Origin of the sequence: Phenylobacterium sp., assembly GCF_035944335.1 — a bacterium.
Lineage (GTDB): Bacteria > Pseudomonadota > Alphaproteobacteria > Caulobacterales > Caulobacteraceae > Phenylobacterium.
The window spans coordinates 108,620-200,151 of sequence record NZ_DASZBG010000010.1 but is presented as its reverse complement, the minus strand read 5'-3'; the positions used below and the strand labels follow the sequence as shown (position 1 = coordinate 200,151).

Sequence of the window (91,532 nt, the reverse complement as noted above, 5' to 3'; positions counted from 1 at the left end):
GTCGGGCAGGCCCGGCCAGAACTTGCGGATGTATTGGGCGAAGGCGTCGGCCGCGGCCGGGTCGACGCTGTAATCCAGCTCATCCACGAAGATCAGGTCCGGCCCGAACACCGCCTGGCCGCCGAGGTCGCGGCGGTAATGGGTGCCGAGCGCCCCGTGGATCGGCGGCGGATAGATCAGGTGGGAAAAGGGCGCCTTGCCGGCCAGCCGGAAGTAGCGGCCCTTGCCGTAGTGACCGGCCGGAATCCGATCGGCGGGGAAGCCCTCGATCCTGGCGGCGACCGCCTGGGCCGAGAGGCCGGGCGCGGTGACCAGGTAGCGGACGGTGAGCGTCGCCGGCTCCGCCCCGCCGGCGCGGACCTCGAACCCGCCGCCTCCTAGCGGCGTCGCGCCCTCGAAGGGCGTGGAGAGCACCACCGCCCCGCCCGCGGCCTCGATCTCGCCTTGCAAGGCCAGCATATAGCCGTGGCTGTCGAAGACCCCGCTCTGCGGCGAGATCAGCGCGGCCTCGCACTTGAGATCGGGCTCGAGTTCGGCCACCTGGGCCTTGGAGAGCTTGGCCATGCCTTCGACGTCGTTGGTGCGGGCCTGTTCGAGGATGACGTCAAGGCGCTCTACCTCGTCGGGCGCCGTGGCGACCACGATCTTGCCGCAGCGGTCGTAGGTCACGTGGTGGGCGTCGAGGAAGGCGTAGAGCCGCCGGCGGCCCTGCACGCAGAGCCGCGCCTTCAGCGAGCCGGTCGGATAGTAGAGGCCGCCGTGGACCACCTCGGAATTGCGTGAGGAGACGCCCTGGCCGATCGCCTTCTCCTGCTCCAGCACGGCCACGCTCAGGCCCCGCTGGCCGAGCGCATAGGCGCACGCCAGGCCCACGGCGCCGGCGCCCACCACCACGGCATCGAAATCGAACTCAGCCATCGGCCCCTGGCTAACGTGCTTGCCGCCGGAAAGGAACCCAAGCGGTGCAATGGCGTGGCCGGCCTGCTAAGCGTCGCCGCAAAGGACGAGGGCGACATCCATGACGCGCACCGTTGCCGCCGCTGCGGCCATCCTCCTGCTGGCGGCTCCCGCGCTCGCCCAGACGCCGATCCATCCGCCGACGCCCAGCATCCTCACCTGGAAGGACAGCCAGCAGGCGACCGGATACCGGACCATCGAGACGATCTACAAGGTCCACACCATCAAACGCGGCGCCAAGGTCCACCCGTTGCCGAAAGCGGCCCGGCAGATCGATCCGACGTTCGACTACGACGGCAAGACCTGGACCGTCGACGACTACATGAAGGCCTATCGCGTCTCCGGCCTGCTGGTGCTGGAGGACGGCCAGATCGTGCTGGAACGCTACGCCCTTGGCCGGGGGCCCGCCGACCGCTGGACGTCGTTCTCGGTGGCCAAGTCGGTGACCTCGACCCTGGTGGGCGCGGCCATCCAGGACGGCAAGATCAAGGGCCTGGACGCGCCGGTCACCGACTACATCCCTGAGCTGAAGGGCTCGGCCTACGACGGCGTCAGCGTCCGCCAGATGCTGATGATGAGCTCGGGGGTGAAGTGGAACGAGGACTACGCCGACCTGAAGTCCGACGTGGCGGTGGCCGGCACGGCGATCCTCGAGTCGGGCGTCGATCCGATCGTCAGCTATCTGCGTAAGCTGCCGCGCGCCAACCCGCCGGGATCGAAGTTCAACTACAACACCGGCGAGACGGACCTGGTGGGCATCTTGGTTTCCAACGCGGTCGGCAAGCCGCTGGCGCAATACGCCTCGGAGAAGATCTGGCGGCCCTATGGCATGGAGCGCGACGCCGTCTGGATGACCGACCTCGCGGGCCACGAGCGGGGCGGCTGCTGCATCTCCATAACGCTGCGGGACTACGCCCGCGTGGGCCAGTTCATCCTCGACGGCGGCAAGGCGGGCGGCAAACGCATCGTGCCTGCGGGCTGGGTGGCGGAAGCGACCTCGAAGCAGATCGACAACGGCGAGAAGGACCCCGCGGGCGGCTATGGCTACTTCTGGTGGGTGCGCTCGGCCGACCGCTACGACGCCGTCGGCATCTTCGGCCAGTCGATCACCACCTTCCGCAGCGAGCGGGTGATCGTGGTGCAGAACCCCGCCTGGCCCGCCGCCACCGGCCGGGAATTGTCGGCGGCGCGCAACGCGATGCTGGGAGCTGTCCTGAAGGCGGCGAAATAGCCGCCTCGCCTCACGTCCCCGGATAGTAGTGGAACTTGCCGGTGACCCGGCAGGTGAGGCCCGAGCGGCGGGCATCGACGGTGGCGCTATAGCCGCCGGCCACGCTCCACCAGCGGGTCTTGCCGTCGAAGGTCGCCGCGATCGCCCACGGCGCGTCGAAGTTGCAGGTGGCGAAGGCCGGGCCCACGCCGCCGGGGGCGCGCGCCGTGCAGTCGGCGTCGCCGCGACGGCGGGCGAAGGTGGCGGCGCCGAAGCTGAAGCGGTGCGGCGGGTCGTTCCAGCCGCGGTCGAACTCCGCCTCGCCGATCTCGCGGCAGGGCGGACCGGGCGCCTGGGTTTCGAAGTTCGGCTTGTCCGAATGGAAGCCACCGGAGATCGCGAACGCCGTCGGCAGGGCGGCGAACACCAGGAAGCCGCCGACCAGCAGAATCTGCGAGATCCAGTGGCGCAGGAACAGCCCGCGCTGGCCGCGGCGCCATCTGGGCAGATCGACCCCGCCGTAGTCCCGCGCCATGGGCCGTCCTATCCAAGCTACAGATGTAACTTAGACTACGCGTGTAACTTTCCGCGTCAAGCTGTCTGCTGAAGCCGCGGGTGCTAGGCGGGCACGGGTTCCCGCACCGCGACGTTGTCCCACTCTTTCCACAGCCGCTTCTCCTCGGCCTTGGCGGGACCGACGGAGGCCTCCTTGATGTGGCCGTAGCCGCGGATCTGCTGCGGGATGGTGGCGATCCTGACCGCGGTGGCCAGGCGCCCGGGCGTGAGGCCTTCCGCCAGCCGGGTGACGGCGGCCTCATAGTCGGCGATCAGCCCGCGCTCCATCTTCCGCTCCGGCGTGTAGCCGAACAGGTCGAAGGCCGTGCCGCGCAGGCCTTTCAGTTTCGCGAGCGCCGGGAAGGCGGCGTCGATCATCCAGCCGCCGAAGGCGATCTTCTTCGGCCGGCCCTCGGAGTCCTTGGGCGCCAGCAGTGGCGGCGACAGCCAGACCTTGGCCTTGCCGCCCTTGAAGGTGCCGGCCCGATAGGCGGCGAAGCGGCCGTCGGTGTAGAGGCGGGCCACCTCGTACTCGTCCTTGTAGGCCATCAGCTTGTAGAGGTTGACGGCCACGGCGCGGGTCAGGGCCTCGGCGCCCAGGGGCGCCTCGGCCGCGCGGACCTTGGCCACCTGGTCGGCATAGCGCCTGGCGTAGGCGGCGTTCTGATAGGCCGTCAGCTCGGCCGTCCGGTGGGCGATCAGCTCGTCCAGCGGCATGGTCTCCGGCGTGGGCACGTCGTCTTCCCGCTTGCCGCGGGCCTGCGGATCGTGGGCGGCCTTGCGGCCCAGCTCGAAGGCCTGGAGGTTGGCCTCGGCGTCCACGCCGTTCAGGCGGATGGCGCGATAGAGCGCACGGCTGGAGACCGGGATCACGCCCTTCTGCCAGGCGAAGCCCAGCATGATCATGTTGGCGTAGATCGCATCGCCCAGGTTGTTGACGGCGAGGTTCTGGGCCGGCGCCTGGTCGTAGCTCTTCACCGCCGCCTGGATGCGGCGGGCCTGGGCCTCGGCGTCGAAGCGCACGTCGCGCTCGGTGACGAAGTCGGCGGTGGGCGCGAAGTCGGAGTTGCCGATCGCCACCGTGCGGTCCTTGGCGTAGAGCGCGAGCGCGTCGGGGCCCGCCGCCACCAGGATGTCACAGGCGATCAGCACGTTCGCACTCGCCGCCGGGATGCGGCCGCCGACCGTGGTCTCCTCCGCCTCGCCGATCCGCACGTGGCTGAACACCGCCCCGCCCTTCTGCGCCAGGCCGGTCATGTCCACCACGGAGGCCGCGCGGCCGTCGACGTGGGCCGCCATGGCCAGAATCGAGGCGACGGTGGTCACGCCCGTGCCGCCGACGCCGGTGAAGACGATGTTCTGGACCTCGGGGAAGGTCTCGAAGGCCGGCAGCGGCGTGGCCTCGGCTGTCAGCGCCGGCATGGCCTCGCGGTGCGCGTTCTCGGCGCCTTCCAGGGTGATGAACGACGGGCAGAAGCCGTCCAGGCAGGTGTAGTCCTGGTTGCAGCTCGACTGGTTGATCTTCCGCTTGCGGCCGAACTCGGTGTTCAGCGGCTCGACGGAAACGCAGTGCGAGGTCTTCGAACAGTCGCCGCAGCCTTCGCAGACCAGGGGGTTGATCATCACCCGGCGCGGGGCGGCGGCCAGCTTGCCGCGCTTGCGACGGCGGCGCTTTTCGGTGGCGCAGACCTGGTCGTAGAGCAGGACCGTCACGCCCTCGGTGTCGCGCAGCTCGCGCTGCACCTTCATGAGGTCGGCGCGGGGCTTCACCTCGACGCCGGGCGCCAGGTCGGTGACGGCCTCGTAGCGCTCCGGCTCGGCGGCCACGATGACGATCTTCTTCACGCCCTCGGCGGCGAGCTGGCGGGTGATCTGGGCGGGGCTGAAGCCGCTCTCGGCCGCCTGGCCGCCGGTCATGGCGACGGCGTCGTTGAACAGCAGCTTGTAGGTGATGTTGGCGCGCATCGCGATCGAGCCGCGGATGGCGAGCGAGCCCGAGTGGTTGTAGGTGCCGTCGCCCAGGTTGACGAAGACGTGCTTCTCCGTGGTGAAGGAGTGGGCCCCGGCCCAGGTCAGGCCCTCGCCGCCCATGTGGCTGGTGAGGTCGGTCGAGGGGTCGTTGAAGCTGGCCATGTAGTGGCAGCCGATGCCGGCCAGCGCCCGGGAGCCCTCCGGCAGGCGGGTCGAGGTGTTGTGCGGGCAGCCCGAGCAGAAGTAGGGCTTGCGCTGCTGGTCCGACGACAGGGTCACCGCGGCCATGGAGGCGGCCGAGACGCGGCTCAGATAGTCGTGCACCCGCTCCATGTGCGGGCCCGGCGGCAGGCGGTCGGCGATGGCCAGGGCGATCTCCGCGACCGACAGGGAGCCGAGTTCGGAAAGCAGCGGGTGGCCGTGCTCGTCGGTCTTGCCGATGATCCGCGGCCGGGCGTGGGCGGGCAGGTCGTAGAGCGTCGCGCGCGCCTGGGTCTCCACCAGCGGGCGCTTGTGCTCGATGACCATCAGGGTCTCGAGGCCGGCGGCGAAATTGCGGATGCCGGCCGGCTCCAGCGGCCAGGGCATGCCGACCTTGTAGATGGCGACGCCCAGGTCGGCGGCTTCGGAGAGGCTGATGCCCATGGCCGCGAAGGCTTCGACCACGTCCTTGTAGGCCTGACCCTGGCAGACGATGCCCAGCCGCGGCCGGGCTGCGGCGAGCACCACCCGGTCGATGCGATTGGCGCGGGCGAAGGCCAGGGCCGCGGGGAGCTTCAGGGTGCGCAGGCGCCGCTCCTTGTCGAGCGGCTGGTCCTTCACGCGAATGCCCAGCCCGCCGGGCGGCATGCGGAAGTTGTCGGGGATGATGATCCGGTGGCGGTCCAGCGACACGTCGATGGTCGTGCCGGAATCCATGGTGTCGGCCAGCGCGATCAGCCCCACCCACAGGCCGGAGAATCGGCTCATGGCGTAGCCGAGAAGGCCGTAGTCCAGCACCTCCTGCACGTCGGCCGGCGACAGCACCGGCATCTCGAAATCCTGGAAGGCGTATTCCGACTGGGACGGCAGGGTCGAGGATTTGCAGAGGTGGTCGTCGCCGGCCACGGCCAGCACGCCGCCCTTGGGCCAGACGCCGGCGAAATTGGCGTGCTTGAAGGCGTCTCCGGTGCGGTCGACGCCGGGGGCCTTGCCGTACCACATGCCGTAGACGCCGTCGTAGCGGGCGCCGGGGAACAGGTTCGCCTGCTGGCTGCCCCAGACGGCGGTGGCGGCCAGATCCTCGTTGAGGCCTTCCTTGAAGACGACGCCGGCTTCCTTGAGGAATTTCTCGGCGCGGTGCGCCTGCTGGTCGAGCCCGCCGAGCGGCGATCCGCGGTAGCCGGAAACGAAGCCGGCGGTGTTCAGGCCGGCGGCGGCATCCAGCCGATGCTGGTCCATCAGAACCCGCAAAAGCGCCTGCACGCCGGTAATGAAGACGCGGCCCTCCGTGAGGAGAAATTTGTCGTCGAGCGTCACTTCTGTGTGCCGCATCGCAATTTCTTTCCTTTCGGGCCCTTCCCCAGCTTTGGAAGGATCATATAAGATCACGGCAATTGCTTGCCAAAAGCGTGCCCTACCCCTCGGGTTCCGGGGCAAGAACAACGCAGCTAAGGCGCGAGAGAAGGAGGAAAAGTTGTCGGAGACCCTGGACTCGGTCGATGCTAAGATTCTGGACCTGATCCAGCACGACGCGGCCCTTTCGGTCGCCGAGATCGCCGATCGGGTCGGATTGTCCTCGAGCCCCTGCTGGCGGCGCATCAAACGCCTGGAAGACGCCGGCGTGATTCAGCGGCGCGTGACCATCCTCGACCGAGATCTCTTAGGATTGGGTTTCGAGGTCTATTGCACCGTCAAGCTGTCGCTCCCCACCAAGGAAAACCTCGACTCCTTCGAGACCGCGATCACCAAGCTGCCGGAAGTGGTGCAATGCGCCACGGTCACCGGATCGGCCGACTACGAGCTGCGGGTGGTCACCCGCGACATGCACGCCTTCGACGACTTCCTGCGCGACAAGATCCTGTCGCTGGGCCTGGTTTCCAACATCGAAAGCCGGATCGTCATCCGCTCGGTGAAGAACACCACCGCCGCCCCCCTCGGACTCGTCAGCCCCTATATAAGCGCGCAAGGCTGAGAGCTTCGCTCCAGCGCGCGGAGTTCCTGCATGATCGAGCTCGTGATCGACCAGCGGCGAAAGGATCTCGGCGGATTCGAGGTCGGCCGCGTCCTGCCCCACCACGGCGGCAAGATGGTCGGGCCCTTCATCTTCTTCGACCACATGGGGCCGGCGGAGTTCCAGGCGGGGTTCCCGCGCAGCGTCGATGTGCGGCCGCATCCGCACATCGGCCTGTCGACGGTCACCTATCTGTTCGAGGGCGGGATCACCCATCGCGACAGCGTGGGCTCGCTCCAGGAGATCCATCCCGGCGAGGTCAACTGGATGACCGCCGGCAAGGGGATCACCCATTCCGAGCGGTTCGAGGAACTGCGCGCCCACGGCGGGCCGATGCACGGAATCCAGGCCTGGGTCGCCCTGCCGCTCGAGGCGGAGGAGACCGATCCCGGCTTCTTCCACCACCCGGCCGCCGACCTGCCGACCTACGAGGGCGACGGCCTGTGGGCGCGGCTGATCGCGGGCAAGGCCTTCGGGGCCGAAGCCAAGGTGAAGACCCACTCGCCCCTGTTCTACGCCCACTGGCGGCTCGACGCCGGGGCGACCGCCCAGCTGCCGGCCGAATATCCGGAGCGCGCGGCCTATGTGGCGCAGGGGATCGTCGAGATCGACGGCCGCCAGATCCAGCAAGGCCAGATGGCGGTGTTCCAGCCGGGCCAGCCGGTCGCGATCACCGCGGTGACCCCGGCCATCGTCATGCTGCTGGGCGGCGAGCCGGTGGGCGCGCGGTTCATCGAGTGGAACTTCGTCGCCTCGTCGAAGGAGCGGATCGAGCAGGCCAAGGCCGACTGGCGGGCCGGCCGCATGAAGCTGCCCGACGGCGACGACCAGGAGTTCACGCCGCTCCCCGGCGACCCGCCGCCGCCCGCCCAACCGATGAGCTAGATTTCCATTGCCGCTCATCCGGCGAAGGCCGGGACCCAGATCTCATTGCGCCGGGCTGGTTGGATGGGCTCTGCGCACCTAGAACTCGCTTCTGAGCTATTCCATCTGGCTCCCGGCCTTCGCCGGGACGAGCGGAGTAAAAGTTGACCGTCAGCGTCTTCGACCTCTTCAAACTCGGCATCGGGCCGTCCAGCTCCCACACCATGGGGCCGATGACCGCCGCCTGCCGGTTCCTCGACCGGCTGCGCAGCGGCGGGCTCTTGGCCAGGACCGCGCGGGTGGAGACGACGCTCTATGCCTCCCTCGCGCTGACCGGCCGCGGCCACGCCACCGACCGCGCGGTGATCCTGGGGCTCGCGGGCTTCGAGCCGCGCAAGCTCGATCCGGACGAGGCCGACCGCACGGTCGCCCAGGTGCGCGAGCGCCAGCGTCTGAATCTGGGCGGCGAGCGCGAGATCGCCTTCGACGAGGCCCGCGACCTCATCTGGGAAGGCCGCACGCGCCTGCCGCAACATCCCAACGCGCTCAAGTTCGAGGCCCTGGACGCCGAGGGCAAGACGCTCGATGCGCGCACCTATTTCTCCATCGGCGGCGGCTTCGTCCGCGACGAGGACGAGATGGGCCAAAACGCGCCGGCCGAGAGCGGCCCGCCGCTGCCCTATCCGTTCGAATCCGGCGCCGAGCTGCTGGAAAAGGCCGCCGCCGCGGACCTGACGATCGCCGAGCTGGTGCTGGCCAACGAGACCGCCGCGCGGCCGCAGGCGGAGGTGCTGGCCGGCCTCGATGAGATCACGCGGGCCATGTTCGCCTGCATCGAGCGCGGCGTGCGCACCGACGGCGTGCTGCCCGGCGGCCTGAAGGTGCAGCGCCGCGCCCGCCAGGTGCTGACCAACCTGATGTGCGACGCCGACAAGCGGATCGCCGATCCGCTGGCGGCCCTGGACTGGGTGAACCTCTGGGCCCTGGCGGTGAACGAGGAGAACGCCGCCGGCGGCAAGGTGGTCACCGCCCCCACCAACGGCGCGGCCGGCCTGCTGCCCGCGGTGCTGCGCTACTACGATCGTTTCCACCAGGGCACGCCCGAAGGGCGGCGCACCTTCCTGCTCACCGCGGCGGCCATCGGTTCGCTCTACAAGACCCGGGCCTCGATCTCCGGCGCCGAGGTCGGCTGCCAGGGCGAGGTGGGCGTCGCCTGCTCGATGGCCGCGGCCGGCCTGGCGGCGGCGCTGGGCGCCTCCAACGCCCAGATCGAGAACGCCGCAGAGATCGCCATGGAGCACAACCTCGGCCTGACCTGCGACCCGATCGGCGGCCTGGTGCAGATTCCCTGCATCGAGCGCAACGCCATGGGCGCGGTGAAGGCCATCGACGCCATGCGGCTGGCGATGCTCGGCAACGGCGAGCACACCGTCAGCCTCGACAAGGTCATCGCCACCATGAAGCGGACCGGCGAGGACATGAGCTCGATCTACAAGGAAACCTCGCTGGGCGGCCTGGCGGTCAACCTGGCGGAATGCTGAGACGGGGACCGGTCCGATGATCGTCGAGATGCGCACCTACACCCTCGCGCTGGGCGCGACGGGCCGCTACTTCAAGACCTATGGCGAGAAGGGCCTGGCCGTTCAGAAGCGCATCCTCGGCCATCTGGTGGGCTACTATGCGGTCGAGGTGGGCGGACTGAACAAGGTCATCCACATGTGGGCCTACGACAGCTTCGAGGCGCGAACCGAGCGTCGCGCCGCGCTCTGGGCCGACGAGGAATGGCTGGCCTATGTCCGCGAGATCGGCCCCCTGGTCACCAAGCAGGAGAACGAGATCCTGACGCCCGCGCCCTTCTTCAAGGTGCCGCCGCCGGCCTGACGAAAGATTGGGCTCAAGCCTGTCGGACTGGTCGCGTGCTATTCGTCCTTGGGTCGATGAACCTGGAGGGTGCGGACATGCGCTACCTGATGATCGTGAAGGCCACGCCGATGTCGGAGAACGGTGAGTTCCCGCCGGACGCCGAGAAGATGTTCGCCGACATGGCGGCCTTCAACAACGAGATGATCGCCGCGGGCGTCATGCTCGACGGCGCGGGCCTCAAGCCCAGCTCCGAAGGCAAGCGGATCCGCTTCGCCGGCCGCGGGAACACTCTGGTGACCGACGGCCCCTTCGCCGAGACCAAGGAGCTCATCGCCGGCTACTGGCTGATCAAGTGCAAGGACATGGCCGAGGCGCTGTCATGGGCCAAGCGGATTCCCTTCGACGAGGGCGAAGTCGAACTGCGGCCCTTCCAAGAGCCGGAAGACTTCCAGGGCCTGGCCTCGGACGAGGCCATCGCCCAGGAACAGGCCTGGCGCGAGGCGCAGCAGCGCAACGCGCCGAGGACCCCGGCCTAGCTCGACCTCCGCGGAGGTCGGGCCTACCGTCCGGCCAAAGCCATCACAGCGAGGCCCCCATGCTCTACGCCCTGCTCTGCTACAACTCCGAAGACGTGGTCTTCTCCTGGAGTCAGGCCGAGGACGACGCGGTCATGGACCGCCTGCACAAGGTGCAGAGCAAGCTGCACGACGCCGGCAAGCTCGGACCGTCGCTGCGGCTGATGGCGACGACCACGGCCGCGACGCTGCGCAAGTCCGATCCGCCCGTGGTGATCGACGGCCCGTTCGCCGAGACCAAGGAGCAGCTCTTGGGCTTCTACGTCGTCGACGTGGAAAACCTCGACGAGGCGGTGGCCATCGCCAAGGACCTGGGGGCGGCCAATCCCGGCGGCTCCTACGAGATCCGCCCGATCCGCCTGTTCCTGCCCGGCGCCCTGCCGCAGACCGCCACGGCCACGGAACACGCATGAGCGGCGACCTCGCCTGGATCGAGGGGGCCCTCACCTCGGCCCGCCCCCAGGCGATCGGCGCCCTGCTGCGCTATTTCCGCGACCTCGAGACCGCAGAGGAAGCCTATCAGGACGCCTGCCTGCGGGCCCTGAAGGCCTGGCCGCAGAACGGGCCGCCGCGCGACCCGGCCGCCTGGCTGATCATGGTCGGCCGCAACGCCGCCCTCGACCAGGCGCGCCGCCGCAACCGGCAGACCGAGCTGCCGTCCGAGGACGTGCTGTCCGACCTCGAGGACGTCGAGACGCCGATGGCCGAGCGGCTCGACACCGCCAACTACCGCGACGATATCCTGCGCCTGCTGTTCATCTGCTGCCATCCGAAACTGCCGGCGACCCAGCAGATCGCGCTTGCCCTGCGGGTCGTGTCAGGGCTGTCGGTGAAGCAGATCGCCCGCGCCTTCCTGGTTTCCGAAGCGGCCATGGAGCAGCGGATCACGCGGGCCAAGCGCCAGGTCGGGGCCGGCGACACGCCCTTCGAGACGCCCACGCCGGAGGAGCGCGACGGGCGCCTCGTGGCGGTGATGGCGATGATCTACCTGGTGTTCAACGAGGGCTATTCCACCGCCGCCAAGGACGCCGTCGCGCGCATCCCGCTGTGCGATGAGGCGATCCGGCTGGCGCGCCTGCTGCAGCGGCTGTTCCCCTCGGAGCCGGAGGTGATGGGCCTGAGCGCGCTCCTGGTGCTGCAGAACAGCCGCTGCGCCGCGCGCTTCGACGCGGAAGGCAATGTGGTGCTCCTGGAGGACCAGGACAGGTCGCTCTGGAACAAGGAGCTGATCAACGAGGGCCTGGCGCTGATCGACAAGGCCATGCGCCACAACCGGCCCGGGCCCTATCAGGTGCAGTCGGCGATCGCGGCCCTGCACGCGCGCGCCCCGCGCGCCGCCGACACCGACTGGGCGCAGATCGAGGCGCTCTACCGCGCGCTCGAGCAGATGCAGCCTTCGCCAGTGATCACCCTCAACCGCGCCGTCGCGGTCGCCAAGGTGGCCGGGCCCGAGGTCGCGCTCGCCCTCATCGAGCCGCTGGAGGCGCCGCTCGGCGGCTATTTCCACTTCTTCGGCCTGAAGGGCGCGCTCCTGATGCAGCTCGGGCGCACGGCCGAGGCGCGCACGGCCTTCGACCACGCCATCGCGCTCGCCAACACGGTGGCCGAGGCGGCCCATATCCGACAGCATCTCGACCGGCTGCTGCGCGACAGCGCCACGGCGTGAGATTTCGACGGCCTGCTGTCGGCGGCGGCTGCGGATGTTCGTCCTTGGGGAAGAAACAGGAGGAATCCGAAATGACCACCGAGACCCTGGAAGCCCCCGCCGTCCAGCCGCAGGTGAAAGGCGGCGTCTCGCCCTATCTGACCATCGACGGCGCGGCCAAGGCGTCGGCCTTCTATCAGGCGGCCTTCGGGGCGCAGGAGGTGTCGCGCGTGAGCACGCCCGATGGCGGCAAGTTCATGCACATCCACCTCTACATCAACGACGGCTCGGTGATGCTGAGCGACCCGTTTCCGGAGCATGGCGCGCCCTTCGTCGCGCCGGCCGGCTTCATGCTGACGCTGGAGGTCGACGACGCGGACGCCTGGGCCGATCGGGCGATCAAGGCCGGCGCCCAGGTGGTCAACCCGATCGCCGACATGTTCTGGGGCGCCCGCTGGGGCACGGTCCGCGACCCGTTCGGGGTGGAATGGGCCTTCAACACGCCGAAGAAATAGCAAACCGCTGCGGCGGGGGAGGAACTCCATGAAGACGACCACGACCGCCGCCGCGGCAGCCTTGCTGGCGCTGGCCGCCTGTTCGAAATCGGCGACCATCGCGACCAACACCACGACCAACACGACCACGGCTGCGGCGGCGACGACCGGCGAGCCGGTGGTCGCCGGCAAGACCGACGCTCCGGCCGGGACCTATGCGATCGACCCCGCCCACTCGACGGTGGTGTTCAAGCTGAGCCACCTGGGCTTCTCGAAGTACACCGGCGGCTTCGCCAAGCTGGACGGCCAGCTGCAGTTCGATCCGGCCCATCCGGAGGCGATGCAGGTGACGGCGACCATCGATCCCAGGTCGCTGACCCAGCCGAGCCCGCCGCCCGGCTTCCACGACACCCTCACCGGCAAGGACTGGCTGGACGCCGCCAAGTACCCGCAGATCACCTTCCGCTCGACCAAGGTCGAGGTGACGGGCGCCAACACCGCCAAGGTGACGGGCGACTTCACCCTGCACGGGGTGACCAAGCCCGTGGTGCTCGACGCCACCTTCAACGGCGGCTATGCGGCCAACGCCTTCGACGGATCCCGCGTCGGCTTCTCCGGCAAGACCACGATCCGCCGCTCGGACTACGGGATCAGCTCCGGCATCCCGGCGCCCGGGACCAACCTCGGGGTCGGCGACCATATCGATGTGGCCATCGAGAGCGAATGGCACAGCGGCAAGCCGACCGGTCCCGCCCCGACGGCGCCGCCGCCGAAGGGCTAAGGCGCTAGCTCAGCGCCTTGCGCGTCTGCTCCCAATATTGGGCGCCGGTGATCAGGGTGACGAGCGCCGCCAGCCAGAAGAGGCTGTGGGCGAACAGCGCCACCGGGTCATGCAAACCGTCGGGCAGGCTGAAGGCGCCCCAGGCCGCCACCACCAGCTCGAAAGCGAGCGCGGTGAGCTGCAGGGTGGTCTTCCACTTGGCGAGCAGGGTGACCGGCAGCTTGACGCCCTTGCCGGCGCCGACTTCGCGCAGCGCGCTGACGGTGAATTCGCGGAACAGGATCAGGCCGGCGGGCAGCACCACCATCGGCTGGGGGCCCAGCGCCAGCAGGCCCAGCACCGCGCCGCAGACCAGCACCTTGTCGCCGATCGGATCGAGGATGGCGCCCCAGACGGTGGTGGCGTCCAGCTTGCGGGCCAGCCAGCCGTCGAAGAAGTCGGTCACCGCGGCGATCACGAAGGCGTAGACCGCCCAGCGCTCGAGGGCGAACTGCAGCGGCGGCTCCAGCCGGTCGGCCAGCCCCGGCACCGACCCCGACGCGGCGGCCAGCGCCACGAACATGAACAGCGCCAGGACCAGGCGCATCGAGGTCAGGATGTTTGGGAGGTGCTTCATGCGGGTCCGAGCGTGCGGGCAAAGGTCGGGTTCCGACCCTAGTCCCTAAGCTAGGCCTTGCGGAAGAAGTCGTGGATGCGCTGGGCGAGCGGCTCGCTGACGCCTTCGACCTTGGCCAGGTCCTCGACCGAGGCGCGGGCGACGCCGCGCGCCGAGCCGAAGGCGTGCAGCAGGGCGCGCTTGCGGCCGGGGCCGACGCCGTCGATCTCGTCGAGCGGATTGCGCTTCATCTCCATGCTGCGCCGCGTGCGGTGGGTGCCGATGGCGAAGCGGTGGGCCTCGTCGCGCAGCCGCTGCAGGTAGTAGAGCACCGGGCTCTTCGGCTCGAGCATGAAGTAGGGCTTGCCGGGGATGAAGAACCGTTCGAGGCCGGCGTCGCGGTCGGGGCCCTTGGCGACGCCCACCACGGCGATGTCGTCGACGCCGAGATCGGCCATGACCTCCATCACCGCCGAAATCTGGCCCGCGCCGCCGTCGATCAGCACGAGATCCGGCCGCACCGCGTCCGCGCCCTCCTCCTCTTCCTTGACCAGTCTGGAGAAGCGCCGGCGCAGCACCTCCTTCATCATCCCGAAGTCGTCGCCGGGGGTGATGTCCGTCCCCTTGATGTTGAACTTCCGGTACTGGTTCTTCTGGAAGCCCTCGGGGCCGGCGACGATCATCCCGCCGACCGCATTGGTCCCCATGATGTGGCTGTTGTCATAGACCTCGATCCGCTCCGGCGGCGCCTCCAGGCCGAAGGCTTCGCAGACCCCGGCCAGCAGCTTCGTCTGGGCCGAGCTCTCGGCCATCTTCCGACCGAGCGCTTCGCGCGCATTGATGACGGCATGGTCGACCAGCTGGCGCTTCTCGCCGCGTTGCGGGCGGCTGATCTCGACCTTGCGGCCGCCCTTCAGCGCGAAGGCTTCCATGAGCAGGTCGCGCTCCGACGGCTCGATGTTGACCAACATCAGCTTGGGGATCGGCTTGTCCTCGTAGAACTGGCCGAGGAAGGCGGCCATGACGTCGGGGTCCTCATCCGACTTGTCGACACGGGGGAAGTAGGCGCGGTTGCCCCAGTTCTGGCCGGCGCGGAAGAAGAACACCTGCACGCAGGCCTGGCCGCCCTCGGCGAAGAGGGCGAAGACGTCGGCCTCGTCCACCGTCTCGGGGTTGACCTGCGTCTCCTGGGCGATGGAGGCCAGCGCCCGGATGCGGTCGCGCAGTCTGGCGGCGCGCTCGAATTCAAGCTCTTCGGCGGCGGCTTCCATTTCCCGGCTCATCTGGCCCATCACCGCCCGGCTCTTGCCGCGCAGGAAGGCCTCGGCCTGATCGACGAGGCCCTGGTAGTCCTCGAGGCTGACGAGGCCGGTGCAGGGCGCCGAACAGCGCCGGATCTGGTGCAGCATGCAGGGCCGGGTGCGGGTCTCGTAGACGCTGTCCGAGCAGGAGCGCAGGAGGAACGCCTTCTGCAGGGTGTTCAGCGTCCGGTTCACCGCCCAGGCGCTGGCGAACGGGCCGAAGTAGTCGCCCTTGATGGTGTGGGCGCCGCGGTGCTTGCGAAGCTGCGCGGCGGGGTGCTCGCGGCGGATGACGATCTCGGGGAAGCTCTTGTCGTCCCTGAGCAGCACGTTGAAGCGGGGCTTCAGCTGCTTGATCAGGTTGATCTCAAGCAGCAGGGCGTCGGTCTCGGTGCGGGTGGTGATGAACTCCATGGCCCGGGTCAGGTCGACCATGTGGGCGATGCGCTGGGTGTGGAAGCGGCCCTGGGCGTACTGGATCACCCGCTTCTTCAGCGAGCGCGCCTTGCCGACATAGAGCACCTCGGCGTCCTCGCCGATCATGCGATAGACGCCCGGCTTGTCGGGCAGCCGCTTCACCTCGTCCTTGATCAGGGCCGCGCCCTTGAGGGGCGCGGCGGTCGTGTCGAGCATGGGCGAGATATAGGGCGCCTCGCGCGGGCGCGCGACGGTTCAGGGCGTGGCCAGGAACGCGTCAAGCGCCTCGGCGAACGCCTGCGGCTGGTCGAGCATGATGAAGTGCTGCGAATTGGCCACCAGCTTGGGCGTCACCGTAGGCGCCGGGGCATAGACCATCGGATAGACCTTCTGCATCATGCCTGCCGGCACGCCGAGCGGGACGTTGTCTGGGTAGAGCAGGACGATCGGCGTCTTGATCGACGCCAGGCCCGGGCGAAGGTCGAGGGTCATGTCCTCGTACATGGCGCGGCCGACCACGGAGCGGTCGCTCACGGCGCCCCATTCGGCGATCATGTGGACGCTGGCCGCATCCTTCGACATGGACTTCATCTGCGGCTCCAGCGAGGCCGCGGTCACCGGGCCCGCCGAAGCGGTCATGCCGTCGCGGATCTTGGCGGCCATGGGCCGCACGCTATCGGAGGTCGCCGCCGGATTCTGCACCGCGCCGAGGAACGGCAGGGCGTCGACGATCAGCACCTTGCGCAGATGATCGGGATGCTTCTGGGCGAGGTACAGCAGGGTGGTGCCGCCCAGCGAATGGCCGACCATGGTGGCGGGCGTCAACTTCTGCTCCACCAGATAGGCGTCGATGGCCTCGGCGGTCGGGACCAGCACTTCGCCCGTGGCGTTGGCCCTGGAGGGCTCTCCGGCGAAACCGGCGATCTGGATCAGGTGCAGCCGGTACCTGCCGCGCAGCCGCTCGGCGGTCGCCTTCCAAGTGGCCCGCGAGGAGGCCAACCCCGGGATAAACACCAGGTCGCGCCCCTTGCCGACGATCTCGTCGGAGAAGCGGTCGCGGATCACCATCCTGGAGTCCGCGAACAGCCTGTTGGGATCGGCGGCTTGCGCATGGGCGGCGGCGCCCAGGCTGATGGCGGCGAGCGCGGCCAGCGCGCCACGGCGGAGGATGGAGATCATTGGCGAGGTCCTCTCAGGTCTTCGGATTCACCAGCGACGCCATGGCGTCGAGGTAGCGGATGAAGGCGGTACGCCCCGCCTGCGTGATGACGGCCTGGGTCAGCGGTTTCTTGCCGACGAAGCTTTTGTCGATGGCGATATAGCCCGCATCTTCCAGCTTGCGCAGGTGGACCGACAGGTTGCCGTCCGTGGCCTGCAGCCGCGCCTTCAGGGCGTTGAAGTCGGCCGCCCCGGCGCTCGACAGGTAGGCCATGATCCCCAGCCGCAGCCGGCCGTGGATGACCTCGTCGAGACGCTCGATGTCGAAGTCGTCGGCCATGGCTCAGGCCGCCGCGCGCTGGGCCTGCCGCATGGCCAGGTAGCCCGGCAGGGCGACGAGACCCAGCAGGCTGACGCCGTAGATCAGGAACAGGGTGCGGACCTCGAGCCCATACCAGGCGCAGACCAGGGCCATGGCGAAGGCGCCGAAGCCGACGCCCCGCATCCATCCGGCCTGGGTCAGGATGCCGGCGACCGTCCAGGCGGCGCCATAGGTGGCCAGCACGATCGGACAGATGGCGGCCATGATCCACCAGCCGTTGGCGCGGTAACCCATCAGCATCAGGCTGAGCACGATGACGAACAGCGCCCAGCCCGCGCCGGCCCAGATCAGGCCCGCGGCCCGGTTCGTCTCGGTCTTGGCGCCCATCCGCCGACGCAGGGCGAAGAGCGCCACGAAGAACAGTCCGGTGCCGCCGAACCAGAGGGTCGGCATGAACAGCGGGCTCACCGGGTAGCTGGCGGCGAACCAGGTGGCAAAGGCGCAGGCGGCGTAGATCAGGCCCGCCGCCATCAGGATGGATCCGCCTTTCAAGGGCGCCTGCCGGCCGGCCTCGGCCAGGCTGCGCATGAAGGCGATGTCGTCGCGAATCGCTTGGTTGTGGTCGGTCATGACCGGTCTCCCCGTGTTGTCCCACAGGGTCTAGAGCACTTACTTTGCAATGTAAAGTACTTTGATCAGACCTTCACGAGGCCGCCGGCGATCTTGTCGTGCACCGCCTTGGTGAGCTTCACGTAGCCGCGCTTGGGGTCGTGGAAATAGAGCGGGCCCTTGACCTTGGCGGGATCGTAGCCGTCGGCCACCAAGTCCATCTTGCGCTGCTTGAAGGTGCCGGTGGTCTCCAGCTCCGGCAGGATGCGCACGAACAGCGGCTGGGCGTAGGGCGGCAGTTCGCCCGCCACATGCGCGCCCAGCGCCTTGATGTCGAAGCCGGGCGCCACCACCAGGGCGGCCATGCCGGCGCGGCCCTCGGCGCCCTCCACGGCCACCCCATAGACGCTGGCCTCGCGCACCGCAGGGCCGGCCTGCAGCCGCTCGGCCACCTCGTTGGTGGAGACGTTCTCGCCCTTCCAGCGGAAGGTGTCGCCGATGCGGTCGACGAAATAGAGATAGCCGTCGGCGTCCTGCTTCATCAGGTCGCCGGTGGCGAACCAGGCGTCGCCCTTCTCGAAGACGTCGCGCAGCACCTTCTTTTCCGAGGCGGCCTTGTCGACGTAGCCGGAGTACTCGGCCCGCGCGTCGCCGCCGATCTTGCCGATGCATTCGCCGATCTGGCCCGGTCCGCACTCAATGCAGAAGCCATTGGTCCCGCGGATCGGGCGCTCGGCCTCCACGTCGAACTGCGCGAGGCGGATGTTGAAGCGCTTGCGCAGCCACTTCGGCGCGCGGCCGATCGCCCCCTCGCGGCCGTCGAAGTTGAACATCGAGACATTGCCCTCGGTGGAGCCATAGAACTCCAGGATCTCGCCGATACGGAAACGCTGCTTCATCACCGGCCAGATGTCGGGGCGCAGGCCGTTGCCGAACGCCAGCCGCACCCTGTGCTTGGTCTCGTCGTCCACCGGCGGCTGGTTCACCAGATAGCGGCACAGCTCGCCGATATAGACGAACATGGTGCAGCCCTCGGCCACCACATCGGGCCAGAACTGGCTGGCCGAGAAGCGCTTCTTCAGCACCACCGAGCCGCCGTTCAGGAGCGCCGCGCCCATGGCGCAGAGCCCGCCGGTCGCATGGTAGAGCGGCAGCGTCACATAGATTCGATCCGAGGCTCTGGCGTCCGTCGCCCCGGCGAAGCCGCGCATGTACAGCTGCGCCCGGACGTGGGTGATCCGCGCGGCCTTGGGCATGCCCGTGGTGCCGGAGGTGAAGATCAGCAGGGCCGTGTCCTTGGCCCGCATGTCCTCGCGCACGACGCGGTCGGGCGGCAGTTGGCTGCAGCTCTTCAGGGCCTGGCTCAGGTCGCGCTGGCCGGCGTGCGCGGGCCCCAGCACCCATTGCTGCGGCGGCTTTTCGATCAGGCCCTTGGCGGCCTCGAAGACGGCCGAGGTTTCCGGGTCGACCACGATGTGGTTCGCGCCGGAGATGTTCAGGCAGTGCGCCAGCGCCAGGCCCGAGAGCTGGTTGTTGATCAGGGCGGTGACCACCCCGATCTTCGACAGCCCGTACCAGATGCAGAAGTATTCCAGCCGGTTGGGCATGAACAAGGCCACCGTCTGGCCGCGGCGCAGGTTCAGTCCCTTGCCCCAATGGGCGAAGCGGTTGGCGATGCCGTCCATCTCGGCATAGCTGACCGTGCGGCCTTCGAAGCTGATCGCCGGACGGTCGCGCCAGCGCTCTACCGCGGCCTGCAGGTCGTCGCAGGCGAGGTTCTCGGAGTCGGGCGCGATGGACTTCACCCGATTGAGCGTGCGGTTCAGGCCGCGCAGGAAGCGCCACTCCCGCTGGAGCTTGGCCTTCAGGCTCATTGGATTCTCCGACTTCCCGGGGGGCAGCTTGTGGTCGCCGCTCGGCGCCGGTCAAGCCGCCCGATCGCGCCTCTCGGTCGCGGGGGCCCTGGCAGTCAGAGCGCGTCCGGTCAGCCAGGCGACCACGAAAATCAGGAGCAGGCCCGCCGGCTTGGTCAGCTGGTGCATCACCACGGCATAGGCGACGACGAAGGCGAGCAGCACGAGATCGGCGGCCAAGGCCGTGAACCGGATCCGCGGCCGGTCCCGGTTGGTCAGCCAGATCAGGTTGATGGCGCCGCCGAACCACAGGCTGATGCCGCCGGTGACGAACCAGAGCGCCCGGCCGTCGAGCCCATGGAAGCTCATCGGCGCGACCACCAGGTTATGGATGGCGCCCAGAATCACGAGCAACCAGGCGGCCGCAAGGTCGAGCTTGGACATGACGCCTCCCGTCCGGCGCCAGACTAGCGCAAGCCGGACGCGTTCAAGAACGCCGATATCTCACAGAGAGAGCGATCGCGCTCAGGAGAAGCGTTCCCAGGCCGACTGCCGCGAGACGCCCAGCGCGCCGCCGACATCGGCCCAGCTGACCTCGCGGGCGCGCAGGGTGTCGACCAGCGACTGGAGGAAGTCCCGGTTGGCGTCCGTCGCCAGGTTGACCGAGCCCAGGAGCTCGATGAGGTCTTCGGTCGGGCCCTCCAGCGGATTGAAGCCGGAATACGGCCGGCCGGTCGGCGACCAGGTCCCATCCAGGATTCCGTCACAGAGCCGGACGCATTCGTTGCAGATGAACACCCCGCGTGGGCCGGCGATCAGCTTCTCCACCTTGTGCTGGGACTTGCCGCAGAACGAACAGTGCAGGGTCTTGGGCAGCGGCTTGCCCAGCGCCCGCTCCGTCTTGCGGCGCGCACGCACCTCGCCGGCCGATGGCTTTGGGGCAGAACCGCCCATGGTTGTCTCCGTCAGGGTGAACCTGACTGTCAGGTATACCCTTACACGACAGGCGTCAAACCCTTCGATCGGCCCGCGGCGAGCACCCATCGTCACTCGGCGTCCTCGCCGATTTTCCGCCACTATTGCAAAGCTTAGTGAGTCGCATTTGCTGTAGTCGTGTAGTAGTAACACCAATATGGGAACTCCAATGCACTATCTCCCGCGCCTGGCGGGTGTTCAATGGTCAAGCTTCTCTGATAATTCCTCGGAACCCTCCGGTCGCGGACCCGTTTGATTGCCTCGACACTATTCCCAGGAGGGACACACCATGTCCGTTGACTACACCCGGACCACCGACGGCGACGCGCCGCAGGAGTCCGACTCTTCCATGTTCGCCCCGACCCCGGTCTGGGATCGCAGCAAGAAAGCCCGCGCGACGCGGCGCAACATGTTCCAGGATACCCCGACCGACGAGGCCATCGCGGCCGGCGCGGCGACGGGCGCCCTGGCCGCTGACCCCGCGGCGGACGCCGCCGTCACCCGTGAGACCGCGATGAGCCCGACCGGCGAGGATGCGCCCTTCGTGGCGAGCCGCACCACCACCGTGCGCCGCAAGGGTTCGGTCGCTCCGGCCGCCGTCGGTGTCGGCCTCGTGGCCCTGGCCGCCCTGGCCGCCGCGGGCTGGTACGCCACCCGTCCGGCCGACCAGACCATGACCGCGGGCTCGACCACCACGGCGAGCTCGACCACCACCTCGCTGGCGGCCAATACGCCCCCGGCCGGCGCCAACCTCGCGGTCAACACCCCCACCGCCGACGCCGCGACCGCGGCCGGTCCGGCGGCCACCACCACGACCACGACCCATCACCGCGTGACCACCGCCACGCGCGAGGCGCCGATCGCGGTGACGCGTAGCCGTACGACGCGTAGCACCGCGGCCTCGCCCGAGCGCTCGGCCCGCAGCGCCTCGACCAACGGCGTGAACACCGGCGGCACCGCCCCGGCCCAGAGCTCGGTGGGCGCCGTGCCCTCGACGCCGTCGACCGCCACGCCGCCGCCCGCGGCGACCGCGCCGCCGGTGAACACCATGCCGGCGCCCGCGCCGACGCCGTCCACCACGACACCGGACGTGACCCCGCCCCCGTCCTCGTCGACGGCGACGACCACGCCTGCGACCCCTCCGCCTCAGTAAGCGCAAGCCGCTGAGGCAGCGGGCAAGGGCGGCCTCCGCGGGGGCCGCCCTTTTGCGTGGGCGCGACCCCATGCGTCGCCCAATGCGCGCCCGTGTCGCATCGCGGCGCGGGCCCGGCTTTGGCTATCTGCTGATCTACCGAACATCCGTCCGCAGGGCCGAGCGCAGGGGGCTGCCGATCATGATCAGCAAGAAGGATCTCGCCGAGTGGAGCTCGGCCGGCATGGTGTTCGTCTCCGGCGGCCTGGCCGGCCACTACGCCTCGCTCGGCATGAGCCCCGTCCAGTGGGCGGGCGCCGCCGCGGCGGTGCTGGGCTCGGTGACGGTCGCCGTCGTCGTCCGCGTCTGGCAGGCGCCGGTCAAGGCGAAGTCCAGCGTCGGCGACTAGGCCGCGACGGCGCTATTCCGCCGGCGCGACCGGAACCAGGATCTCGCCGCCGGTCTCGCGGAATTTCCGGGCCATCTCGTCCATCCCCGTGTCGACCTCGTTCTGGGCCAAGTCATTTTGAGATCTGGCGGCATCGCGGATGTCCTGGCTGATCTTCATCGAGCAGAACTTCGGGCCGCACATCGAGCAGAAGTGGGCGGTCTTGAACGCCTCCTTCGGCAGGCTCTCGTCGTGGAACTCGCGCGCGGTCTCCGGATCGAGGCCGAGGTTGAACTGATCCTCCCAGCGGAACTCGAAGCGGGCCCGCGACAGGGTGTCGTCCCAGGTGCGCGCGGTCGGATGGCCCTTGGCGAGGTCGGCGGCGTGGGCGGCGATCTTGTAGGCGATGACGCCCTGCTTGACGTCGTCGCGGTCGGGCAACCCCAGGTGCTCCTTCGGCGTCACGTAACAGAGCATGGCCGTGCCGAACCAGCCGATCATCGCCGCCCCGATGGCCGAGGTGATGTGGTCGTAGCCGGGCGCCACGTCGGTGGTCAGCGGGCCCAGCGTATAGAACGGCGCCTCGTGGCAGTGCTTCAGCTGCTCGTCCATATTGGCCTTGATCTTGTGCATCGGCACGTGGCCGGGGCCTTCGATCATCACCTGCACATTGTGCTTCCAGGCGACCTTGGTGAGCTCGCCGAGCGTCCGCAGCTCCGCAAACTGGGCCTCGTCGTTGGCGTCGGCGATGCAGCCGGGACGCAGGCCGTCGCCCAGCGAGAACGACACGTCGTAGGCCCGCATGATCTCGCAGATGTCCTCGAACCGCTCGTAGAGGAAGTTCTCGCGATGGTGCGCCAGGCACCACTTGGCCATGATCGAACCGCCGCGCGAGACGATGCCGGTGGTCCGCTTCGCCGTCAGCGGAATGAACGGAAGCCGGACGCCGGCGTGGATGGTGAAATAGTCCACCCCCTGCTCGGCCTGTTCGATGAGGGTGTCGCGAAACACCTCCCAGTTCAGGTCCTCGGCGACGCCGTTCACCTTCTCCAGCGCCTGATAGATCGGGACGGTGCCGATCGGGATGGGCGCGTTGCGGATGATCCAGTCGCGGATGTTGTGGATGTTGCGGCCGGTCGACAGGTCCATGACCGTGTCCGCCCCCCACCTGATGGACCAGACCATCTTGTCGACCTCGTCGGCGACGGTGGAGAGCACCGCCGAGTTGCCGATATTGGCGTTGATCTTGACCAGGAAGTTGCGGCCGATGGCCATCGGCTCCAGCTCGGTGTGGTTGATGTTGGCCGGGATGATCGCCCGGCCCCGGGCCACCTCGTCGCGAACGAACTCCGGGGTGCAGAAGTCGGGAATCTCGGCGCCGAAGCCCTCGCCGTCGCGGATCGCCGGATCGCCGGCCTGGCGGCGCAGGTTCTCGCGGATGGCGACATATTCCATTTCAGAAGTGATCACGCCGCGCCGGGCGTATTCCAGCTGGGTGACCGCCGCCCCGGCCCGGGCGCGATAGACCCGCCGGGGCGTCTTGAATTGCGGCGCCAGGTGTTCACCCTTCGCGAAGCCGTTGTCCTCGGGCTTCACGTCGCGCGGGGTCTCGACGATCTCCACGTCGCCGCGCGAGACGATCCACGGTTCGCGGACCCTGGAGAGGCCCTTGTCGATGTCGATCACCGCGCTGGGCTCGGTGTAGGGGCCGGAGCTGTCGTAGAGCGTCAGCGCCGGCTCGCCCGCGCTCGGGTGCACCGCCACTTCGCGGAACGGCACGCGGATATCGGGCCACAGGACGCCGGGCTGATAGACCTTCTTCGATCCCGGCCGCTCTCCGGTGGGGATGGCGGCGGGGTCCAGCTTGCCGGCGGGCTTGTTCATGGCGCGACACTCCAAGGCGCGGACGGACCATGCCGATGGAAGGGGCGTCAGGCGGGTCCCTTCCCTTCGCCGGCATGACCCGGATCAGGTTCGACGGGTCGCGGGGGACCACCCGCCTCTCAGCCGCTTCGTCGCGGCGCCCCGAGGAGGTGGCGACGTTAGGCCCGACGGGCCGCTCGCGCCAGCCAGATTTCCGCGGCGCGGCGGAACAAGCGCGGGCGTGCTAAGGTTCGTTGGTCAGCAGGAGATACGCCCATGAAGACGCTTGCCCTGATAGGCGCTTTGGGAGCCGCGATGACCCTGGCGGCCTGCGCCGAAGACTACGCCTACGCCCCGCCCCCGCCGCCGCCCTCCGCGGTGGTCTATGCCGTGCCGGCCGCGGCCGTGGCGCCGGCCTGTTTCTATACGCGCGACATCCGCAACCACACGGTGGGCGACGACCACACCATCTTCATCAACGTCGGCGGACGGATGGTCTACCGGGTCGAGACCAGCAACAGCTGCGTGGCCGGCGCGACCTCGTCGGATCCCCTGGTGATGCGCAATCCGCCGGGTTCCAACAGCGTCTGCCGTCCGATAGACCTCGACGTCGGCGTCAACATGGGCGGCTTCACCAACCACTGCATCGTCACCGCCATCGTCCCGATGACGCCCGATCAGGTCGCCGCCCTGCCGCCGAAACTGCGGCCGTAGCGGCGAGAATTTGGACAACGCCTTCTTGAATGCTAGGGCGAGGCCATGCACCTCGCCCGCTTCAATCCCGTCCGCTTCGCCCACCTGCCCACGCCCCTGGAGCCGTTGCCGCGGCTGAGCGAGGCCGTCATCGGCCCCTCGGGCGCCGGGCCCAACCTGTGGATCAAGCGCGACGACTGCACGGGCCTGGCCGGCGGGGGCAACAAGACCCGCAAGCTCGAGTACCTGCTGGGCGATGCGCTGGCCAATGACGCCGACACCCTGGTGACCCAGGGCGCGGTGCAGTCGAACCACGTGCGCCAGACGGCCGCCGCGGCCATGAAGTTCGGCCTTTCCTGCGAGATCATCCTGGAGCATCGCACCGGCTCCAACGCCCACGACTACAACCACTCCGGCAATGTGCTGCTGGACGAGCTGCTGGGCGCCAACATCCGCACCGTGCCGGCCGGAACGGATATGAACCGGATGCTGGCCGACGTCGCGGCCGAGGTCGCCGAGCGCGGCGGACGGCCCTATGTGATCCCCGGCGGCGGCTCCAACGTGATCGGGGCGCTGGGCTATGTGGAGTGCGCGCTGGAGCTGATCGGCCAGGCCAACGAGGCGGGGTTGGAGATCGACCGCATCGTCACCGCCACCGGCAGCGCCGGCACCCACGCGGGCCTGGTGGCGGGCCTGGCGGTCATGGGCGCCGACGTGCCCGTGCTGGGCATCGGCGTCCGCGCGCCGAAGGACGTCCAGGAGGCCAACGTCTTCAAGCTCGCCATCGAGACGGCCGACCTGCTGGGCCACAAGGACCGGGTGACGCGCGAGATGGTGGTGGCCGACTGCGACTTTGTCGGCGCGGGCTATGGCCTCGTCGACGACGCCGTCATCGAGGCCCTGAAGCTCGCGGCCCGCACCGAGGGCCTGCTGCTCGACCCGGTCTATACCGGCAAGGCCATGAAGGGACTGATCGCACTCTCGATGCTGGGCCGCTTCGACGGCGAGACGGTCGTCTTCCTGCACACCGGCGGCGCGCAGGGCCTGTTCGGCTACCAGACGGTGATGGAGGGCAAGCTCTGATGGGCGAGAGCCTCACCCTGGGCGTGCTCGGAGGAATGGGGCCGGCGGCGACGCTGGATTTCCTGCAGAAGCTGCAGGCCTACACCCCCATCGAGTCGGAACAGGACCACCTGCGGGTGCTGGTGGACATCAACCCCAAGGTCCCCGACCGCAACACGCCCGGCTCGCTGGCCGGTCCGGTGCTCGCCGAGATGGCCGGCGCCCTGCGCGGCGCCGGGGCCGAGGTGCTGGCGATCGCCTGCAACACCGCCCACGCCTACGCCGGCCTGATCCAGCGGGCCTCGGGCCTACCGCTCATCGACCTGATCGAGACCGGCGCCCAGGCCGCCGCGGGCACGGGCGCCATGCGGGCCGGCGTGCTGGGCACCAAGGGCGCGCTGAAGCTCTACCGCGAATACCTCGCGGCCCAGGCCATGGGCCTCGTCGGCCTGTCCGCCCAGGGGCAGGACGAATTCATGGAGCTGATCTACAGGATCAAGGCGGGCGACACCGGTCCTGAGGTCAAGGCCGCGATGGTGAAGCTGGCCGACGACCTGATCGCCGATGGCGCGGAGGTGGTGATCGCCGGCTGCACCGAGGCGCCGCTGGTGCTGGCTGCGAAGGATCTGAAGGTCGAGTTCATCGATCCGGGCGACCTCCTGGCGCGCCGCTGCGTCGCCGTGTGCCTCGGCCTGGAGCCGGTCCCCGCCCTGCCGATCTAAGCTGCGCGGCGTCGGACGGGCGTTCAGCGATGATTGTTCGCCGCGTCCAGCACCTTGCGGTTGGAGTCCGCCAGGATGCTGTCGGGGATCGAGGCGAGTTGGCTGGTGTCGATGCTGGGCAGCGCGCGTCCGGGCCTGGTGTCGGGGGGCGTCAGGCGAGGGGCGGCCCGCGTGGCCTGGATGTCCTGGATCGCCTGCTGGGCGCGCATCTGGGCGTCCAGCGACATGATCTGGTTCTGCTGCTGAACGAGCTGCTGGCGCTGCATCTCCTGCAGCGCCATGAGGCCGCTGTCCTGCGGCGTGATCGGACTGGCCGGGAAGCCAGGGACAGACGCGACCTGGGCCAGGGCCGGGGTCGCGAAACACAGGACGGCCAATAGAGCGAGGCTGCGCATGGGAAGCTCCTTCCGCCCCCGGCAGAGATGGGGCCAGGCGGGCTGTTGCGCTAGTCCCGGCGCGCCACGTGGAACCGCGTCAGCTCCTGCTTCGGCGCATCCCAGCCGGGGCTGAGCTCGACGGCCTTCTGATAGTCGAAATAGGCCGACTTCACGTCGTCGAGGCCCTCGTAGGCGAGCGCGCGGTTGTAATAGGCCTTGGCCGGCTCCTCGATCCCGAGGCCGATGCCCCTGTTCAGGTCGGCGAGGCCGTCGGCGAAACGGTGGGCCCCGATCAGCGCCGCGCCCCGGTTCACATAGATCTCGCCGAGCTTCGGCTCATAGCGCGCCGCCTGGTCGAAGTCGGCGAGCGCGGCCGGCATTTCGCCGCGCCGCAGCTTCATGATTCCGCGGTTCACGAAGGTGCCGGCCTTGTCGCGCGGACTCAGCATCTCGGTGTCCAGGGCCTGGGTGCAGATCGCCTCGGAGCGCTGGGCCGAGCCGCCGGCCATGGCCGCTTTGGAACAGGCCTCCGCCAGGCCGCCGCCGATCACCGTCACCGAGGCCTTGGCCGCGCCGGCGCTGAGCGCCACGGCGGCTATCGCCGCAAAGCCCGCCATCAATCGCCGCATCGCGATCTCTCCTGCGTCAGCCGCTGCGGAGACAAGATAGTGCCGCATACCGGCGTTCTGGAGAGACTCCTCCTCGCGAAGGGGCCTGTCAACGCAACAGCGCCAGCCGGCCTGGGGCTCAATCGTACTGGACGAGCACGAGGCAACCGGCCTTGGTGCTCCAGGCCTCGTGCCAGCCCTGCGGATTGCCGAGATAGTCGCCGGGGCCGAAGTCGCCGTAGCCGGCGGCGATATCGCCGGTGAGGATCAGGGTGTGCTCGAAGCTGCGGTGGCGGTGGCGCGGCACCGTGGCGCCCGGCTCGCAGCGGATCAGGAAGGTGCGCTTGCCCCAGAGCGGCTTGATCTGCACCCCGGGGGCGAGCTTGCGCCACTTGCCGGCGGCCAGCGGTCCGATCTCGATCCCGGCCGGAATGGGGGCTGCGAGCTGGCCGGCGATCTTCGCCCACAGGTCGGCCGGCGGCGAGATCGGCGGCGCGGCCAGCGACAGGCTGGCCAGCGCCTGTTCGGCCGGATCCGCCTCGAACAGCCGTGCGTCCTTCGCCTCGTGCGCCCTGCGGCTCATCGCTCCAGCTTCTCCTTCAGGGCGGCGCTCGCCCGCCGCACCCAGCTCTTCACCGTGCCCAGCGGCGCCCCCATCGCCTGGGCCAGTTCGGAATGGCTCAATCCGTGGACATACATGAGCACCAGGGCGTTCCGATGCACCTCGGGCAATTCGGCGAGCGCGTCGCGCAGGCGCGGGTGCACATAGTCGAGGTCGAGGGCCGGGGCCTCCAGGTCGGCCGGCAGGGTGCTGACCGCCCGCGGCCGGCGATCCAGGGCCACGCGGCGCACGATCACCGCCATCCAGGTGGACGGCAGGCCTTTCGCGGCGTCGAAGCGGTGGGCGTTGCGCCAGATCTTCACGAAGGCTTCCTGCACGGCGTCCTCCGCCAGGCCGGCGTCGCGCAGGATCCGGTAGGCGGAGCCGTAGAGGCGCGCACCCATGCGCCGATAGAGCGCCTCGGCCGCCGAACGCTCCCCGGCGGCCATGGCGTTCAGCAGCTCGGCAAGTTCGCCTTCGTGCAGCATCCGCCCCTCGCAGACGAGGGGAAGTGTTGGCCGCTCCGGGGCCTTTCGGCAACCGCCGATCGGCGAGCGCGGGACGCCTCCGTGGGCTATCGGCTCTCGGGGTCGGTCCCGCCCAGCACGCTGTTCAGCGTCCGCGTGTGGTGCAGCACCGCGCGCCGCAGCGCATTGCTCGGCAGGGCCGCGTAGGCCTCGAGCATCTCCAGGGCGCCATCAGCGGTCATCAGCGCATTGACCTGTTCGATCTCCTTCGGCGCGCGGTCGGGATCGAGCCCCTCCGCCAGATCGCCCAACCGGCACTTCAGCGCCCCGCCGATCTCCACCAGTCGCGAGAACGAGACGCGGTTTGCCCCGCGCTCGTATTTCTGGACCTGCTGGAACGAAACGCCCAGCACCTCGGCGAGGTCCTGCTGCGACAGGCCGAGGGAGCGGCGCCGCTCTCGGATTCGCTGCCCGATCGCGACATCCAGGCGGTGCGGCCCGTCGTTGGTCATGATCCCCACCAATCCTGGTTGCCAGCGCTCATATTGCGCTGCGGCGCCGGGCGATGTCATCACACGCGTCGCGTGTGGCTGTTTCTGGGCCAGTCAGGCGATCCAGACTGCGAAAGGCGCGCGCCGCGCCGGCCACGCCTTGCAAGATCAGCGGGTTCCGCGGGCGGCGAAGCGCTCGATCGCATCGATGTTGGAACGGTCGACGAAATAGGGCCCGGTGAGCACCGGCGCGCCGCCGCCGATCACGTTGCCGTTCATCCTGTGGAGCCACAGGGAGTCCACCGCCAGGTAGCCCTGCAGATAGGGCTGCTGGTCGATCGCCCACTGCAAGGCGCCGGATCGGATCACCGCGGGGATTTGCGGATTGGTGTCGAAGGTCGCCACCTTGGCGTGGCTGCCGGCGTCCTTCACCGCCTGGATGGCGGTGAGCGCGAAGGGCGCGCCCAGGGTCACGATCAGATCGATGGATGGATCCTGCTTCAGCTTCGCCGCGATGGTCGAGCGGACCGAGGGCATGTCCGTGCCGATCACATAGACCTTGTCGGCGCGCCGGGGCGCGAAACCCTTGGTGAGCCCGTCGCAACGGGCCTCCAGCGCCACATGGCCCTGTTCCTGGGACACGCAGAGCAGATGCCGGGCGCCGTCCGCGGCCGCCCGCTTGCCCGCGTCGACGCCCGCCAGGCCGTCGTCCGAGCCGAAGTAGCTGAGCGCGCCGGCCGACTTCCAGTTGTCCAGTCCGGCGTTGAAGGCGACCACCGGGATTCCCGCGGCGCTCGCCTTGCGGACCACCTCGGCCATGGCCTCGGGCTTGGCGAGGGTGACGGCGATCGCGTCGAGGCGGCTGTCGATGGCGTTCTGGACCAGCGTCGCCTGGCCGCCGCCGGATGGATCGCTGGAATAGCGCAGCACCACATGGTCCTTCGCAGCGGCCGCCTCGGCGCCCTTGCGCACGATGTCCCAGAAGGTGTCGCCGGGCGCGGCGTGGGTGATCACCGCGACGGTCATCGCCGGCTCAGCCGGTCCGGCCGAGCCGGCGCTCGTCCGGCCGCCCTTGCCGCTGCAGGCGCAGAGCGCCAGGGCCAACAGGGCCGCCACCGCCAGCAGCTTGCGATCTCGCATGGGGTTCATCCGCAACTCCTAAGGCTCCGCGGCGGAGCTTGTGGCCGACGGACCGCGGCTGGCAAGCTCGTGGGCGAGCTGATCGAGTTCGCCGCCGCCCGCCATGCGGCTCGCCAGCTGGTCGACGTCGATCGCGGCGCGCGAAACGCAAGCCTGGGCGCGACCCCGCTCCAGCAGCAGGAAGCGGTCGCCCAGCGCATGGGCGTGGTGCGGATTGTGGGTGATGAAGATCACGCCCAGGCCGCGCGCCTTGGCCGCCGCCACATAGCGCAGCACCACGCCCGCCTGCTTGACGCCCAGAGCCGCGGTCGGCTCGTCGAGGATCAGGATCTTGGCCCCGAAGTGGATGGCGCGGGCGATCGCCACGCACTGGCGCTCGCCGCCGGAGAGGCCGCCGATCGGCCGCTCCACGTCGGCCAGCTCGACGCCCATGGCCGCCAGCTCGCCGCGGGTGACCTCGCGCATGCGGCCGATGTCCATGGCGGCGAACGGACCGCGGCCCGTGCGCAGCTCGCGGCCCAGGAAGAAGTTGGCCCAGACCGGCATCAGGGGCGCGATCGCCAGGTCCTGGTAGACGGTGGCGATCCCCAGTTCGATCGCCTGGCGCGGCGACGCGAACCGCACCGGCTCCCCGCCCACCTCCAGCGTCCCCTCATCGTGCTGATGCAGCCCGGAGATGATCTTGATCAGGGTCGACTTGCCGGCCCCGTTGTCGCCCAGCACGCAGACGATCTCGCCGGCCTGAAGGTCGAGGTCGACGCCCTCCAGCGCGCGGATCGCGCCGTAGGTCTTGCCGATCCCGGCGAGGCGCAGCAGGGGCGGGCTCATCGCTTCGCCGCCTGCCAGCGGCGGACGCCGGCGTTCAGCAGAATGACGGCCAGCAGCAGGACGCCCACGAAGAACTTGAACCAGTCGGGGTTCCAGCCGGCGTAGATGATCCCCTGGGTGGTCATGCCGAAGATGAAGGCGCCCAGCACCGCGCCCGCCGCCGAGCCCTGCCCGCCGGTCAACAGGCAGCCGCCGACCACGGCGGCGATGATGTAGTAGAACTCCTTCCCCACCCCCTCGCCCGACTGCACCGTGTCGAAGGCGAAAAGCTGGTGCATCCCGACGAACCAGGCGGCGAAGCCGACGGTCATGAACAGCGCGACCTTGACGCGGCGCACCGGCACGCCGACGGCCCGCGCGCTCTGCGGCGCCCCGCCGACCGCATAGATCCAATTGCCGTAGGGCGAGCGCCGCAGGACCCAGGTGGCGAGCGCGGCGAACAGCAGCCACCAGACGACCGTCACCCGCACGCTGATCCCGCCCACATCGAAGCTCGAGGCGAACAGCGCGCGAGCCTGGGCGAAGCCGTCCATGTCGGCGATGTCGTGGGTGGCGACGCTGCCGGTCACCAGCCGGGTCACGGCCAGATTGAGCCCGCCCAGCACGAAGAAGGAGCCGAGCGTCACCAGGAAGCTGGGGATGCCGGTGCGGATCACCAGGTAGCCGTTCAGCGCTCCCATGGCCAAGGCCGCGGCCAGCGACGCGCCGATGCCCACCCAGACGTTGGCGGTGAGCTCGTAGCTCATCATGGACGCCAGCAGGGCCGAGCTGACCACCGCAACGCCGGACGACAGGTCGAACTCGCCGCCGATCATCAGGAGCGCCACGGCCAGCGCCGGGATGCCGTAGATCGAGCTGACGTAGAGCACGCTCGACAGCGAGGCGAGGTCGCGGAACGGCGGGGCGACCGCAAAGAAGAACAGATAGACCAGGATCGCGCCGGCCAGGGCGCCGGCCTCCGGCGTCGCCACGCGGCGCGCGAGGGGCGGCCTTGACGCGACGCCCCGCTCCAACCGACCTGCCCCCACCCGTTCCCCCATGCGCTCAGGCCTTTCGCGCGATCCAGTCGTGCGCCGGATCGTTGCGGAAGATCCACTGGCGCTTCGGCCCGGCCATGACGTTCAGGTAGTAGAGATCGTAGCCGTGGGGCGCGCCCACCGGATGGTAGCCGCGCGGCACCATCACCACGTCGCCGTCCTCCACCGCCATGGTCTGATCCAGGCTTCGGTCGTCGGTGTAGACCCGCTGGAAGGCGAAGCCCTGTGGCGGGTTGATCCGGTGGTAGTAGGTCTCCTCCAGCGCGGTCTCCTCGAACGCCGTGGCGGTGTCGTGCTTGTGCGGCGGATAGCTCGACCAGTTGCCGCCCGGGGTGATCACCTCGACCACCAGCAGGCTTTCGGCGGGCTCGGTCTCGGGCAGGATGTTGCGGACGTGGCGGGTGTTGGTCCCGGTCCCGCGGACCTCACGGCTCATCTGGCCGGGGGCGATCTCGCGCGGCGCGCCGGTTCCGGAGCCGGGCGCCGTACAGATGGCGAGCTCGACAGGCGTCGTCGCGGTCACCGTCCAGGCCGCCCCGCCCGGCGCGTAGACGGCGCCCGGCGCCCGATCCTCGAAGACGCTGGCGCGACCGCCGAGCCCGACGAAGTGGGCTTCGCCGACCGCGATGTCCGCCGTTCCGCTGAGCAGAACCAGGCAGGCCTCGCGCCCGGCCTCGCCGCCGCTGGCGCTCTGGCCGGCGGCCAGCTCGACCACCTTGAAGCCGACATGCGTCCAGCCGGCGCTCCGGGGCGTCACCTCCAGCACCACGCCCGCGGCGTCGGGCTCATGCTTGCGGACCAGCAGGTCGGTCATCTCAGGCGGCCTTCTTCAAACCGGCGGCGGCGGCTTCACGTTCGAGGGTGCGCAGGCCCAGCTCGCCATAGGTTCGCGGATCGGCCAGCGCGGGGTCCTGCTCGGCCTCGACCACGATCCAGCCGGCGTAGCCGACGTCCGCCAGGGCCCGCATGACCGCCGCATAGTCCAGGTTCCCGTCGCCGGGGACGGTGAACATGCCGGCGAGCACGCCGTCGAGGAAGCTCATCCCGTCGCGCTGCACCCGGGCGAAGACCTCGCGGCGGACGTCCTTGCAATGCACATGGGCGATGCGCCCGGGGTGCGCGCGAATGGCGTCGACCGGATCGACGCCGCCCAGCGCCGCGTGGCCGGTGTCCAGCGTCAGGCCGACCGCCGCGCCGGTCGCGTTCAGGAAGGCCGCCAGGTCGCGCGGCCGCTCGACCACCGTGCCCAGGTGGTGGTGATAGGCGAAGCGCAGACCCTGGCCGTCGATATATTCGGCAAATTCGGTGAGGCGGCCGCCGAACCTGGCCCAGCCGGCGGCGTCCAGCTCGGGCGTGCGGCTCAGCGGCGTCTGGCGCGCGCCATGGATGGCGTTGCTGGTCTCGGCGTGGACGAAGACGGTCGAGCCCATCGCCTTCAGCAGCGCCAGATGCGCCTGCGCCGCGGCGATCTCAGCCTCGACGTCGTGGGCCAGCAGGGCGCCGCTGAACCAGCCTCCCACCAGATCAAGGCCGTAGCCGGTGAGCAGCGGTTGCAGCACGGCCGGATCCTTGGGGAACTTGCCGCCCAGCTCGACGCCGGAGAAGCCGATGTCGCGCGCGTCGGCCAGGATGGTCTCGACGGCCGTGTCGCCGCCGAGCTCGGGCATGTCGTCGTTGACCCAGGCGATGGGGCTGACCCCGAAACGGATGGCCAAGGCTCAGCCCCTCCCTTGCAGATCGGCGAGCCTGGCCTCGTAGGCGGCGCGCGCGGCGCGGGCCTCCGCGCGCTCCGAGACCTCCGGCGCCGCCACGTCCCACCAGGCGCCGCCGGCCGTGGTGGAGATGGCGGGGTCGGTTTCGACGACGATCGCGTAGGTCCGATCCGAGGCCCTGGCGCGGACGAGCGCGGCCTCTAGAGCGGCGACGCCGGTGACCTTCTCAGAACGCGCGCCGAGGCTCGCGGCGTGGGCGGCGAAGTCGATCGCCGGCACGGTCTCATAGGCCGCGTCGGCCAGCAGGTTGTTGAAGGGCGCGCCGCCGGTCTCGCGCTGCAGGCGGTCGATGCAGCCGAAGCCGCGGTTGTCGAGCACCACGACGATCAGCTTCTTGCCCATGGCCACCGAGGTGGCGATCTCGGAATTCATCATCAGGTACGAGCCGTCGCCCAGCATGACCACCACCTCGCGGTCGGGTTCGGCAAGCTTGACGCCCAGCCCCCCGGCGATCTCGTAGCCCATGCAGGAATAGCCGTACTCCAGGTGGTAGCCGCCCGGCCGGCGCGGCCGCCAGAGCTTGTGCAGTTCGCCCGGCAGGCCGCCCGCGGCGCAGACCACCACCGCGTCCTCGTCCATCGCCCGCCAGACCGCGCCGATCACCTGGGCGTCGGAGGGCCGCGGCGCCTCGGAGGCCCGCATGGCCACCTCGGCCTCGGCGTTCCAGCTCGCGACACCGGCCTTGGCCCGTTCGATCCACGCCTTCGGCGCGCGCCAGTCACCGAGCGCTTCGGACAGCGCCTCCAGCACCGCGCCGGCGTCGCCGACCACGGGCTCCGCGTCGTGCTTGTGGGCGTCGAAGGCCGCCACATTCACCTGCGTCAGCACCCGCCCCGGATGGGCGAACAACGCCCGCGAGCCGGTCGTGAAATCCTGCAGCCGCGTGCCGACGCCAACCACCAGATCGGCCGCCGCCGCCGCCGCGTTGGCGGCGCTCGTGCCGGTCACCCCGATGGCGCCCAGCGAGGCGGCATGGTCCCAGGCCAGCGCGCCCTTGCCGGCCTGGGTCTCGGCGACGGGGACGCCGGTCCGCGCGGCGAACGCGGCGAGCGCGGCCTCCGCACGGCCGTAGAGCACACCGCCGCCGGCCACGATCAGCGGCGCCTTGGCCTCGCGCAGCCGTTGGGCCAGTCCCGCGATCTCCCGAGGATCGGCCGGCGAGCGCCGCCGGCGCCAGGTCCGCCGCGCGAAGACGCGCTCCGGCCAGTCGTAGGCCTGCGCCTGGACATCCTGGCAGAAGGCCAGCGTCACCGGCCCGCAGTCGGCCGGATCGGTCAGCACCGCCATGGCCCGCGGCAGGGCGGCCAGCAACTGCTCGGGCCGGGTGATCCGGTCGAAATAGCGCGACACCGGGCGAAAACAGTCGTTGGCGCTGACCGTGCCGTCGGCGAAGTCCTCGACCTGCTGCAACACCGGATCGGGCCTGCGGCTCGCATAGACGTCGCCCGGCAGCAGCAGGACCGGCAGCCGATTGACGTGCGCCAGGGCGGCGGCCGTCACCATGTTGGTCGCGCCCGGTCCGATCGAGGTGGTGCAGATCATCGCCCGCTCACGGCGCTTCTGCTTGGCATAGGCGATGGCGGCGTGGGCCATGGCCTGCTCGTTGTGCGCCCGCCAGGTCGGCAGGGTCTCGCGCACGCCGTGCAGCGCCTCGCCGAGGCCGGCCACATTGCCGTGGCCGAAGATCGCCCAGACGCCGGCGAAGAAGGGCACGCTCGCGCCGTCGACCTCGACGTCCTGGGCGGCGAGGTAGCGGACGGCGGCCTGGGCGGCGGTCAACCGCACGGTGCTCATGCCGCGCGCCCCACGCCGGACCGGGCGCGCCGCCAGCCTTCGACCAGCCGCGAGAAGCGTTCGGAGAGCGCGCGGATCGCCGCGGCGTCATCGATCTCGCCGGCCAGCCAGGCGCGCGCGGCCCCGTGGAAGATGGTGCGGCCCACCGCGAAGCCCTTGACGATCGGCACGCCCGCCGTCGCCTCGAAAGCCGCCAGCAGGGTCTCCATGGGCTGCGAGAGGCCGAGCAGCAGCACGCCGCGGCACAGCGGATCGTGGTGCTCGATCACCGCGGCCACGTGGCGCCAGGCTGGCGGGTCGTCCGCAGGCTCCAGTTTCCACCAGTCCGGCTTCACGCCGAGGCTGTAGATGCCGTCCAGGGCGCGGGCGATGGTCGTGGAGTCCACCGGCATGCCGGCCGGAGCGATGACCTCGATCAACAGCTCGTGGCGGGTCTTGCGGCAGGCGTCGAACAGCCGGGTGAGCTGGCGGTCCTGCCGCTCGCGCAACTCGGGTTGGTCGTCGGGATGATAGAAGACCAGCGCCTTGACCACCTGGTTCAGCGGCCATTCGGCGATCTCCGTCGCCACGTCCGCCGAAGCCTCGAATTCCAGGGGCCGGGACCGGGGGATCTCGATCGGTCGCCCGATCCAGTAGGGCTGGTCGGCCGCGGCGGCCAGGGCCTCGAAACCGAACCGCCCGTCCAGCAGGATGCCGAACTGCCGATCGCCCTGGGCAACCTCGTCCAGCGCCCTGAGCGCCAGGCGCTTGAACTGCGAAACGCGGTCCAGCGGGGCGTCCAGCTCCGCGGCCAGCTCCTCGAACTGGCTGCGATGGTCGATGGCCAGAACCATGAGCTGGTCGTAGCTCCCGGTGCGTGTAGTCGCCCAGTGGATATGCTCCAGCTCGGCGTCCTCGCGCAGGCGGAACGGCCGTTCGGGCTGGGCGAGGAAGGCTTCCATCTCGGTCCAGGTGGGCATGGCCGGGGCGCAGCCGTGGCGCGAGACCACGATCGCGCCGGCCGCATTGGCGAGTTCGCAGCATCGCTCCAGCGGCTCGTCCCTCAGCCAGCCGCGCAGGAAGCCGCTCATGAAGGCGTCGCCGGCGCCCAGCACATTGAACACCTCCACGGCGAAGCCCGGGCCCACCACGCCGTCGTCCAGGCTGTCTGGGATGGCGGCGGGGAAGGCGGAGCAGCCCTGCGGCCCGCGCTTGCACACCAGCAGCGCTTCGGTGCGTTGGCGGATCGCCTTGAGGGCGGCCACCGTGTCCGTCGAGCCTCCGAGGATGTGCATCTCGTCCTCGGTGCCCACGATCAGGTCGCAGACCGGCAGCACGCGTTGCAGGATCGCGGTCACCGCCTCGTGCGCCACGAAACGGTCCTCGCCCAGGTCGCGCGCCGTCAGGCCCCAGAGCACCGGCCGATAGTCCACATCGAACACCACCTTGCCGCCGGACGCGCGGGCCAGTTCGGCGGCCCGCATCGAAGCCTCGAAGACGCCGGCCTGCGAGAGGTGCGTGCCGTTGATCAGCACGGCGCGGGCGGCGCGAACCTGGGCCTCGTCCAGGTCGGCGGCCACGAGCGCCATGTCGGCGCAGTCCTCGCGGTAGAACAGCAGGGGGAAGCTCTCGCGGTCGCGGATGCCGAGGATGACCAGCGCGGTCAGCCGCGCCTCATCGGTCAGGACCGAGCTCACGTCGACGCCTTCGCGCACCAGCTGCTCACGGATGAAGCGGCCCATGTGGTCGGCGCCCACGCGGGTGAGCAGGGCCGCCTTCAGCCCCAGGCGCGCCGCGCCTATGGCCGTGTTGGTCGGGCTGCCGCCGACGTATTTGGCGAAGGAGCCCATGTCCTCCAGCCGCCCGCCGACCTGCTGGCCGTAGAGGTCCACGCTGGAGCGGCCGATGGCGAGCAGATCCAGGGATTTGCCGTCGTCAGCCAATTGTCCTCCCCGCGCATCATCTTGTGCGCCTCTGGAATTTGTAGGCCACGCGACCGCCAGCGGCCACGGATTCTTGTTTTGCGAAAACTTTGCTCCATAGAAGGCCGATGCACAGAATCGCGCAGATCGGCGCGGGGCGCATGGGCTCCGTCCACCTCGGCAATGCCGCGGCCAATCCCAGGCTCGACCTCGCCCTGCTGGTCGACCCCCGGCCGGACGCTGGGGAGATCGCCGCTTCGGTCGGCGCGAGGGTCGCGGACCTGGACGGCGTGCTGGGCGATGCAAGCATCGAAGGCGTGATCGTCGCCAGCTCCACCGACACCCACCTGACGCTGGTCCGCGCCTGTCTGGCGGCGGGCAAGGCGGTGTTCTGCGAAAAGCCGCTGGACCTCGACCTGGCCGCCCTGACGGCCGCCGAGGCTGAGCTCAGCCAGCCCAAGGCGCCCCTGTTCGTGGCCTTCAATCGCCACTTCGATCCGCACTTCCGCGCGTTGCGCGCCAAGCTCAAGTCCGGCGAGGTCGGCGATCTCGAGACCCTGCAGATCGTCAACCACGACCCGGCCGCACCGCCGGCTCACTTCATCCCCACCAGCGGCGGGCTGTTCAAGGACTTCACCATCCACGACTTCGACATGGCCGGCTGGCTGATGCCCGACCCGTTCGTGGAGATCTTCGCCTGGGCGAGCTGCCTGGTGGACCCGGCGATCGCTGAGGCCGGCGACGTCGACACCGCCCGCACCCTGTTGCGCGACGCCAGGGGCCGCATCTGCGTGATCAGCAACACGCGCCGCAGCGGCTGCGGCTACGACCAGAGGATCGAGGCGTTCGGCTCGGCCGGCATGGCCGTGGCCGGCGACGTGGCGCAGGACGCAGTGCAGGTGTGGCGCGAGGCCGGGGCTGTTTCCGCGCCGCTCTACCCGGGCTTCATGACCCGCTACGCCGAGGCCTATCGCGGCGAGATGGACCACTTCGCCGACATCCTGGCGGGCGAGGCGGAGCCGGAGACCGCCTACGCGGCCAGCGTGGCCTCGCTCGCGCTCGCCGAGGCCGCCGCCCGGTCGGTGGCGACCGGCGCGCCGGTAAGGCTCTAGGGGGCGATGACCATGCACAAGCTCGCCCTGATCGGCGCCGGCCGGATCGGCAAGATCCACGCCGCCAACGCCGCCGCCCACCCCGACCTGACGCTGAGCCATGTGGTCGATCCGGTCGCCGAGGCCGCCGAAGCCCTGGCCGAGGCGACCGGCGCCGAGGTCGCCACGCTCGCCGCCGTGCTGGCCGACGGCACGGTGGCCGGCGTGATCGTCGCCAGCTCCACCGACACCCATCTGGATTACGCCCTGGCCGCCCACGCGGCCGGCAAGGCGATCTTCTGCGAAAAACCGATCGACCTCGATCTCGCCCGCGCCCGCGCGGCGGCTGACCAGCTCAAGGCCGCGCGGCTGTTGCTGGGCTTCAACCGCCGCTTCGACCCCAATTTCCAGGCCCTCAAGGCGCGCCTCGACGCCGGCGCCGTGGGCCGGATCGAGACCCTGCAGATCACCAGCAACGACCCCGGCCCGCCGCCGCTCGCCTACGTCAAGGTCTCGGGCGGCCTCTTCAAGGACATGGCCATCCACGACCTCGACATGGCCCGCTGGCTGCTCGGCGAAGAGCCGGTTGAGGTGTTCGCCTGGGGCAGTTGCCTGGTCGATCCCGCGATTGGGACGGCGGGCGACGTGGACACCGCACGCACGGTGCTGAAGACGGCGTCCGGCCGGCTCTGTGTCATCGCCAACAGCCGCCGCAGCGGCTTCGGCTACGACCAGCGGATCGAGGCCTATGGCTCCGCCGGCATGGTCCGCGCCGACAACGTCACGGAAAGCACGGTCAGCGTCTGGACCGAAGCCGGCGCCCGGGCCGACCGGTTCCAGAACTTCTTCCTCGACCGCTATCGCGACGCCTACCGCCAGGAGATGGCCCACTTCGCCGAGGTGGTCTCGGGCAAGGCCGCGCCCGCCGTGGGCTACGCCGACGGCGTCGCCGCCCTGGCCCTGGCCGAAGCCGCCGCCCGCTCAGTGCAGAGCGGCCGCCCGGTGCGGATCTGAAAGGCCCTACTTGGCCGGCGCGAACAGGGCCTCGTAGCTCGGGATCTTCGCCTGCAGGGCGTCGCGCAGGTCCATGGCTTCCTTGGTGTAGTAGCGCTCGCCCTTGCTGCCGTTGGCGGTCTTGAAGGCATAGACGATCAGCCCGACGTTCTCGCCCGACCGGTCGCGCAGCGGTTCCTGCACCACGAAGCGCTTCACCACGTCCTTGGGCCGATGCCAGCGGGGATCGATGATGGTGATGCCCTTGGCGATGACGTCGATGTCGTCGGGATCGTCGGGATTGCCGATCCGCTCGGGATAGGAGCCGGCGAACATGGTGTAGACCTTGCTCATGCCCGGCGGCACGCCGTGGAAGGTCACGCTCTGCAGCTCGGGATGGGCCGCCATGGTCTCGTCGGAGAGCTTCTGGGCGTAGATCTTGTGAGCCGGCGGGGTCCAGTTCTTGGCCGGCGCCTCCTGCGCGGCCGCAGCGCCGCAGAGCAGCAGGCCGAAGGACATGGCGCCGAGCGCGCCCAGGGTTCGATGGAGGATCATGGCAGGCTCCTTGTTCAATGGCGCCGGGCGAGCCTAACGGCGCGCCGGAACGTCGACCCAGACCAGTTGGGCCATGCTCTTGGTCTCGCCCGGCGAGGCCGCCAGATAGAGGCGGCGCATCGCCGGCACATAGACGCAGGTCTTGGCGGCCGGCGGCGTGGCGACCGGCGCCAGCTCGCGGTAGTGGTCGGCGTCGTCCTGTTCGATGACGGACAGGCGGCCGTCGCCGCCGCAGACGAAGACGCGGCGGCCGGTCGGATCCCACAGCACCTGGTCGACGCGGGCCGGGGCCTCGAATTCCTGCACCGTCCTGCCGCTGTCGGCGTCGACGACCAGCAGCTTGCCGGGCTTGCGGGTGACCACGAACAGCCGATGGCTCGCCTCGTCATAGGCGATGGGGGCGTTCTGCTCCGCGGCGGTGACCGGCCAGCGGGCCTTGATCGCGTGGGTGCGCTTGTCGACCACGTCCAGCAGGTTCTTGTCGGTCTGGTTGATGAAGATCCGGTCGCCGTGGGTCTCCAGCGCCAGCGCCTCGGTGTGGTCGCCGTCGAACACCGTCTGGCCGTAGCTCTTGCCGGTGTAGGGATCGATCTCGACGAGGGCGGAGGTGGTCATCTTCACGTCCTTGCCGCCGGTGACCACATAGGCCCGCCGGCGCGGCGCGTCGTAGGCCAGGGAGTCGGCGCCGGGCGCCAGTTTCAGCGTCCGCTTCACCGCGAGGGTGCGGGCGTTCAGGACCCGGCTGCCCTTGGCGGCGACCACCACCAGCTCGTGCGCGTCGGGCAGATAGATCAGGCTGTGCGGCGCCTCGAAGCCGGGGACGCTTTTCAGGAAGGCGCCGGTCTTCAGATTAAACACCTCCAGCACGCCGCCGTCCTCGCCCGCCAGGAACAGGCGGTTGTCGGCGCCGTCCACGGCGAAGTGGTCGAAGTCGCCGGCGTAGCCCGGCAGGTCGGTGTGGCCGGCCACGCGCATGGGACCGGGTCCCTGGGCGGAGGCGGCGGCGCCGGTGACGGCGGCGAGGGCGAGCGCGGCGCAGGCTGTAAGGAGGGCGGGTCGCATAGTTCGGTGTCCGTGGCTTGAGGAGAACGGGCGTCAGCCGGCCTTGCGGGCCAGGGCGGCGGGCGAGGCGATCTTGGCGGCCAGCTCGTCGCGGATCTTCTCGGCGTGGCGGACCAGCGCTTCCTTGTCCTGGCCGGCGTGGTAGCCGAGCACCACGCCGAGCGCGCCGATGCGATGGCCCTTGGAGTCGTTGAGCGGCAGCTCGGCCTCGAACCGACGGCCGGTGTCGTTGACCTCGCGATTGGTCTCGCCCTTCTCGATGACCCGCAGGTCGTCCTCGTCCGCCGCCTTGCCGATGCGGCCGATGTTGGAGCCGAGGATGACGTTGGTCTTGCCGCCCGGCGGGGTCGCATGGATCGCCAGGATGCGGATCTCGGGATGGGTGGCCATGGTCTGGTCGACGAGGACCTGGGCATAGGTGCGGGCGGTGAATTTCGGATCGTAGGGCCAGGGGTCGAGCAGGTTGCCGGCGTGGGAAATCTTGTGGGACAGCCGGTCGCGGATGGCCTCGGCCTCGGCGACATCCTTGGCCTTGTCGTCGCCCGCCTTGTAGCGGAAGACCACGCCCAGCGCCCCGATCACCTGGCCGTCCAGGTCCTTCAGGGGCTCCAGCGCCTCGAAGTGGTCGCCGGCGGCGTTCACCGACAGCTTGGCCTGGCCGGAGGTCGTCACCTGAAGGTCGTCGGCGTCGGCGGCCTTGCCCAGCCGGCCGATGTTCGAGGCGACGATGACGTTGGTCTTGGAGCCCGGCGGCGTGGCGTGCATGGCCATCACCACCACGTTCGGATGGCGCGCGAGCTCGGTTTCGATCAGGTGGTGGCCGTAGGAATTGGGACGAACCTGCGCCGCCGGCTCGGCCGCTCTGGCGTGGACGGCGACCGCGGCCGTGAACATAGCGGTCATGATGAGTGTCGCGCGCATGGATCCTCCCGGTTCTTTTCTCTTTGCGACAGCTTGGCCCCGCCAAGCTGAAGCCCGCCTGTCGCCCACCTGAACAAGTTTTCAGCCGCCCAGCGCGCGCAGGGCGACCAGCGCCAGGGTGACGGTGATCGCCCCGCCGATGCGGGTGGCGATCTGGGCGAAGGGCATCAGCGACATGCGGTTGGCGGCCGACAGGATCGCCACGTCGCCGGTGCCGCCCTGGCCCGAGTGGCAGGCGTTCACGATCGCCACGTCGATGGGATACATCTTCAGGAACCGGGCGAGGCCGTAGCCGGTCCCCATCAGGGTCGCGACGGTCGCCACGATGGTGATCAGGGTCGGCGCATTGAAGGCCGCGATCAGCTTGCCCCAGGGGGTCATGGCCACCCCGATGGCGAACAGCAGCGGATAGGTCACCGCCACGCGGAAGAAGCGGTAGACGGCGTGGGCGCCGCGCTCGAGCTCCGGCGGGACCAGGCGGCCGAGCTTCAGCAGCACGGTCAGGAACAGCAGGGCGACGGGGGCCGGGAAGCCGGTCAGGGTCTGGCCGGCGGAACCTGCCAGATAGAGGGTCACGGCCAGGATCGCGGCCGCGGCGATGGTCTCCACCGGCAGCCGCATCTCGGACGTTTCGTCGGCGGCGGCCACGAGGTCCTGTTCGCCCACCTGCAGGCGCCCCTCGCCGGTCAGGTCGGGGCGGCGCTTGCCGAGCGCATTGAGGCCGCCGGCGAAGATGATCGCCGTCAGGCTGCCCAGCATCACCGCCGGCAGCACCTGCGCGAACACCTCGCCCTGCGGCTGATGGGTAATGGCGGCATAGCCGATGGAGAGCGGCAGGGCGCCCTCGCCCACCCCTCCGGCCATGATCGGCACGACGATGCGGAACAGGGTGTGGCTGAGGCCCAGGCCCAGCGCCGCCCCCACCGCGCAGCCCACCGCCCCGGCCGCCAGCGAGCCCACGAACAGGGGCACGAAGATCTTCAGGAATCCGCCGACCAGCACGCGCCGGTCCATGCCCAGGATCGAGCCGACGATGACGCAGGAGATGAACAGGTAGAGGAAGTTGCTCGACTTGGTGAAGCTGGTGATCGAGGTCACCACCGGCGCCGGCAGAATGTGCGCATAGACGAGGTACGAGGGGATGAAGGTGGCGAAGATCGCCGCCGCGCCGATGTTGCGGATCAGCGGCAGGCGCTTGCCGAGCTCGGCGCAGGCAAAGCCGCCGGCCGCCAGCAGGGCTATGTTCATGAGAATGTCGGAGGCCACCGTCCCGCGGCTCACGAAGAAGGCGGTGAGCGCCAGGATCAGCAGGAACACCGGGGCCGGCACCACGCCCACCCGCAGCTCCACCGCGCGCCACCAGAGAGTGCGTGGGCCTTCGGCAGGCGCCGCCGGCGCCTCATCGGCGACGATCTGTGGCATCTCAAGTTTCCTCCCCAGCGACCCGATCTCCGCCGAGGCCGCCGCACTGTGCGTCAGGCTGGGCCGCCAACCTGAACCCGCCCTAACCCCAGCCTGAACGCCCTTTCAGGCGCCGCCGGCCCCGCTCGGTAAGGCTTGCGGCCAAGTGAAGGGCTGCGCTAGCCATTCCTTCGATGAAGGTTCTGGTGGTCGAAGACGAGGTGCGGCTGGGTCAATTCCTCAAGAAGGGATTGTCGGAGCACGCCCATACGGTGACCTGGGTGCCCACCTGCCGGGAAGCCAACGACGCCCTGGTGGAGACCAAGTACGACCTGATCGTCCTCGACCTGTCCCTGCCCGACGGCGACGGCATCGACATGGTCCGCGAGTGGCGGGCCAGCGGCTTCAACGAACCGGTGCTGATCCTGTCGGCCCGCAACACCCTGGAAGACCGCATCAAGGGCCTGGACGTGGGCGCCGACGACTATCTGCCCAAGCCGTTCAGCCTCGAGGAACTGCTGGCCCACATGCGGGCGCTGCTGCGCCGGCAATCGGTGCTGAAGCAGACGGTGCTAGAGCGCAACGGCATCAAGCTCGACCTGCTGGGCCACACCGTGCACGTGGACGGCGCGGCCGTGGACCTCACCGGCCGGGAATATGCGCTGCTGGAGATCTTCATGCAGAACGGCGGGCGGGTGCTCACCCGCAGCCTGATTTCCGAGAAGATCTGGTCCTCCCACTACGACGTCGACACCAACCTGCTCGATGTCTACATGAGCCGGCTCCGCGCCAAGCTGGAGGGCGCGCTGGGGCGGCCGGTGTTCAAGACGGTCCGCGGGATCGGCTATCAGTTCCTCTAGTCCATGCGGTGTATCGGGTGACGGACACCGCCCAGCAGGCGGTAGAGCGCCGGCATGGCCAGCAGCACCAGCGGCCCCTGGGCGATCAGGCCGGAGATGATGGCGATGGCCAGCGGTCGCTCCATTGAGGATCCGCCGCCGAGCGCCAGGGCCAGAGGCGCAAGCGCCAGGATCGCGGCCAGCGTCGTCATGGCGATGGGCCGCAGACGGTTGACGCCGGCCTGCACCAGGGCCGCCTCGGGCTCCACGCCCTCGGCCAGCAGGGCCTCGTATTCGGTGAAGTAGAAGATCGCCACCTCGGTGGCGATGCCGAGGATCATGGTGGCGCCCATCAGGGCCATGATGTTGAGCTCGACGCCGGTCACCCACAGGCCGATCGCCACCGCCGAAGCCGCCGCCAGCGGCATGGCCAGGATGGTGACGGCGATCCGGAAGCTTTCGTAGATCAACAGCAGCAGCACGAAGACCGCGGCCACCGCGGCGGCGAACACCAGGGCCATGCCGCGGAACGCCGCCTGCTGCTCGGCGTAGAGGCCGCCCATCTCGAAGGTCATGCCCGCGGGCAGGAATCCCGGCTTGCCGACGGTCCGCTGGACCTCCTGGGCGGCGGAGCCGGTGTCGCGGCCCTCCACCCGCGCGGTCACCGCATCCATGCGGCGCATGTTCTCGCGGCTGATCTCCGCCTGGCCTGAGACGACATGCAGGGTGGCGATGCGGGAGACCGGGAACAGGTGGCCATCACCCGGCGCCTTCAGCATCAGGTTCCCCACCTGCCCGACACGTGCGCGGACGGCGCCCGGGGTCCAGACCCGCACATTGGCCAGGAACGGACCCGACTGGATCTGGGTCGCGACATTGCCGGTGAGCAGGCCCTCGATCTGCTTGCTGGCTTCGGCCGCATCGATGCCCTCGAGCTCTGCGCGCACTGGATCGACCTCGACCTGCAACCCGTCGCCGGCGATCACCACGCCGGTCTTGATCTCGGTGACGCCGCGCACCTTGCCGATCGCATCGGCGACCAGCGGCGCGGTCTTCTGCAGGAGCGCCGTATCGTCGCTGTAGAGCTTCACCTCGATCGGCTGCGGCACGGCGGTGAGGTCGCCGATCAGGTCCTCCATCAGCTGAGCGGTCTCGACCTCCATGCCCGGCACGCGCGCCTGCACCTTGCCGCGAACCTCGTTCATGACCTCTTCGATCGGGCGTCGGCCGTTGGTCTTCAGCCGGATGAAGAAGTCGCCGGTGTTGGGCTCGGTCAGGCCGCCGCCCAGCTGTATGCCGGTGCGGCGGGAATAGGTGTCGACGTCGGGCGTCTCGCGGATCACCGCCTCGATCTGGCGGACCAGGCGGTCGGTCTCCGTCAACGACATGCCCGGCGGGGCGATATAGTCGAAGATGAAGCCGCCCTCGTCGATCTTCGGGATGAAGCCGGTGCCGACGTTCATGAAGCTGAAGACGCCGATCGCCGCGACGATGGCCACGCCGGCCACCGCCAGGGCGGGCCGCGCCACCGCGCGTTCCAGCGCGCCGCGGTAGCGGCGCAGCATCGGGCCCTGCGGGTCGAGCTCGGCGACCTGGCCGCGCTGCTTCACCATCTGCTCCACCAGCACCGGCACCAGCCACCAGGCGATCAGGAACGACACCGTCAGCGCCACCGCCATGGTGATCGACAGCGCCTTGAAGAAGGCGCCGGTGACGCCGGTCAGGAAGGCCAGCGGCAGGAAGATGACGATGGTCGCGCCGGAGGACCCGATCAGCGGCCGTATGAACTCGGAGACCGCCCGGACGATCGTCGTGTGGCCTTTGTCGGCACTCTCCCCCAGCCGCCGTTCGATGTGCTCGATCATCACGATGGCGTCGTCGATGATCAGCCCGATGGCCGCGGCCATGCCGCCCAGCGTCATGATGTTGAAGCTCTGGCCCACCAGGAACAGGATCAGCGTCGTGGCGGCCAGGGTCGCCGGGACCGCCACCACGGCCGCGAGCGTCACTTTCCAGTCGCGCAGAAAGACCAGCAGCACCAGGGCGGCCAGCACCACGCCGATGATGATGGCGTTGCGCAGCGCCGAGGCGGATTCCAGGATGAGGTAGCTCTGGTCGTACCAGGCCTTGACCTGCATGTCGGCCGGGCCCTGGCCCCGCGCCCTGGCGAAGGCGGCCTGCACCTGTTTGGCGATCTGGACCGTATTGCCGCCAGGCTGCTGGTAGACGTTGACCAGCACCGCGTCGCGGCCGTCGGCGGTGACGCGGATCCACTGGGGCTCCGGCGCCGCAATCACGCTGGCCACGTCGCGCACGCGGATCACCGTGCCGCCGGTGGTCTTGACCACCACGTTCTCGATCTGGCGCGGATCGGTGAGGCGGCTGTCGGTGAGCACCAGCAGGAGCTTGCCCTGGTCCTCCAGGCGGCCGGCCGAGGTCAGCACATTGGCGCCGGCCACCGCCGTGGCCACGTCGGCGACCGAAAGGCCATTGGCCCACAGCTTCGCCGGGTCCGCCTCGATGCGGTATTCGCCGGCCGCCCCGCCCTGGCTGGTGACACGGGCCACCCCGTTGATGGTCGAGAGCACCGGCGACAGGGTCCGGTCCGCGAAGCGGCGCAGTTCGACCGGCGTCGCGGTCTGCGAGGTCAGGCTGTAGGCGGCCACCGGGAAGGTCGTCGGGTCCATGCGCCGGACGTCGAACACCACCCCGCTGGGCAAGGTCTGCTGCACGCCCTGCAGCGCCGACTGCACGCGTTGCAGGGCCAGGTCCATGTCCGAACCCCAGGCGAAGTTGATCGACATCTCCGCCGAGCCGCGGCTGGTGGTTGAGCGCAGGTTCTGCACGCCCGGGATGGCGCGGACGGCCTGCTCGGCCGGACGGGTGATCACCGCCTCCATCTGGTCCGGCGGCCGGTCGCCGGCGTCGATGGCGACGGCGATGCGGGGGAAGAAGACGGTCGGGAACAGGCTCACCGGCATGACGAAGGCGCCGACCACGCCGGCCACGATCAGCATGGAGAGCAGGGTCAGTAGGGAGCGTCGGCGCCGGGCGACGAACTGGGCGAAGTTCATTTGCCGCGGACCTTCACGGCCATGCCGTCCTGCAGCTCATAGGCGCCCTCCACCGCCACCAAGGCGCCGGCCTGCAGCGGGCCCTTCACCTCGATGTCGTCGCCGTGGTCGAGCCCGACCTGGACGAACACCCGATGGGCCTTGCCGCCGGCCACCGTGAACAGGTGCGGACCGGTTTCGTCGAACACCACGGCCGCCCTCGGGACCACCATGCCGGCGTGGGCCCCGGTGACCACGTCGCCCTGCACCCCGGCCCCGATGGCCCAGGGCGCGCCGTTCAAGGGCGCCACGGCGTCGATGGTCTTGGTCGTCTGGTCCGCCGCCCGGCCGACCATGGTCAGCCGCGACTGGATCGGGGCGCCGCCCGCCACCGGCCGGATGGTCACCGGCTGGCCGGGTGCGAAGCGGCCCCCGGGCTCGAGGCCGAGCTTGACCGCCTCGCCGCCGGAGCGGGCCAGCACCACCAGGGGCGCGTCCTGGGCGACGTGGTCGCCGGGCGCCTGGGCGATGTTGGTCACCACGCCGGCGGCGGGCGCGGTCAGGGCCTGCGAGGATCGCCCGCCGCCCTGTTTCTGCTGGGCGCTCAGCGCCGCATTGGCGTCGGCCAGAGCCTTCCTGGCGGTCTCCAGCTGGTCGTTGGCCGCCAGGCGTTCGTCGTAGAGGCGCTGCACGCGGGCGAGGTCGGCGCGGGCGAAGGCGGCCGCGTCGGCGGCTTGCCTGTAGGCGAGCTCGGCGGCCGGCGCGCTCATCACCTCGATGACCGGCTGGCCGGCGGCGACGGTCTGGCCGGTGCGGACCAGCACGCGCTGGACGATGACCTGCTTGGGCGCCGCGACGGTCATCACCGCGGCGGGATCGGCGGTGACCACGCCATAGACCGAGACCACGTCGTGCAAGGTCCCGGCGCGCACCGGCGCCACCGTCACCACCGCGGTCGGCGTTGCGTCGGGCTCGGCCGCGGCGTCTCCGCCGCGGCGCAGCAGCATCAGGGCGATGATGACGACCACGACGAGGACGGCGGCCCCGACGGCCAGGAGTCTGCTGCGGCTCATGGGGCGGTCCTCGAGGTGGCGGGCGGCAGGAAGAGGGCGGTCTCCAGCTGGATCTCCGCCAGCCGCGCGGCGAGCTCGCGATCGTCGAGGTCGGCGCGCTTGGAGAGCACGTTCTGGATCAGGGTCAGGTAGGTCTGGCTGTCGATGTCGCCACGGTCGTAGGCGCGCACGGCCGGGGCGGCCAACGCCTCCAGGCGCGGGACATCGGTGCGCAGCACCGCAGCCTGGGCGCGCGCGCCGGCCAGCTCGGCCTGGGCGTTCCGGACCTCGGCCTGCGTCTGGTCGAGGCGCGCCTGGTACTCGGCGCGCAGCTGTTCGCGGGTAGCGTCCTGCACCTTCACGTCGGCCCGCCTGTTGCCGAAGATCGGCAGGGCGAGCACGGCGGAGAGGCCCTGGGTGGTCGTGCCGGCCGGGTCCTTGGCATAGGCATAGGCGATGCTGGCCAGCGGGAACTGCGCGATCACCGCCTTGCGCACGTTGGCGTCCTGGGCCCGGTAGCCGGCCTGCAGGGCCAGGAGGTCCGGCCGGCGGGTGGGCAGCGATCCGAGCGCGGCCTGCACCGCGGCGGGATCGTAGGTCTGCACCGGCGGCCCGGGGACGAGGGGCAGGACCACCGAGGCCTCGAGGTTCAGGAGGGCGTTGAGGTCGCGCCGCGCCTTGGCGGCGTCGTGCACGGCGGTCGCCATCTGGGTCTCGGCGTCCAGCTTGGCGGCGAGATCGGCGGCGTTGGTCTGCAGGGTCACGTCGTGGTTGGCCAGCGCCCGGGTGGAGCGGGCGTAGCGGTCCGCGGCGGCGGCCAGCACCTTGCGCAGATAGGCGCCTCGGGCCTCGTCGGCGAGCGCCGTCTCCGCGAACTGGCGCGCCTGCTGGGCGGTGGTCCATTCGGCCCAAAGCACATCGAGGTCGGCCTGTCTGGCGGTGAAGCGGGCGGCGCGATGGGCGCTGGCGCTGGCCAGCAGGGCGGCGACGTCGAGGCTGGGCGAGATCGCGTAGGCCGTCTGGGTGTCGGGCCCGGACACCGGCCTGTCCTGGCTGACGCTGATCTGCGGATCGGGCAGCAGGCCCGCGGCGAAGGCCTCGGCGCCCTTCACCCCCAGGGCCGCGCGCTTGGCCGCGAGGTCGGGACTGTTCAGAACCGCCAGCACCGCGACCTCCAGCGGATCGAGCCCGTCGCGCGCATCGACCAGGATCGGCTTCAGCGGCGCCACCCGCAGACGGCCGATGTCGACCTTCAGGCCGGAGGCGGCGGGTTGGATGTCGGGGCCGGCCGGCAGCGGACGGGCGTGATAGACGGCGCAGCTGCTCGCCATGAGCCCCGCGCAGACCACCGCCGCCAAACGCGCGCCCGCAAGCCCTGAGGTCATTCGCAATACTCCCGCGGACGTCGGCATCGAGGGCCGCTGGCGACGAACCGGTTCATAGGCGTCTTTACTTCGCGTTCGCGGCGCCGACCACCAGCACGTGGAAGGTGCCCGCCACGGGCGCCGGACGCTGCCCCGGGCCGGGCGACGCGAGCTGCGCCACCGGCAGGTAGACGCGGCCCGTCCTCGGATCGACCGCCAGGGTCCGGTTGTTGGCCTCGGTCTTCAGCACCTGGACTACCGCGGGCCTGCCGCCCTTCAGGGAGATGACGCTCAGCGTGCCCTCGCGGCCGGCCACGAAGGCGAGTTCGCGGCGCGGGTCATAGGCCACGCCGTCGGCCGCCTTGCCGGTCTTCAGGGTCTTGATGAGAACGCCGGTCGCGGCGTCCACCACGTCGGTCGAGCCGTCGCAGGAGGCGATCAGCCAGTTGCGCCTGGCCACATAGGCGATGCCGGTCGGGCCATCGCAGCCCGGCAGGGCGATGCGGCGCTCGACCTTGCGGGCCTTGATGTCGAGCACGACGGTCTGGTTCTTGTCCTCGACGTTGACGAAAGCGCGCCCCTTGCCGTCCACGGCCGCCACCTCGAGCCCGCCGCCGATCTGGATCTGGCCCACCGCCCTGTGCTCGCGCGGGTCGATCAGGACCACCTCGCCGCCGTCGTGGTCCATCACCAGCACCAGTCCGGTCGCCGGGTCGAATTCGGCGGCGTCGGGATTCTTCCCCGTGGGCGCCGTGGCGATGGTCGCCCCGGTCGTCGCATCAGCGAACACCGCGGCGTTCGCCGTGCCGGCGGTGATCAGCAACTCCTGGCCGTCATTGACCGGCAGGACGTCGTGCAGCCGCACGCCGGGCGACAGGCCGGCCGTCACCTTGCCGCTCGCCAGGTCGATGGCCATGACGGAGGTTCCCCGCGTCATCCACAGCCGGTCGTGGCCTGGGTCGAGGCGGACGAAGTCCCAGCCGCCGTCCGGCCCGGGGATGCGCTCGAGGATGCGGTAGCGGGCCGGCGCCGCGCCGGCGGCGGTGGCGGCGAGGGTCAGGGCCGCGAGGGCGCAGGCCAGCTTCATGGTCGTCTCCCTAAATCCTTCGCCACCGGGCCTTTGAGCGCACTCCATCGCTGGAGCGGCGGCGTTGGCGAGGCTCTAGGCGGAGCGCCTGAACCGATCCTTGCGCCGCCCTGAACGCGATTTCAGGAAGGCCGAGCTTCCCGGCCGAAGCGCGGCGGGAGATTCCTGAACGCGGGTTCAGGCAGCCGAAAGGTTTGCGAAAGCTTCGCAGCAGAACGCTGTGCTTCGAAAACGCGGGCGGCCGCTGAGTCCGCCCCGGGGGAAACGCAAGACCGGATCGCTGACGCCGGGCCGCAACGGCCCGGTTCGCCCTCCGAACAATAAGAACGACCAGGGAGGCAGGGTCATGAACTCAACGCACGGACGGGCCACACGGGCATGGCTGATGGCGACGGCGCTCGGCGTCGGCGTTCCCACGGCGGCCTTCGCCCAGGCTGCTCCTCCAGCGGCGCCGGCCGCCGCGGAGGTGTCCGAGGTGGTGGTCACCGGATCCTTCCTGCCGACCACGCCCGACCGCATCGCCGCCCCGGTGACCACGATCGACGCCCACAAGATCCAGGAAGCCGGCGTCGACACCAATGCGCTGGAGATCGTGCGCAAGACCATCCCGGCCTTCCAGGGCCGCGGCAACATCGGGGCCAGCAACGCCAATAACACCAACCAGAACACCGGCGGCGGCTCGCAGCTGCGGCTGCGCGACCTGGACACCCTGGTGCTGATCAACGGACGCCGGGTGGCGGTCGACGCAATCGCCGGCGTCGGCGGCAAGATCTTCGTCGACGTCGACCAGGTGCCGCCCAGCGCCATCGAGCGGGTCGAGGTTCTGGCGGACGGCGCCTCGGCGATCTACGGCTCGGACGCCATCGGCGGGGTGGTCAACTTCATCCTGAAGCAGAAATTCGACGGCCTCGAGGTCGGCGGTCGGGTGGGCGGCGCGGCAGGCGGCTATTCGGAGAGCTCGGCCTATTTCACCGCCGGCAAGAGTTTCGGGGACCGCGTCGACGTGGTGCTGAACGGCTCCTACAACCACACCGACCCGCTGTTCCAGAAGGACCGGTCCTTCACCCACCCGTTCTTCGTGACCGGCGCGGCGGTGCCCGGCGCGGTGGGGACCAACCTGCTGAACCTCGGCCTGAATTCGCCGAGCCAGGCGACCGGGGTCGGCCTTAACGCGACCGCCCCCAACATCGCGGCCCTGATCCCCAGCGTCTACACCGCCTCCACCGCGGCCGGCATCGGCTCGACCTACGACCTGTCGCAGTTCCAGACCCTGCTGATGGAACAGAAGCTGTGGGCGCTGGGCGGCAACGCCACGGCCCGGCTGGTGGGCGAGGACACGGTGGTCGCGTTCGGCGACTTCGAATATGCCCGCGCCGAGGGCTTCACCCAGTTCCTGCCGCGGATCTCCTCCGTGACGGTCCCGGCCGGCGCGCCGTTCAATCCGACCACCGGGACGGTCTCCGGCGTGCAGTTCGGCGAGCCGACCCTGCCCAAGCAGTACTTCAACACCAGCGACAAGTTCCGGGTCACCGGCGGCCTGCGCGGCGTGATCGGCGACGGCCCGCGGGCCTGGCGCTGGGAGACCGCCTACACCCACAGCCAGGACAAGCTGGACCAGCAGCAGGTCAATGTGATCTTCGGCCCCAACGTGCCGCTGGCCATCGCGGGCGGCTTCGACGCCTCGGGCAATCCCGTCGCCGGCGGCGCCTTTTCCAAGGTGTTCAGCGGCTTCGACACCAATGCGCCGCTGATCCTGGTCCCGGCGCTCGATCCCTTCGCGCGGGCCGGCCGCAACCCGGCCTCGCTCGCCCAGCTGTTTGGGACAGAGCTGGTCACCGGCAAAAGCACCCTCGACAGCGCCGACGCCAAGGTGACCACCAACCTCTTCACCCTGCCGGCCGGCGAGCTCGCCGTCGCGGTGGGCGGCGCCTGGCGGCGCGAGGCGCTGTCCGCCAGCGCCGACCTCAACGGCCGCAACACCGGCCCGACCGCCCAGCGCTGGATCGGCGGCCAGTTCTTCGATCCGTTCACCAAGAGCCGCACCATCGCGGCGGGCTTCCTCGAGGTGCGGGTGCCGCTCGCCAGCGACGACTGGAACCTGCCCGGCGTGCATGCCCTCGACCTGGTGGGCGCGGTGCGCACCGAGCACTACAGCGACGCCGGCAACTCGACCGTGCCGAAGATCGGCTTCCGCTGGCAGCCGTTCGACGCCCAGTTCACCGTGCGCGGCACCTATTCCAAATCGTTCACCGCACCCTCGCTGTTCGCCGAGTACGGACCGACCGACACCCGCCAGGCCGGCGGGGCGATCATCCAGGGCGCCTTCCCCGGACAGCCCTCGAGCCCGTTCAACGCCGAGGACGGCAACAACCCGAACCTGCGGCCGGCGACGGCCAAGATCTATTCGGTCGGCTTCGTGGCGCAGCCCAATGCGATCCCCGGGCTCAAGGCGACGGTGCAGTACACCTCCATCGAGCAGCAGGACATCGCCGGCGGCATCGGGTTCAACAACATCCTGGTGGACGTGAACCGGCTGGGCGCCGCCTCGATCTTCTCGCCCAATGTGGCGCGCAACAACTTCCCGGGCCTGCCGGGTGCGGTGGGCTTCGCCAATCCGGGCGACCTGCTGGCCTTCCTGCAGGCGGCGCCGGGGGTGAACAACAACAACCTGTTCGTCATCGACCAGTTTCGGAACCTGGGCGGCATCAAGCTTCGGACCTGGGACATCACCGTCGACTACACGGTGCACACCGAGGGCTGGGGCGAGTTCACCTTCTCGACGCTGGCGACCTACCTGGCGTCCTACCAGTACCAGGCCCTGCCCTCGCAGCCGTTCTTCGAGTTCGCCGGCGCGGTGTCCAACAGCCCGCAGGCCGGGGGCACCCAGCCCCGCTGGCGCGCCTATTCGAGCGTCGAATGGGACTACGGCCGCTGGAATGCGGTGGTGGCCAACAACTTCATCGACAGCGTCCAGGACGAGGGCGCGGGGGGCTTCACCTTCGCCAATTCCCACGTCGCGGCCCTGCCGGTGAAATCCTACGACACCTGGGACGCGCGGGTGGCCTACCGCCTGAACGGCGGCCTGCTGCCGCACGTGCAGGACGCGCGCATCGCGGTCGGCGTGAACAACGCCTTCAACCGCACGCCGCCGGCCGCCCCCAATGCCTTCCCCGACAACCGGGCCGACATGTCGACCTACTCGCCGATCGGCCGGCTCTGGTACCTGCAGCTCATGGCCCACTTCTAGGACCGCGAGCGCACGCCGGCGCGCCAACCCCCTCCCCCCTGGCGCGCCGGCGCCCTTTTCCCCACCCGTCACTCAGGCGCTTGCGAAGGTTTGAAGCCGGATGTCTTCTCCAGGCTCTCATCGTGGGCGCGGGGGCGATCCTGACCAGCCGTCGACAGAGCTCGGCCGGCCCAGGCGGCGGCGGCGGACCAACGGCATGAGGTCGATCGGGACCCGGCTGACCTTCTGGTATGCGCTCAGCGCCACCATCACCATGGCGATCCTGTTCCTGGCCGGCTACCAGCTGCTGGAGAGCCGGCTGATCAAGGGCCTGGACCAGCTCAACGAAGCGGAGTTCCGCCAGCTCGAGGTGCGGCTGGGCCCCGACTACAAGCGGCTCAATTCCCAGCAGATGGACGACCGGATCCGCGAGACCAGCGAGTCGGGCGCTGTGCTGTTCTACATCGCCATCGACGAGCCCCGCACCGACGTGCGGTTCCGCTCGCGCAACCTGCACGGCCGCGAGATTCCCGACATCAAGGGCCAGCGGGCCTATTCCGCGGCCATGCCGGGGCTGGGCGAACTGCGGGTCGACGAGTTCCTGCTGCCGCCCTTCGACGTGACCATCGCCACCTCGGCGCTTTCGGTGCGCGACGGCATGCGCGAATACCTCAAGGTCAGCGCCTATCTGCTGGCCGCCATGCTGGTCGCCAGCCTGGGGATCGGGCTTGGCCTCAGCCGGCTCCTGCTGCGCCCGATCCGGGCGATCCGCGAGACCGCGCGCCGCATCGGGTCGGACAATCTTTCCGAACGCATTCCGGTGGCCGACATCGAGGACGAACTGACCGACCTGGCCAAGCTGCTGAACCGGATGTTCGATCGGCTGGAGTCGGCCTTCGACCAGATCCGCCGCTTCTCGCAGGAGGCCTCCCACGAGTTGAAGACGCCGCTGTCGCTGATCCGGCTGCATGCCGAGCAGATGTTGGGCGACGGCGACCTGCCGCCCGCCCATGCCGAGGCGCTGCTGGTGCAGATCGAGGAGCTGGCCAGGCTCAATCAGATCATCGACGAGATGTTGTTCCTGTCGCGGGCCGAGGCGAAGGCCATTCCCCTCGACCTGCAGCCGCGCGACCCGGCCCGTTTCCTGGAAACCTTCGCCCAGGACGCCCAGGCGCTGGCCGAGCACGGCGGACGCAGGTTCGCCTGGAGCCACAAGGGCAAGATCCTGGTGCCGTTCGAGGACAAGTGGGTGCGCCAGGTGCTGCTCAACGTGCTCACCAACGCGCTCAACGTCTCGCCGCAGGGCGGGCTCGTCGAGCTGACCTCGCGGGCGACGCCCAGCGTCTGGCGCGTCAGCGTCGAGGACGAGGGGCCGGGGCTCAACCCCGACCAGCGGTCGCGCATCTTCGAGCGCTTCGTCCGCTTCGCGCCGGCCGGCGCAGGCGACCGCGGCAGCGGGCTCGGACTGACCATCTCCAAGAGCATCATCGAGCTGCATGGGGGCCGCATCCGCGCGGAGCCGGCCACGGGCGGCCGCGGCCTGCGGATCGTCTTCGAGATCCCCGTCCCCGCCCCGCTCGGCCTCGCGGCCTAGGGAACGCGACATTGACGCCGGTGCGCGGGCCACGTCACTTCGTGTGCCGGCGTCCAGCACGGCTCGAAGGCGTCCCGCCACGATGATCGTTCACGGGTCTCTATCGCGCCGCCAGGCGCTCGCGCGGTCCTTGGGCGCCTGGCTCTTCGCCTCGAGCTCGCCGGCGCTGGCGGCGGGCCGGCACGCCGATACGGCCGCCGCCCGAGCCGTCCTGACGCGCCTGTTCGGACCGGGCGCGCAAGGTATCGCGCTCGCGCTGGCACCTTCGGCCGAGGACGGACGTGGGCCCTGGTATTCGGTCGAAAGCCGGGGCGGAGCGCTCTCCGTGCGTGGCGATGCGCCGGTCGCCCTGGTGCGTGGGGCCTACGCCGCCTTGCGCGACGCCGGGGCCGCCCACGTCAGCTGGGACGGCGACCGCGTGGCCCTGCCCGCGCGGTTCGGCGACGTCGCCACGGGCCGCGTGGAGAGCCCGTTTCGCCATCGCGCCTACCTCAACACCTGCACCTTTGGCTACACCACGCCCTGGTGGGGGTGGGCGCGCTGGGCCCGCGAGATCGACTGGATGGCGGTCCATGGGATCGACATGCCGCTGGCCATGGAGGGCCAGGAGCATGTCTGGCGGACGCTGTGGCGCGAGGCGGGCCTCACCGAGCTCGAGCTCGCCGGCTATTTCTCCGGACCGGCGTTCACGCCCTGGCAGCGGATGGGCAACCTCGAGGGCTACCTGGCGCCCTTGCCGGCGGCCTGGATCGACAAGAAGCGGGACCTGCAGCGCAAGATTCTTGCCCGGATGCGCGAGCTCGGCATGAGCCCGATCCTGCCGGCCTTCGCAGGCTATGTGCCCAGGGCCTTCGCCTCGAAGCATCCGCGGGCCCGCATCTACAGGATGCGCGGCGGTCCGGGCTTCCACGAGACCTATTGGCTCGATCCCACCGATCCACTGTTCGCCCGCCTGGCGTCGCGGTTTCTCGCGCTCTACACCGAGGCCTATGGCGAAGGGACCTACTACCTCGCCGACTCCTTCAACGAGATGACGCCGCCGATCGCCGAGGATGGGGCCGATGCGGGCGGGGCGTTCAACGACGCGACCGGCAAGACCGCGGGCACGGCCCCCTCTGGCAAGGCAGAGGTCGATCCCGCCTTGAAGGCGCGCCGGCTGGCCGCCTACGGCCAGGCGATCCACGACGCCTTCCGCCAGACCCGGCCGGACGCGGTCTGGGTGATGCAGGGCTGGCTGTTCGGCGCCGACCAGAAGTTTTGGACGCCCGAGGCCATCGCCGCCTACCTGAGCCGGATCCCGGACGACAAGCTGATGATCCTCGACATCGGCAACGACCGCTATCCGGACATCTGGCGCCGGGCCCAGGCTTTCGCCGGCAAGCGGTGGATCTACGGCTATGTGCACAACTACGGCGCCAGCAATCCCGTCTATGGCGACCTCGACTACTATCGCCGTGACCTCGCCGCCCTGACGGCGAGCCCGGACACGAAGGCCCTGGCGGGCTTCGGCATGTTCCCGGAGGGGCTGAACAACAATTCCATCGTCTACGAAGCCGCCTACGACCTGGCCTGGAACGCCGGCGGCGCCTCGCGCGCGGCCTGGCTTTCGACCTACGCCCGGTCCCGCTATGGCTTCACGACGCCGGCGCTGGAAGCGGCGCTGGGCCAACTGGTCGACGGCGCCTATTCCACCCGCTACTGGACGCCGCGCTGGTGGCATGACCGGGCCGGCGCCTACCTCTTCTTCAAGCGTCCGACGGCGACGATCACCGGCTTCGAAGGCCATCCCGGCGACCGCGCCGAACTGGCCGCCGCGGTTCGGGACATGGCGCGGATCGCCCCCGATTTTGCCGGCGCGCCGCTGTTCGTCATCGATCTGGTCGACGCGACCCGCCACCTGGCGAGCGAGGCGATCGACCTCGCCTTGATCCAGGTGGTCGCCGCCTATCGCCGCGGGGACCCGGCGGCCGGCGACCTCGGGCGGCGCAAGATCGAGGACCTGGCCCTGGCGCTCGACGCCCTCCTGGGCGTGCGCTCCGAGACGCTGGCCACCTGGATCGAGGCGGCTCGCGCCTATGGCGACACCCCCGAGGATTCCCGCGCCTATGTGCTCAACGCCAAGGCCCAGGTGACGGTCTGGGGCGGGCGGGGGAACCTGGCCGACTACGCCTCCAAGGCCTGGCAGGGGCTCTATCGCGATTTCTACCTGCCGCGCTGGTGGCAGTTCCTCGACGCCCTGCGCGCGGCGGGCGCCGGCTCCTTCGACGAGGCGGGGGTGGTGGCGCAGATCATCGCCTGGGAACAGTCCTGGGTGGCGCGCGACACAAGCTACGCCCGCGAGATCCCCGCGAACCCCGTCGCTTCGGTGCGGGCGCTGCTCGCCCGGTTGGACCAGGCCTAGGACGCGCCCATGGAAACCCCCGCGCCCCGCTTCCTCGCCCTAGATGTGTTCCGCGGCCTGGCGGTCTGCCTGATGATCGTGGTCAACACCGCAGGCCCCGGCGCCGATCCCTATCCCCTGTTGGTCCACGCCAGGTGGTTCGGCTTCACCGCCGCCGACTGGGTTTTTCCGTCCTTCCTGTTCGCCGTCGGCTGCGCGATGAGCTTCGCCTTCCAGAGGCCCATCAGCGACGCGGCGTTCGCGGCCAAGGTCCTGCGGCGGACCGCCCTGATCTTCCTCGCCGGCTTCCTGATGTACTGGTTCCCCTTCGTCCACCGGGTCGATGGCGGCGGGTGGGCGCTCAATCCGTTCGCCGACACCCGAGTGATGGGCGTCCTGCAGAGGATCGCCCTCTGCTACGGCCTGGCCGCCTTTGCGGTGCGCTATCTCGGCCCGCGCAGACTGGTGGCCCTCTCGGTGCTGCTGCTGCTCGGTTACTGGGGCCTCCTGCTGGCGTTCGGCGACCCGGCTGACCCGCTGTCCAAGCTCGGCAACGCCGGCACGCGGCTGGATCTCTGGGTGTTCGGCAAGGACCACCTCTATCGCCGCGATGGCGGCTTCGATCCGGAGGGCCTGCTCGGAACCCTGCCGGCGACGGTCAATGTGATCGCGGGCTATCTGGCGGCGCGGGTCCTCCAGTCGGCGCCCGACCCCCGGCGCGCGGTTGTGCGGATGGCGCTGGCCGGCGTCGTCCTGACGCTCGCCGGCCTCGCCTGGAGCCCGGTGTTCCCGATCGCCAAGAAGCTCTGGACCTCGAGCTTCGTGCTCCTGACCACCGGCATCGACCTGGTCGTCCTGGCCTTCCTGGCCGCCGCCCTCGAAGGCCGCGCCCCGAACCCGGCGACGCGTTTCTTCCAGGTGTTCGGCCGCAATCCCCTGGCGGTGTACCTGTTCTCCGAGCTCTTCGTCGTCAGCCTGCGCCAGGTCGAGGTGGAGCCCGGCGTCGACGTCTATGACTGGGTGGGCCTGAACCTGTTCCAGACCCTCGCGCCCGGCCCGCTCGGCTCGCTGTTGTGCGCCAGCGCCTACATGCTGGTCTGCTGGTTGCTCGGCTACGTCCTCGACCGCCGCGATATCGTCCTGCGGCTCTGAAATCCAGGCCGCGGCCGGCGTCTCGTCCGGCGGCCATGCCGGAGCTGGTGCGGGCGGTCGGGGTCGAACCGACACTCCTTTCGGAACCGGATTTTGAGTCCGGCGCGTCTGCCAATTCCGCCACGCCCGCGTTGATTTTGCTCGTGTAGTCGGCGTCAAAGAACGCGTCTACACACGACGCGCGCACGAAATCTTGTCGCGGACAGCAGGTGCTGAATTTATTGAAGAAAATTCTTGAACCTTGGCCATGGCGACCTAGCCTGAGCGCAGCGCATCGGGCAACGCGGCGGTCAGGGTCGCGGGCGTATGACGGCTCCAGGCTCCAAACCGGGCCTCGCGCGCTCTGGCTCTTGTGCTCCGGTCCGCGAATGAGTAAATGATAATCAGTCGCAAGTGCAGGACCCCCGAGCGCCGATGCATGACATGTTGGCCGAGCCGATGACGAGCGCCGCCGTCCCCGTCGACGATGGCCGGCTCGTACGCCTGAGCCAGGCCCGGCCCGGCGACCGCGGCGTGATCCTGGACGTGCGCGCCGAGACCCACCCCGGCGACCATGGCGTGGACGTTGACGAACTGCAGCGCCGCCTCCTGGAATTCGGCTTCGTCGAGGGCGCCCAGATCGAAATCCTGCACGAAGGCGCCATCCGCCGCGATCCGATCGCCGTGCGCCTCGATTCCATGCGCGTGGCGCTGCGCCGCCGGGACGCCGAGGATATCTGGGTCCTGCTGGACCGCCCATGAGCGACGTTGCGCCCCCGACCGCCTTCGGCGGCGGGTCTCTAGGCAAGGATTCGACCGGGCCAGAGGCCCGGGCGAGGCCGGCCCGCGTGGCCCTGGTCGGCAATCCCAATTCCGGCAAGACGGCGCTGTTCAACGCCCTGACCGGCGCGCGCCAGAAGGTCGCCAACTACGCCGGCGTCACCGTGGAGCGCAAAGAGGGCCAGCTCACCACGCCGGACGGCCGCATCATCTCCATCCTCGACCTGCCCGGCACCTATTCCCTACGCGCGCGAAGCCCCGACGAGGTGGTCACCCGCGACGCGGTGCTCGGCAAGCTGGCGGGCGAACAGGCGCCCGACGTGCTGGTCGCGGTGGCCGACGCCACCAACCTGCGCCTGGTCCTGCGGCTGATCCTCGAGCTGAAGGCCGTCGGCCGGCCGATGGTGCTGGCGCTCAACATGTACGACATCGCCCAGCGCCAGGGCCTGCGCATCGATCTTGAGGGCCTGGCCCGCGAGCTCGACTGCCCGATCGTCACCACCGTCGCCACCCGCAAGCGCGGCATCGAGGACCTGGTGGCCCAGGTCGACGCTCTGGCGCGCTCGGGCAAGCTCAACCCCGACAGCACCTGGCGCGAGCCGGACGCCGGCGAAATCCGCCAGGCGCACCGCGAGGCCCAGCGCATCCTCAAGGCCTATGTCAAACCGCCGGAGCGGCCGGACACCCTGACCGGCAGGATCGATGCGGTGCTGCTGCACCCGCTGGCGGGGCTGGCCATCCTGCTGGCGGTGCTGTTCCTGATGTTCCAGGCGGTGTTCACCTGGGCGGAGCTGCCGAAGGACGCCATCGATCACGGCTTCCAGGCGCTGGGCGGCTTCATCGCCGGCCACCTGCCGCCGGGGCTGTTCCGCGGCTTCCTCACCGACGGCCTGATCTCCGGGGTGGGCAGCGTGCTGGTCTTCCTACCGCAGATCCTGGTGCTGTTCCTCTTCATCATCCTGCTGGAAGACTTCGGCTACATGGCGCGCGCCGCCTTCCTGATGGACCGCATCATGGGCGGCGCCGGCCTACACGGCCGCGCCTTCATCCCGCTGCTCTCCAGCTTCGCCTGCGCGATCCCGGGGATCATGGCGACGCGGGTGATCGACAACAAACGCGACCGGCTGACCACAATCCTGGTGGCGCCCCTGATGACCTGTTCGGCGAGGATTCCGGTCTACACCCTGATCATCTCGGCCTTCATCCCCAACCGCTCGGTCGCCGGCGTGATGAACCTGCAGGGCCTGGTGATGTTCGGGCTCTATGCGGCCGGGATCGGCTCGGCGCTGGGCGTCTCCTTCATCACGCGGCGGCTGTTCTGGCGCGGCGCCGTGGAGCCGTTCCTGATGGAGCTGCCCACTTACAAGATGCCCGATGTCGAGAACGTGGTCCGAAGCCTGTGGCTGCGCGGCAAGATCTTCGTCAGCCGCGCGGGCCGCATCATCCTGCCGCTGATGATCGTGGTCTGGTTCCTGGCCAACTTCCCCGGGCCGCCGGCCGGCGCGACGGGCCCGGCGATCAACTACAGCCTGGCCGGCGTCATCGGTCATTGGCTGCAGCCCGGCCTCGCTCCCATCGGCTTCAACTGGCAGATGACCGTCGCCCTGATCCCGGGCTTCGCGGCCCGCGAGGTCGCGGTGGCGGTGCTGGGGACCGTCTATGCGGTGGGCGGCGAAACCTCGCCCGGCGCGCTCGCCACCTCGCTCGCCCACCACTGGTCGATCGCCACGGGCCTGGCCTTCCTCGCCTGGTACGTCTTCGCCCCGCAGTGCGTCTCGACGCTGGGCGTCATCAAGCGCGAGACCAATAGCTGGCGCTGGCCGCTGATCGCCTTCGGCTACATGACCGCGCTGGCCTATGTGGCGGCCTTCGCCACTTACCAGATCGCCCGCGCGTCAGGGCTCGGCTAGGCCTGCCGAAGGCCCCGAATCGGCCTCACAACTGACGGCTGCATTAACCAACTATTCGCCTTGACCCTTAACCGGCCGCTAAACGCGACTGTGCAATCTGGTCCCTGTCATGGGAAAAAACCTGGAACACACCTCCGACGTCGCGACCGGCAAAATGCCGGCGAGGGGCAAGCAAACCCTCGCCAAGCGCGTGCGTGAGGTTCTCCTGGCGTTCGGCGGCGAAGCGCACCGGGCGTTGGTGATTGAGCAAGTGGCCCGTTCTCTGGGCCACGATGTCCGTCAGATCCCCGAGGATCTGCAGGAAGCCCTCATCCACTCCTTCGAGGAGAACTGGCGCGACGAGCGCCGGCGGGCGACCTACGGCTTTCATCTGCCGTTCGGCGAGGGGTCGCATCGGTGGAGCGTCCGGCCTGAGCCGGCGATGATCCACTAGCGTTCAGAGGTTCTCGGTCTCGGCCAAGGCTGTCGCGCTCGCCTGCAGTTTCGCGAGCAGCCGCTTCAGGCCGTCCACCTCGTCTGGGGTGAGGCCGGCGATCAGCGCCTGTTCGTAGGCCAGCGCCAGGGGGGCGATCTCGGCGTAGAGCCGCGTCCCCTGGGGCGAGAGCGCGAGCACGTGACTGCGGCCATCGGCATGGTGCTCCGAGCGGGCCACCAGATGCCGGCGGATCAGCCCCTGGGCGGCCCGGCTGACGGTGACCTTGTCCATGACCGTGCGGGCCACCAGCTGGCCCTGGGTCATTCCGCCGTCCTCGGCCAGCACGCAGATCAGCCGCCATTGCGGCACGCTGAGACCGAAGCGGTCCTGGTAGGCCCGCGAAATCAGCCCCGAGACCGCGTTCGACGCCACCGACAGCCGATAGGGCAGATAGGCGTCGAGCCTCAGCCCCGCTCCGCCGGCAGCCGGGCTTCGCAGGGCAAGCCCTTCGGAGCCTTGGCGAAGAAGGGTCATACGGCGACGACCTGCTGTTCGATGGCCCCGAAAATCGAGTGGCGCTTGGCGTCGCGCATGTCGATCCGCACCGTGTCGCCGGCCTTGAGGAACGGGGTCTTGGGCGCGCCCGAGGTGATCGTCTCGATGGTCCTGACCTCGGCCAGGCACGAATAGCCGACACCGCCCTCGCCCATCGGCTTGCCGGGCCCGCCGTCCGGTCCACGGTTCGAGACCGTTCCGGAGCCGACGATGGTCCCGGCGCTCAAGCCCCGCGTCTTGGCGGCGTGGGCGATCAGGGTCCCGAAATCGAAGGTCATGTCGACGCCGGCGTCGGCCTCGCCCAAGGGCTTGCCGTTGACCTCCACCTCCAGCGCCCCGTGCAGCTTGCCGTCGCGCCAGCCGGCGAGTTCCTCGGGCGTCACCGCCACCGGCGAAAAGGCCGAGGCGGGCTTGGACTGGAAGAAGCCGAAGCTCTTGGCGAGTTCACCCGGGATCAGGTTCCGAAGGCTCACGTCGTTGCACAGCATCACCAGCCGCACGGCCGAAAGCGCCGCGTCGCGATCGGCGCCCAGCGGCACGTCCCCGGTGATCACCGCCACCTCGCCCTCCAGGTCGCAGCCCCAGGCCTCGTCCTTCAGCGGGATCGGGTCGCGGGGGCCCAGGAAGCCGTCCGAGCCGCCCTGGTACATCAGCGGATCGGTCCAGAAGCTGTCGGGCATCTCCGCGCCCCGCGCCTGCCGGACCAGCTGGACGTGGTTCACATAGGCCGAGCCGTCGGCCCACTGGAAGGCGCGCGGCAGGGGGCTCGCCGCCGCATGTTCATGGAAACGTTCGCGCGGCACGGCGCCGTGCTCCAGGCTCTCCGCAAGGCCCCGTAGGTCCGCCTCGCAGGCCGCCCAGCGGTCGAGCGCCGCTTGCAATGTGGGCGCGATATGCCAGGCGTCGGTGAACCAGGCGAGGTCGCGCGAGACCACCACCAGCCGCCCGTCGCGGCCACCCTTGAGCGATGCCAGCTTCATGCCTCAGACCGTCTCCCGCTTGATCGAGCGGGTCAGCCGGACCCCCGCCTCATAGTCCTTCGACTCGTAGACATGCACCTCGACGCGGATGTCCTCGCCGGGCTGGCCTTCCCACAGATAGCTGCGCTCGAAACAGACCGCGCGGCCGAGCGGCGTGAACCCCTCGAAGGTGTCACCCCACGGCGTGTGCTTGGCGAGCTCCCGCCAGGCCAGCGTACAGGCGCGATCGATCTCGTCGCGCGCCGCATCCGCCAGATCGTCGGCCAGGCTCATCCTTCTTCGCTCCCGCGGCCGCGTCCGCCGAAGCCTTGGCGAAGACGGGAGCTACGAAGGACAGGTCCTCCGAAGCCTTGGCGAAGCAGGATCATGCGCCCTTCCAGCTGTCGACGTAGGCCGGGTTCTCCACCGAGGCGGCGGCCTCGCCCACCTCCAGCGGATCGCGCGCGTCGATCATCACGGCGTACTCGTCGGTCGCCGGCTTGGGCTGGCTGAGCATGTTCTTCAGGGCCTTGGGGTGCGGCCCGTGGGTGAAGCCGGAGGGGTGAAAGGTCATCATCCCGGCCTCGATGTGGTCGCGGCTGAAGAAGTCGCCGGCGTGGTAAAACAGCACCTCGTCGTAGTCGTCGTTGTTGTGGAAGAACGGCACCTTCAGAGCGCCCGGATCGGTCTCGAAAGGCCGCGGCGCAAAGGTGCAGACCACGAAGCGGTCCGACAGGAAGGTCGTGTGGACGCTCGGCGGCAGGTGATAGCGGTGGCTCGACACCGGCCGAAGGTCCTCGACGTTGAGGCGCACCGGCGCCAGGTCGCCGTGCCAGCCGACCGCGTCCAGGGGATTGTAAGGGTAGGTCACGCGGGAGACCTCGCCGCGCTTCTTGATCTCGACGGTGAACTCGCCCGTCTCCGCCTGGTGCGCGCGGAAGGCCTCGTCCATCTCCGGCGTCTGCAGCATGGCCGGATCGAACAGGGCGTGGCCGCCCAGCAGCCCCTTGTCCGGCAGGCCGAAGTGGGTGTTGGTCGCCTGGATCATCAGGATGGCGGTGGGTCCGGACGCATCCTTCGCCGGCGTCAGCCGCCACATGGTCCCGCGCGGCAGGTAGAGGTAGTCCCCGGCCCGGTAGGCGAGGTGTCCATAGTCGCTGAACAGGTCGCCCTTGCCCTGGTGGACGAACAGCAACTGGTCGCCGTCGGCGTTGCGGGCCAGCGCCGGCATGGCCTCAGCCAGCTTCCAGAACCGCACCTCGAGGGCGTTGTTGTAGAGCACCTTGCCGGCGGCCCAGGGGCTGGGTTCGGCGGCGTTCAGCCGGGCCAGGTCGAAGGCCCGCGGGCGCAGCGGCCCCTCGAACTTGCTCCAGCCGGTGGGCGGCCGCTGGTGGTGGATGAAGGCGGCGGGGCCGAAGAATCCCTCCTTCGAGATCTCCCGCTCATAGGTGCCTTGCGGCATGTCGGCATGGGCCTGGCGCGAATGCCGCCCTTGCGCGCCACGCACCGGGATCCAGTTGCGGTTCGCCATCACGGATCGTCCTTGTAGATGCCCACCTGCAGCGGTTGGCCGTCGGCCACGCGCGCACGGTACATGCCCGAGGTGTTGAAGCTCCAGGCCATCTGGCCATCGGGCGCGACGGCGATCACCCCGCCCTCGCCGCCCAGGCCGGTGAGATCGCGCTGCACCACCTGGTCGGCGGCGTCCTGTAGCGTGAGGCCTTTCAGCTCCACGAGGGCGCAGATGGTGCGCGCCACCGACAGCCGGATGAAATATTCGCCCGCCCCGGTGCAGGAGACGGCGCCCGCGGCATGGGTGGCGTAGGTCCCGGCCCCGATGATCGGTGAATCGCCCACCCGGCCCCAGCGCTTGGCGGTGACCCCGCCGGTGGAGGTGCCGGCGGCCACGGCGCCTTCGGTGTCGAGCGCCACGACGCCCACCGTCCCGCGCTTGCCCTCGTCATGCGCCAGGGCCGCGCGCTCATCGAGGCCGGCGGGCGGTGCGCTGGGGCGGGGCGGGATGGCCAGCCCCTGACGCTCCAGCTCGCGGACCAGGGATTTCCATCGCCGCTCGGTGAAGAAGAACGACGGATCGACCTGCTCCAGCCCGCGGCTGCGGGCGAAGGCGTCGGCGCCCTCTCCCCCTAGGAACACGTGGGGCGAATGCGCCATCACCGCGCGCGCCGCCGAGATCGGATGGCGCGTGCGCCGCAGGCCCGCCACGGCGCCGGCCGCCAGGCTCGTCCCGTCCATGATCGAGGCGTCGAGCTCGATGTCGCCTTCGGCCGTGAAGACCGCGCCGCGGCCGGCGTTGAACAGCGGATCGTCCTCGAGGATCTGGATCGCGGCCTCGACGGCGTCGAGCGCCGCGCCGCCGGCCTTCAGCACCGCCGCGCCGGCCTGCGCGACCCGCCCCATGGCCTCGCGATAGGCCTCGTCCTGCGCCGGGCTCAACAGGCCGCGCGCGATGACGCCCGCCCCGCCGTGCGCCACCAACGCCCACTTCGCCATCGGACGGCTACTCCTTCGCCGGCAGCACGCCCCGGCGGACCTGGTCGGCCTCGATGGACTCGAACAGGGCCTTGAAGTTGCCCTCGCCGAAACCCTCGTTGCCCTTGCGCTGGATCAGCTCGAAGAAGATCGGGCCGATCATGTTTTCCGTGAAGATCTGCAACAGCAGGCCTTGGCCTTCGGTGGGCGCGCCGTCCAGCAGGATCTTGTCGGCGCGCAGCCGCTGCAGGTTCTCGCCGTGACCCGGCACCCGGCCATCCAGCTGCTCGTAATAGGTCTCCGGCGTGTCCTGGAATTTCACGCCCAGCTCGCGCATCGACTCCACCGAGGCGAAGATGTCGTCGGTGCCCAGCGCCACGTGCTGGATGCCCTCGCCGTGGTACTCGCGCAGGAACTCCTCGATCTGCGAGTGGTCGTCCTGGCTCTCGTTCAGCGGGATGCGGATCTTGCCGCACGGGCTGGTCATGGCCTTCGAGAACAGGCCGGTCTGGGCGCCCTCGATGTCGAAGTAGCGAATCTCCCGGAAGTTGAAAATCTTCTCGTAGAAGTCGGCCCAATGCGCCATCCGCCCGCGATGCACATTGTGGGTCAGGTGGTCGAGGTAGGTCAGGCCCCGGGAGTTGGCGGCCATGGCGGCCTTGGCCCCGGGGATCTCCACGAAGTCGACGTCGTAGATCTCCTGTGCGCCGTAGCGGTCGACCAAATAGAGGTGCGAGCCGCCGATCCCCTCGATGGCCGGGATGTTCAGCTCCATCGGTCCGACCGGCCCGCTGACCGCGGTCGCGCCGCGCTCCACCGCCAGCTTGAACGCCTTGCCGGCGTCCTTCACGCGGAAGGCCATGGCGTTGGCCGAGGGGCCGTGGACCTGGCGGAACTCGGCCGGCTGGCCGACCGGCTCCATGTTGAGGATGAAGTTGATGTCGCCCTGCTGGAACCGCAGCACGTTCTTGGAGCGGTGCTTGGCCGTGGCGGTGAAGCCCATCAGCTCGAACAGGCCCTTCAGGCGCTGCGGCTCCGGCGAGGTGAATTCGACGAACTCGAACCCGTCGGTGCCGAGGGGGTTCTCGAACAGATCGCGGCCCCGATCGCCGTCTGTGGGCTTCGCCTCGATGTTCATGAATGATCTCCCGTTCGACGGAGTTAGTATCATCTGAAACTAGTTCGCGATAGCCGCGAGACAAGGCCCCCCTGCCCTGCTAGCTGAACGCCCAAGCCTCCCTGCCGGATCGTCGATGCTGCGCAAAACCTACGATTGGGTCATGAGCCTGGCGGGCTCACGCCACGCCGCCCTGGCCTTGGGCGCGGTGGCGTTCGCCGAAGGCGTCTTCTTCCCGATTCCGGTCGACATCCTGCTGATGCCCGTAGCCCTCGCCAACCGCGACAAGGCGATGCGCTACGCGGCGCTCACGGCGGTCTGCTCGATCCTCGGCGGATCGACCGGCTATGCGGTCGGCCATTTCCTGCAACCCGTCGGCCACTGGCTGCTGTCGCTGACCGGCCACGCGGACGCGATGGACCAGCTGAAGAGCGCCGCCGGACCCTGGCTCGCCGCGGTCATCGCGACCCCGATCCCCTACAAGATCACGGCGATCACCTGTGGCCTGCTGGGGGTGAGCTTTCCGCTGTTCCTGGGCGTCTCGCTGATCGTCCGCGGCCTCCGCTACGGATTGGAAGCCGCGCTGATCAAGCGCTACGGCGCACCGATCCAGGAATTTATCGAGCGCCGGATGGGTCTTGTCGCCACCGCGGTGGGCGTCGTGGTCCTGCTGCTGATCGTGGCGCTTAAGGTCTATAGCTAGAGACGATGCTCGCTCCCGTCCTCGACCGCTGGCGCCTCGCCGCCCTGATCGTCTCGGCCCTGATGCTGGCGATCGCCCATGGCTTCCAGACCTTCGGCGGCTACCAGCCCTGCACGCTGTGCCTGCGCCAGCGCGAAGTCTATTGGGTGGCCGGCGCCCTGGCGCTGGGCTTCATGATCCTGGTCCGCCTGACAGGCGCCCCGCGGCTGCGCCAGCTCTCCTGCTGGGTGCTGGGGCTGGCCTTCCTGGCGGGCTGCGGCATCGCGGTCTACCACGCCGGGGCGGAGTGGAAGTTCTGGCCGGGCCCCTCCACCTGCTCCAGCGCCGGCGGCGCCGGCGGCGTCAGCGCCACCGCCATGCAGGACCTGCTGAACGGCGCGAAGATCCGCCCGCCGGCCTGCGACCAGGCCGCCTGGGTGTTCGCCGGCCTCTCGATGGCCGGCTGGAACGCGGTCGCCTCCCTGAGCCTGGCCGTCCTGAGCGCCATGGCCGCCCTGCGCGAGGGGTCGCGCGGATGACCGAGAAACCCATCCCGCCGCGTCCCGGGCGCGGGGCGATGGCCGCCCGGCTGGCCGAGATCCTGCGCGTCGACCACGCCGGCGAGCTCGGGGCCGTGCACATCTACCGCGGCCAGCGGGCGGTGCTGGGCGAGGCGCCGGGCCAGGCGCGCCTCGCCGGCCAGCTCGCCGAGATGGAAGCCCACGAGGCCGAACACCTGGCCCGCTTCGACCGCCTGCTCACCGAACGCCAGGTCCGGCCGACCGCGCTCGCCCCGGTCTGGCGGCTGGCGGGCTTCGCGCTGGGCGCGGGCACGGCTTTGATGGGCGCCAAGGCGGCGCACGCCTGTACCGAGGCCGTCGAGACGGTCATCGAGGAGCACTACGGCGGCCAGATCGCCGAGCTGGAGGGCCGCGAGCCCGAACTCGTCGCCGAGCTCACTCGCTTCCGCGCCGAGGAACTGGCCCACCGCGACCTCGCCATCGAGGAAGGCGCCCGCGACGCGCCCGGCTACGCCCTGCTGTCCGCGGTGATCCGCACCGGCTGCCGCGCCGCCATCAAGATCAGCGAAAAGCTGTAGATCGCCCGCGATCGCCCATCTCCCCGCGCGGTGAATCGCGGCAGGCTCAGCCATGGCCGATCCGTCGCCACAGGGTTGCGGACCGGCTGAAAGTACAGCCGCCGGGGAGTCGCGCATGTCCGAAAGTTCTGTTTTTGTTCCGGACATGGAGTCTCACATGACCGATGCCGCCCGGACCACCGCATTCGCCTTCGAAGACCTGAAGCTCGGCCAGGCGCTCGTCGCCCGATCGAGCCTCTGGGCCGTGTGCGGCTGCGGCCGTGAGGCGGTGATCGACCCGGCGCCGTGGGTCGGCCAGGGCATGAGGCGCCAGCCGCTCGCCCAGCTCGAGGCGCGCCTGCGCTGCCAGTGCGGCGCGCGGCGCGTGCCGCTGGAGATCCGCGGCCTTTCCGAGGCGCCCGGCGGCCCGACGGGCGGCATCCACATCTTCCGCTGAAAGACTTGAGCCGCCGCATCCGCGGGCGCAGGCTCCGGCGTAGAATAGGGATGTCGGGGAGGAAACGCCGTGACGCTGAAGGTGATCGGGGCCGGTTACGGCCGCACCGGGACCATGTCCCTCAAGCTCGCCCTTGAGCAGCTGGGATTTGGTCCCTGCTATCACATGGTTGAGGTGTTCAAGAACCCGCAGGCGCCGCTCTGGTGGATCGAGGTCGCCGACGGCCATCCCGACTGGGAGAAGATCTTCGCCGGCTATAGCTCGACCGTCGATTGGCCGAACGCCACCTACTACAAGGAGCTCGCCGAGGCCTACCCCGAGGCCAAGGTGATCCTCACCGAGCGCGATCCCGAGGCCTGGTTCAGGTCCACCCAGGCGACCATCTTCGCCCGCGACATGCCGGACGACTCCACCGACCCTTGGATGCAGATGGTGCTGAAGGTGGTCGGCGACCTGTTCGACCGTCGGATGCACGACAAGGACAAGCTGATCTCGGTGTTCAAGGCCCACAACGCCCGCGTCCGCGAGGTCATCCCGCCGGAGCGGCTGCTGGTCTATGAGGTGGCCGACGGCTGGGCCCCCTTGTGCGAATTCCTAGGCGCGCCCGTGCCCGACGGACCGATGCCCAAGGTCAACTCCACCGAGGAATTCCAGGGTCGGCTCGCCAAGGAGATCGCCGACCGCGGCCAGCCGGCCGGAGAGCCAGCCTAGGCGGCGGCCGGCGCCAGCGGTCGAGCCACGGGCGCCGCCCCTGGCCGGACGAGGCGCTTCAGCCGGCGCAGCGCCTGGGTCGCCAGCACGGCCGCGCGCGGCGTCGGCTCCCGGCAAAAGGCGAGCTTCTTCACATAGACCGGCACCCGCCAGCGGCAGGTCGAGCCGGCGGCGAACAGCGCCACGTCGCCGGGCCGCAGGGTGCGCGGTCCCTCCGCCGTCTGGACCACCACCTCGCCTTGCAGGATGTGCACGGTCTCGTCGCCGCCGAACGTCCAGTCGAACTCGCCGGCGGTGCAGTCCCAGACCGCGGAGAGCGCAAGTCCGTCGCCGGAGCGGGACAACTCGGCGCAGCGGGCCTGCGGATCCCCCGACACGATCCACTCCGGCCGGATCGGCGCCGGCTCCAGCCGCGCGGTGTCTATGGCGGAAATGGCGATGTCGGTCATGGCGGGCTCCCTTCCGAGCCGCAAGACTCGCCAACCACGGCCCCGGTTCCCCGCCCGCTCAAGCTTCCAGTTCGATGTCCCAGTAGAGGTAGTCGAGCCAGCTTTCGTGCAGGTGGTGCGGCGGGAACTTGCGGCCGTGCTCCTGCAGCTCGTGCGCGCTGGGCCGCCGCGGGCTGCGGCGGGGGTGCATGGCCGCCTCGCGCGGCGTGCGCCCGCCCTTGGTCAGGTTGCAGCGGGCGCAGGCGGTGACGATGTTTTCCCAGGTCGTGCGCCCGCCCCGCGAGCGCGGGATCACGTGGTCGAAGGTCAGCTCCTCCGTCGAGCGGCAGTACTGGCAGGAGAAGGCGTCGCGCAGGAACAGGTTGAACCGGGTGAAGGCCGGCGGCCGGTCCTGGGTGACGTAGTGCTTGAGCGAGACGACGCTCGGCAGGCGCATTTCGAAGGACGGGGAGTGGACCACCTGGTCGTAGGTCGAGACCACGTCGACCCGGTCCAGGAACACCGCCTTGATCACCTCCTGCCACGGCCATAGCGACAGCGGGTAGTAGGAGAGCGGGCGGAAGTCGGCGTTCAACACCAACGCGGGCCAGCCGGACGGCGGGCGGCTAAGCACCTGCACGGCTGAAGCTCCGGATACGCGGCGTAACGCCTATGGAAGTGAACCTTGACCTGAAGACCGAGCCCTCGTCAGCGAATGCGCTGGCGGCTGATCGCGTGCGGCGATCCCCGCTGCAGGCCCACTATACGAGTGATTCTGAGACATCTCCATGTCTGCTCGGAGGTCTCTGCCGGGCTCACCGGTTCGGGAGCCGCGGGCCCCGCCCGGGTCAAGGCGGGCGAGGCCTCTAGCAGGCTTGCATTTGGACTAGGCGCCGACAGCGGCGGTCGCGCCGGCGAGCGCCAGGCCCAGGGCGACGACGACCCAGGATGCCAGGACGTCGAGCGTGCGGTTGAGGGTGATCGACATGGTCGAACTCCGTTTCTGTGGTTGGCGGCCCGGGGTTCCGAACCGCATGTCCATCTGGACGATGCTTAGATAGCACTTATCTGAACAATGCCTAGATAGAGAATGTTGCGGCGCAGCTATTCGTTTATGAATGGGCTGCCGGGCGGATCCGCGATGGGCTGTGCGCCCAGGACGAAAAAGGGGTCCGCGAGGGACCCCTTTCTACACCCGGCTTGGCTAAGGGGAGGTTTAGGCGCCGACCACCGCGAAGGCGCCGGCGGACGCGAGGCCGAGGAACAGCAAGAGCGCCGGGGCGATCCGGTCGAACAGACGCTCGAAATCGGCGAGAGACATGACACACACCTTTTTGAGTTGGACCTCCGAGGGAGCGGAGGATGTTTTCTTGTGGCGACGCTTAGATAGGTACGGTCTAAGCGCCGTCAAGATTGGATTGCTGCGCTGCAGCAAATGAAACCGCCGACTGTGTCCTAGGCGCCGACACCCGCCACGGCGGCGGCGGAGGCGAAGCCCAGGACCAGCAGCAGGGCCGGGGCGAGGCGGTCGAAGAAGCCTTCGAAGATCGTGAGGGACATGGCGCACACACCTTTGACGTGAACCCTCGGGATGTGAGGGCGTTTGCTATTTGAACAATGCTAAGATACCTCCCATCTAAACGGCGTCAAGATATCTTTACGTCGTCCAGATATCGATTAAAGTGAAGCTGCGATGAGAGAATCTCAAACCGCCGAATCCCGGCCCTATCACCACGGCGACCTGCGCCGCGCCCTCGTGGACGCGGCCCGCCGGATCCTGGAAGCCGAGGGCCCGACGGCGCTCTCGCTGCGCGCTGTGGCGAGGGAGGCCGGCGTCAGCCCGGCCGCGCCCTACCACCACTTCAAGGACAAGGCCGAACTGTTGGACGCCATCGCCGACGAGGGCTGGCAGATGCTCGACGCGGCCATGGCCAAGGCCAAGGCGGAGGCGGAGCCCCGCGGCAAGCTGACCGCGCTGGGGATCGCCTATGTCTGCTTCGCCCGCGAGAATCCCGCGCTCTACCGCGTCATGTACGACGCCGCGCGGGACAACGAGGCCCTGCCCGATCAGATGCAGCACGGCGACGACAGCGCCTACTGCAAGGTGCGCGACACCATGATCGAGCTGGGCGCCGATCCGACCGCCACCGTCGACCTTGAGCTGGCCACGACAGCCGCCTGGTGCGCCGCCCACGGCCTGGCCGAGATGGCCGGGTTCAAGCAGTTCGAGCACCTGAAGCAGGAGCTGGGCGGCGAGGTGCCGTTCCTGCGCGCGATCTTTGCGCACCTCGGCCTGTTCCCGCACGCCAGTCACGACTAATCAGGCTGGGTGTTCGTCACCCGCTTCGCCCCCTCGCCCACCGGCTACCTGCATCGGGGCCACGGCTTTTCCGCGCTCACCGCCTTCGAGGCCGCCAAGGACGCAGGCGGCCGCTTCCTGCTGCGCATCGAGGACATCGACCGGACGCGCTGCCGGCCGGAGTATGAGGCGGCGATCCATGAGGACCTCGCCTGGCTGGGCCTGACCTGGGAAACCCCGGTGCGGCGCCAGTCCGACCACATGGAGGACTACGCCAGGGCGCTGCGCGAACTCGCCGAGCGGTCCTTGCTCTACCGCTGCTTCCGCACGCGGCGCGAGATCGCTGAGGCGATCGAAAGCGCCCCGCACGGCGCCATGGAAGCCTTCCGCGGCCGAGCCCTGCCGCCGGCCGAAGAAGAGCGCCGCCTGGCGGCCGGCGAGCCCTACGCCTGGCGCCTTTCCCTCGAGCACGCCGAACGCGCCCTAGGCGGTTTCGAAGCCCTGACCTTCCAGGAAGAGGGCCGGGGTCCGGCCGGCGAGCACGGCCTGATCGCGGCGCGGCCGCAGCTCGGCGGCGACGTGGTGCTGGCGCGCAAGGACGTGGGCGTCGCCTATCATCTTGCCGTCGTCGTCGACGACGCCGGCCAGGGCGTCACTCACGTGATCCGCGGCCAGGACCTGTTCGAGGCCGCCCATGTCCAGCGCCTGCTACAGGCCCTGCTCGGCCTGCCGACCCCGATCTATCGCCACCACCAACTGCTCGCCGGCCCTGACGGCAAGCGCTTCGCCAAGCGCGACAGGGCCGAGACGCTGCGCGAGTTGCGCGAGCGCGGTATGACCGCGGCGCAGATTCGGCGGGAGTTGGGATTTGGCTGAGGCGACCATCACGCAGGCCGAGGCGCCGCGCTGGCAGGCCATCGCGGTGCTGCTGTTCGGCGCCTGCGTCATCGGCCTGTCGCCGATCCTGGTGCGCCTGACCACCACCGGGCCCGCGGCCGCGGGGCTGTGGCGGCTGGCGGTCGCCCTGCCGATCCTGGCGCTGATGACCCGCCGGGCGAACGGGCCGCTGAAGGCGCCGTCGCGCATCGCGCTGGTCGCCGGCGTGATGTTCGCCCTCGACCTGGGCTTCTGGCATTACGGCATCAAATACACCTCGGTCACCAACGCCACGGTGCTCTCCAACCTGACGCCCGTGGTGGTCACCGCCTTCGCCTGGATCTTCCTCAAGCAGCGGCCGCGGCCACTGTTCCTGCTGGCGGTCGCCGTGGCGGTTGGCGGCTCTTGGATGATGGCCCTGGAGAAGGGCGGCGGGCCGGGCGTCGATCCGCCGCTCGGCAACCTGCTCTCGGTGACCACCGCCTTCTGGTACGCGCTCTACATGCTGGCCATCGGCCAGGGCCGCAGGACCGAGGGCGCGAGCCGGCTGATGTTCTGGTCCAGCGTCGTGGGCGCGCCCCTGATGCTGATCGCCGCCCTGCTGCTGCGCGAACAATTGCTGCCCACCACCCTGCTCGGGCTGGGCGCCTGCGCAGGCCTCGGCCTGATGCATGTCGCCGGCCAGGGCTCCATCGCCTGGGCCATGGGACGGCTGCCGACCTCGACGGCCTCGGTGGTGGTGCTGGTGCAGCCGGTGGTGGCGGCCTGGCTGGGCTACCTGCTGTTCGCCGAAGCCATCGGGCCGCTGCAGGCGCTGGGCGCCGGCGTGGCGCTGGGCGGCGTGGTCCTCGCCCAATGGGCGTCACGCCCGAAGGCCGCTCAGGCTCCCGCGTAGCTCTGCTGCGAGGGCAGGCCCCAGGCGCGGCGGGCCGCGTCGATGGCGCCCAGCTTGGCTTCGAAGGGCGACCAGTCGTCGGTCTCGGCGATGGCGGCCCAGATCGCCTCGATCTCGTCGTAGAGCAGCTCCTCCGGCTCGGCGTTCGCGAAGTAGGGATGGCCCAGCCGCCCGGGCCGATCCGGCTCATAGGGCTCCAGCAGGCGGCGGAAGTCCGCGAAGCCCTCGGTCTGGTAGAGCCAGCCGCGCGGCCCGGCGAGCGCGCGGGCCTCGTCCTTGCAGAACCAGTCGAAGAAGAACGGCTCCCAGCGCAGCGGCTCCGAACCCGCCGCGATCGCCTTGAACACCGCCTGCAGGAAGCTCGCGTCGGCCTGCTCGCCCTGGGCTTTCAGCCCCAGCCGGTCGAGCATGGCCGCGATCAGCTCGCGCCGGTAGGCAGCACCGAAGCCGTTCAACGCCTCGATCAGCGGGTCGCTGCCGCTCACCAGGCTGAGCGAGCCCGCCAGCTGCTGCAGGTTCCAGAAGACCGCCTCGGGCTGGCGGCCGAAGGCATACAGGCCGGCGCTGTCGAAATAGGCCGCCGTGAAGTTCGGGTCGTTGCGCGGCAGGAAGCGGTAGGGGCCGTAGTCGAAGCTCTCGCCGGTGATGCTCATGTTGTCGGTGTTGAGCACGCCGTGCACGAAGCCCGCCGCCATCCAGCGCGCGGCGAGGCGGGCGGAGCGCTTCACCACGTCGGCCAGCAGCGCCGTCGGCCTGTCGTTCGCCCCGCCGAGCCGCGGGTAGTAGTTGGCGACCACATGGTCGACGAGGGCCGTGATCGCCTCGCCCTTCTCGAAGAACGCCTGCCTCTGGAAGGTGCCGAAGCGGATGTGGCCGTGCGACAGCCGCACCAGCACCGAGGCCCGGGTCGGCGACGGCTCGTCGGTCCGCTGCAGCGCCTCCCCCGTCTCGATCAGGGAGAACGACCGGGAGGTCGGCACGCCCAGCGCCTCGAGCATGGCGGTCGCCAGCACCTCGCGCACGCCGCCCTTCAGCGTCAGCCGGCCGTCGCCCTGCCGCGACCACGGCGTCTCCCCCGAGCCCTTGGTGCCGAGGTCCAGCAAGCGGCCCGTCTGCGCCTCCCGCAGCTGGGCGAACAGGAAGCCGCGTCCGTCGCCGAGCTCGGGGTTGTAAACCCGGAACTGGTGGCCGTGATACCGCTGGGCCAGCGGCGGGGCGATGTTGTTCGGCAGCGGCTCGAAACGGCCGAAGTGGGCGATCCATTCCACGTCGGTCAGACCGTCCAGCCCGACGGTGGCGGCCGCCCGGTCGTTGCGATAGCGCAGGATGGTCTGCGGAAACGCCGCCGCCTCCACCGGATCGGCGAACTCGGGCCCCAGCTCCGGGAACTTCGGATCAGGGCGATAGGCGGGCGCGAGCGGCATCTAAGCGCCACATTGGGGCTTCCGCCGCCAGGGGCAAGCACCGCCTCTCCCGGCGCCGGGGGACAGAGGCGGTCAGCGCAGCAGGCGCGCCAGCAGGAGCCCGGCCACCAGGCCCGCCGCGAACAACGCCACCCAGACCATCCAGTCCGGCACGCCCGACGCGGCGCCGCGCCGGCGGCCGCGCACCTTGCCGAGCGCGGCGAAGTGCTGCTCGGCGGTCTCCGCCAGCCGCGCGCGGATCTTCGGCCCCTCCGCCGTCAGCAGCGGCTTCCAGGGATGGGCTTCGCGATCGACGGTCAAGGCGAGCTTGATCGAGGCGTCCACCGCCTGGCCGATCTTCTGGACCAGCTGGTGCTCCCAGCGTTCGTTGGGCAGCATCGGGCGGTTGATGGCCTCATCGTAGGAGGCCAGCGCCTGCTTCACCGCCGGCGCCAGCTCGGCCTCGATGGCCTCGGTGAGGATGAAGGCGACGCGGCGGGTGTCCTGCGACTGAAGATTGTCGGTCCTGGCCTTCTCGACGGCCAGCCGGCTGGCCAGCCGCTGCTCCATGCGGGCGAAAATTCCCGAAACCTTGGACTCGAACGCCGTGTCACTCATGGCAGCTCCCCTGCAGCCGGAAGGTGTAGGCGTTGGCCTTACCCGTTGGTGAACGGCTTCAGCCGATCCGCACGCCCATGCCGCCGTCCACCGGCAGGATCGCGCCGGTGATGAATTTCGCCTCGTCCGACGCCAGGAACAGCGCGGCGTAGGCGGTGTCCCACGCGGTGCCCATCTTGCCGCCCAGCGGCACCTGGGCGTTACGGCGCTCGCGCACCCGATCCTGCGTCTCGCCGCGCGCCTGTGCGATGCCCGCCACGGCCATCGGCGTATCCATCAGCCCCGGCATGATGGCGTTGCAGCGGACGCCGTGCTTGGCGTTGGCCTGCGCCACGCTGGTGGTCAGCCGGTTCACGCCGGCCTTGGAGACCTCATAGGCGACCTGGACGCCGCCGGCGACCGCCGCCAGGGACGAGATGTTGACGATGGCGCCGGAGCCCTGTTCGCGCAGCACGCCCAGCGCGACCTTGGTCATCAGCCACATGCCCTTCAGGTTCACCGAGAGGATGCGGTCGAAGGCCTGTTCCTCCGCCCGGTGCGCGGGCGCGTCGCCGCCGCCGATGCCGACGTTGTTGACCAGGATGTCGAAGCCGCCCCAGCGCTCCATGGCCGCGGCGACCACGCCCACGCAGTCGGTTTCCTTCACGATGTCCGCCTGCCGCGCAAAGGCCTTGCCGCCATCCTTGGCGATCATGGCGGCGGTCTCCTCGGCGCGCTCGCCGATGCGGTCGACGCACAGCACCTGAGCGCCCTCGGCCGCGAACAGCAGCGCCATGGCCCGGCCGTTGCCGATCGTCTCGCCCGGCGTCTGGCCCGCGCCCATGACGATGGCGCGCTTGCCCTCGAGTCGGCCAATGGCTTTGGCGGCCACGGTCAGAAGCCCTTCAGGTCCGGATCGAGCGTCAGGCCCTGGTCGAGCTGCACCCCGAAGGTGTTCAGGAACATCGAGACCTGGGTGTACTGCGCGGCGGTGAACACCACGTCCATGCACTGCTTTTCGCTGAAGTGCTTGCGCAGGTCGCCCCAGGTGGCGTCGCCGATGAACTGCTCGGCGTGCAGCTCGTCGCTGGCCTGGATCAGGGCGGCGTCGGCGGGGCTCCAGCCGGCGTGGGCGCCGTCCTTGATCCGCGCGATTTCGCCCTCGGTCAGGCCCTCGCGCAGGCCGATGCGGACGTGCTGGGTCCATTCGTAGCCAGACTTGCACAGGTAGCCGGTGCGCAGGATCACGATCTCCCGCTCGCGGGCCGGCAGGTCGTTGCGCCGCGACAGGATATAGCCGCCCCAGCTGTTGAACCGGCTGAGCGCCTTGGGCGCATGGGCCAGGGTGCGGAAGATGTTGAGCACGGGGCCGGGCCGGAAGGCCTCCAGCGCCTCGGCCTGCTCGGGCGTCAGTTCGGCGTCCGTCAGCGGGGCGATGCGGGGCTTCGACAGTCTCATGGGATCCCTCCGGCTCTGGTCGGCGGCACTCTAACCGGTTGCCGTCGATTGCGCGCAAGGGCCGTGCTAGCCAAGCGCCATGGCCAAGCGCATCACGCTGGACTTCCTGAAGACCGAGAGCGCCTCGGGCCTCATCCTGGCGGCCGCGGCGCTGGCCGGCATCGTCATGGCCAATTCGCCCGCCGACGGCCTCTATTTCCGCTTCCTGCAGGCGCCCTTCACCATCCAGATCGGCGGCTTCGCCGAGACCTATCCGGTGCTGGACTGGGTCAAACAGGGCCTGATGGCGGTGTTCTTCTTCGTCGTCGGCCTGGAGATTAAATACGAGGTGCTGCGCGGCGAGCTGGCCAATCCCCGCCGCCTCGCCCTGCCGATCCTGGCGGCGCTCGGCGGCATGGCCGTCCCAGCCCTGGTCTATCTGGGCTTCAACCTGGGCGCGGGCGGCGCGCCGCAGGCCTGGCCGACGCCCATCGCCACCGACATCGCCTTCGCCATGGCCGCCCTCGCCGTAGCCGGACCGAGGCTGCCTTCGACCCTGCGAGTGTTCCTGCTGACGCTCGCCATCGTCGACGACCTCGGCGCCGTGGCGGTGATCGGGGCGGTGTTCACCCACCACATCCGGATCGCGGCCATCGCAGCGGCGCTGGCCGCCCTGGCGCTGATGGGCCTGCTGATGCGCTGGCGGGCCGCGCCCTACCTGTTCTATGTGATCGGCTTCGTGCTGGTCTGGGCCTTCACCCTGAAGTCGGGCGTATCGACCTCGGTGGCCGGCGTCGCGGCGGCCATGGCCATCCCCATCGAGCCCCGCAAACCCGGCCGGCCCGGGGTGCTGGAGGACTTTATGGAGAGCCTCCACCCCTACGTGGCCTTCCTGATCCTGCCGCTGTTCGCCTTCTGCGCGGCCGGCTTCGACTTCGGCCGCCTGCAGATGGACGACATCTTCGGACCGGTGGCGCTGGGCGTCGCCGCCGCCCTCTTCCTCGGCAAGCCGCTGGGCGTGTTCGGCGCCATCGCGCTGATCTGCGGCCTGAAGATCGCCCGGCGGCCCATGGGCACCAAGTGGGTCGAGCTGTTCGGCATGAGCCTGCTCACCGGCATCGGCTTCACCATGAGCCTGTTCATCGGCGAGCTGGCCTTCCCGCAGGGCGGCCTGGCCCAGGGCCAGGTGCGGGCGGGCGTCATCGCAGGCTCCCTGCTCTCGACTCTGGCCGGCATGGGCGTGCTGACCTGGGCGCAGCGGCAGAGGGGGCCGGCGAGCTGAGCGGTTGTGGAATATTGCGCTCAGCGCCTGTTTCGCGTAAATGCCGCCGCTCTTTGGGACCGCCTGGCCAAAGGCATGCCATGGCGGTCCATCAACACGACCAGAAGGCGGGGCTTCGGCTCCGACGTGAAATGCCCAAACTGAAGACCAAGTCGGGCGTGAAGAAGCGCTTCAAGATGACGGCGTCTGGAAAGCTGAAGGCCGGCGTCGCCGGCAAGCGCCACCGCCTGATCAGCCACAACGCGAAGTACATCCGCCAGAACCGCGGCACGAAGGTGATGAGCGAGGCCGACGCCAAGCTCATCAAGGTCTTCATGCCGTACGGCCTCTAAGGGGAGCCCTGACAGATGGCACGCGTAAAGAGGGGCGTCGTCGCCCACGCCCGGCACAAGAAGGTCCTGGAACAAGCCAAGGGCTTCTACGGCCGCCGCAAGAACACCATCCGCACCGCCAAGGCGGCCGTGGACAAGGCCGGCCAGTACGCCTACCGCGACCGCAAGGTCCGCAAGCGCAGCTTCCGCGCGCTGTGGATCCAGCGGATCAACGCCGCGGCGCGCCTGGAAGGCTTCACCTATTCCCGATTTATCTTCGGCCTTGAGAAGGCCGGGATCGATATCGACCGCAAGGTCCTCGCCGACATCGCCGGCGCCGATCCGACCGCTTTCAAGGCCATCGCCGACAAGGTTCGCGCCGCGCTGGCTTAGAGGCTGAGGGTCCAAACAGACCTGAGCATTCCAAGAGCCCTCCGGCCGAACCGCCGGGGGGCTTTTTGCTGGCCCCCTTCACCCCGTGAAGCCTGAAGGCTAGGACAGCCGCCAATGACCGATCTGAACCGATTGCAAGCCGAGCTGACCGTGCGCGCCGCCGCGGCGAAGGACTCCGCAGAGCTGGAGGCCCTGCGCGTCGAGGCGTTGGGCAAGGCGGGCTCCGTCTCCGAGCTGCTCAAGGGTCTCGGCAAGATGAGCCCCGACGAGCGCCGCGAGCAGGGACCCCTGATCAACGGCCTGCGCGACGCGGTCGCCGCCGCCATCGCCGCGCGCAAGGCCGAGCTGGAGGCCGCCGAGCTCGACGCCAGGCTCGCCGCCGAGCACGTCGACCTGACCCTGCCCGCCCCGCCGCAGCGGCGCGGCCATGTCCATCCGACCATGCAGACCATGGACGAGATGATCGCCATCTTCGCCGAGATGGGCTTCGCGCTGGCCGAAGGGCCGGACATCGAGGACGATTTCCACAACTTCACGGCGCTGAACTTCCCGCCCAAGCACCCGGCGCGGGAGATGCATGACACCTTCTGGCTGCCGCAGGATGCGAGCGGCGAGCGCAAGCTGCTGCGCACCCACACCAGCCCCGTGCAGATACGGGTGATGCAGCGCGGGGCGAACCACGACGTCCCGAGCTGGGTCGCCAGCGGCCAGGCGCCGCCGATCCGCGTGATCGTGCCGGGCCGCGTCTATCGCTCCGACAGCGACGCCACCCACACCCCGATGTTCCACCAGATGGAGGGCCTGGTCATCGACCGCGCCATCCACATGGGCCACCTGAAATGGACGCTGGAGACCTTCTGCCGCCGGTTCTTCGAGACCGAGGCGGTGGTCACCCGCTTCCGCCCGCACCACTTCCCGTTCACAGAGCCGAGCGCCGAGATGGACGTGCAGTGCGACCGCTCGGGAGGCTCCATCAAGATCGGCGAGGGCTCCGACTGGCTGGAGATCCTGGGCGGCGGGATGGTGCATCCCAACATCCTTCGGACCTGCGGCCTCGATCCCGACGAGTGGCAGGGTTTCGCCTTCGGCCTCGGCGTCGACCGGCTGGGGGCGCTGAAATACGGCATGCCCGACCTGCGCGACATGTTCGCCGGCGACGTGCGCTGGATCGAGCACTACGGCTTCTCGGCCTTCGCCGCGCCGAGCCCGGCGACGGGGCTCTCGTGATGGCTGGGGTCGAGGACTGGCGGTCGCTGGAAAGCTTCGCCTTCGGCGACAGCCCGACGATGGCCGACGAGCTGCTCGGCTTCGTGCTGGCCGGCGCCAAGACCGCCAGCTGCTGGTCGATCGCCGAGGGCCAGCAAACGGAAGTCGGCAAGCGCATGGTCGCCAAGGACGGCGCCGGGCGGCCACGCGCGGTCATCGAGACCGTCAGCCTGGAGCAGGCGCGTTTTTGCGATGTCGGCTGGGACTTCGCGGCCGCCGAAGGTGAGGGCGACACCTGCCTGGAAGACTGGCGGGCCGGTCACCGCGCCTATTTCACCCGCAACGGCGGTTTCGCCCCGGACATGCTGGTCTGGTGCGAGCGATTCCGCCTGGTCGAGATCATCGGCGAAGGAGCCGAGCGATGAAATTCACCCTCTCCTGGCTCAAGCAGCATCTCGACACCGACGCGACGGTCGACGAGGTCGCCGAGGCCATGACCATGGCCGGCCTCGAGGTCGAGCATGTGGACGACCCGGCCGCCAAGCTGGCGAAGTTCACGGTCGCCAAGATCGTTGAGGCCCACCAGCACCCCAACGCCGACCGCCTGCGGGTTTGCCAGGTGGACACCGTCGATGGCCGCAAGGAGATCGTCTGCGGCGCCGCCAATGCGCGGGCCGGGCTGACCACCATCTATGCCCCGATCGGCGCCTATGTGCCGGGCTCGGGCGTCACCCTGGAGGCGCGCCCCGTTCGCGGCGTGGTCTCCAACGGCATGCTCTGCTCGGGCCGCGAGCTGGAGGTGGCCGAGGACGCCGAGGGCATCGTCGAGCTGCCCGACGCCCTGAAGGTCGGCGCGAGCGCGGCCGAGGCCTTCGGCCTGGAAGCCGTCATCGACTTCGAGGTGACCCCGAACCGCCCGGACTGGCTGGGCGTGGCCGGCATCGCGCGCGATCTCGCCGCGGCCGGCCTGGGCAAGCTCAAGGACAAGCCCGTGCAGCCGGTCCCCGGGAAGCTCGCCGAGCCGATCGAGATCAGGGTCGACGGCGAGGCCTGCGCCGCCTTCGCCGGGCGGCTGATCAAGGGCGTGAAGAACGGCCCTTCGCCCGCCTGGCTGCAACAGCGGCTGGTGTCTGTTGGGCTTCGGCCGATCAACGCCCTGGTGGACGTCACCAACTTCCTGACCCACGACCGCTGCCGGCCGCTGCACGTCTATGACGCCAAGACCCTGCAGGGCGGTTTCATCGAGGCGCGGCTCGGCCGTCCCGGCGAGCAGGTCGAGGCCCTCGACGGCAAGACCTACCGCGTGGACGAGGAGGTTTGCGTCATCGCCGACGGCTCCGGCGCCATCGGCCTGGGCGGGGTCATGGGCGGCGAGAGCACCAAGGTCACCGAAGCCACCACCGAGGTCTTCGTCGAATGCGCCTGGTTCGATCCGCTCCGCAGCGCACAGACCGGCCGCACGCTGGGGATCATCTCCGATGCGCAATACCGCTTCGCCCGCGGCGTCGATCCCGCCTCCTGCACCTGGGGCCTGGAGCTCGCCACGGCGCTGATCCTCGAGTTCTGCGGCGGCGAGGCCTCGGAGTTGCGTCTGGCCGGCGAGCCGCCGGCTCCGCGGCCGGCCTTCGCCTTCGACCGCAGCTACGTGAAGAAGCTGGGCGGCATCGAGCTGCCGCGCCAGAAGATCGACGCGATCCTGGGTGACCTCGGCTTCGGGCTGAAGGGCGACGAGGTCCAGCCGCCGAGCTGGCGGCGCGATGTCGAGGGCAAGGCCGACCTCGTCGAGGAGGTGACCCGCATCGCCGGCTATCCGAACCTGCCGTCGGAATCCCTGCCGCAGATCGAGCGCCCGTCCGGCGGCATGCTGACCGTGCGCCAGACCCGCATGAGCCATGCCCGGCGGACGCTGGCGGCCCGCGGCTACGACGAGGCGCTGACCTGGAGCTTCCTGCGCCGCGAATGGGCCGCGCTGTTCGGCGGCGGCCAGGCGGAGCTGGTGCTGACCAACCCGATCGCCTCGGACCTCGACTGCATGCGGCCCTCGATCCTGCCGAACCTGATCGAGGCGGCGCAGCGCAATGCGCGGCGCGGCTTCGCCGACGCAGCCCTGTTCGAGGTGGGCCCGCTCTATCGCGGCGACCAGCCGGGCGATCAGGTGACGGCCGTCGCGGCCGTCGTGGCGCCGCATCCGCCCAAGACCTGGGCCAAGGGCCAGCCCGATCCGCTGTTTTCCCTCAAGGCGGACCTGACGGCCCTGCTGGACGAGCTTGGCGCGCCCGCCCTGCAGATCGTCCAGGGCCAGGCCTCGCCCTGGTGGCATCCCGGCCGTTCGGCCCGCCTGCAGCTTGGCCCCAAGACGGTGGTGGCCGAGTTCGGCGAGGTGCATCCGCGCATCCTGAAGGCATTGGACGCCGAAGGGCCGATGCTCGCCTTCGAGCTGGTGCTGGAGGCCATTCCCGAGCCCAAGAAGAAAGCGGTCAAGACCCGCCCGGCGCTGGCGCTCTCGCCGTTCATGCCGCTCACCCGCGACTTCGCCTTCGTGGTCGACCAGGCCACTCCGGCCGGCGACCTCGTCAGACCGATCCTTGGCGTCGACAAGCAGCTCATAGAGGGCGCGCGCGTGTTCGACCTCTACCAGGGCGCGGGCGTGCCGGAGGGCCACAAGTCCATCGCCGTCGAGGTCACGATCCAGCCGCGCGAGAAGACCCTGACCGACGCCGAGATCGAGGCCCTGTCGGCCAGGATCGTTGCGGTGGCCGAGAAGGCCGTGGGCGCGAAGCTGCGGAGCTGACGGCGGCGCGGGCTAGGCGCCGCCGCCGCGCCACTTCGTGACGTACGGCAGGGCGAACAGGTAGAGGCCGCTCGCGAGCAGCAGGACCAACGGCAAGAGGGCCATCAGCCCGATCCAGACGGCCTGCGCCTGCCGCGCCAGCGCGACCAGGTTGACGATCACCGCCAAGGTGAAGGCGATCGACAGCCAGCGGTGGATCCGCCGGATCCAGGCGTTCCAGTTCAAGGAGACCGCCGCGCCGCTCATGCGTCGATCTCCGCCAGCAGGCCGTCGAGGCCCTCCATCATCTTCGTCCAGCCGAACTGGGCGCCGCGGCGGTTCTGCTCCTGATCGGGCGTGAAGCCGGACTGCTCCATTCGCAGGTGCGCGCCGGCGCCCTCGGGCGTGAGCGTGAAGGCGACCGTCGTGACGATCCCCCCGCCGTCGGGCGTACCGTCGCCCCAGCGGAGCACCAGCCGGCTGGGCGGGGTGATCTCCAGCACCTCGCACTGCACGACGCCGTTCCAGTGGCCCACGGGCTCGGTGCGGAAAGCGAAGCGGCGGCCGGCCTCCGGCGCGAAGTCGTTCGCCATGATCCAGCGCGCCAGAAGGTCGCCCTCGGTCAGCGCGCGCCACAGCTTCGCCGGGGCGTGGGCGTAGCTCCGCTCCACCACGATGCTGCGCGCTTCGATCGTCTCGCTCATCCGTCGTCCTCCATCTCCTTGAGCAGGGCTTCGAGCGCATCGAACCGGTCGCGCCAGAAGACCGAATAGTGGGCGAGCCAGTCGACCAGCGGCTTCAGCCCCTGCGGATCGACCCGGTAGAGCGTCGAGCGGCCGGCCCGGGTCTCGCCGACCAGACCCGCGCCCTTCAGCGCCGCCAGGTGTTGCGAGACCGCCGGCTGGGACACGCCGGCGCCGGCGGTGAGCGCCGCCACCGACAGCTCGCCGTCGTGCGCCAGGCGCTCGAAGAGGCCGCGCCGGGTGGGGTCGGCGAGCACGCGGAACACGTCTGAGGCGGGCAGATAGCTCACGCCTCATTCATAAGTGAATACTTATTTGAGAGTCAAGCGCCCTATTCGGCGGGCAGGATCGCGGTCGCCCGCGCGGACCGGATCGCCGCCCGCCAGGCCCGGAACGGATGCAGGTACTGGCCCATCGCGCCTCGGCCCATGTCCTCCCGCACGCCTAAGGCCACGTCGCAGGGGCCCGGCTGGTGGAAGGTGCCGAACGCCCGGTCGAACACCGAGAACACGGTGGCGAAGTTCGAGCCCGAGCCCGCCACGTCGCGCGCGTGGTGCCAGCGGTGCATGACCGGCGTGTTGAACACCCAGCTGCCGCGGCCATAGGTCCACGGCACGTCGGCGTGGATGAAATAGCCGTAGTAGTGGCGGACGAAGACGTTTCCGGCCTGGGCCCAGAACGGGAAGCCGAGCGCCGCCAGGATGACCGTGTCGAGCGCCGATCCGAGGCGGTCGATCGGATGCATCCGCTCCAGCGAGAACCAGGTGAGCCGGGTGTCCGAATGGTGGATGGCGTGCGCCGGCCACAGCCATTTCGAATGCTGCGCGCGGTGGCGCCAATAGCCGATGAAGTCGCCCGTGAAGACCGTGACGAGGAAGGTCGGCGCCGGGCCGATGGACGCCCAGATTTCCGGCGCGGCCAGCTGCAGGCCGTGTTCGCGCAGCCGCGTGCCCATCCAGGCGATGAACACCGCGACCGCCGGTGTGACGGTCAGCTGGTCGACCACCGACAGCACCGCATTGACGCGGGTTTCCGGCAGCGCCGCCCTGCCGTCGGCGACCCAGGTCCGGGGCTTGGCCAGCCGGGCAAGGCCGGCAAAGAACACCCCGCCGAACGCCAGCGCGACCAGCGATTGCCACAGGCCGCGCGCATCATCGGCGAGGAAATGGACCAGGGACGGCACGACGGGGACGCTCCGGAGACTTGAGCGCCCATCATCGGCGGCCGCGGCAAATCTTGGATTAACGGCCGGGGTCCAGGATGCAGGGATGAGCCGGACGCGCGCCACGCCGACCGCAAGTCCGCCCGCCCGGCGCGCGCGACCGCTGGCGCTGGCCGTCCTGGCCGCGGCCGCCATCGCCCTCATCGTCCAACGGGTGTGGCTGGCGGCCGCCGAGCCCCTGTGGTTCGACGAGGCCTGGGGGCTCGCCGTCGCCCGCGCGCCGGACTGGGGCAGCGTCGTCCACGAGGCTCGCGTCGACACCAACGCCCCGCTCTATGAGCTGTTGCTGCACGCCTGGACGGCGGTCGCGGGGGCGTCCGATCTGGCGCTGCGGCTGCCGGGGCTGATCGCCGTCGCGGCCGCCGCGGCCTGGCCGCTGGCCCGCCGCGCGCCCGGCCTGACCTTCGACGGCCGGCTGGCCTTCGCCGCGGTGATCTTCGCCTGGTGGGGGATCGACATCTTCCTGGCCGGCCGCCCCTACGGCCTGCTGCTGGCGCTGTCGGTCGCCCAATGCCTGGCCTTTGCCGAGCTGATCCGCAAGCCTGCGACCCGCACCGCCCTGGCCTGGGCCACGCTCGGCTCACTGGCCATCCTGACCCACTACTACGCCGCGATCGTCACCGCCGTGCAGGGCCTCGCCTTCCTCGCACTGCACCGCGGGATGGCGCTGCGCACCTGGCCCGCGGCGCTGGCCTTCGCCCCCGCCGCCGCCTGGGTCGCCTGGCACGCCCCGCGCCTCGCGGCTTTCGCCGCGACCGACGTCGCCTGGCACGCGAGGCTCGATCCCGTCGACGCCCTGGCCATGGCCGCCTTCACGCTCAATCCCTCGGCGCCGGCGCTAGGCCTGCTGACCGCCGTCGCCGCGGGGGTCGCCTTCCTCCTCGCCCGCCGCCGCACCGACTCCGAGACCCGGCCGCTGTGGACCGTCGTCGCCGCCTCGCTCGCGGGCCTCGTCCTCACGCTGGCCTCCGGCATGCTGCATCCGAGCCTGACCGCCCGCTATCTGATCCCCACCGCGCCCGGCCTGATCCTGGGCCTGGTGCTCATGGCGCAGGGCTCGGCGCGCCCGCGGCTCGCGATGTCGGCCCTGGTCGGGGTCTATCTGGTCACCGCCCTGTGGCCCGGCGCGGTGTCCGACGGGCTCAAGCGCGGCAGCCCCTACGGCTTCGAGACCGCCTCCGACCTGCTCATGCGCCACGGCGTCAGCGACGTGGTGTTCGCCTGGGACCACGAGGTCACCCCCCTGATGCCGCCCGACACCTTGGGCCGCGTCGGCGGCGTCTTCTTCCGCCGCTCAGGCTCGATCGCCCGCATCCACCCGCTGGTGGTCCATCCCAGCGACGACGTGAACGCCCTGGCGCTGGCCGCAGCGACCGGCCCGCGCCCCGGGATCATCTGGATCTACAATCGCGCCGGGCGCACCTCGGCCGCCGCGCGCCCGCCGCGCATCGCCCAGATCGACCCCCGCTGGACCTGCCAGCGCATGGGCGACGAGACGGTCGGCAGCCTCGCCTGCTGGCGGCGCTAGAACGGGATGATGTTGCGCTTGCGGCTGTAGGACAGGTAGCCGACGTTGGCGCCGAGCCTGAAGCCGACGCCGGCCCGCATCGGCGCCAGGGTGATGCCGCTGGCCTGCTGGTAGTTCACCCCGATGCCGGCGATGAAATAGGCCGTGCCCTCGACGCCCGGGAAGCGCTGGAAGATCTGGTTCGGATCGTCCAGGTCATAGCAGAGGGTGAACACCCGGCTGGCGTTGCCGCCGGTGTCGAAGCCGATCGACGGGCCCTGCCAGTAGACCTCCACCGGCTGGCGGTCCTTCATATAGAGCAGGCCCTTGCCGTAGCGGGCCCCGACCACGAAGGCGCCCGAGCCCTCGGTCCCGGCGATGTAGCCGGTGGGCCGGCCGTTCTTGGAGAAGATCCGTTCCACCGCCGCGCCGGCGCTCTCGGCGGTGACGCCCAGGAAGTCGGATACCGAATTGACGATCTCGTCCTGGGTGAACGGCTTGGCCTTGCCGGGCGCCTCGCCCACGGGCCCGGCGGTCGGATAGGCGGGGGCGCCGTTGGGCGGCGGGAGCTGTTCGGCCGGCGGCGGCGCCGATCCGCGCGGTGCGGCCGGCGGCAGGGCGCGTTGCTCGGTCTGCGCATGTGCAAGGCCCGCGGCCCCGAGCGTTACGATGCCCGAGACGATGAGCGTACGGCGGTCCATGGGCGCTAGCCTCCCTGTTCGATTTCTGTGCCCGCCCAACCGCTCTGATGGCTGGCTGGACCTTAACGTGGGATTAACCGTGTTGTCCGCCTTGCGGCGCCGCGCGCCTCGCCAACGCGGGCGAATGTGCTAGACGCACGCCCAGCATGACGACCCCGCTTTCCCACATCCGCAACTTCTCCATCGTCGCCCACATCGACCACGGCAAGTCGACGCTGTCGGACCGGCTGATCCAGGAGACTGGCGCGCTCACCCAGCGCGAGATGACCGAGCAGGTCCTCGACAACATGGACATCGAGCGCGAGCGGGGCATCACCATCAAGGCCCAGACCGTGCGGCTCAGCTACAAGGCCGACGACGGCGAGACCTATGTCCTGAACCTGATGGACACCCCCGGCCACGTCGACTTCGCCTATGAGGTGTCGCGCAGCCTGGCGGCCTGCGAAGGCTCGATCCTGGTGGTCGACGCCAGCCAGGGCGTCGAGGCCCAGACGCTGGCCAATGTCTACCAGGCCATCGACAACAACCACGAGATCGTGCCGGTCCTGAACAAGATCGACCTGCCGGCCGCCGAGCCCGAGCGGGTGCGCCAGCAGATCGAGGACGTCATCGGCCTCGACGCCTCCGACGCAGTGGAAACCTCGGCCAAGACCGGCCAGGGCATCCACGAGCTCTTGGAAGCCATCGTCCACCGCCTGCCGCCGCCGAAGGGAGACGCCGCGGCCCCGCTGAAGGCCCTGCTGGTCGACGCCTGGTACGACCCCTACCTGGGCGTCGTCGTGCTGGTCCGGGTGATCGACGGCGAGCTGCGCTCGGGTCAGCGCGTGAAGATGATGCAGCAGGGCTCGACGCACCTGATCGACAAGATCGGCGTGTTCAACCCCAAGCGCACCGAGGTCGAAAGCCTGGGCCCCGGCGAGATCGGCTTCATCACCGCCCAGATCAAGGAGGTGGCCCACGCCGCTGTTGGCGACACCATCACCGACGAGCGCCGCCCGGCGACGACCGCGCTCGCCGGCTTCCGCGAGGTGCAGTCGGTGGTGTTCTGCGGCCTGTTCCCCGTCGACGCCGCCGAGTTCGAGGACCTGCGCGCCGCCATCGGCCGGCTGCGCCTCAACGACGCTTCCTTCACCTATGAGATGGAGACCAGCGCCGCGCTGGGCTTCGGCTTCCGCTGCGGGTTCCTGGGCCTTCTGCACCTGGAGATCATCCAGGAGCGCCTCTCCCGCGAGTTCGACCTCGACCTGATCGCGACAGCCCCCAGCGTCGTCTACAAGATCGGGCTGATCAACGGCGAGGCGATCGAGCTGCACAACCCGGCCGACCTGCCGGACCCGGTGAAGATCGCCAGCATTTCCGAACCCTGGATCAAGGCCACCATCTTCACGCCGGACGAATATCTGGGCTCGATCATCAAGCTCTGCCAGGACCGCCGAGGCGAGCAGCGCGAACTCTCCTATGTCGGCGCGCGGGCCATGGTGGTCTACGACCTGCCGCTCAACGAGGTCGTCTTCGACTTCTACGACCGGCTGAAGTCGATCTCGAAGGGCTACGCCTCCTTCGACTACCAGATCGAGGGCTATCGCGAGGGCGACCTCGTGAGGATGTCGATCCTGGTCAACGCCGAGCCGGTCGACGCCCTCTCCATGCTGGTCCACCGCGACCGCGCCGAGACCCGCGGCCGCGGCATGGTGGAGAAGATGAAGGAGCTGATCCCGCCGCACATGTTCCAGATCCCGATCCAGGCGGCGATCGGCGGCCGGATCATCGCCCGCGAGACCGTGCGCGCGCTACGCAAGGACGTGACGGCCAAGTGCTACGGCGGCGACATGACGAGAAAGCGCAAACTCCTCGACAAGCAGAAGGAGGGCAAGAAGCGCATGCGTCAGTTCGGCAAGGTCGAGATCCCGCAGGAAGCCTTCATCGCCGCCCTGAAGATGGATGCGGACTAGGGCTCGGCGCCGTCAGGGCTTCGCCAGGGCGTCATAGATCCACGCCCGGTTCTTGCGCTGGAACTCCATGGCGAGCTCGCGGCTCTGGACCATGAACACCATGAAGAGATCGTTCTTCGGGTCGACCCAGAACTCGGTGCCGGCGATGCCCCACCAGCTGAAGGTCCCGTTCCCCGGCCGCTGGACGGTGTCGTCCTTCACCAGGCTGAAGCCCAGGCCGAAGCCCATGCCCTGGCCCGGGAAGAACAGGCCCGCGCGGCGGATTTCCGGCGTGGTCTCGTCCTGACGCATGCGGGCCAGCGTCTCGGCCTTGAGGATGCGCACGCCCTTGTACTGGCCATTCCCCTCCAGCATCAGCACGAAGCGCAGGTAGTCCTCGACGGTGGACGACATGCCGCCGCCGCCCGAGAGGTAGGGCGTGGGCTTGGCGTAGTCGTAATAGAGGCCCTCCAGCGGGCCGCCGCCGCCGTTGTTCAACGCCTGGGCGAAACGGGCGCGCTTGGTCTCCGGCTGCCAGAAGGCGGTGTCGGTCATGCCGAGCGGGCCGGTCACCCGCTCGCGGACCAGCACGTCCAACGGCTTGCCGCCGGCCACCTCGACCACCGCGCCGAGCACGTCGGTCGAATGCGAATAGTACCAGGCGGTCCCAGGCTCCGAGCGCAGCGGCAGCTTGGCGATCAGCCGGGCGTACTCGCGGGCCGTAAGGTCGTTGCGGTTCTCGCCGCCCTTCGCCCAGGCCTGGGAGATCGGCGTGGTCGGCTGGATGAAGCCGTAGATCAGCCCCGAGGTGTGGCTCATCAGGTTGCGGACCAGCATGGGCCGCGTGGCGGGCCTGGTCGTGCCGTCCGGCTGCCAGACCACGAGGTTGGCGTATTCCGGGAGGTACTTGGAGACCGGCGCGTCGAGGTCGAGCTTGCCCTCCTCGACCAGGGTCATGGCGGTGACCGAGACGATCGGCTTGGTCATGGAGAAGATGCGGAAGATGGTCTTGTCGGTCACCGGCGCCGTCTGGCCGGGGCCCTGCACGCCGAATCCCTCCTGCAAGGCCACCTTGCCGTGCCGGCCGATCAGCAGATAGGCGCCGGCGATCTTGCCCTGCGCCACATAGGCCTGCAGCCCGTCCTCGGCGACCTTCAGCTTGCCGGGATCGAAGCCCAGCGACGCCGGATCGGCGCGGACGATGGAGGAGACCTTCGGATCGACCGGCCGCGGCGCGGCCGAGGCCGGCGCGGACGCCGCCAGCGCCAGGGCCGCAGCCAGGGACGTCAGCGCCGCCAGCCCGCGGCGACCCGCATATCGATGCATCATGGAGCCCCTCTCGATCCCGCAGACTTGGCGCCTTTCCCTAGGGGCTGGCAATCCGACGCGTCACGA

General features: G+C 69.8%; 90 protein-coding genes, 1 tRNA gene, 1 pseudogene and 1 riboswitch. Of the genes and pseudogenes, 41 read left to right on the top strand and 51 right to left on the bottom strand.

The features are described from left to right. On the bottom strand, nucleotides 1-918 hold a 918-nt coding region (locus VGT80_RS02400), incomplete at its 3' end, for an NAD(P)/FAD-dependent oxidoreductase (protein WP_327452564.1). A 100-nt stretch (nucleotides 919-1,018) separates the two neighbouring features. Between VGT80_RS02400 and VGT80_RS02395 the strand changes: the two genes are divergently transcribed. Then, complete coding sequence (locus VGT80_RS02395) at nucleotides 1,019-2,188, top strand: serine hydrolase (RefSeq protein WP_327452562.1); 1,170 nt, start codon at nucleotides 1,019-1,021, stop codon at nucleotides 2,186-2,188. A 10-nt stretch (nucleotides 2,189-2,198) separates the two neighbouring features. On the opposite strand, the gene VGT80_RS02390 is transcribed toward VGT80_RS02395, so the two are convergent. After that, nucleotides 2,199-2,702, bottom strand: a complete 504-nt coding sequence (locus tag VGT80_RS02390; protein WP_327452560.1) for a hypothetical protein — start codon at nucleotides 2,700-2,702, stop codon at nucleotides 2,199-2,201. Between the two features lie 83 nt (nucleotides 2,703-2,785). Continuing rightward, nucleotides 2,786-6,226: an indolepyruvate ferredoxin oxidoreductase family protein gene (locus VGT80_RS02385; RefSeq protein ID WP_327452558.1), complete on the bottom strand. Its 3,441-nt coding sequence runs from the start codon at nucleotides 6,224-6,226 to the stop codon at nucleotides 2,786-2,788. 142 nt (nucleotides 6,227-6,368) lie between these two features. Here VGT80_RS02385 and VGT80_RS02380 point away from each other — a divergent pair, with 142 nt between their 5' ends. The 9 genes from VGT80_RS02380 (at nucleotide 6,369) to VGT80_RS02340 (ending at nucleotide 13,127) form a co-directional block, all read left to right on the top strand. Further along, a complete protein-coding gene (locus VGT80_RS02380) occupies nucleotides 6,369-6,866 on the top strand; it encodes an Lrp/AsnC family transcriptional regulator (RefSeq protein WP_327452556.1) in 498 nt (165 codons plus the stop codon). 30 nt (nucleotides 6,867-6,896) lie between these two features. Next, nucleotides 6,897-7,790: a pirin family protein gene (locus tag VGT80_RS02375; protein ID WP_327452554.1), complete on the top strand. Its 894-nt coding sequence runs from the start codon at nucleotides 6,897-6,899 to the stop codon at nucleotides 7,788-7,790. Nucleotides 7,791-7,933: 143 nt separating this feature from the next. Next, a complete protein-coding gene (locus tag VGT80_RS02370; protein WP_327452552.1) occupies nucleotides 7,934-9,310 on the top strand; it encodes an L-serine ammonia-lyase in 1,377 nt (458 codons plus the stop codon). Between the two features lie 16 nt (nucleotides 9,311-9,326). Beyond that, nucleotides 9,327-9,650 carry an NIPSNAP family protein gene (locus tag VGT80_RS02365; RefSeq protein ID WP_327452550.1) on the top strand — a complete coding sequence of 108 codons (324 nt, stop codon included), beginning with the start codon at nucleotides 9,327-9,329 and terminating at the stop codon, nucleotides 9,648-9,650. Nucleotides 9,651-9,727: 77 nt separating this feature from the next. Then, nucleotides 9,728-10,168, top strand: coding sequence for a YciI family protein (locus VGT80_RS02360; RefSeq protein ID WP_327452548.1), 441 nt, complete (start codon nucleotides 9,728-9,730; stop codon nucleotides 10,166-10,168). A gap of 59 nt (nucleotides 10,169-10,227) precedes the next feature. Beyond that, nucleotides 10,228-10,620, top strand: coding sequence for a YciI family protein (locus VGT80_RS02355; protein ID WP_327452546.1), 393 nt, complete (start codon nucleotides 10,228-10,230; stop codon nucleotides 10,618-10,620). Next, nucleotides 10,617-11,873 (top strand): RNA polymerase sigma factor, encoded by a 1,257-nt coding sequence (locus tag VGT80_RS02350; RefSeq protein WP_327452544.1) that lies wholly within the window; start codon nucleotides 10,617-10,619, stop codon nucleotides 11,871-11,873. The genes VGT80_RS02355 and VGT80_RS02350 overlap by 4 nt, the downstream gene beginning before the upstream one ends. 71 nt (nucleotides 11,874-11,944) lie before the next feature. Continuing rightward, entirely contained in the window at nucleotides 11,945-12,367 is a 423-nt protein-coding gene (locus VGT80_RS02345; protein WP_327452543.1) for a VOC family protein, read from the top strand. A gap of 28 nt (nucleotides 12,368-12,395) precedes the next feature. Further along, nucleotides 12,396-13,127 carry a YceI family protein gene (locus tag VGT80_RS02340; protein WP_327452541.1) on the top strand — a complete coding sequence of 244 codons (732 nt, stop codon included), beginning with the start codon at nucleotides 12,396-12,398 and terminating at the stop codon, nucleotides 13,125-13,127. 4 nt (nucleotides 13,128-13,131) lie between these two features. Here VGT80_RS02340 and pgsA read toward each other — a convergent pair whose 3' ends face one another. From pgsA to VGT80_RS02300, 8 genes and pseudogenes are all read right to left on the bottom strand, one after another. Further along, nucleotides 13,132-13,743 carry a CDP-diacylglycerol--glycerol-3-phosphate 3-phosphatidyltransferase gene (gene pgsA, locus VGT80_RS02335; protein ID WP_327452539.1) on the bottom strand — a complete coding sequence of 204 codons (612 nt, stop codon included), beginning with the start codon at nucleotides 13,741-13,743 and terminating at the stop codon, nucleotides 13,132-13,134. A gap of 50 nt (nucleotides 13,744-13,793) precedes the next feature. Further along, on the bottom strand, nucleotides 13,794-15,656 hold the full coding sequence (gene uvrC / locus VGT80_RS02330) for an excinuclease ABC subunit UvrC (RefSeq protein ID WP_327452537.1): 1,863 nt from the start codon (nucleotides 15,654-15,656) through the stop codon (nucleotides 13,794-13,796). Between the two features lie 39 nt (nucleotides 15,657-15,695). Beyond that, on the bottom strand, nucleotides 15,696-16,619 hold the full coding sequence (locus VGT80_RS02325; RefSeq protein WP_327452535.1) for an alpha/beta hydrolase: 924 nt from the start codon (nucleotides 16,617-16,619) through the stop codon (nucleotides 15,696-15,698). A 13-nt stretch (nucleotides 16,620-16,632) separates the two neighbouring features. After that, nucleotides 16,633-16,938, bottom strand: a complete 306-nt coding sequence (locus tag VGT80_RS02320; RefSeq protein ID WP_327452533.1) for a transcriptional regulator — start codon at nucleotides 16,936-16,938, stop codon at nucleotides 16,633-16,635. Nucleotides 16,939-16,941: 3 nt separating this feature from the next. Beyond that, the gene (locus tag VGT80_RS02315; RefSeq protein WP_327452531.1) at nucleotides 16,942-17,550 is read right to left on the bottom strand and encodes a hypothetical protein; all 609 of its coding nucleotides are present in this window, start codon (nucleotides 17,548-17,550) and stop codon (nucleotides 16,942-16,944) included. Between the two features lie 65 nt (nucleotides 17,551-17,615). Then, nucleotides 17,616-19,403: a long-chain-acyl-CoA synthetase gene (locus tag VGT80_RS02310; RefSeq protein ID WP_327452529.1), complete on the bottom strand. Its 1,788-nt coding sequence runs from the start codon at nucleotides 19,401-19,403 to the stop codon at nucleotides 17,616-17,618. Nucleotides 19,404-19,454: 51 nt separating this feature from the next. Beyond that, a complete protein-coding gene (locus VGT80_RS02305) occupies nucleotides 19,455-19,826 on the bottom strand; it encodes a hypothetical protein (protein ID WP_327452527.1) in 372 nt (123 codons plus the stop codon). A gap of 309 nt (nucleotides 19,827-20,135) precedes the next feature. Continuing rightward, a pseudogene (locus tag VGT80_RS02300) lies at nucleotides 20,136-20,270 on the bottom strand (ClpX C4-type zinc finger protein); the annotation flags it as partial. Between the two features lie 376 nt (nucleotides 20,271-20,646). Here VGT80_RS02300 and VGT80_RS02295 point away from each other — a divergent pair. Further along, on the top strand, nucleotides 20,647-21,510 hold the full coding sequence (locus VGT80_RS02295) for a hypothetical protein (RefSeq protein ID WP_327452525.1): 864 nt from the start codon (nucleotides 20,647-20,649) through the stop codon (nucleotides 21,508-21,510). Nucleotides 21,511-21,691: 181 nt separating this feature from the next. Next, nucleotides 21,692-21,898, top strand: a complete 207-nt coding sequence (locus VGT80_RS02290) for a hypothetical protein (RefSeq protein ID WP_327452523.1) — start codon at nucleotides 21,692-21,694, stop codon at nucleotides 21,896-21,898. Nucleotides 21,899-21,910: 12 nt separating this feature from the next. On the opposite strand, the gene thiC is transcribed toward VGT80_RS02290, so the two are convergent. Next, a complete protein-coding gene (gene thiC / locus VGT80_RS02285; protein WP_327452521.1) occupies nucleotides 21,911-23,761 on the bottom strand; it encodes a phosphomethylpyrimidine synthase ThiC in 1,851 nt (616 codons plus the stop codon). 44 nt (nucleotides 23,762-23,805) lie between these two features. Beyond that, a riboswitch (TPP riboswitch) is annotated at nucleotides 23,806-23,915 on the bottom strand. Between the two features lie 101 nt (nucleotides 23,916-24,016). Here thiC and VGT80_RS02280 point away from each other — a divergent pair. The 3 genes from VGT80_RS02280 to VGT80_RS02270 are packed head-to-tail and all read left to right on the top strand — an operon-like array spanning nucleotide 24,017 to nucleotide 26,217. Next, nucleotides 24,017-24,454, top strand: coding sequence for a hypothetical protein (locus VGT80_RS02280; protein ID WP_327452519.1), 438 nt, complete (start codon nucleotides 24,017-24,019; stop codon nucleotides 24,452-24,454). A gap of 45 nt (nucleotides 24,455-24,499) precedes the next feature. Beyond that, the gene (locus tag VGT80_RS02275) at nucleotides 24,500-25,516 is read left to right on the top strand and encodes a D-cysteine desulfhydrase (protein ID WP_327452517.1); all 1,017 of its coding nucleotides are present in this window, start codon (nucleotides 24,500-24,502) and stop codon (nucleotides 25,514-25,516) included. Next, complete coding sequence (locus VGT80_RS02270) at nucleotides 25,516-26,217, top strand: aspartate/glutamate racemase family protein (RefSeq protein ID WP_327452515.1); 702 nt, start codon at nucleotides 25,516-25,518, stop codon at nucleotides 26,215-26,217. Before VGT80_RS02275 ends, VGT80_RS02270 begins: the two co-directional genes overlap by 1 nt. A 23-nt stretch (nucleotides 26,218-26,240) precedes the next feature. Here the strand turns inward: VGT80_RS02270 and VGT80_RS02265 are convergent, their stop codons facing one another. The 12 genes from VGT80_RS02265 to VGT80_RS02210 form a co-directional block, all read right to left on the bottom strand. Beyond that, nucleotides 26,241-26,612, bottom strand: a complete 372-nt coding sequence (locus tag VGT80_RS02265) for a hypothetical protein (protein WP_327452513.1) — start codon at nucleotides 26,610-26,612, stop codon at nucleotides 26,241-26,243. Between the two features lie 50 nt (nucleotides 26,613-26,662). Further along, nucleotides 26,663-27,223, bottom strand: coding sequence for a tetratricopeptide repeat protein (locus tag VGT80_RS02260; protein ID WP_327452511.1), 561 nt, complete (start codon nucleotides 27,221-27,223; stop codon nucleotides 26,663-26,665). A 118-nt stretch (nucleotides 27,224-27,341) separates the two neighbouring features. Continuing rightward, nucleotides 27,342-27,785: a cupin domain-containing protein gene (locus VGT80_RS02255; RefSeq protein WP_327452509.1), complete on the bottom strand. Its 444-nt coding sequence runs from the start codon at nucleotides 27,783-27,785 to the stop codon at nucleotides 27,342-27,344. Continuing rightward, nucleotides 27,782-28,291 carry an RNA polymerase sigma factor gene (locus tag VGT80_RS02250; protein WP_327452507.1) on the bottom strand — a complete coding sequence of 170 codons (510 nt, stop codon included), beginning with the start codon at nucleotides 28,289-28,291 and terminating at the stop codon, nucleotides 27,782-27,784. Before VGT80_RS02250 ends, VGT80_RS02255 begins: the two co-directional genes overlap by 4 nt. Nucleotides 28,292-28,377: 86 nt before the next feature. Beyond that, a complete protein-coding gene (locus tag VGT80_RS02245) occupies nucleotides 28,378-28,782 on the bottom strand; it encodes a helix-turn-helix domain-containing protein (protein WP_327452505.1) in 405 nt (134 codons plus the stop codon). Between the two features lie 147 nt (nucleotides 28,783-28,929). Further along, complete coding sequence (locus tag VGT80_RS02240) at nucleotides 28,930-29,910, bottom strand: sugar ABC transporter substrate-binding protein (RefSeq protein WP_327452503.1); 981 nt, start codon at nucleotides 29,908-29,910, stop codon at nucleotides 28,930-28,932. Between the two features lie 9 nt (nucleotides 29,911-29,919). Next, nucleotides 29,920-30,729, bottom strand: coding sequence for an ATP-binding cassette domain-containing protein (locus VGT80_RS02235; RefSeq protein ID WP_327452501.1), 810 nt, complete (start codon nucleotides 30,727-30,729; stop codon nucleotides 29,920-29,922). Further along, nucleotides 30,726-31,700 carry an ABC transporter permease gene (locus VGT80_RS02230; protein WP_327452500.1) on the bottom strand — a complete coding sequence of 325 codons (975 nt, stop codon included), beginning with the start codon at nucleotides 31,698-31,700 and terminating at the stop codon, nucleotides 30,726-30,728. Before VGT80_RS02230 ends, VGT80_RS02235 begins: the two co-directional genes overlap by 4 nt. Before the next feature lie 73 nt (nucleotides 31,701-31,773). Continuing rightward, nucleotides 31,774-32,580 (bottom strand): 5-deoxy-glucuronate isomerase, encoded by an 807-nt coding sequence (gene iolB, locus VGT80_RS02225; RefSeq protein ID WP_327452498.1) that lies wholly within the window; start codon nucleotides 32,578-32,580, stop codon nucleotides 31,774-31,776. A 1-nt stretch (nucleotide 32,581) separates the two neighbouring features. Next, a complete protein-coding gene (iolE, locus tag VGT80_RS02220) occupies nucleotides 32,582-33,481 on the bottom strand; it encodes a myo-inosose-2 dehydratase (RefSeq protein WP_327452496.1) in 900 nt (299 codons plus the stop codon). Nucleotides 33,482-33,484: 3 nt separating this feature from the next. Then, nucleotides 33,485-35,332 (bottom strand): 3D-(3,5/4)-trihydroxycyclohexane-1,2-dione acylhydrolase (decyclizing), encoded by a 1,848-nt coding sequence (iolD, locus tag VGT80_RS02215; protein WP_327452494.1) that lies wholly within the window; start codon nucleotides 35,330-35,332, stop codon nucleotides 33,485-33,487. After that, on the bottom strand, nucleotides 35,329-37,254 hold the full coding sequence (locus tag VGT80_RS02210; RefSeq protein WP_327452492.1) for a bifunctional 5-dehydro-2-deoxygluconokinase/5-dehydro-2-deoxyphosphogluconate aldolase: 1,926 nt from the start codon (nucleotides 37,252-37,254) through the stop codon (nucleotides 35,329-35,331). The genes iolD and VGT80_RS02210 overlap by 4 nt, the downstream gene beginning before the upstream one ends. A gap of 107 nt (nucleotides 37,255-37,361) precedes the next feature. On the opposite strand from VGT80_RS02210, the gene VGT80_RS02205 reads away from it, so the two are divergent. After that, on the top strand, nucleotides 37,362-38,345 hold the full coding sequence (locus tag VGT80_RS02205; protein WP_327452490.1) for a Gfo/Idh/MocA family protein: 984 nt from the start codon (nucleotides 37,362-37,364) through the stop codon (nucleotides 38,343-38,345). A 12-nt stretch (nucleotides 38,346-38,357) separates the two neighbouring features. Further along, nucleotides 38,358-39,338 carry an inositol 2-dehydrogenase gene (gene iolG, locus VGT80_RS02200; RefSeq protein WP_327452488.1) on the top strand — a complete coding sequence of 327 codons (981 nt, stop codon included), beginning with the start codon at nucleotides 38,358-38,360 and terminating at the stop codon, nucleotides 39,336-39,338. 6 nt (nucleotides 39,339-39,344) lie between these two features. Here iolG and VGT80_RS02195 read toward each other — a convergent pair whose 3' ends face one another. The 4 genes from VGT80_RS02195 to VGT80_RS02180 all read right to left on the bottom strand — a co-directional run bounded on the left by VGT80_RS02195 (nucleotide 39,345) and on the right by VGT80_RS02180 (nucleotide 43,277). Continuing rightward, the gene (locus VGT80_RS02195; protein ID WP_327452486.1) at nucleotides 39,345-39,872 is read right to left on the bottom strand and encodes a hypothetical protein; all 528 of its coding nucleotides are present in this window, start codon (nucleotides 39,870-39,872) and stop codon (nucleotides 39,345-39,347) included. A 33-nt stretch (nucleotides 39,873-39,905) separates the two neighbouring features. After that, nucleotides 39,906-40,934 carry a hypothetical protein gene (locus VGT80_RS02190; RefSeq protein WP_327452484.1) on the bottom strand — a complete coding sequence of 343 codons (1,029 nt, stop codon included), beginning with the start codon at nucleotides 40,932-40,934 and terminating at the stop codon, nucleotides 39,906-39,908. Between the two features lie 33 nt (nucleotides 40,935-40,967). After that, nucleotides 40,968-41,855 carry a hypothetical protein gene (locus tag VGT80_RS02185; RefSeq protein ID WP_327452482.1) on the bottom strand — a complete coding sequence of 296 codons (888 nt, stop codon included), beginning with the start codon at nucleotides 41,853-41,855 and terminating at the stop codon, nucleotides 40,968-40,970. Nucleotides 41,856-41,936: 81 nt separating this feature from the next. Continuing rightward, nucleotides 41,937-43,277: a 2-hydroxycarboxylate transporter family protein gene (locus VGT80_RS02180; protein WP_327452480.1), complete on the bottom strand. Its 1,341-nt coding sequence runs from the start codon at nucleotides 43,275-43,277 to the stop codon at nucleotides 41,937-41,939. A 185-nt stretch (nucleotides 43,278-43,462) separates the two neighbouring features. Here VGT80_RS02180 and VGT80_RS02175 point away from each other — a divergent pair, with 185 nt between their 5' ends. Next, the gene (locus tag VGT80_RS02175) at nucleotides 43,463-44,116 is read left to right on the top strand and encodes a response regulator transcription factor (protein ID WP_327452478.1); all 654 of its coding nucleotides are present in this window, start codon (nucleotides 43,463-43,465) and stop codon (nucleotides 44,114-44,116) included. On the opposite strand, the gene VGT80_RS02170 is transcribed toward VGT80_RS02175, so the two are convergent. The 4 genes from VGT80_RS02170 to VGT80_RS02155 form a co-directional block, all read right to left on the bottom strand. Then, nucleotides 44,113-47,169: an efflux RND transporter permease subunit gene (locus VGT80_RS02170; protein ID WP_327452476.1), complete on the bottom strand. Its 3,057-nt coding sequence runs from the start codon at nucleotides 47,167-47,169 to the stop codon at nucleotides 44,113-44,115. The genes VGT80_RS02175 and VGT80_RS02170 overlap by 4 nt on opposite strands. Then, nucleotides 47,166-48,221 (bottom strand): efflux RND transporter periplasmic adaptor subunit, encoded by a 1,056-nt coding sequence (locus VGT80_RS02165; RefSeq protein WP_327452474.1) that lies wholly within the window; start codon nucleotides 48,219-48,221, stop codon nucleotides 47,166-47,168. Before VGT80_RS02165 ends, VGT80_RS02170 begins: the two co-directional genes overlap by 4 nt. Next, nucleotides 48,218-49,585, bottom strand: coding sequence for a TolC family protein (locus tag VGT80_RS02160; RefSeq protein ID WP_327452472.1), 1,368 nt, complete (start codon nucleotides 49,583-49,585; stop codon nucleotides 48,218-48,220). Before VGT80_RS02160 ends, VGT80_RS02165 begins: the two co-directional genes overlap by 4 nt. A gap of 64 nt (nucleotides 49,586-49,649) precedes the next feature. After that, a complete protein-coding gene (locus tag VGT80_RS02155; RefSeq protein ID WP_327452470.1) occupies nucleotides 49,650-50,651 on the bottom strand; it encodes a hypothetical protein in 1,002 nt (333 codons plus the stop codon). A gap of 346 nt (nucleotides 50,652-50,997) precedes the next feature. On the opposite strand from VGT80_RS02155, the gene VGT80_RS02150 reads away from it, so the two are divergent. The 4 genes from VGT80_RS02150 (at nucleotide 50,998) to VGT80_RS02135 (ending at nucleotide 59,003) form a co-directional block, all read left to right on the top strand. Beyond that, complete coding sequence (locus tag VGT80_RS02150) at nucleotides 50,998-53,898, top strand: TonB-dependent receptor plug domain-containing protein (RefSeq protein ID WP_327452468.1); 2,901 nt, start codon at nucleotides 50,998-51,000, stop codon at nucleotides 53,896-53,898. A gap of 196 nt (nucleotides 53,899-54,094) precedes the next feature. Next, a complete protein-coding gene (locus tag VGT80_RS02145; protein WP_327452466.1) occupies nucleotides 54,095-55,471 on the top strand; it encodes a HAMP domain-containing sensor histidine kinase in 1,377 nt (458 codons plus the stop codon). Between the two features lie 82 nt (nucleotides 55,472-55,553). Then, the gene (locus VGT80_RS02140; protein ID WP_327452464.1) at nucleotides 55,554-57,872 is read left to right on the top strand and encodes an alpha-N-acetylglucosaminidase TIM-barrel domain-containing protein; all 2,319 of its coding nucleotides are present in this window, start codon (nucleotides 55,554-55,556) and stop codon (nucleotides 57,870-57,872) included. A gap of 9 nt (nucleotides 57,873-57,881) precedes the next feature. Beyond that, nucleotides 57,882-59,003, top strand: a complete 1,122-nt coding sequence (locus tag VGT80_RS02135) for an acyltransferase family protein (protein WP_327452462.1) — start codon at nucleotides 57,882-57,884, stop codon at nucleotides 59,001-59,003. Between the two features lie 45 nt (nucleotides 59,004-59,048). Here VGT80_RS02135 and VGT80_RS02130 read toward each other — a convergent pair. Further along, nucleotides 59,049-59,133 (bottom strand) — tRNA-Leu (locus VGT80_RS02130). Between the two features lie 293 nt (nucleotides 59,134-59,426). Here VGT80_RS02130 and VGT80_RS02125 point away from each other — a divergent pair. The 3 genes from VGT80_RS02125 (at nucleotide 59,427) to VGT80_RS02115 (ending at nucleotide 62,105) form a co-directional block, all read left to right on the top strand. Next, nucleotides 59,427-59,744 (top strand): FeoA family protein, encoded by a 318-nt coding sequence (locus VGT80_RS02125; protein ID WP_327452572.1) that lies wholly within the window; start codon nucleotides 59,427-59,429, stop codon nucleotides 59,742-59,744. Next, on the top strand, nucleotides 59,741-61,672 hold the full coding sequence (gene feoB, locus VGT80_RS02120) for a ferrous iron transporter B (RefSeq protein ID WP_327452460.1): 1,932 nt from the start codon (nucleotides 59,741-59,743) through the stop codon (nucleotides 61,670-61,672). Before VGT80_RS02125 ends, feoB begins: the two co-directional genes overlap by 4 nt. Before the next feature lie 109 nt (nucleotides 61,673-61,781). Next, entirely contained in the window at nucleotides 61,782-62,105 is a 324-nt protein-coding gene (locus VGT80_RS02115) for a hypothetical protein (RefSeq protein WP_327452459.1), read from the top strand. A gap of 3 nt (nucleotides 62,106-62,108) precedes the next feature. Here VGT80_RS02115 and VGT80_RS02110 read toward each other — a convergent pair whose 3' ends face one another. The 6 genes from VGT80_RS02110 to hppD form a co-directional block, all read right to left on the bottom strand. Continuing rightward, nucleotides 62,109-62,621 carry a MarR family winged helix-turn-helix transcriptional regulator gene (locus tag VGT80_RS02110; RefSeq protein ID WP_327452457.1) on the bottom strand — a complete coding sequence of 171 codons (513 nt, stop codon included), beginning with the start codon at nucleotides 62,619-62,621 and terminating at the stop codon, nucleotides 62,109-62,111. Continuing rightward, nucleotides 62,618-63,622 (bottom strand): fumarylacetoacetate hydrolase family protein, encoded by a 1,005-nt coding sequence (locus VGT80_RS02105; RefSeq protein WP_327452455.1) that lies wholly within the window; start codon nucleotides 63,620-63,622, stop codon nucleotides 62,618-62,620. Before VGT80_RS02105 ends, VGT80_RS02110 begins: the two co-directional genes overlap by 4 nt. Before the next feature lie 3 nt (nucleotides 63,623-63,625). Next, on the bottom strand, nucleotides 63,626-63,895 hold the full coding sequence (locus VGT80_RS02100; RefSeq protein ID WP_327452453.1) for a hypothetical protein: 270 nt from the start codon (nucleotides 63,893-63,895) through the stop codon (nucleotides 63,626-63,628). Between the two features lie 91 nt (nucleotides 63,896-63,986). Beyond that, nucleotides 63,987-65,132: a homogentisate 1,2-dioxygenase gene (locus tag VGT80_RS02095; RefSeq protein WP_327452451.1), complete on the bottom strand. Its 1,146-nt coding sequence runs from the start codon at nucleotides 65,130-65,132 to the stop codon at nucleotides 63,987-63,989. Beyond that, on the bottom strand, nucleotides 65,132-66,112 hold the full coding sequence (locus VGT80_RS02090; RefSeq protein ID WP_327452449.1) for an isoaspartyl peptidase/L-asparaginase: 981 nt from the start codon (nucleotides 66,110-66,112) through the stop codon (nucleotides 65,132-65,134). The genes VGT80_RS02095 and VGT80_RS02090 overlap by 1 nt, the downstream gene beginning before the upstream one ends. 7 nt (nucleotides 66,113-66,119) lie before the next feature. Then, nucleotides 66,120-67,229, bottom strand: coding sequence for a 4-hydroxyphenylpyruvate dioxygenase (gene hppD / locus VGT80_RS02085; RefSeq protein WP_327452447.1), 1,110 nt, complete (start codon nucleotides 67,227-67,229; stop codon nucleotides 66,120-66,122). A gap of 115 nt (nucleotides 67,230-67,344) precedes the next feature. On the opposite strand from hppD, the gene VGT80_RS02080 reads away from it, so the two are divergent. From VGT80_RS02080 to VGT80_RS02060, 5 genes are all read left to right on the top strand, one after another. After that, nucleotides 67,345-67,911 carry a DedA family protein gene (locus VGT80_RS02080; RefSeq protein ID WP_327452445.1) on the top strand — a complete coding sequence of 189 codons (567 nt, stop codon included), beginning with the start codon at nucleotides 67,345-67,347 and terminating at the stop codon, nucleotides 67,909-67,911. A gap of 5 nt (nucleotides 67,912-67,916) precedes the next feature. Further along, nucleotides 67,917-68,429 (top strand): disulfide bond formation protein B, encoded by a 513-nt coding sequence (locus VGT80_RS02075; RefSeq protein ID WP_327452443.1) that lies wholly within the window; start codon nucleotides 67,917-67,919, stop codon nucleotides 68,427-68,429. Continuing rightward, complete coding sequence (locus tag VGT80_RS02070) at nucleotides 68,426-68,989, top strand: demethoxyubiquinone hydroxylase family protein (RefSeq protein WP_327452441.1); 564 nt, start codon at nucleotides 68,426-68,428, stop codon at nucleotides 68,987-68,989. The genes VGT80_RS02075 and VGT80_RS02070 overlap by 4 nt, the downstream gene beginning before the upstream one ends. Nucleotides 68,990-69,146: 157 nt before the next feature. Then, nucleotides 69,147-69,425: a hypothetical protein gene (locus VGT80_RS02065; RefSeq protein WP_327452439.1), complete on the top strand. Its 279-nt coding sequence runs from the start codon at nucleotides 69,147-69,149 to the stop codon at nucleotides 69,423-69,425. Between the two features lie 69 nt (nucleotides 69,426-69,494). Beyond that, entirely contained in the window at nucleotides 69,495-70,136 is a 642-nt protein-coding gene (locus tag VGT80_RS02060) for a sulfotransferase family protein (protein WP_327452437.1), read from the top strand. Here VGT80_RS02060 and VGT80_RS02055 read toward each other — a convergent pair. Together VGT80_RS02055 and VGT80_RS02050 are read right to left on the bottom strand one after the other, a co-directional pair. Further along, nucleotides 70,133-70,585 (bottom strand): cupin domain-containing protein, encoded by a 453-nt coding sequence (locus tag VGT80_RS02055; RefSeq protein ID WP_327452435.1) that lies wholly within the window; start codon nucleotides 70,583-70,585, stop codon nucleotides 70,133-70,135. The two genes, VGT80_RS02060 and VGT80_RS02055, sit on opposite strands and share 4 nt — an antisense overlap. 58 nt (nucleotides 70,586-70,643) lie before the next feature. Next, nucleotides 70,644-71,204 carry an HNH endonuclease gene (locus tag VGT80_RS02050; RefSeq protein ID WP_327452433.1) on the bottom strand — a complete coding sequence of 187 codons (561 nt, stop codon included), beginning with the start codon at nucleotides 71,202-71,204 and terminating at the stop codon, nucleotides 70,644-70,646. 1,053 nt (nucleotides 71,205-72,257) lie between these two features. On the opposite strand from VGT80_RS02050, the gene VGT80_RS02045 reads away from it, so the two are divergent. From VGT80_RS02045 to VGT80_RS02035, 3 genes are read left to right on the top strand one after another with little or no spacing between them, the layout of a single operon-like run. Beyond that, nucleotides 72,258-72,884, top strand: a complete 627-nt coding sequence (locus VGT80_RS02045; protein WP_327452431.1) for a TetR/AcrR family transcriptional regulator — start codon at nucleotides 72,258-72,260, stop codon at nucleotides 72,882-72,884. Between the two features lie 9 nt (nucleotides 72,885-72,893). Beyond that, entirely contained in the window at nucleotides 72,894-73,739 is an 846-nt protein-coding gene (gluQRS, locus tag VGT80_RS02040; protein WP_327452429.1) for a tRNA glutamyl-Q(34) synthetase GluQRS, read from the top strand. Next, on the top strand, nucleotides 73,732-74,634 hold the full coding sequence (locus VGT80_RS02035; protein ID WP_327452427.1) for a DMT family transporter: 903 nt from the start codon (nucleotides 73,732-73,734) through the stop codon (nucleotides 74,632-74,634). The genes gluQRS and VGT80_RS02035 overlap by 8 nt, the downstream gene beginning before the upstream one ends. Here the strand turns inward: VGT80_RS02035 and VGT80_RS02030 are convergent. The 4 genes from VGT80_RS02030 to VGT80_RS02015 all read right to left on the bottom strand — a co-directional run bounded on the left by VGT80_RS02030 (nucleotide 74,619) and on the right by VGT80_RS02015 (nucleotide 78,092). Further along, nucleotides 74,619-76,058 carry a protein adenylyltransferase SelO gene (locus tag VGT80_RS02030; RefSeq protein ID WP_327452425.1) on the bottom strand — a complete coding sequence of 480 codons (1,440 nt, stop codon included), beginning with the start codon at nucleotides 76,056-76,058 and terminating at the stop codon, nucleotides 74,619-74,621. The two genes, VGT80_RS02035 and VGT80_RS02030, sit on opposite strands and share 16 nt — an antisense overlap. Before the next feature lie 72 nt (nucleotides 76,059-76,130). Further along, complete coding sequence (locus tag VGT80_RS02025) at nucleotides 76,131-76,655, bottom strand: hypothetical protein (protein WP_327452423.1); 525 nt, start codon at nucleotides 76,653-76,655, stop codon at nucleotides 76,131-76,133. Between the two features lie 58 nt (nucleotides 76,656-76,713). After that, nucleotides 76,714-77,526 (bottom strand): SDR family NAD(P)-dependent oxidoreductase, encoded by an 813-nt coding sequence (locus VGT80_RS02020; RefSeq protein ID WP_327452421.1) that lies wholly within the window; start codon nucleotides 77,524-77,526, stop codon nucleotides 76,714-76,716. Nucleotides 77,527-77,528: 2 nt separating this feature from the next. Beyond that, complete coding sequence (locus VGT80_RS02015) at nucleotides 77,529-78,092, bottom strand: carboxymuconolactone decarboxylase family protein (RefSeq protein ID WP_327452419.1); 564 nt, start codon at nucleotides 78,090-78,092, stop codon at nucleotides 77,529-77,531. 79 nt (nucleotides 78,093-78,171) lie between these two features. Between VGT80_RS02015 and nhaA the strand changes: the two genes are divergently transcribed. The 6 genes from nhaA (at nucleotide 78,172) to pheT (ending at nucleotide 84,054) form a co-directional block, all read left to right on the top strand. After that, a complete protein-coding gene (gene nhaA / locus VGT80_RS02010) occupies nucleotides 78,172-79,353 on the top strand; it encodes a Na+/H+ antiporter NhaA (RefSeq protein ID WP_327452417.1) in 1,182 nt (393 codons plus the stop codon). A gap of 131 nt (nucleotides 79,354-79,484) precedes the next feature. Next, the gene (gene rpmI, locus VGT80_RS02005) at nucleotides 79,485-79,685 is read left to right on the top strand and encodes a 50S ribosomal protein L35 (RefSeq protein ID WP_327452570.1); all 201 of its coding nucleotides are present in this window, start codon (nucleotides 79,485-79,487) and stop codon (nucleotides 79,683-79,685) included. A gap of 15 nt (nucleotides 79,686-79,700) precedes the next feature. Further along, nucleotides 79,701-80,057: a 50S ribosomal protein L20 gene (gene rplT, locus VGT80_RS02000; RefSeq protein WP_327452415.1), complete on the top strand. Its 357-nt coding sequence runs from the start codon at nucleotides 79,701-79,703 to the stop codon at nucleotides 80,055-80,057. 114 nt (nucleotides 80,058-80,171) lie between these two features. Further along, complete coding sequence (gene pheS, locus VGT80_RS01995; RefSeq protein ID WP_327452413.1) at nucleotides 80,172-81,284, top strand: phenylalanine--tRNA ligase subunit alpha; 1,113 nt, start codon at nucleotides 80,172-80,174, stop codon at nucleotides 81,282-81,284. After that, a complete protein-coding gene (locus VGT80_RS01990; protein WP_327452411.1) occupies nucleotides 81,284-81,688 on the top strand; it encodes an ASCH domain-containing protein in 405 nt (134 codons plus the stop codon). The genes pheS and VGT80_RS01990 overlap by 1 nt, the downstream gene beginning before the upstream one ends. Continuing rightward, nucleotides 81,685-84,054, top strand: a complete 2,370-nt coding sequence (gene pheT / locus VGT80_RS01985; protein ID WP_327452409.1) for a phenylalanine--tRNA ligase subunit beta — start codon at nucleotides 81,685-81,687, stop codon at nucleotides 84,052-84,054. Before VGT80_RS01990 ends, pheT begins: the two co-directional genes overlap by 4 nt. 12 nt (nucleotides 84,055-84,066) lie before the next feature. Here pheT and VGT80_RS01980 read toward each other — a convergent pair whose 3' ends face one another. The 4 genes from VGT80_RS01980 to VGT80_RS01965 are packed head-to-tail and all read right to left on the bottom strand — an operon-like array spanning nucleotide 84,067 to nucleotide 85,959. Then, nucleotides 84,067-84,300 carry a hypothetical protein gene (locus VGT80_RS01980; protein ID WP_327452407.1) on the bottom strand — a complete coding sequence of 78 codons (234 nt, stop codon included), beginning with the start codon at nucleotides 84,298-84,300 and terminating at the stop codon, nucleotides 84,067-84,069. Further along, a complete protein-coding gene (locus VGT80_RS01975) occupies nucleotides 84,297-84,737 on the bottom strand; it encodes an SRPBCC domain-containing protein (protein ID WP_327452405.1) in 441 nt (146 codons plus the stop codon). The genes VGT80_RS01980 and VGT80_RS01975 overlap by 4 nt, the downstream gene beginning before the upstream one ends. Further along, entirely contained in the window at nucleotides 84,734-85,057 is a 324-nt protein-coding gene (locus VGT80_RS01970) for a metalloregulator ArsR/SmtB family transcription factor (RefSeq protein WP_327452568.1), read from the bottom strand. The genes VGT80_RS01975 and VGT80_RS01970 overlap by 4 nt, the downstream gene beginning before the upstream one ends. Before the next feature lie 50 nt (nucleotides 85,058-85,107). Further along, nucleotides 85,108-85,959: a sterol desaturase family protein gene (locus tag VGT80_RS01965; RefSeq protein WP_327452403.1), complete on the bottom strand. Its 852-nt coding sequence runs from the start codon at nucleotides 85,957-85,959 to the stop codon at nucleotides 85,108-85,110. Nucleotides 85,960-86,044: 85 nt separating this feature from the next. On the opposite strand from VGT80_RS01965, the gene VGT80_RS01960 reads away from it, so the two are divergent. Then, on the top strand, nucleotides 86,045-87,526 hold the full coding sequence (locus VGT80_RS01960) for a hypothetical protein (RefSeq protein WP_327452402.1): 1,482 nt from the start codon (nucleotides 86,045-86,047) through the stop codon (nucleotides 87,524-87,526). Here the strand turns inward: VGT80_RS01960 and VGT80_RS01955 are convergent. Further along, a complete protein-coding gene (locus VGT80_RS01955; RefSeq protein ID WP_327452400.1) occupies nucleotides 87,523-88,206 on the bottom strand; it encodes a DUF1134 domain-containing protein in 684 nt (227 codons plus the stop codon). The two genes, VGT80_RS01960 and VGT80_RS01955, sit on opposite strands and share 4 nt — an antisense overlap. A 146-nt stretch (nucleotides 88,207-88,352) precedes the next feature. On the opposite strand from VGT80_RS01955, the gene lepA reads away from it, so the two are divergent. After that, nucleotides 88,353-90,158: a translation elongation factor 4 gene (lepA, locus tag VGT80_RS01950; protein ID WP_327452398.1), complete on the top strand. Its 1,806-nt coding sequence runs from the start codon at nucleotides 88,353-88,355 to the stop codon at nucleotides 90,156-90,158. A 12-nt stretch (nucleotides 90,159-90,170) separates the two neighbouring features. Here lepA and VGT80_RS01945 read toward each other — a convergent pair whose 3' ends face one another. Beyond that, a complete protein-coding gene (locus tag VGT80_RS01945; protein ID WP_327452396.1) occupies nucleotides 90,171-91,466 on the bottom strand; it encodes a serine hydrolase domain-containing protein in 1,296 nt (431 codons plus the stop codon). Nucleotides 91,467-91,532 lie beyond the last annotated feature (66 nt).

Excerpts from the sequence above, each read along its gene's own strand:
- VGT80_RS02395 (WP_327452562.1), top strand. The coding sequence starts at position 1,019 with ATGACGCGCACCGTTGCCGCCGCTGCGGCCATCCTCCTGCTGGCGGCT.
- VGT80_RS02390 (WP_327452560.1), bottom strand. The coding sequence starts at position 2,702 with ATGGCGCGGGACTACGGCGGGGTCGATCTGCCCAGATGGCGCCGCGGC.
- VGT80_RS02385 (WP_327452558.1), bottom strand. The coding sequence starts at position 6,226 with ATGCGGCACACAGAAGTGACGCTCGACGACAAATTTCTCCTCACGGAG.
- VGT80_RS02375 (WP_327452554.1), top strand. The coding sequence starts at position 6,897 with ATGATCGAGCTCGTGATCGACCAGCGGCGAAAGGATCTCGGCGGATTC.
- VGT80_RS02365 (WP_327452550.1), top strand. The coding sequence starts at position 9,327 with ATGATCGTCGAGATGCGCACCTACACCCTCGCGCTGGGCGCGACGGGC.
- VGT80_RS02360 (WP_327452548.1), top strand. The coding sequence starts at position 9,728 with ATGCGCTACCTGATGATCGTGAAGGCCACGCCGATGTCGGAGAACGGT.
- VGT80_RS02355 (WP_327452546.1), top strand. The coding sequence starts at position 10,228 with ATGCTCTACGCCCTGCTCTGCTACAACTCCGAAGACGTGGTCTTCTCC.
- VGT80_RS02350 (WP_327452544.1), top strand. The coding sequence starts at position 10,617 with ATGAGCGGCGACCTCGCCTGGATCGAGGGGGCCCTCACCTCGGCCCGC.
- VGT80_RS02345 (WP_327452543.1), top strand. The coding sequence starts at position 11,945 with ATGACCACCGAGACCCTGGAAGCCCCCGCCGTCCAGCCGCAGGTGAAA.
- VGT80_RS02340 (WP_327452541.1), top strand. The coding sequence starts at position 12,396 with ATGAAGACGACCACGACCGCCGCCGCGGCAGCCTTGCTGGCGCTGGCC.
- pgsA (WP_327452539.1), bottom strand. The coding sequence starts at position 13,743 with ATGAAGCACCTCCCAAACATCCTGACCTCGATGCGCCTGGTCCTGGCG.
- uvrC (WP_327452537.1), bottom strand. The coding sequence starts at position 15,656 with ATGCTCGACACGACCGCCGCGCCCCTCAAGGGCGCGGCCCTGATCAAG.
- VGT80_RS02325 (WP_327452535.1), bottom strand. The coding sequence starts at position 16,619 with ATGATCTCCATCCTCCGCCGTGGCGCGCTGGCCGCGCTCGCCGCCATC.
- VGT80_RS02320 (WP_327452533.1), bottom strand. The coding sequence starts at position 16,938 with ATGGCCGACGACTTCGACATCGAGCGTCTCGACGAGGTCATCCACGGC.
- VGT80_RS02315 (WP_327452531.1), bottom strand. The coding sequence starts at position 17,550 with ATGACCGACCACAACCAAGCGATTCGCGACGACATCGCCTTCATGCGC.
- VGT80_RS02310 (WP_327452529.1), bottom strand. The coding sequence starts at position 19,403 with ATGAGCCTGAAGGCCAAGCTCCAGCGGGAGTGGCGCTTCCTGCGCGGC.
- VGT80_RS02305 (WP_327452527.1), bottom strand. The coding sequence starts at position 19,826 with ATGTCCAAGCTCGACCTTGCGGCCGCCTGGTTGCTCGTGATTCTGGGC.
- VGT80_RS02295 (WP_327452525.1), top strand. The coding sequence starts at position 20,647 with ATGTCCGTTGACTACACCCGGACCACCGACGGCGACGCGCCGCAGGAG.
- VGT80_RS02290 (WP_327452523.1), top strand. The coding sequence starts at position 21,692 with ATGATCAGCAAGAAGGATCTCGCCGAGTGGAGCTCGGCCGGCATGGTG.
- thiC (WP_327452521.1), bottom strand. The coding sequence starts at position 23,761 with ATGAACAAGCCCGCCGGCAAGCTGGACCCCGCCGCCATCCCCACCGGA.
- VGT80_RS02280 (WP_327452519.1), top strand. The coding sequence starts at position 24,017 with ATGAAGACGCTTGCCCTGATAGGCGCTTTGGGAGCCGCGATGACCCTG.
- VGT80_RS02275 (WP_327452517.1), top strand. The coding sequence starts at position 24,500 with ATGCACCTCGCCCGCTTCAATCCCGTCCGCTTCGCCCACCTGCCCACG.
- VGT80_RS02270 (WP_327452515.1), top strand. The coding sequence starts at position 25,516 with ATGGGCGAGAGCCTCACCCTGGGCGTGCTCGGAGGAATGGGGCCGGCG.
- VGT80_RS02265 (WP_327452513.1), bottom strand. The coding sequence starts at position 26,612 with ATGCGCAGCCTCGCTCTATTGGCCGTCCTGTGTTTCGCGACCCCGGCC.
- VGT80_RS02260 (WP_327452511.1), bottom strand. The coding sequence starts at position 27,223 with ATGCGGCGATTGATGGCGGGCTTTGCGGCGATAGCCGCCGTGGCGCTC.
- VGT80_RS02255 (WP_327452509.1), bottom strand. The coding sequence starts at position 27,785 with ATGAGCCGCAGGGCGCACGAGGCGAAGGACGCACGGCTGTTCGAGGCG.
- VGT80_RS02250 (WP_327452507.1), bottom strand. The coding sequence starts at position 28,291 with ATGCTGCACGAAGGCGAACTTGCCGAGCTGCTGAACGCCATGGCCGCC.
- VGT80_RS02245 (WP_327452505.1), bottom strand. The coding sequence starts at position 28,782 with ATGACCAACGACGGGCCGCACCGCCTGGATGTCGCGATCGGGCAGCGA.
- VGT80_RS02240 (WP_327452503.1), bottom strand. The coding sequence starts at position 29,910 with ATGAACCCCATGCGAGATCGCAAGCTGCTGGCGGTGGCGGCCCTGTTG.
- VGT80_RS02235 (WP_327452501.1), bottom strand. The coding sequence starts at position 30,729 with ATGAGCCCGCCCCTGCTGCGCCTCGCCGGGATCGGCAAGACCTACGGC.
- iolB (WP_327452498.1), bottom strand. The coding sequence starts at position 32,580 with ATGACCGACCTGCTGGTCCGCAAGCATGAGCCCGACGCCGCGGGCGTG.
- iolD (WP_327452494.1), bottom strand. The coding sequence starts at position 35,332 with ATGAGCACCGTGCGGTTGACCGCCGCCCAGGCCGCCGTCCGCTACCTC.
- VGT80_RS02205 (WP_327452490.1), top strand. The coding sequence starts at position 37,362 with ATGCACAGAATCGCGCAGATCGGCGCGGGGCGCATGGGCTCCGTCCAC.
- iolG (WP_327452488.1), top strand. The coding sequence starts at position 38,358 with ATGCACAAGCTCGCCCTGATCGGCGCCGGCCGGATCGGCAAGATCCAC.
- VGT80_RS02195 (WP_327452486.1), bottom strand. The coding sequence starts at position 39,872 with ATGATCCTCCATCGAACCCTGGGCGCGCTCGGCGCCATGTCCTTCGGC.
- VGT80_RS02190 (WP_327452484.1), bottom strand. The coding sequence starts at position 40,934 with ATGCGACCCGCCCTCCTTACAGCCTGCGCCGCGCTCGCCCTCGCCGCC.
- VGT80_RS02185 (WP_327452482.1), bottom strand. The coding sequence starts at position 41,855 with ATGCGCGCGACACTCATCATGACCGCTATGTTCACGGCCGCGGTCGCC.
- VGT80_RS02180 (WP_327452480.1), bottom strand. The coding sequence starts at position 43,277 with ATGCCACAGATCGTCGCCGATGAGGCGCCGGCGGCGCCTGCCGAAGGC.
- VGT80_RS02170 (WP_327452476.1), bottom strand. The coding sequence starts at position 47,169 with ATGAACTTCGCCCAGTTCGTCGCCCGGCGCCGACGCTCCCTACTGACC.
- VGT80_RS02165 (WP_327452474.1), bottom strand. The coding sequence starts at position 48,221 with ATGAGCCGCAGCAGACTCCTGGCCGTCGGGGCCGCCGTCCTCGTCGTG.
- VGT80_RS02160 (WP_327452472.1), bottom strand. The coding sequence starts at position 49,585 with ATGACCTCAGGGCTTGCGGGCGCGCGTTTGGCGGCGGTGGTCTGCGCG.
- VGT80_RS02155 (WP_327452470.1), bottom strand. The coding sequence starts at position 50,651 with ATGAAGCTGGCCTGCGCCCTCGCGGCCCTGACCCTCGCCGCCACCGCC.
- VGT80_RS02150 (WP_327452468.1), top strand. The coding sequence starts at position 50,998 with ATGAACTCAACGCACGGACGGGCCACACGGGCATGGCTGATGGCGACG.
- VGT80_RS02145 (WP_327452466.1), top strand. The coding sequence starts at position 54,095 with ATGAGGTCGATCGGGACCCGGCTGACCTTCTGGTATGCGCTCAGCGCC.
- VGT80_RS02140 (WP_327452464.1), top strand. The coding sequence starts at position 55,554 with ATGATCGTTCACGGGTCTCTATCGCGCCGCCAGGCGCTCGCGCGGTCC.
- VGT80_RS02135 (WP_327452462.1), top strand. The coding sequence starts at position 57,882 with ATGGAAACCCCCGCGCCCCGCTTCCTCGCCCTAGATGTGTTCCGCGGC.
- VGT80_RS02125 (WP_327452572.1), top strand. The coding sequence starts at position 59,427 with ATGTTGGCCGAGCCGATGACGAGCGCCGCCGTCCCCGTCGACGATGGC.
- feoB (WP_327452460.1), top strand. The coding sequence starts at position 59,741 with ATGAGCGACGTTGCGCCCCCGACCGCCTTCGGCGGCGGGTCTCTAGGC.
- VGT80_RS02115 (WP_327452459.1), top strand. The coding sequence starts at position 61,782 with ATGGGAAAAAACCTGGAACACACCTCCGACGTCGCGACCGGCAAAATG.
- VGT80_RS02110 (WP_327452457.1), bottom strand. The coding sequence starts at position 62,621 with ATGACCCTTCTTCGCCAAGGCTCCGAAGGGCTTGCCCTGCGAAGCCCG.
- VGT80_RS02105 (WP_327452455.1), bottom strand. The coding sequence starts at position 63,622 with ATGAAGCTGGCATCGCTCAAGGGTGGCCGCGACGGGCGGCTGGTGGTG.
- VGT80_RS02100 (WP_327452453.1), bottom strand. The coding sequence starts at position 63,895 with ATGAGCCTGGCCGACGATCTGGCGGATGCGGCGCGCGACGAGATCGAT.
- VGT80_RS02095 (WP_327452451.1), bottom strand. The coding sequence starts at position 65,132 with ATGGCGAACCGCAACTGGATCCCGGTGCGTGGCGCGCAAGGGCGGCAT.
- VGT80_RS02090 (WP_327452449.1), bottom strand. The coding sequence starts at position 66,112 with ATGGCGAAGTGGGCGTTGGTGGCGCACGGCGGGGCGGGCGTCATCGCG.
- hppD (WP_327452447.1), bottom strand. The coding sequence starts at position 67,229 with ATGAACATCGAGGCGAAGCCCACAGACGGCGATCGGGGCCGCGATCTG.
- VGT80_RS02080 (WP_327452445.1), top strand. The coding sequence starts at position 67,345 with ATGCTGCGCAAAACCTACGATTGGGTCATGAGCCTGGCGGGCTCACGC.
- VGT80_RS02075 (WP_327452443.1), top strand. The coding sequence starts at position 67,917 with ATGCTCGCTCCCGTCCTCGACCGCTGGCGCCTCGCCGCCCTGATCGTC.
- VGT80_RS02070 (WP_327452441.1), top strand. The coding sequence starts at position 68,426 with ATGACCGAGAAACCCATCCCGCCGCGTCCCGGGCGCGGGGCGATGGCC.
- VGT80_RS02065 (WP_327452439.1), top strand. The coding sequence starts at position 69,147 with ATGACCGATGCCGCCCGGACCACCGCATTCGCCTTCGAAGACCTGAAG.
- VGT80_RS02055 (WP_327452435.1), bottom strand. The coding sequence starts at position 70,585 with ATGACCGACATCGCCATTTCCGCCATAGACACCGCGCGGCTGGAGCCG.
- VGT80_RS02045 (WP_327452431.1), top strand. The coding sequence starts at position 72,258 with ATGAGAGAATCTCAAACCGCCGAATCCCGGCCCTATCACCACGGCGAC.
- VGT80_RS02030 (WP_327452425.1), bottom strand. The coding sequence starts at position 76,058 with ATGCCGCTCGCGCCCGCCTATCGCCCTGATCCGAAGTTCCCGGAGCTG.
- VGT80_RS02025 (WP_327452423.1), bottom strand. The coding sequence starts at position 76,655 with ATGAGTGACACGGCGTTCGAGTCCAAGGTTTCGGGAATTTTCGCCCGC.
- VGT80_RS02015 (WP_327452419.1), bottom strand. The coding sequence starts at position 78,092 with ATGAGACTGTCGAAGCCCCGCATCGCCCCGCTGACGGACGCCGAACTG.
- nhaA (WP_327452417.1), top strand. The coding sequence starts at position 78,172 with ATGGCCAAGCGCATCACGCTGGACTTCCTGAAGACCGAGAGCGCCTCG.
- rpmI (WP_327452570.1), top strand. The coding sequence starts at position 79,485 with ATGCCCAAACTGAAGACCAAGTCGGGCGTGAAGAAGCGCTTCAAGATG.
- rplT (WP_327452415.1), top strand. The coding sequence starts at position 79,701 with ATGGCACGCGTAAAGAGGGGCGTCGTCGCCCACGCCCGGCACAAGAAG.
- pheS (WP_327452413.1), top strand. The coding sequence starts at position 80,172 with ATGACCGATCTGAACCGATTGCAAGCCGAGCTGACCGTGCGCGCCGCC.
- VGT80_RS01990 (WP_327452411.1), top strand. The coding sequence starts at position 81,284 with ATGGCTGGGGTCGAGGACTGGCGGTCGCTGGAAAGCTTCGCCTTCGGC.
- pheT (WP_327452409.1), top strand. The coding sequence starts at position 81,685 with ATGAAATTCACCCTCTCCTGGCTCAAGCAGCATCTCGACACCGACGCG.
- VGT80_RS01980 (WP_327452407.1), bottom strand. The coding sequence starts at position 84,300 with ATGAGCGGCGCGGCGGTCTCCTTGAACTGGAACGCCTGGATCCGGCGG.
- VGT80_RS01975 (WP_327452405.1), bottom strand. The coding sequence starts at position 84,737 with ATGAGCGAGACGATCGAAGCGCGCAGCATCGTGGTGGAGCGGAGCTAC.
- VGT80_RS01960 (WP_327452402.1), top strand. The coding sequence starts at position 86,045 with ATGAGCCGGACGCGCGCCACGCCGACCGCAAGTCCGCCCGCCCGGCGC.
- VGT80_RS01955 (WP_327452400.1), bottom strand. The coding sequence starts at position 88,206 with ATGGACCGCCGTACGCTCATCGTCTCGGGCATCGTAACGCTCGGGGCC.
- lepA (WP_327452398.1), top strand. The coding sequence starts at position 88,353 with ATGACGACCCCGCTTTCCCACATCCGCAACTTCTCCATCGTCGCCCAC.
- VGT80_RS01945 (WP_327452396.1), bottom strand. The coding sequence starts at position 91,466 with ATGATGCATCGATATGCGGGTCGCCGCGGGCTGGCGGCGCTGACGTCC.